At 60.9% G+C, this 106,241-nt stretch carries 130 protein-coding genes, 1 tRNA gene and 2 pseudogenes (1 of these 133 running past the window's edge); 49 read left to right on the forward strand and 84 right to left on the reverse strand.

Annotated elements, in window-relative coordinates:
- Positions 1–260: 260 nt before the first annotated feature.
- The 3 genes and pseudogenes from HU770_RS12265 (at position 261) to HU770_RS27355 (ending at position 2,169) form a co-directional block, all read left to right on the forward strand.
- Positions 261–479 carry a hypothetical protein gene (locus HU770_RS12265; RefSeq protein ID WP_186663738.1) on the forward strand — a complete coding sequence of 73 codons (219 nt, stop codon included), beginning with the start codon at positions 261–263 and terminating at the stop codon, positions 477–479.
- A gap of 250 nt (positions 480–729) precedes the next feature.
- The gene (locus HU770_RS27060) at positions 730–1,131 is read left to right on the forward strand and encodes a hypothetical protein (protein ID WP_238347530.1); all 402 of its coding nucleotides are present in this window, start codon (positions 730–732) and stop codon (positions 1,129–1,131) included.
- Positions 1,053–2,169: pseudogene (locus HU770_RS27355) on the forward strand (tyrosine-type recombinase/integrase). Before HU770_RS27060 ends, HU770_RS27355 begins: the two are co-directional and overlap by 79 nt.
- Positions 2,170–2,392: 223 nt before the next feature.
- Here HU770_RS27355 and HU770_RS12275 read toward each other — a convergent pair.
- The 12 genes from HU770_RS12275 to HU770_RS12340 form a co-directional block, all read right to left on the reverse strand.
- On the reverse strand, positions 2,393–2,992 hold the full coding sequence (locus tag HU770_RS12275) for a DUF2514 family protein (protein ID WP_186663739.1): 600 nt from the start codon (positions 2,990–2,992) through the stop codon (positions 2,393–2,395).
- Positions 2,989–3,477, reverse strand: coding sequence for a glycoside hydrolase family 104 protein (locus tag HU770_RS12280; RefSeq protein ID WP_186663740.1), 489 nt, complete (start codon positions 3,475–3,477; stop codon positions 2,989–2,991). Before HU770_RS12280 ends, HU770_RS12275 begins: the two co-directional genes overlap by 4 nt.
- A gap of 57 nt (positions 3,478–3,534) precedes the next feature.
- Positions 3,535–3,765: a hypothetical protein gene (locus HU770_RS12285; RefSeq protein WP_186654712.1), complete on the reverse strand. Its 231-nt coding sequence runs from the start codon at positions 3,763–3,765 to the stop codon at positions 3,535–3,537.
- Positions 3,766–3,822: 57 nt separating this feature from the next.
- Positions 3,823–4,278: a hypothetical protein gene (locus HU770_RS27070; RefSeq protein WP_238347529.1), complete on the reverse strand. Its 456-nt coding sequence runs from the start codon at positions 4,276–4,278 to the stop codon at positions 3,823–3,825.
- 11 nt (positions 4,279–4,289) lie between these two features.
- Positions 4,290–5,339 carry a hypothetical protein gene (locus tag HU770_RS12295; protein WP_186663741.1) on the reverse strand — a complete coding sequence of 350 codons (1,050 nt, stop codon included), beginning with the start codon at positions 5,337–5,339 and terminating at the stop codon, positions 4,290–4,292.
- Positions 5,339–13,660, reverse strand: coding sequence for a DUF1983 domain-containing protein (locus HU770_RS27075; protein WP_238347528.1), 8,322 nt, complete (start codon positions 13,658–13,660; stop codon positions 5,339–5,341). The genes HU770_RS12295 and HU770_RS27075 overlap by 1 nt, the downstream gene beginning before the upstream one ends.
- A 55-nt stretch (positions 13,661–13,715) precedes the next feature.
- Entirely contained in the window at positions 13,716–14,327 is a 612-nt protein-coding gene (locus tag HU770_RS12310; RefSeq protein ID WP_186663742.1) for a tail assembly protein, read from the reverse strand.
- A gap of 55 nt (positions 14,328–14,382) precedes the next feature.
- The gene (locus HU770_RS12315) at positions 14,383–14,715 is read right to left on the reverse strand and encodes a hypothetical protein (protein ID WP_186663743.1); all 333 of its coding nucleotides are present in this window, start codon (positions 14,713–14,715) and stop codon (positions 14,383–14,385) included.
- On the reverse strand, positions 14,712–15,161 hold the full coding sequence (locus HU770_RS26980) for a superinfection immunity protein (protein ID WP_202883870.1): 450 nt from the start codon (positions 15,159–15,161) through the stop codon (positions 14,712–14,714). Before HU770_RS26980 ends, HU770_RS12315 begins: the two co-directional genes overlap by 4 nt.
- A gap of 128 nt (positions 15,162–15,289) precedes the next feature.
- The gene (locus HU770_RS12330) at positions 15,290–16,096 is read right to left on the reverse strand and encodes a KilA-N domain-containing protein (RefSeq protein WP_186663744.1); all 807 of its coding nucleotides are present in this window, start codon (positions 16,094–16,096) and stop codon (positions 15,290–15,292) included.
- Positions 16,093–17,028 carry a Bro-N domain-containing protein gene (locus tag HU770_RS12335; RefSeq protein WP_186663745.1) on the reverse strand — a complete coding sequence of 312 codons (936 nt, stop codon included), beginning with the start codon at positions 17,026–17,028 and terminating at the stop codon, positions 16,093–16,095. Before HU770_RS12335 ends, HU770_RS12330 begins: the two co-directional genes overlap by 4 nt.
- A 74-nt stretch (positions 17,029–17,102) precedes the next feature.
- Positions 17,103–17,258 (reverse strand): Arc family DNA-binding protein, encoded by a 156-nt coding sequence (locus tag HU770_RS12340; protein WP_189673382.1) that lies wholly within the window; start codon positions 17,256–17,258, stop codon positions 17,103–17,105.
- A 117-nt stretch (positions 17,259–17,375) separates the two neighbouring features.
- Between HU770_RS12340 and HU770_RS12345 the strand changes: the two genes are divergently transcribed.
- From HU770_RS12345 to HU770_RS12360, 4 genes are all read left to right on the forward strand, one after another.
- Positions 17,376–17,783, forward strand: coding sequence for an Arc family DNA-binding protein (locus tag HU770_RS12345; protein WP_186663747.1), 408 nt, complete (start codon positions 17,376–17,378; stop codon positions 17,781–17,783).
- Positions 17,784–18,046: 263 nt separating this feature from the next.
- The gene (locus HU770_RS12350; RefSeq protein WP_186663748.1) at positions 18,047–18,403 is read left to right on the forward strand and encodes a type II toxin-antitoxin system RelE/ParE family toxin; all 357 of its coding nucleotides are present in this window, start codon (positions 18,047–18,049) and stop codon (positions 18,401–18,403) included.
- The gene (locus HU770_RS12355; protein ID WP_186663749.1) at positions 18,400–18,702 is read left to right on the forward strand and encodes an XRE family transcriptional regulator; all 303 of its coding nucleotides are present in this window, start codon (positions 18,400–18,402) and stop codon (positions 18,700–18,702) included. The genes HU770_RS12350 and HU770_RS12355 overlap by 4 nt, the downstream gene beginning before the upstream one ends.
- 62 nt (positions 18,703–18,764) lie before the next feature.
- Entirely contained in the window at positions 18,765–19,256 is a 492-nt protein-coding gene (locus HU770_RS12360) for a hypothetical protein (protein WP_186663750.1), read from the forward strand.
- A gap of 333 nt (positions 19,257–19,589) precedes the next feature.
- On the opposite strand, the gene HU770_RS12365 is transcribed toward HU770_RS12360, so the two are convergent.
- The 21 genes and pseudogenes from HU770_RS12365 to HU770_RS12465 all read right to left on the reverse strand — a co-directional run bounded on the left by HU770_RS12365 (position 19,590) and on the right by HU770_RS12465 (position 36,912).
- Positions 19,590–20,345 (reverse strand): C40 family peptidase, encoded by a 756-nt coding sequence (locus tag HU770_RS12365; protein ID WP_186663751.1) that lies wholly within the window; start codon positions 20,343–20,345, stop codon positions 19,590–19,592.
- Between the two features lie 2 nt (positions 20,346–20,347).
- On the reverse strand, positions 20,348–21,097 hold the full coding sequence (locus tag HU770_RS12370) for a phage minor tail protein L (protein ID WP_186663752.1): 750 nt from the start codon (positions 21,095–21,097) through the stop codon (positions 20,348–20,350).
- A gap of 9 nt (positions 21,098–21,106) precedes the next feature.
- The gene (locus HU770_RS12375) at positions 21,107–21,445 is read right to left on the reverse strand and encodes a phage tail protein (RefSeq protein WP_186663753.1); all 339 of its coding nucleotides are present in this window, start codon (positions 21,443–21,445) and stop codon (positions 21,107–21,109) included.
- Positions 21,445–24,900, reverse strand: coding sequence for a phage tail tape measure protein (locus HU770_RS12380; protein ID WP_186663754.1), 3,456 nt, complete (start codon positions 24,898–24,900; stop codon positions 21,445–21,447). Before HU770_RS12380 ends, HU770_RS12375 begins: the two co-directional genes overlap by 1 nt.
- A 3-nt stretch (positions 24,901–24,903) precedes the next feature.
- Complete coding sequence (locus tag HU770_RS12385) at positions 24,904–25,170, reverse strand: DUF1799 domain-containing protein (protein WP_238347527.1); 267 nt, start codon at positions 25,168–25,170, stop codon at positions 24,904–24,906.
- A gap of 47 nt (positions 25,171–25,217) precedes the next feature.
- Positions 25,218–25,601, reverse strand: coding sequence for a phage tail assembly chaperone (locus HU770_RS12390; protein ID WP_186663755.1), 384 nt, complete (start codon positions 25,599–25,601; stop codon positions 25,218–25,220).
- A gap of 9 nt (positions 25,602–25,610) precedes the next feature.
- The gene (locus tag HU770_RS12395) at positions 25,611–26,270 is read right to left on the reverse strand and encodes a phage tail protein (RefSeq protein WP_186663756.1); all 660 of its coding nucleotides are present in this window, start codon (positions 26,268–26,270) and stop codon (positions 25,611–25,613) included.
- A 68-nt stretch (positions 26,271–26,338) separates the two neighbouring features.
- Complete coding sequence (locus HU770_RS12400; RefSeq protein WP_186663757.1) at positions 26,339–26,863, reverse strand: hypothetical protein; 525 nt, start codon at positions 26,861–26,863, stop codon at positions 26,339–26,341.
- A 104-nt stretch (positions 26,864–26,967) separates the two neighbouring features.
- Positions 26,968–27,381: a phage tail terminator-like protein gene (locus tag HU770_RS12405; RefSeq protein WP_186663758.1), complete on the reverse strand. Its 414-nt coding sequence runs from the start codon at positions 27,379–27,381 to the stop codon at positions 26,968–26,970.
- Complete coding sequence (locus tag HU770_RS12410) at positions 27,378–28,052, reverse strand: hypothetical protein (protein ID WP_186663759.1); 675 nt, start codon at positions 28,050–28,052, stop codon at positions 27,378–27,380. The genes HU770_RS12405 and HU770_RS12410 overlap by 4 nt, the downstream gene beginning before the upstream one ends.
- A gap of 1 nt (position 28,053) precedes the next feature.
- Positions 28,054–28,440, reverse strand: a complete 387-nt coding sequence (locus HU770_RS12415; protein ID WP_186663760.1) for a hypothetical protein — start codon at positions 28,438–28,440, stop codon at positions 28,054–28,056.
- 2 nt (positions 28,441–28,442) lie between these two features.
- Positions 28,443–28,835: a protein singed gene (locus HU770_RS12420; protein WP_186663761.1), complete on the reverse strand. Its 393-nt coding sequence runs from the start codon at positions 28,833–28,835 to the stop codon at positions 28,443–28,445.
- Between the two features lie 39 nt (positions 28,836–28,874).
- Complete coding sequence (locus HU770_RS12425; RefSeq protein ID WP_186663762.1) at positions 28,875–29,459, reverse strand: hypothetical protein; 585 nt, start codon at positions 29,457–29,459, stop codon at positions 28,875–28,877.
- Between the two features lie 47 nt (positions 29,460–29,506).
- Positions 29,507–30,451, reverse strand: coding sequence for a major capsid protein (locus tag HU770_RS12430; protein ID WP_186663763.1), 945 nt, complete (start codon positions 30,449–30,451; stop codon positions 29,507–29,509).
- 10 nt (positions 30,452–30,461) lie between these two features.
- A complete protein-coding gene (locus HU770_RS12435; RefSeq protein WP_186663764.1) occupies positions 30,462–31,181 on the reverse strand; it encodes a hypothetical protein in 720 nt (239 codons plus the stop codon).
- Between the two features lie 171 nt (positions 31,182–31,352).
- Entirely contained in the window at positions 31,353–31,529 is a 177-nt protein-coding gene (locus HU770_RS12440) for a hypothetical protein (RefSeq protein ID WP_156056733.1), read from the reverse strand.
- 557 nt (positions 31,530–32,086) lie between these two features.
- Positions 32,087–33,100: pseudogene (locus tag HU770_RS12445) on the reverse strand (phage head morphogenesis protein); the annotation flags it as partial.
- Positions 33,090–34,514 (reverse strand): DUF4055 domain-containing protein, encoded by a 1,425-nt coding sequence (locus tag HU770_RS12450; protein WP_186663765.1) that lies wholly within the window; start codon positions 34,512–34,514, stop codon positions 33,090–33,092. The gene HU770_RS12450 and the pseudogene HU770_RS12445, both read right to left, overlap by 11 nt.
- Positions 34,515–34,522: 8 nt before the next feature.
- Positions 34,523–35,824, reverse strand: a complete 1,302-nt coding sequence (locus HU770_RS12455; protein WP_186663766.1) for a terminase family protein — start codon at positions 35,822–35,824, stop codon at positions 34,523–34,525.
- Positions 35,796–36,272, reverse strand: a complete 477-nt coding sequence (locus HU770_RS12460) for a DUF2280 domain-containing protein (protein ID WP_186663767.1) — start codon at positions 36,270–36,272, stop codon at positions 35,796–35,798. The genes HU770_RS12455 and HU770_RS12460 overlap by 29 nt, the downstream gene beginning before the upstream one ends.
- A 31-nt stretch (positions 36,273–36,303) precedes the next feature.
- A complete protein-coding gene (locus tag HU770_RS12465) occupies positions 36,304–36,912 on the reverse strand; it encodes a putative metallopeptidase (protein ID WP_186663768.1) in 609 nt (202 codons plus the stop codon).
- A gap of 72 nt (positions 36,913–36,984) precedes the next feature.
- Here HU770_RS12465 and HU770_RS12470 point away from each other — a divergent pair, with 72 nt between their 5' ends.
- A complete protein-coding gene (locus HU770_RS12470) occupies positions 36,985–37,470 on the forward strand; it encodes a GNAT family N-acetyltransferase (protein WP_186663769.1) in 486 nt (161 codons plus the stop codon).
- Positions 37,471–37,476: 6 nt separating this feature from the next.
- On the opposite strand, the gene HU770_RS12475 is transcribed toward HU770_RS12470, so the two are convergent.
- The 8 genes from HU770_RS12475 to HU770_RS12510 all read right to left on the reverse strand — a co-directional run bounded on the left by HU770_RS12475 (position 37,477) and on the right by HU770_RS12510 (position 41,623).
- On the reverse strand, positions 37,477–37,647 hold the full coding sequence (locus HU770_RS12475; RefSeq protein WP_186663770.1) for a hypothetical protein: 171 nt from the start codon (positions 37,645–37,647) through the stop codon (positions 37,477–37,479).
- A 62-nt stretch (positions 37,648–37,709) separates the two neighbouring features.
- Positions 37,710–38,180 (reverse strand): lysozyme inhibitor LprI family protein, encoded by a 471-nt coding sequence (locus HU770_RS12480; RefSeq protein ID WP_186663771.1) that lies wholly within the window; start codon positions 38,178–38,180, stop codon positions 37,710–37,712.
- 79 nt (positions 38,181–38,259) lie between these two features.
- Positions 38,260–38,595 carry a hypothetical protein gene (locus tag HU770_RS12485; RefSeq protein ID WP_186663772.1) on the reverse strand — a complete coding sequence of 112 codons (336 nt, stop codon included), beginning with the start codon at positions 38,593–38,595 and terminating at the stop codon, positions 38,260–38,262.
- Complete coding sequence (locus HU770_RS12490) at positions 38,595–38,966, reverse strand: chemotaxis protein (protein WP_186663773.1); 372 nt, start codon at positions 38,964–38,966, stop codon at positions 38,595–38,597. The genes HU770_RS12485 and HU770_RS12490 overlap by 1 nt, the downstream gene beginning before the upstream one ends.
- Before the next feature lie 79 nt (positions 38,967–39,045).
- The gene (locus tag HU770_RS12495) at positions 39,046–40,191 is read right to left on the reverse strand and encodes a hypothetical protein (RefSeq protein WP_186663774.1); all 1,146 of its coding nucleotides are present in this window, start codon (positions 40,189–40,191) and stop codon (positions 39,046–39,048) included.
- Positions 40,192–40,305: 114 nt separating this feature from the next.
- Positions 40,306–40,479, reverse strand: coding sequence for a Com family DNA-binding transcriptional regulator (locus HU770_RS12500; protein ID WP_186663775.1), 174 nt, complete (start codon positions 40,477–40,479; stop codon positions 40,306–40,308).
- A 470-nt stretch (positions 40,480–40,949) separates the two neighbouring features.
- The gene (locus HU770_RS12505; RefSeq protein ID WP_186663776.1) at positions 40,950–41,297 is read right to left on the reverse strand and encodes a hypothetical protein; all 348 of its coding nucleotides are present in this window, start codon (positions 41,295–41,297) and stop codon (positions 40,950–40,952) included.
- Positions 41,294–41,623: an MFS transporter gene (locus HU770_RS12510; protein ID WP_186663777.1), complete on the reverse strand. Its 330-nt coding sequence runs from the start codon at positions 41,621–41,623 to the stop codon at positions 41,294–41,296. Before HU770_RS12510 ends, HU770_RS12505 begins: the two co-directional genes overlap by 4 nt.
- Positions 41,624–41,721: 98 nt before the next feature.
- On the opposite strand from HU770_RS12510, the gene HU770_RS12515 reads away from it, so the two are divergent.
- Positions 41,722–41,904 carry a type II toxin-antitoxin system HicA family toxin gene (locus tag HU770_RS12515; RefSeq protein WP_186663778.1) on the forward strand — a complete coding sequence of 61 codons (183 nt, stop codon included), beginning with the start codon at positions 41,722–41,724 and terminating at the stop codon, positions 41,902–41,904.
- 79 nt (positions 41,905–41,983) lie between these two features.
- Positions 41,984–42,409 (forward strand): type II toxin-antitoxin system HicB family antitoxin, encoded by a 426-nt coding sequence (locus tag HU770_RS12520; RefSeq protein WP_186663779.1) that lies wholly within the window; start codon positions 41,984–41,986, stop codon positions 42,407–42,409.
- A gap of 629 nt (positions 42,410–43,038) precedes the next feature.
- On the opposite strand, the gene HU770_RS12525 is transcribed toward HU770_RS12520, so the two are convergent.
- The 15 genes from HU770_RS12525 to HU770_RS12595 all read right to left on the reverse strand — a co-directional run bounded on the left by HU770_RS12525 (position 43,039) and on the right by HU770_RS12595 (position 49,454).
- The gene (locus HU770_RS12525; RefSeq protein WP_186663780.1) at positions 43,039–43,584 is read right to left on the reverse strand and encodes a hypothetical protein; all 546 of its coding nucleotides are present in this window, start codon (positions 43,582–43,584) and stop codon (positions 43,039–43,041) included.
- Positions 43,581–43,727 (reverse strand): hypothetical protein, encoded by a 147-nt coding sequence (locus HU770_RS12530; protein ID WP_172828399.1) that lies wholly within the window; start codon positions 43,725–43,727, stop codon positions 43,581–43,583. Before HU770_RS12530 ends, HU770_RS12525 begins: the two co-directional genes overlap by 4 nt.
- Positions 43,724–44,320, reverse strand: coding sequence for a recombination protein NinG (locus tag HU770_RS12535; protein ID WP_186663781.1), 597 nt, complete (start codon positions 44,318–44,320; stop codon positions 43,724–43,726). The genes HU770_RS12530 and HU770_RS12535 overlap by 4 nt, the downstream gene beginning before the upstream one ends.
- Entirely contained in the window at positions 44,311–44,601 is a 291-nt protein-coding gene (locus HU770_RS12540) for a hypothetical protein (protein WP_186663782.1), read from the reverse strand. Before HU770_RS12540 ends, HU770_RS12535 begins: the two co-directional genes overlap by 10 nt.
- On the reverse strand, positions 44,598–45,068 hold the full coding sequence (locus tag HU770_RS12545) for a hypothetical protein (protein WP_186663783.1): 471 nt from the start codon (positions 45,066–45,068) through the stop codon (positions 44,598–44,600). Before HU770_RS12545 ends, HU770_RS12540 begins: the two co-directional genes overlap by 4 nt.
- The gene (locus HU770_RS12550; RefSeq protein WP_061550565.1) at positions 45,065–45,538 is read right to left on the reverse strand and encodes a hypothetical protein; all 474 of its coding nucleotides are present in this window, start codon (positions 45,536–45,538) and stop codon (positions 45,065–45,067) included. Before HU770_RS12550 ends, HU770_RS12545 begins: the two co-directional genes overlap by 4 nt.
- Complete coding sequence (locus HU770_RS12555; protein WP_202883869.1) at positions 45,535–45,840, reverse strand: hypothetical protein; 306 nt, start codon at positions 45,838–45,840, stop codon at positions 45,535–45,537. The genes HU770_RS12550 and HU770_RS12555 overlap by 4 nt, the downstream gene beginning before the upstream one ends.
- Positions 45,840–46,019 carry a hypothetical protein gene (locus tag HU770_RS12560; protein ID WP_099774150.1) on the reverse strand — a complete coding sequence of 60 codons (180 nt, stop codon included), beginning with the start codon at positions 46,017–46,019 and terminating at the stop codon, positions 45,840–45,842. The genes HU770_RS12555 and HU770_RS12560 overlap by 1 nt, the downstream gene beginning before the upstream one ends.
- Complete coding sequence (locus tag HU770_RS12565) at positions 46,019–46,744, reverse strand: replication protein P (RefSeq protein WP_186663784.1); 726 nt, start codon at positions 46,742–46,744, stop codon at positions 46,019–46,021. Before HU770_RS12565 ends, HU770_RS12560 begins: the two co-directional genes overlap by 1 nt.
- The gene (locus HU770_RS12570) at positions 46,741–47,499 is read right to left on the reverse strand and encodes a hypothetical protein (protein WP_186663785.1); all 759 of its coding nucleotides are present in this window, start codon (positions 47,497–47,499) and stop codon (positions 46,741–46,743) included. The genes HU770_RS12565 and HU770_RS12570 overlap by 4 nt, the downstream gene beginning before the upstream one ends.
- Entirely contained in the window at positions 47,496–47,882 is a 387-nt protein-coding gene (locus HU770_RS12575) for a hypothetical protein (RefSeq protein WP_238347526.1), read from the reverse strand. The genes HU770_RS12570 and HU770_RS12575 overlap by 4 nt, the downstream gene beginning before the upstream one ends.
- A complete protein-coding gene (locus tag HU770_RS12580; RefSeq protein WP_186663786.1) occupies positions 47,879–48,733 on the reverse strand; it encodes a Rha family transcriptional regulator in 855 nt (284 codons plus the stop codon). Before HU770_RS12580 ends, HU770_RS12575 begins: the two co-directional genes overlap by 4 nt.
- A gap of 88 nt (positions 48,734–48,821) precedes the next feature.
- Positions 48,822–49,001 carry a hypothetical protein gene (locus HU770_RS12585; RefSeq protein ID WP_186663787.1) on the reverse strand — a complete coding sequence of 60 codons (180 nt, stop codon included), beginning with the start codon at positions 48,999–49,001 and terminating at the stop codon, positions 48,822–48,824.
- Positions 49,002–49,019: 18 nt separating this feature from the next.
- Entirely contained in the window at positions 49,020–49,208 is a 189-nt protein-coding gene (locus HU770_RS12590; protein WP_027907665.1) for a hypothetical protein, read from the reverse strand.
- A gap of 30 nt (positions 49,209–49,238) precedes the next feature.
- Positions 49,239–49,454: a helix-turn-helix transcriptional regulator gene (locus HU770_RS12595; protein ID WP_121161764.1), complete on the reverse strand. Its 216-nt coding sequence runs from the start codon at positions 49,452–49,454 to the stop codon at positions 49,239–49,241.
- 104 nt (positions 49,455–49,558) lie between these two features.
- Here HU770_RS12595 and HU770_RS12600 point away from each other — a divergent pair, with 104 nt between their 5' ends.
- From HU770_RS12600 to HU770_RS12610, 3 genes are all read left to right on the forward strand, one after another.
- Positions 49,559–50,365 carry a S24 family peptidase gene (locus HU770_RS12600; protein WP_186663788.1) on the forward strand — a complete coding sequence of 269 codons (807 nt, stop codon included), beginning with the start codon at positions 49,559–49,561 and terminating at the stop codon, positions 50,363–50,365.
- A 26-nt stretch (positions 50,366–50,391) separates the two neighbouring features.
- Positions 50,392–50,679: a hypothetical protein gene (locus HU770_RS12605; protein WP_186663789.1), complete on the forward strand. Its 288-nt coding sequence runs from the start codon at positions 50,392–50,394 to the stop codon at positions 50,677–50,679.
- 139 nt (positions 50,680–50,818) lie between these two features.
- Positions 50,819–51,190, forward strand: coding sequence for a hypothetical protein (locus tag HU770_RS12610; RefSeq protein WP_186663790.1), 372 nt, complete (start codon positions 50,819–50,821; stop codon positions 51,188–51,190).
- 52 nt (positions 51,191–51,242) lie between these two features.
- Here HU770_RS12610 and HU770_RS12615 read toward each other — a convergent pair whose 3' ends face one another.
- Positions 51,243–51,569 carry a DUF1654 domain-containing protein gene (locus tag HU770_RS12615; protein WP_186663791.1) on the reverse strand — a complete coding sequence of 109 codons (327 nt, stop codon included), beginning with the start codon at positions 51,567–51,569 and terminating at the stop codon, positions 51,243–51,245.
- A gap of 590 nt (positions 51,570–52,159) precedes the next feature.
- Here HU770_RS12615 and HU770_RS12620 point away from each other — a divergent pair.
- The 12 genes from HU770_RS12620 (at position 52,160) to HU770_RS12680 (ending at position 59,262) form a co-directional block, all read left to right on the forward strand.
- A complete protein-coding gene (locus HU770_RS12620; protein WP_186663792.1) occupies positions 52,160–52,834 on the forward strand; it encodes a polysaccharide lyase family 7 protein in 675 nt (224 codons plus the stop codon).
- A gap of 421 nt (positions 52,835–53,255) precedes the next feature.
- Complete coding sequence (locus HU770_RS12625) at positions 53,256–53,534, forward strand: hypothetical protein (protein WP_186663793.1); 279 nt, start codon at positions 53,256–53,258, stop codon at positions 53,532–53,534.
- 232 nt (positions 53,535–53,766) lie between these two features.
- Entirely contained in the window at positions 53,767–54,183 is a 417-nt protein-coding gene (locus HU770_RS12635; protein WP_186663795.1) for a hypothetical protein, read from the forward strand.
- Positions 54,180–54,371, forward strand: a complete 192-nt coding sequence (locus tag HU770_RS12640; protein ID WP_186554955.1) for a hypothetical protein — start codon at positions 54,180–54,182, stop codon at positions 54,369–54,371. Before HU770_RS12635 ends, HU770_RS12640 begins: the two co-directional genes overlap by 4 nt.
- A complete protein-coding gene (locus HU770_RS12645; protein WP_186663796.1) occupies positions 54,368–54,589 on the forward strand; it encodes a hypothetical protein in 222 nt (73 codons plus the stop codon). The genes HU770_RS12640 and HU770_RS12645 overlap by 4 nt, the downstream gene beginning before the upstream one ends.
- Positions 54,586–54,807, forward strand: coding sequence for a hypothetical protein (locus HU770_RS12650; protein WP_186663797.1), 222 nt, complete (start codon positions 54,586–54,588; stop codon positions 54,805–54,807). The genes HU770_RS12645 and HU770_RS12650 overlap by 4 nt, the downstream gene beginning before the upstream one ends.
- Before the next feature lie 165 nt (positions 54,808–54,972).
- Positions 54,973–56,094 carry a hypothetical protein gene (locus HU770_RS12655; protein WP_186663798.1) on the forward strand — a complete coding sequence of 374 codons (1,122 nt, stop codon included), beginning with the start codon at positions 54,973–54,975 and terminating at the stop codon, positions 56,092–56,094.
- Between the two features lie 7 nt (positions 56,095–56,101).
- Entirely contained in the window at positions 56,102–57,046 is a 945-nt protein-coding gene (locus HU770_RS12660) for a RecT family recombinase (RefSeq protein WP_186663799.1), read from the forward strand.
- Complete coding sequence (locus tag HU770_RS12665) at positions 57,033–57,662, forward strand: lambda exonuclease family protein (protein WP_186663800.1); 630 nt, start codon at positions 57,033–57,035, stop codon at positions 57,660–57,662. Before HU770_RS12660 ends, HU770_RS12665 begins: the two co-directional genes overlap by 14 nt.
- The gene (locus tag HU770_RS12670) at positions 57,659–58,186 is read left to right on the forward strand and encodes a hypothetical protein (RefSeq protein WP_186663801.1); all 528 of its coding nucleotides are present in this window, start codon (positions 57,659–57,661) and stop codon (positions 58,184–58,186) included. The genes HU770_RS12665 and HU770_RS12670 overlap by 4 nt, the downstream gene beginning before the upstream one ends.
- Positions 58,187–58,424: 238 nt before the next feature.
- Positions 58,425–58,772, forward strand: a complete 348-nt coding sequence (locus HU770_RS12675) for a hypothetical protein (protein WP_186663802.1) — start codon at positions 58,425–58,427, stop codon at positions 58,770–58,772.
- Complete coding sequence (locus HU770_RS12680; protein ID WP_186663803.1) at positions 58,747–59,262, forward strand: hypothetical protein; 516 nt, start codon at positions 58,747–58,749, stop codon at positions 59,260–59,262. Before HU770_RS12675 ends, HU770_RS12680 begins: the two co-directional genes overlap by 26 nt.
- Positions 59,263–59,275: 13 nt before the next feature.
- Here HU770_RS12680 and HU770_RS12685 read toward each other — a convergent pair whose 3' ends face one another.
- Positions 59,276–59,929, reverse strand: a complete 654-nt coding sequence (locus tag HU770_RS12685) for a DCL family protein (RefSeq protein ID WP_186663804.1) — start codon at positions 59,927–59,929, stop codon at positions 59,276–59,278.
- A gap of 135 nt (positions 59,930–60,064) precedes the next feature.
- Here HU770_RS12685 and HU770_RS12690 point away from each other — a divergent pair, with 135 nt between their 5' ends.
- Complete coding sequence (locus HU770_RS12690; protein WP_186663805.1) at positions 60,065–60,694, forward strand: hypothetical protein; 630 nt, start codon at positions 60,065–60,067, stop codon at positions 60,692–60,694.
- A gap of 99 nt (positions 60,695–60,793) precedes the next feature.
- Here the strand turns inward: HU770_RS12690 and HU770_RS12695 are convergent, their stop codons facing one another.
- Complete coding sequence (locus tag HU770_RS12695; protein ID WP_186663806.1) at positions 60,794–61,441, reverse strand: hypothetical protein; 648 nt, start codon at positions 61,439–61,441, stop codon at positions 60,794–60,796.
- Between the two features lie 43 nt (positions 61,442–61,484).
- Here HU770_RS12695 and HU770_RS12700 point away from each other — a divergent pair, with 43 nt between their 5' ends.
- The 7 genes from HU770_RS12700 to HU770_RS12730 all read left to right on the forward strand — a co-directional run bounded on the left by HU770_RS12700 (position 61,485) and on the right by HU770_RS12730 (position 67,266).
- Positions 61,485–63,134, forward strand: a complete 1,650-nt coding sequence (locus tag HU770_RS12700; protein ID WP_186663807.1) for a DNA cytosine methyltransferase — start codon at positions 61,485–61,487, stop codon at positions 63,132–63,134.
- A gap of 208 nt (positions 63,135–63,342) precedes the next feature.
- On the forward strand, positions 63,343–64,137 hold the full coding sequence (locus HU770_RS12705; protein ID WP_186663808.1) for a hypothetical protein: 795 nt from the start codon (positions 63,343–63,345) through the stop codon (positions 64,135–64,137).
- Positions 64,134–64,385, forward strand: a complete 252-nt coding sequence (locus HU770_RS12710) for a hypothetical protein (RefSeq protein ID WP_024086938.1) — start codon at positions 64,134–64,136, stop codon at positions 64,383–64,385. Before HU770_RS12705 ends, HU770_RS12710 begins: the two co-directional genes overlap by 4 nt.
- Positions 64,382–64,636 (forward strand): hypothetical protein, encoded by a 255-nt coding sequence (locus HU770_RS12715; protein WP_186663809.1) that lies wholly within the window; start codon positions 64,382–64,384, stop codon positions 64,634–64,636. The genes HU770_RS12710 and HU770_RS12715 overlap by 4 nt, the downstream gene beginning before the upstream one ends.
- Positions 64,633–65,088, forward strand: coding sequence for a DUF2591 domain-containing protein (locus HU770_RS12720; protein WP_186663810.1), 456 nt, complete (start codon positions 64,633–64,635; stop codon positions 65,086–65,088). The genes HU770_RS12715 and HU770_RS12720 overlap by 4 nt, the downstream gene beginning before the upstream one ends.
- A 297-nt stretch (positions 65,089–65,385) precedes the next feature.
- Entirely contained in the window at positions 65,386–65,763 is a 378-nt protein-coding gene (locus tag HU770_RS12725) for a hypothetical protein (protein WP_186663811.1), read from the forward strand.
- A 321-nt stretch (positions 65,764–66,084) separates the two neighbouring features.
- The gene (locus tag HU770_RS12730) at positions 66,085–67,266 is read left to right on the forward strand and encodes a tyrosine-type recombinase/integrase (RefSeq protein ID WP_186663812.1); all 1,182 of its coding nucleotides are present in this window, start codon (positions 66,085–66,087) and stop codon (positions 67,264–67,266) included.
- A gap of 82 nt (positions 67,267–67,348) precedes the next feature.
- Here the strand turns inward: HU770_RS12730 and HU770_RS12735 are convergent.
- The 9 genes from HU770_RS12735 to thrS form a co-directional block, all read right to left on the reverse strand.
- A tRNA-Pro gene (locus HU770_RS12735) sits at positions 67,349–67,425 on the reverse strand.
- Positions 67,426–67,523: 98 nt separating this feature from the next.
- Entirely contained in the window at positions 67,524–67,880 is a 357-nt protein-coding gene (locus HU770_RS12740) for a MerR family transcriptional regulator (protein ID WP_008100384.1), read from the reverse strand.
- Positions 67,861–68,163: an integration host factor subunit alpha gene (gene ihfA / locus HU770_RS12745; protein ID WP_003250679.1), complete on the reverse strand. Its 303-nt coding sequence runs from the start codon at positions 68,161–68,163 to the stop codon at positions 67,861–67,863. The genes HU770_RS12740 and ihfA overlap by 20 nt, the downstream gene beginning before the upstream one ends.
- Positions 68,164–68,167: 4 nt before the next feature.
- Positions 68,168–70,549, reverse strand: coding sequence for a phenylalanine--tRNA ligase subunit beta (gene pheT, locus HU770_RS12750; RefSeq protein WP_186663813.1), 2,382 nt, complete (start codon positions 70,547–70,549; stop codon positions 68,168–68,170).
- Between the two features lie 33 nt (positions 70,550–70,582).
- The gene (gene pheS, locus HU770_RS12755; protein WP_047581971.1) at positions 70,583–71,599 is read right to left on the reverse strand and encodes a phenylalanine--tRNA ligase subunit alpha; all 1,017 of its coding nucleotides are present in this window, start codon (positions 71,597–71,599) and stop codon (positions 70,583–70,585) included.
- Between the two features lie 109 nt (positions 71,600–71,708).
- A complete protein-coding gene (gene rplT / locus HU770_RS12760; RefSeq protein WP_009394046.1) occupies positions 71,709–72,065 on the reverse strand; it encodes a 50S ribosomal protein L20 in 357 nt (118 codons plus the stop codon).
- Positions 72,066–72,093: 28 nt separating this feature from the next.
- Positions 72,094–72,288: a 50S ribosomal protein L35 gene (rpmI, locus tag HU770_RS12765; protein WP_028696462.1), complete on the reverse strand. Its 195-nt coding sequence runs from the start codon at positions 72,286–72,288 to the stop codon at positions 72,094–72,096.
- Positions 72,289–72,348: 60 nt separating this feature from the next.
- Complete coding sequence (gene infC / locus HU770_RS12770) at positions 72,349–72,900, reverse strand: translation initiation factor IF-3 (protein WP_177326478.1); 552 nt, start codon at positions 72,898–72,900, stop codon at positions 72,349–72,351.
- Positions 72,900–74,822, reverse strand: coding sequence for a threonine--tRNA ligase (gene thrS / locus HU770_RS12775; RefSeq protein WP_033696945.1), 1,923 nt, complete (start codon positions 74,820–74,822; stop codon positions 72,900–72,902). The genes infC and thrS overlap by 1 nt, the downstream gene beginning before the upstream one ends.
- 336 nt (positions 74,823–75,158) lie before the next feature.
- On the opposite strand from thrS, the gene HU770_RS12780 reads away from it, so the two are divergent.
- Both HU770_RS12780 and HU770_RS12785 read left to right on the forward strand, forming a co-directional pair.
- Positions 75,159–75,461, forward strand: coding sequence for a hypothetical protein (locus tag HU770_RS12780; protein ID WP_033696944.1), 303 nt, complete (start codon positions 75,159–75,161; stop codon positions 75,459–75,461).
- 163 nt (positions 75,462–75,624) lie between these two features.
- A complete protein-coding gene (locus HU770_RS12785) occupies positions 75,625–75,837 on the forward strand; it encodes a cold-shock protein (RefSeq protein WP_003179963.1) in 213 nt (70 codons plus the stop codon).
- A gap of 61 nt (positions 75,838–75,898) precedes the next feature.
- Here the strand turns inward: HU770_RS12785 and HU770_RS12790 are convergent, their stop codons facing one another.
- A complete protein-coding gene (locus tag HU770_RS12790; protein WP_186659810.1) occupies positions 75,899–76,216 on the reverse strand; it encodes an I78 family peptidase inhibitor in 318 nt (105 codons plus the stop codon).
- A 288-nt stretch (positions 76,217–76,504) separates the two neighbouring features.
- On the opposite strand from HU770_RS12790, the gene HU770_RS12795 reads away from it, so the two are divergent.
- The gene (locus tag HU770_RS12795) at positions 76,505–76,717 is read left to right on the forward strand and encodes a hypothetical protein (protein ID WP_033696941.1); all 213 of its coding nucleotides are present in this window, start codon (positions 76,505–76,507) and stop codon (positions 76,715–76,717) included.
- On the opposite strand, the gene HU770_RS12800 is transcribed toward HU770_RS12795, so the two are convergent.
- Genes HU770_RS12800 through HU770_RS12830 form a run of 7 tightly spaced genes read right to left on the reverse strand, consistent with a single transcriptional unit; the run spans position 76,689 to position 83,617 of the window.
- Positions 76,689–77,696 carry a nucleoside hydrolase gene (locus HU770_RS12800; protein ID WP_186663814.1) on the reverse strand — a complete coding sequence of 336 codons (1,008 nt, stop codon included), beginning with the start codon at positions 77,694–77,696 and terminating at the stop codon, positions 76,689–76,691. The two genes, HU770_RS12795 and HU770_RS12800, sit on opposite strands and share 29 nt — an antisense overlap.
- A 57-nt stretch (positions 77,697–77,753) precedes the next feature.
- Entirely contained in the window at positions 77,754–78,152 is a 399-nt protein-coding gene (gene rbsD / locus HU770_RS12805) for a D-ribose pyranase (protein ID WP_033696939.1), read from the reverse strand.
- Positions 78,149–79,057 (reverse strand): ribokinase, encoded by a 909-nt coding sequence (rbsK, locus tag HU770_RS12810; protein WP_186663815.1) that lies wholly within the window; start codon positions 79,055–79,057, stop codon positions 78,149–78,151. The genes rbsD and rbsK overlap by 4 nt, the downstream gene beginning before the upstream one ends.
- Positions 79,058–79,066: 9 nt before the next feature.
- Positions 79,067–80,089, reverse strand: coding sequence for a LacI family DNA-binding transcriptional regulator (locus tag HU770_RS12815; RefSeq protein WP_186663816.1), 1,023 nt, complete (start codon positions 80,087–80,089; stop codon positions 79,067–79,069).
- A 4-nt stretch (positions 80,090–80,093) separates the two neighbouring features.
- A complete protein-coding gene (locus tag HU770_RS12820) occupies positions 80,094–81,089 on the reverse strand; it encodes an ABC transporter permease (protein WP_033696936.1) in 996 nt (331 codons plus the stop codon).
- Positions 81,086–82,639: a sugar ABC transporter ATP-binding protein gene (locus HU770_RS12825; RefSeq protein ID WP_186663817.1), complete on the reverse strand. Its 1,554-nt coding sequence runs from the start codon at positions 82,637–82,639 to the stop codon at positions 81,086–81,088. Before HU770_RS12825 ends, HU770_RS12820 begins: the two co-directional genes overlap by 4 nt.
- 21 nt (positions 82,640–82,660) lie before the next feature.
- Entirely contained in the window at positions 82,661–83,617 is a 957-nt protein-coding gene (locus HU770_RS12830; RefSeq protein ID WP_186663818.1) for a sugar ABC transporter substrate-binding protein, read from the reverse strand.
- 404 nt (positions 83,618–84,021) lie between these two features.
- Here HU770_RS12830 and HU770_RS12835 point away from each other — a divergent pair, with 404 nt between their 5' ends.
- On the forward strand, positions 84,022–85,110 hold the full coding sequence (locus HU770_RS12835; protein ID WP_186659822.1) for an asparaginase: 1,089 nt from the start codon (positions 84,022–84,024) through the stop codon (positions 85,108–85,110).
- Between the two features lie 57 nt (positions 85,111–85,167).
- Here the strand turns inward: HU770_RS12835 and hpaR (HU770_RS12840) are convergent, their stop codons facing one another.
- Together hpaR (HU770_RS12840) and hpaA are read right to left on the reverse strand one after the other, a co-directional pair.
- Complete coding sequence (hpaR, locus tag HU770_RS12840; protein ID WP_033696931.1) at positions 85,168–85,590, reverse strand: homoprotocatechuate degradation operon regulator HpaR; 423 nt, start codon at positions 85,588–85,590, stop codon at positions 85,168–85,170.
- Between the two features lie 175 nt (positions 85,591–85,765).
- Positions 85,766–86,671 carry a 4-hydroxyphenylacetate catabolism regulatory protein HpaA gene (gene hpaA, locus HU770_RS12845; RefSeq protein ID WP_186659824.1) on the reverse strand — a complete coding sequence of 302 codons (906 nt, stop codon included), beginning with the start codon at positions 86,669–86,671 and terminating at the stop codon, positions 85,766–85,768.
- 172 nt (positions 86,672–86,843) lie between these two features.
- On the opposite strand from hpaA, the gene HU770_RS12850 reads away from it, so the two are divergent.
- The 8 genes from HU770_RS12850 (at position 86,844) to hpaI (ending at position 94,200) form a co-directional block, all read left to right on the forward strand.
- Entirely contained in the window at positions 86,844–87,503 is a 660-nt protein-coding gene (locus tag HU770_RS12850; RefSeq protein WP_033696928.1) for a fumarylacetoacetate hydrolase family protein, read from the forward strand.
- Positions 87,504–87,514: 11 nt separating this feature from the next.
- Entirely contained in the window at positions 87,515–88,288 is a 774-nt protein-coding gene (locus HU770_RS12855; RefSeq protein ID WP_186663819.1) for a fumarylacetoacetate hydrolase family protein, read from the forward strand.
- On the forward strand, positions 88,285–89,745 hold the full coding sequence (gene hpaE / locus HU770_RS12860) for a 5-carboxymethyl-2-hydroxymuconate semialdehyde dehydrogenase (RefSeq protein ID WP_186659834.1): 1,461 nt from the start codon (positions 88,285–88,287) through the stop codon (positions 89,743–89,745). Before HU770_RS12855 ends, hpaE begins: the two co-directional genes overlap by 4 nt.
- A 69-nt stretch (positions 89,746–89,814) precedes the next feature.
- A complete protein-coding gene (gene hpaD, locus HU770_RS12865; RefSeq protein ID WP_033696920.1) occupies positions 89,815–90,738 on the forward strand; it encodes a 3,4-dihydroxyphenylacetate 2,3-dioxygenase in 924 nt (307 codons plus the stop codon).
- 59 nt (positions 90,739–90,797) lie between these two features.
- The gene (locus tag HU770_RS12870; protein WP_186659836.1) at positions 90,798–91,208 is read left to right on the forward strand and encodes a 5-carboxymethyl-2-hydroxymuconate isomerase; all 411 of its coding nucleotides are present in this window, start codon (positions 90,798–90,800) and stop codon (positions 91,206–91,208) included.
- A 49-nt stretch (positions 91,209–91,257) separates the two neighbouring features.
- On the forward strand, positions 91,258–92,565 hold the full coding sequence (locus tag HU770_RS12875) for an MFS transporter (protein WP_186659838.1): 1,308 nt from the start codon (positions 91,258–91,260) through the stop codon (positions 92,563–92,565).
- A 17-nt stretch (positions 92,566–92,582) separates the two neighbouring features.
- Positions 92,583–93,386: a 2-oxo-hept-4-ene-1,7-dioate hydratase gene (gene hpaH, locus HU770_RS12880; protein WP_033696913.1), complete on the forward strand. Its 804-nt coding sequence runs from the start codon at positions 92,583–92,585 to the stop codon at positions 93,384–93,386.
- 10 nt (positions 93,387–93,396) lie between these two features.
- A complete protein-coding gene (gene hpaI, locus HU770_RS12885) occupies positions 93,397–94,200 on the forward strand; it encodes a 4-hydroxy-2-oxoheptanedioate aldolase (RefSeq protein ID WP_186659841.1) in 804 nt (267 codons plus the stop codon).
- 131 nt (positions 94,201–94,331) lie between these two features.
- Here the strand turns inward: hpaI and HU770_RS12890 are convergent, their stop codons facing one another.
- The 3 genes from HU770_RS12890 to hpaR (HU770_RS12900) all read right to left on the reverse strand — a co-directional run bounded on the left by HU770_RS12890 (position 94,332) and on the right by hpaR (HU770_RS12900) (position 97,146).
- Positions 94,332–95,276 (reverse strand): p-hydroxyphenylacetate 3-hydroxylase reductase component, encoded by a 945-nt coding sequence (locus tag HU770_RS12890; protein ID WP_186659843.1) that lies wholly within the window; start codon positions 95,274–95,276, stop codon positions 94,332–94,334.
- A 75-nt stretch (positions 95,277–95,351) separates the two neighbouring features.
- On the reverse strand, positions 95,352–96,521 hold the full coding sequence (locus HU770_RS12895) for a p-hydroxyphenylacetate 3-hydroxylase oxygenase component (RefSeq protein WP_033696908.1): 1,170 nt from the start codon (positions 96,519–96,521) through the stop codon (positions 95,352–95,354).
- A 202-nt stretch (positions 96,522–96,723) separates the two neighbouring features.
- Positions 96,724–97,146: a homoprotocatechuate degradation operon regulator HpaR gene (gene hpaR / locus HU770_RS12900; RefSeq protein ID WP_186659845.1), complete on the reverse strand. Its 423-nt coding sequence runs from the start codon at positions 97,144–97,146 to the stop codon at positions 96,724–96,726.
- Between the two features lie 231 nt (positions 97,147–97,377).
- On the opposite strand from hpaR (HU770_RS12900), the gene HU770_RS12905 reads away from it, so the two are divergent.
- Complete coding sequence (locus HU770_RS12905; protein WP_186663820.1) at positions 97,378–98,676, forward strand: FAD-binding oxidoreductase; 1,299 nt, start codon at positions 97,378–97,380, stop codon at positions 98,674–98,676.
- Between the two features lie 80 nt (positions 98,677–98,756).
- Here HU770_RS12905 and feaR read toward each other — a convergent pair whose 3' ends face one another.
- The 3 genes from feaR to HU770_RS12920 all read right to left on the reverse strand — a co-directional run bounded on the left by feaR (position 98,757) and on the right by HU770_RS12920 (position 101,877).
- Positions 98,757–99,701: a transcriptional regulator FeaR gene (gene feaR / locus HU770_RS12910; RefSeq protein ID WP_186663821.1), complete on the reverse strand. Its 945-nt coding sequence runs from the start codon at positions 99,699–99,701 to the stop codon at positions 98,757–98,759.
- A gap of 114 nt (positions 99,702–99,815) precedes the next feature.
- Positions 99,816–100,400 carry a DUF3156 family protein gene (locus tag HU770_RS12915; protein ID WP_186663822.1) on the reverse strand — a complete coding sequence of 195 codons (585 nt, stop codon included), beginning with the start codon at positions 100,398–100,400 and terminating at the stop codon, positions 99,816–99,818.
- The gene (locus HU770_RS12920) at positions 100,381–101,877 is read right to left on the reverse strand and encodes an APC family permease (protein WP_186663823.1); all 1,497 of its coding nucleotides are present in this window, start codon (positions 101,875–101,877) and stop codon (positions 100,381–100,383) included. The genes HU770_RS12915 and HU770_RS12920 overlap by 20 nt, the downstream gene beginning before the upstream one ends.
- Positions 101,878–102,152: 275 nt before the next feature.
- Here HU770_RS12920 and HU770_RS12925 point away from each other — a divergent pair, with 275 nt between their 5' ends.
- The 3 genes from HU770_RS12925 to HU770_RS12935 all read left to right on the forward strand — a co-directional run.
- Positions 102,153–103,640 carry an aldehyde dehydrogenase family protein gene (locus HU770_RS12925; protein WP_186663824.1) on the forward strand — a complete coding sequence of 496 codons (1,488 nt, stop codon included), beginning with the start codon at positions 102,153–102,155 and terminating at the stop codon, positions 103,638–103,640.
- Positions 103,641–103,828: 188 nt separating this feature from the next.
- Positions 103,829–105,139, forward strand: coding sequence for a hypothetical protein (locus HU770_RS12930; protein ID WP_186663825.1), 1,311 nt, complete (start codon positions 103,829–103,831; stop codon positions 105,137–105,139).
- Positions 105,140–105,324: 185 nt separating this feature from the next.
- Positions 105,325–106,241: the 5' portion of a tyramine oxidase subunit B gene (locus tag HU770_RS12935; protein WP_033696889.1), read on the forward strand. 223 nt of this gene lie beyond the right edge of the window; the window shows 917 of its 1,140 coding nt (coding positions 1–917); its start codon is at positions 105,325–105,327; its stop codon lies off the right edge, out of view.

Genomic DNA, 106,241 nt, shown 5'->3' on the forward strand with positions numbered 1-106,241 from the left:
AGTGATAGCCCGTCCGGCGTGGTGCCGTTCCAGGCGGGTTTGGCTCGGCCAAAAGCCGGGCTGAGGTGATCCCTAACGCATTATATGCGTTGCCATCACCATCGAGCTGGGGCACCGCAATATTTCAACCGCAATCAAGGCCCTGATCAGAGAGCGCGATCAGCTTCGGCAAGATCGAGACGCCCTGCTGGATGCCGGAGGACATCTTCTATGACCCTACCCCTGATGTACATGGCCTACCTGATCTACAGGGGTCCGCAATGACCTGCATCCGCATCAAGCACGGTTTTGTCTGCCACTCGCCGTTCTACCGCCTGCCTCTGGCCGACGGCACCAGGGTGTTCATGAGCTGGCACAACTACCTCGGGCCCACCTTCTTTCGCGACCGCAATGAGCAGCGCGGGATCGAAGACTGGTACGAAAACCCGCTCATCTGTGACGCCCTCGACTGGTTCTGCAAGCGCGGAAACCGCGCCTAACCCCTCCCTATACAACGCAAGCCCGCCGACATGCGCGGGCGAGGATTCTCTATGTTCGATATCACCGTGAAGTGCTGCCGGTGCCGCAACAAGCATAAAGAGAGCGAGCGTGTTCCAGCCCCATGCAAGTGGGCAGAAGGCCTCAGCACCATGGTTTGCCCGCGTTGCCGGGCAACCGAGTACTACCGCGTAGAGCCTGCACCGGCAGCCTGACCACCAACCTGCCGCCACCGGCGGCGTGGAGATCTACATGGCGAATGCCACAGCAGCAAAGCCTTCAAGCATTCAGCCGCGGTTCATCCGGTTTGGCGATGCGCCTGGGTATCTCGGCATGTGTCGGGATGAGTTCAACAAGACGGTCAGGCCGAACGTGCGTGAATTCCCTATCGGAAAACAGGGCGTAGCCTTCGACCGCCAGGAGCTCGACGAGTGGGCTGACGCCTACATCGAAGCCAGGGCAATTGAAAAAGCCACAGGACAGGACAACAATCGGCCCCGCAGCGAGCGCCGAGGAGATGATACATGGCGCGAAAAACGATCACCGGCCTCTACGAGAAGGGCGGTGTCTGGCAAATCGACAAAGTCTACAAAGGGGAGCGAATTCGAGAAAGTACTGGAACTGGTGACCGGGAAGAGGCAGAGCAGTACCTGATCCATAAGCTGGAAAAGCTGCGACAGCAGAAGGTGTACGGCGTACGGCAGATACGGACATTCGAGGAAGCGGCAATGCGCTACCTCCTTGAGGTCAAGGATCAGCCATCAATTCACCTCACCGCATTGTGCATGAAGCAGCTACACCCATACCTCGGGCATTTGCCACTGACGCACATTGACGACCAGGCGCTGGAGCCCTTCATCCGGGACCGCCAAACGGAAAAGGTGCTGCCAGACGGTTCCATCGAGAAGGCGGTGAGCAACCGGACAATCAACATCGCGATCGAGCGCGCAGTTCGGGTTCTGACCCTCTGCGCAAGAAAGTGGCGTGATGATGATCGGCGGCCTTGGCTGGACAGTGTGCCAATGCTGAAAAAGCTCGAGGAGAAGAAGTCGAGCAGGAAGCCCTACCCGATGTCATGGGAGGAGCAGTCGATTCTGTTTGGCGAATTGCCGGGGCACCTGAAAACGATGGCTCTGTTCAAGGTGAACACAGGTTGCCGGGAGCAGGAGGTGTGCAAGCTCAGGTGGGATTGGGAGATATCGGTGCCGGAACTTGGGACCAGTGTTTTCCTGATCCCCGCTGACTTCGGCGGGAGACACGCCCGGTCGGGCGTAAAGAATGGCGACGAGCGCCTGGTGGTGGCCAAGTCGATCATTGAGCGGCAGCGCGGGGTCAGCAATGAATGGGTTTTCCCATACAACGGCACCGCGATGCACCGGATGAACGACTCAGCCTGGAAGAAGGCTCGGGTGAGAGCGGCGAAACTCTGGCAGGAGGAAAACCTTCGCCCCGCTCACCCTGGGTACGCCTCGATCAGGATTCACGACCTGAAGCACACCTTCGGCCGCCGACTGCGGGCTGCGGGCGTTACTGAAGAAGATCGGAAGTCACTGCTTGGGCACAAGAACGGCAGCATCACCAGTCATTACTCCGGCGCTGAGCTGGGAAAGCTGATTGAGGCTGCGAACATGGTATCAACAACGGACTCGCGTGGGCCCGGTGCTGACAATACTGAAGAGGAAAATCGGATGATGTCCCGAAAAAATCCCCACACGCAGAAATGAAAAAGCCACCCGTAGGTGGCTAAGTCATTGGGATTATTGGTCGGGACGGAGTGATTCGAACACTCGACCCCTTGCACCCCATGCATGACAAGCCACGGTAATGGCTTGATAACACAGGACTTCCGGCCCTGCTTTCGCTGCAACGAGGCTTCACGCGTCCGGACGCATCCTGGCAAATGTCACTTCAAAAGTCACTGGCCCTGGCCAGCCCGCCCCGGCGTTCTGCCGACCGATTCCCTTCCTTTATATAGGTGCTCACCGCCACGGCGGACTCCATCGACCACCGCCTCACAGGCCAGCCCGGCTATTCGGCTTCGCTCAAGCGCTGACGCGAAGACTCCCGCCATTCGGTCAGCTTCCTCAAGCAATCCCCCGAGCACCACGACGGCAGAGGTTCCTGCCTGGCGCTGCTGGGCAGCGATGGCACCGCAGGTTGCTGTTCGGCCGGCGCGCAGTCGGGCGATTTCGCCGCGCAGCCCGCCAGCAGCAGACTCAGCAGCAGCGGCGCGGCCTTGAGCCACTTCCAGTTGTTGTCGTGCACCCTCTCCCTCCTCGTCCGCCAGGGCCTGGCGGCGTTGTTCTTCGGCTCGAGCCTGGGCATCGGCGCGCCGGTCGCGCTCGGACACCTCAAGGCGGTAGTCGGCCAGGGCCTTGTCGGACTTGGCAGCCTCCACCAGGGCATCGGCAGCCGCGCCATCGGCAACCACCACCCGATACTGCTGGCCGCCGGCGACCAGCACCAAGGCGATCAGCCACCAGCACCAGGCCGGCACCGTGCCGAGCCAGGTCACGCCAGCGCCCCGCCGAGCTTCTGCCACTGAGCGAGCAACACGCCCAAGGCTTTGGGGTTCTGCTCATAGTTGTTGCCGGGAAAACTGGCCCACTCATTGGCGCACTTGGCTATTGCCTCGCGGATCTTTCCATCCTTGATCAACTGCAGCGCGCCACGCTCGCCCAATCGCTTGATGGCGGCCAGGTCCTGCGCTTCTGGCGTGAAGCGACCCTTGAATCCGTAGCGCTTCACCAGTTCATCCCACGTACCGGCAAGAAACTGGTAGCGACCTGCCGCGCTACTGGTGATCGGCTTGCCGTTGGAGAGCCGGGTGATCTTCTGGCGAGGGTGATCGGTATACCCCTGAAACAGGCCTTTGCCGAACAGAACGTTGTACCCGTCGTCACTACCCTTAACGGCTTGGGTGCCCTCGGCGAAGGCGATCAGATCCAGAAACCGGAGCACGTTCGCGCCTCCGACCTGGGTTTCGGTGAGTCTGGCCATGTTTTCTCCAGGCACAAAAAAGCCCGCACTAGGCGGGCTTGGGTTGGTTGCAAGGGTTTAGGCAGCAGGTTCTTCAGGTGCCGGTGCGGTCTCGGGCTCTACCGGCGCCTTCGCGGTGATTGACACCTTGGCGCTGTACTCCTTCAGCACCTGGGCTGTGATCACCTGCGCGGTCGGGAACTGGTTCAGGATCGCACGAGCGCGGGCGTCGGCTTCCTCGGCAGTGGCAAAGCGGGTGTTGTTCTCAGCGTCGTAGGCGTTGCTGAGATTGATGGCGATGTAAGGCATGGGGTTTCTCCAGGCAAAAAAATACCCGCCGAAGCAGGTGTATTGAGGTTTGGGTTGTTACTTCCACCGCCCCGTTGCGGTGAAAGACCAGCGTGTGGCATTGGCCGTTGCACTGCGATAGGAGTAAGAGTTGAGCGTGAACTGACTGACGGTGACATTGATGTACGTACCATTCATGTTCACCAGGCCGACGTCGTTCTGCGCGCCGGTACCGGAGGCGCCATCACAGGAATACACCACGGTAGGCGGTGTAACGAATGGCGCAGCAAAGGGCCTGGTGTTTGATACGCCAATGCTCAGGGCCTGAGCCGGAAGCGTGACGAAACCTGTGACCACCATCGTGCCATCAGGATATTTGACGTAGGAGCCGTTGGCATTCGCTCCGCTTTGAAAGCCATCGACAAACTGATACAGCTCGTCGAAATTCGCATTGGCTTTGAGCCAGGCACTGCGACGGTCATCGCCGCCCGCGCCGGTCGGAGCTGTCCCAAGACTGATAGTTTGTTTGGCCATGTGAGTCCTTGCTAAAGATTGGGTCGTGCTGCGAAGAGCGTTCGACCGTTTGGATCAACAGGATTGATGCCGTCATTGTTTTCCGTATAAGCCTGCAGCACATCCCGGCGACCGTTTAAGAAACCTCCTATTGTTGCTCGCCAGGGCCAAGCTGTGCCTGCGCCAGGAATATAGGTCGGTGTCAATAAGGCATTGCCTAAAAAATAGTCTGACGCATTGTTTGTCCAAGGCATCTGGCAACTTGTGGCGTAGTAGCCAACGTTGACAATCGGGGTGCCTGCCACAACAAAGGAATTGCTTGCCGGCTGATTATTCAGCTGAACAATGTTATTGGTTGACGTGAAAATCCTCACATTCGCTGAGTCACTCACCGTTGCGCCGTAGGAACCCGCGGGCACAGGGCTTGCGGAGTAACTTGCTACAAACCAATCTACCTTCATGGCCTCCATCCACACGGGGCCTAGATCAGGATGCGCGTACTTCGCCACTCGCCACCCGGTCCAATTTCCAGGCGTTCCCTGCACATAGAAATTCTGCAGCAGCAAATGCCCGGGACCATTGAAGAACACCAGGGGGCGCTCAACGGTCGTGATCGGCGTTGGGAAGTTAAACCCATTCAAGTACGGCTGATCGTCCCTCCACGCAGGAAAAGTAAACGACCCCTGGTACATCACATTCAGGACTCGGTTGACCGAATCAATCTGTGATTGAAAGCTGTTAGTCACCGAGCGAATGCCGTACTCACCCGACGCTGAGAATGGCGCACCACCACTGGATAGCACCAGCACCTGCCAGGTCTCATTGAAGCCGCGTCGAATGGTTAGCTGGCCAGCTGAGTACCAGGCCTGGGGTGACCAGTTGGTGGTGGGATCGGTCACTGGTGCCAACCGATCCACCACCACGAAAGAATCACTCTTGATCTCCGGCACCGAAAAGGTTTGCTCGAAGCTTCCATTGCAGGCCACCTGCAGCATTTTCAGCGACCGGATCGGCGTAGTGCCGGTATCGAGAGTAATCCTTGCGGACGCATCCTTGGTCCGCAGCCCATAGATCGTCGCCATCAGGTCAACCTCCCCACTGCCACACGCTCGATCCCGTTCAGGTCATACACATACAAACCGCCGTTATTCAGCAGCGTTGAACCAGCTGCATCCTGGCCGCGCAGCGTGAACGTCCCGGCGGCAAAGTTGATCTCCAATAGCGGCAACCCTTGGGCGTTCAACGCCGAAGAGCGAATGCTCATCCCGGCGACAATCTCCTGGATGAATGCCTTGTTGATCACCGCCTGATTGATGAACACCTGCCCGTTCTGCACCACGAACGGCAGGATCGTCTGACCATTCACGCCATCGATGATCGCCAGCCGCTGAGCCATCAGCAGGATCTCGCCCTCCTCCCCGTTGCTGCCGATCGCGATGCCCGAGACGACCTTGCGACCGTCCTGGTTCGTCTCGACCTTCAGCGTTGTCTGAGCCGACACCCTGCCGTCAACCCCTGCAAGGACCTCACTGACCTGCTGCACTGACGCATTGGTTTGGCCTACCTGGGCCTGCACCGTATCGACGCGCCTGCCCTGAGCGATATCACCCTCAACGCGAGCGGACTGCTCTGTCCAGACACCGACTAGGCTGCCCGTTGCGCCAGCTAGGCCGGAGGCATCGCCCTCAAGCTCGGGATTCACCTGGACATAGAGCCCGTCCAGGCGGGTGGCCTGAGCGGTGAGCGCCGTACCCTGCTGCTTCACCGTGGTATCCATCTGGCTGATGGCCGATGCCTGGGCGCTATTCACGCCTTCGGCATCGGTAACCCGGTTGGTCAGGCTGAGCAGGGATTGCCCCTGGCTGGTCAACGCCGTGCCCTGCTGAGTAACGGTGCTGCTGAGGCTGCTGATCGCACTTGCGTTGGCAGCGTCGGCAGCCGTTACTCTGCGGGCCACCATGTTGCACCAGAGTGCCCGGCCCGCACCGTCAGCTGGCTGAATCCGAGTCAGGAAACGCGCTGATACCGCGGTGACCGGGGCGGTAATGCGACCAGAAAAGCTCTGGAAACCGCCACCGGCCGAGAACGTGAAGGCGTTGTAGTACCCGATAGACGCCCCCGCCTTGTCGAAGAACTGCATCTGGAAGTTGCCGGTCTGCCCGGCAGTCATGTACCCCCGATAGATGTCGGCAGAGAGGTCGAACTGCTCACCTCCAGTGGTCAGCACGTTGGCACCGATGCCGCAGAAGCTGTTCGCCGTAAAAGAAATCGCCTTGCCCGCCGAGGCATGGGCAGTCACGCCAGCAATCGTCGGGGTCGCCGTCCACGGGTCCGTCACACCGTCCTCGAAGCTGCCACGCAGCAGCAAGTTGTCAGGCTGTTGCGCGATTGACGCCTTGAGCTCGGTGAGAGCGGTACCCTGGCTGCTCAAGGTGGAGCCCTGGTTGGTTACAGTCGACTGTAGTGTCTGCAGCGCCGATGCATCAGCCTTGGAAGCCAGTTGCGTCAGCGCTGACTGGGCTGCCGCCGCGGCGTCCGTGGCCACCTTGTCAGTCACCGCCACCCAGGCGCTGCCATTCCACCGTTTTGGTGTGTTGGCGTTACCTGCGGTGTCGATCCACAGATTCTCGGCCTGCCGGTCAGCAACCACCGGCGTGGCAGTCTGGTACAGCACCTTGCCCTTACTGCCCGCCAGGTCAGCAGCCGCCTGCGCCGCCTGTTGGGCGGTGCTGACGTTGCCATTCGTGGTTTGCAGGCCGTTGGTCAGGTTGGTGATGCTGCTGCCCTGACTCGACAAGGTGTTGCCCTGGTTCGTCACCGTGGTGCTAAGCGCCTGCAACGCCGAGGCATCCGCCTTGGTTTGAGCAACCGCCAGGGCGTTGGCCGCTGCCGCAGCAGCATCCGTGGCCGCCTTGTCACTGACCGCCACCCAAGTACTGCCGCTCCAGCGTTTCGGCGTATTCGCGTTGCCGGTCGTATCGATCCAGAGGTTCTGGGCCAGACGGTCGGCCACATCAGGCGCCGCCGCTTGCACGATCACTTTGCCCTTGCTGCCGGCCAGGTTCGACGCAGACTGCGCTGCCTGCTGCGCCGCAGTGACGCTCTGGTTGGTGGCCGCCAGGCTGTTGCCCAGGCTGGTAATCGAGCTGCTGGCCGAGGACAACCCGCTCTCGGTCTGCGTCACTCGAACATCCAGCGCCTGGTCGGCCGCCGCCAGCACGCCAGTTGCGCGCGCCGACGGCCCTGCCACAAACGGCGAAGGGACGTCACTCTCGCCCACCCGCTTCTCGACCATGATCGAGTCCACCACCATCGAGGCGCTGGCCGCAGCGTGGCGGTTCGGGTAGATCAACAGGCCGACCTTGCCGCTGGTAGCGATGGTGATCGGGAACGTAATGCGCGTGCGTTCCGTGGTGTACGGCAGGGTCACCGATCGCGAGGTTACCCCGTCGTACAGGTTGGCCATCATCGAACCGGCCGTGACGCCCTTCACATACATCGACACCAGGTAAACCCCGGGCTCGACACGGATGTTGTAGCTGGCCTGGTTGTTGGCCGGGGCCATGACGATGTAAGAGAACAGGCTATCGGTATCAGCACGTAGGGAGTAGCCGAAACCGGAATCGGCTTCGGGCACGGACACACCCGTCTTGGTCAACAAGGCGCCGCCGGTCACCGGCAATGTGCTCGACGCCAACCAGCTGTAGTCACTGTCGAGCAGGTTGGCGCCGTTGCCGGCCAGATTGCCGATCGAGGCTTGCAGCCCGGTGAGCGCGTTGCCCTGGCTGGTTAGCGTATTGCCCTGACTGGTGACGGTGTTGCTCAGGGTCTGCAGCGCGGAGGCCTCGGCTTTCGTGGCCACCTGCGCCAAGGCGCTGGCTGCCGCTGCCGCTGCATCTGTTGCCGCCTTATCAGTCACCGCTACCCAGGCGGAGCCCGTCCAGCGTTTGGGGGTGTTTGCACCTCCTGTGGTGTCGATCCAAAGGTTTTGCGCCAGGCGCTTGTCGGTCGCCGGCGCGGCGGTGCCATAGATGACCTCGCCCTTGGCACCAGCTTTATCAGAAGCCGCCTGGGCGGCCTGTTGCGCGGTTGTCACGTTGCCGTTCGTGGTCTGGAGACCATTGTTCAGCTGGGTGATGCTCGCGCCCTGGCTGGTCAAGGTGCTGCCCTGATTCGACACGGTGGTGCTCAGCGTCTGCAGGGCCGACGCGTCTGCCTTGGTTTGAGCGAGCGCCAGGGCATCGGCTGCGGCGGCTGCCGCGTCCGTTGCAGCCTTGTCGGTCACCGCGACCCAGGCGGACCCGGTCCAGCGCTTAGGTGTATTGGCGTTGCCTGTTGTGTCAATCCACAGGTTCTGTGGAACACGATCCGCTGTCGCCGGTGCCGTCGCCTGGATGATGACCTTTCCCTTTCCTCCTGCAAGGGCGTTGGCAGCATCGGCGGCCTGCTGTGCCGCAGCAGCGTTACCAGTGGTGATCGCTAGGTTGCTGTTCAGCTCGGTCAGGGCCTGGCTCTGACTGGTCAGCGTGGCGCCCTGCTGGGTGACCGTGCTGGTGAGGTTGGACACCGCATCAGCGTTGGCAGTGTCGGCCGCCGTGACTCGACGAGCGATGATGTTGCACCACAGCGAACGCCCGGTACCGTCCGAAGGCTCGGTGCGGGTCACGAACCGGGCCGAGACCGCACCAGCCGGCGCCGTGATGCGACCGGTGTTCGTTTTGAACCCCGTACTCGCCGCCGGTACCGCGAACGCGGTGAAGTAGCCCAGGTTGACGTTGGCCTTGTCATAGAACTGCATCTGCAGCCGGGTGGTCTGCCCCGCCGTCATGTAATTCGGCCAAATATCCGCAGAAAGGTCGAACTGCTCGCCGCCCCTAGTTAGGACATTCAAGCCCACACCGCAAAAGCTGTTGTTGTAGAACGCGATGCCTTTGCCCGCCGACGGGTGCGCCGAGATGTTGGTTATCACCGGGTCGGCGGTCCAGGGATCGACTAGGCCATCCTCGAAGCTGCCCCGCAGGATCAGGTTGTCGGGCTGCTGGCCAATCGAGGCCTTGAGCTGGGTCAGCGCGGCGCCTTGACTGGTCAGGGTGGTGCCCTGGCTGGTCACGGTCGAGTTCAGCGCCTGGAGCGCAGAAGCATCGGCCTTGTTCGCCACCTGTGCCAGCGCGCTGGCAGCAGCTGCAGCAGCATCTGTTGCCACCTTATCGGTGACGGCCACCCAGGCACTGCCGTTCCAGCGTTTGGGCGTGTTGGCTGCACCGGTGGTATCGATCCACAGGTTCTCGGCCTGGCGATCAGCAACCGCCGGCGCCGCCGACTGATACAGCACCTTGCCCTTGCTACCGGCCAGACTGGCAGCTGCCTGCGCCGCCTGCTGAGCCGTGGCAACGTTACCGTTGGTGGTCTGCAGGCTGTTGTTGAGCTCGGTGATGCTGCTGCCCTGGCTCGACAGCGTGTTGCCCTGGTTGCTGACGGTGGTGCTGAGCGCCTGCAACGCCGAAGCGTCGGCCTTCCCGGCCAGCTGCGATAGTGCGGACTGGGCAGCCGCAGCGGCATCGGTGGCCACCTTGTCCGTCACAGCCACCCAGGCGGTCCCGTTCCACCGTTTCGGGGTATTGGCGTTGCCCGCGGTGTCGATCCAGAGGTTTTGCGCCAGGCGGTCGGCAGCGGCCGGCGCAGTCGCCTGCACCAGCACCTTGCCTTTGCCACCCGCCAGCGTGGCCGCGTCCTGGGCGGCCTGCTGGGCGGCGGTGACGTTCTGGTTGGTGGTGGTCAGGCTGCTGCCCAGCGCGGTGACAGCCGAGGCGTTCGCCTCGTCGCCACTGATCCGCGCGGTACGCTCATCCACGACCGAAGCCACCGAGGCCGACGGCGCGATCTGGCCGACGGCAATCCAGTCGATCTCGAAAACATCCCCTGCGGTGCCGCTGATCCACAGGTAGAACCTGGTGATCGTACTGTCCGACCAGTCGCTGCCACCATTGGTGAGCTGCGACATATCCCACTCGAGCACCCTGGTCTGCCCGACAGCCAGACCAGGGTTCGGGATGATCTTGTTATACGCGGTCGACGAGCCGTGCCCGGCCGTGGCGTAGGACACCTGGCCAGTCCAGCCGCTACCCGCGCGCCGGGTGATCCGGCAACGGATACGGTCGTGGTCCCGCCCTTTGATCGAGACAACAGGAGCGTTGAGGTACGCGCCAGCGCCGTCGTTCGTGACGATCAAGCGGCCGTTTTCAACCACCAGCGTGCAGCGAGTACCAGACCAGCCCTCAGTGGTGGAGGCAAAACCGTAGTTCAACGTCGAGTCAAACCCTCCGGATTCGGCGCGCAGCGTGGCGATCTGCGAGGCCAGGGCAGAGTCCGCATTGGTCCGTGCCGTGGTCTCGTTGCCGATCGCGGCCGAGTTCGAAGCAGTGCTGGCCGCCACGGTGTCGATGCGTTGGCCGAGCGCATTGTCCGCATTGGTGCGAGCAGTGATCTCGGTCTGAATGGCCGAGGCGTTGTTGCCAGTCGATGCGGTGACTGTATCGATGCGCTGACCCAATGCGTTGTCGGCCGACTGCCGAGTCTGCGCCTCACTCGTGATCGCCGTACCGCGAGCCTGGGCTTCAGACAGCAGGCCCTGTGCACGGGCTGTGGCTTCGTCGCCGATCGCCTTGGTGCGCGCTTGGGTTTCTACGGCAATCGCCTTGTTGCGGTCCACGACCTCAGCAGCGATGGCCTGGGTTCGAGCTGCCGTCTCTGCGGCAATGGCCTGGCCCCGGGCGGTGGCCTCGGCCGCGATTGCTTGTCCGCGAGCTGTCGCCTCAGCAGCAAGGCGCTGAGCAACCGAACCGGCCTGAGTGGGCGGACCAGAGATCAGCGAGATCTCTTCACGCAGCGCAGGGTAAAGCGCGCCATTGGTGATCTTGTCCTTGAAGTACTCCTCATATTCGGCCTGGTTACTGCTGGATGCCCCGCTCACGCCGGCACCTGTCGGATACCACGGGCCGACGTTGCCAGAACGATCGACCAGGCGCGCCCAGAAGAAGAACTGCAGGCCCGCCGCGCCAAGCTGCAGGGTGTGGTCCTTCTGCGGGTAAGCGAAATCGCCCAGCTTGGTCGCTCCCTCACGGGAGTTGGTCTTGCTGTACCAGATTTCGGTCCGCTGGGTGTCTTCGGCGCCAGCCGGGAAACCCCAAGCCAGGCCAATGGCGTAGACCAATGCCGAGGTATTGAGGAACGCCACGGCAGGTGGCAGACCTTCCTTACCCTTCAATTGGGTAAGCGTCGAGTCGCGCCAGATCGACGTGATATCGAACGAGCTGACCGCCCGCACGCGGGCCAGGTAGGCACCCGCATAGATGCCCACCACATCTACAGACGCCGCACCGGTGCGCTGCACGCGAACCCAGTTGCCGTTGTCCTTGCGCCACTCCACGTCATAGGCGACCGCGCCCTGCACTGCGGGCCAGGAAATGGTCATGGTGTTCACGCCGATACCTTGATCCACCGCGTAGGTAGAGGTCAGGGTCACGCTGGCCGGCGGCAGCACAGTGGTCACCGGAATGACACTGATCGGGCGCTCGTCCAGTTTCGCGCCGGTGTCGATCGCCGCGAACTTGCTCGGGTTGAATTCGAGAGCGGTGATTTCGTAGTCGCCTTCCTGGGTGCGCGTAGTCTTCAGCACCCGGAACAGCTGGACCGCCAAATCGTCGTAATCAATCGCCCACTGAAGCTCTGGCTCCGGCTGCACGCCATAGGCGGTGGTCACAGTCACTACGCGTCCAGAAACCGAATGGACAGTGCGCGCCTGGGCGGTACCGTTCGGCAGGTTCAGGATCAGCCGGTCACCAGCCTTGATCGGCGTGTCACGGTCCAAAGTGACCACACGGCCGGCGGCGGACGAGATCCGGCCACCATTCGGGCGTCCTGCCACCAGCTCGTCAGCCACAGGGATGACGTAGCCAGGCAGCGGGATGCGGCCTTCCATGCCAGTCTTGAATGTGACGGTGCGGTCCTGGCTGTTGCTCAACAGTGCCCATTTACCACGGCGCTGTGCCTCGGAGGCACGAGTGCAGCCGATCGCCGATATTTCTACCGGGCGGTCCCGATACCGGCGCTGAAGCGCGTTGTCGGTCACCGGAATGACGTCGGTGTCGTAGTTGTTAGCCGGGTTGTCGTAGCTGACCAAGGCGCGGCTGTAGTGCGTATTGCGCTCGGCGCCACCATAGACGAACTCGCCATCGATGACATTGGCCCGGGTGAATACATAGTCGATGTCCTGGGCGCGCGGCATGTCCGCCTGCATGAACAGCGAGCCGTGAGCCCAGTACACCATGCCCCGATAGATAGCCGACAGGTCGCGCAGCAGGGTCCAGGCCTCGGCGCGGCCCTGCAGGTTCATGTCGCACAGGTAGCGCGGCTCTTGCCCGCCAATCCCGTCCGGCACCAGCTGGTCGCAGTATTGGGCGATGCGGTACATCTCCCACTTGTCGACCATCCACGATTTGATGCGCTTGCCCAGGCCAAAGCGGTCCTCGACGCACAGGCCGTAGGTCACGAACGCCGGGTTGTTGGTCCAGGCCTGCTTGAAGGTACCGTCCCACACTCCGGTGTAGGTGCGAGTCACTGGGTCGTAGTTAGTCGGCACCGGCCAGCGCTTGGCTTTGCACTTCACGGTAACCGAAGGAATGTTCTGGAACTGCTGGGCATCGAACTCGATGTACAGCAGCGCGGTATTCGGGTAGCGCAACTTTTCGTCGATGATCTGGGTGTAGCCCGCGATGGTCATCGTGTCGGCGACGGTGCCTTTGTTGGCGTTCGGCGTGATACGGCGGACGCGAAGCATCCAGCCAGAGGCGGCCTTGGGCAAGTTGATACGAACCGACCGCTGGTAACCGTTGGTATTTTTGCCGTCCACTGCGCCAAGGTGGGCTTCGACGTAGGCGCCGCCATCGGTGGCGATGTCGATGGCGTATTCGATGCGGTACCCGTTGGTGTTGCCGTTCTCGTCCTGGCTGGCAAGGCGCGGCCACGACATACGGACACGCACAGCGGAAAGCTTGGTGTCGCTAAGGGCACGACTGAACGGGTTATCGCTGCGCAACTCGACACCGACGGTAGTCTCGTTCTCGACTGCCGGAATGCCTTGAATGTAGTCCTGCTCAATCGTGCCGCGGCGCCACTCCCACTTCACACCCGGGAAGTTCACGTTGCCGCTGGCATCCATGATCGGCGTGTTGTCCAGGTAGATATCACGGTCGGTTGGAGTGCCTTCGAATTCACCTTCACCCACGGCCAGCAGAAGCTTGGCAATATTGGTCGACTGCAAGCTATCCGGTGCCTCGACGGGCGATTTCGGCTTGCTCTCACCACCCTTCGCGCCGGTGATATCGAAGTGAGCTGCTGAGCCCATATTTTCCTCCAGGCATAAAAAAACCGCCCGGAGGCGGCTGTTCGCTGAGATGGCCCTAGGCCTTGTCCTGCGCCTCAATCGAGGCAGAAATGACAGCCCCACCCCAGCGGCGTTCGCCGATGCAGATCGGGACAGGGTTGCCGCTGGCGGTGGTGTTCTTGGCTGAGCCAAATGCATACGACGGCAAGTTCTCAGGCGCGGCGCTCTGGGATAGACCCTTGGCTTGGGGGCTGAGCATCTGGATTACGCCACCCAGCATAAGCGCCCCGCCAGCTTGATATAGGAATGGCGAAGCACCTGCAAAAGGGGTAAATGACAGAGCGAATGCGGTCACGACCAGCACTGCACCAATCACTGTCTGGAGCACGCCGCCTCTCTTGCTACCTTCAGCGATGGGTACAATCCGCACCTCACGAGCGCCGCTTCGATCAAACTCATCTTCCCCGACATTCTGACCATTTCGGAAAATGGCAAACCTCATACCGAGTCTATCCAAGCGTTTCACTTCATCATCGAAACCAGGCAGCGTGGCGCTTAGCGCCTTGCAAGCATCTCTGAAGCTTCGAACATCCAGCAATCGTCGATGACTCCTCCCGAAACGTTTAGCCAGCGCTCCAGATAACTTGATGATGGTCATCGGCTCATAGTGTGCTGCAGTGGCTGCCATGCTTTTCTCCGGGCAATAAAAAACCGCCTACGGCGGTTTGGGACTACGTTATGGATCAGAGGCAGCTGCGCGCAACGTTCACCCACTCCGACCATGTGCTGTTTCTGGTAAAGACGCGCACTCCAGCGCCTCCCGCTTCATCCTTCACTAAGGCCATTACCGGCGTTCCGACCATATCGATGTCTAGGCGGATACGGTAACCACTCTCGGTCTCAGTCGATGCGACTCGTGCATTAAGGTCCTGCCATCTAGGAGTCAGGCACTTTGAGTAGTTTTGAGCCGACTTCGTCGTACTGACATCAAGGACTGGCCCTTTTTCCTCAAGGTCTGCAGTCGACACACACCCCGCCAGCAACGCCAGCCCCACAGCCAGAAGAAGCGCCTTCATACGGCACCTCCTGCAGTTCCAGCCAAGTCGCTTCCACAATGCTTGCATTTGATAGCAACCGCCAAGACTTCTTCGCCGCAGAATGGGCAGTCTTTTTTCGGCTTGGTATCAGCGACGGAACGCATATCGGCAACTGGTTCAGGCGAGGCTGAGACAGGCACGTCCGTGACGATTACGGGGGATGGCTTCTTAAATGCCCATACCAAGGCAGCTACCCAGCCAAGCAGGCTCCAACCCAGGAAGAAGTTAACAGCAGCAATGGCTCCTAGGTTGTTGTTCTTTCGCAGCCATGCCTCGATCGTTGGAAGCATGTAGAAAGCGGGGATGAACACAGCACCACTGAATGCCACTAGGGTGCCAAATGCATTCAACCCGCCCCGCTCTGTCCCCATTGCGTAGCTGTAGAAGGCGAGAAAGCCCAGGACGAGTAGACGAACGACGAACATTTGAACTCCTTGCTCACTGGCCATGGCCTATCCATAGCTAATGACAGGATGCTATCACCATCCCAGCTGTTCAAGAAAAGCCAACACCAAAACCCCGCATAGGCGGGGTTAGGCTTTACGTCAATTGATTACCGCGAAAGACCGTGTGCGACGACATCCGGCATTTCAGCATGCAGTTTCTCGGCCAGGCGCTTGAGCGGCTTGGCCACCGATTCCTTCCAGAGGATCTGCTGGACCGGCTTGCCGTCGCTGTGCTTCTTGCCGGTGTCGGTGATCACGGCGAACTCCTTACCTTCCGGCGTGACCTCCCAGCGTTTCTTACCAGGCTTGTAGGTGACGTGATGCTGTAGGCCGCACTGCGCCAGCAGCTTGTTCATGCTGGCCGCGCTCATGCCGAACTTCTCACCAAGCTCGCTGGGAAGGTAATTCATCTCCTGAGCTTCGTTGACCAGCCGCTTAACGCCGGCCATTTCCATCAGGTCGATGCCGATGGCGGAGCGGACCATGCTGTTAGCGCTCAGGATGGCCTGATTTCCTTCAAGACCCAGGCTCTCAGCAATGCGCTTGGCGGCATCGAAGTTGTCGGCCGCCACTGGCAGACGCCTCTCCTGCGGGATAACTGCGTCGTTCGCTGCTGCCGAGTCGAAGGTTCGAATAACATGGAGACTGAAGGTTGGGCTTACCCACATGGCGTAGGCGTAGACCAGTTCCTTGCAAGCGTAGGTTCCTGGCGAGTTGCCGCCTCGCACCACCCTCAAAGCGGGAATTCCCGCTTTGGCGATTTCATCTGCAAGCTCCTGGGCCTGCCCTACTCGCATCCACTCGCTTGGCTTGTGCCGCGGCTCACCACCGGCAGCCCGGTGGAAGTCGTTGAGGCTGAACCGGCCGTCATGGTCCTGGTGGATCTCGATGCCCGCGATCAGGAGTGCGCTCATGCTGCAGCCCTCCCTTCAGCTACCTCAACCGCGTAACGAGTTGGTTGCTGCATCGCATTGCCCAGCCCTGTCAGGAATGAATTCAACTGCTGCAGTCTGTTACGCAGGCTTCGCACCTCGTACCAAGCACCTTCGACCTCAAACCCAGCCTCCCGCAATTCGCACAGAATCTCCTCGCACAGCGATAGATCCTGAGGGCGCGCGCAGATATCGCCCATGGCTACGTCAAGCCAGGCTTGACCCATACCGCGATGCTCAAGCATTTCGGGGCGGCGCTTGGTTAGTGCTTCAAGCGGGTAATGAATGGCCAGCTGTGGCCTGGCTTGCTCTGGTCCGAGGTACTCGCCCTCAATTGCGTAGCTCGCGACCAAGTTGGCGGCAGCATTGAATTGACTAGCAGGGATAAGCTCAACTCGTGGCACTCCGAAGCAGGCATGGAGTGCAGACGCGAGCTTTGCCGTAGCGCTGCGCTGGTGCTCCGAGCTCATCTTTGCTACCCGGCAACGCATGATGTTACTGAGTCGCAAGGCGCCAGGCTTACCGAGGATGTCATCGACCATCGGCACCATCACTCCTTTTGAGTCTTCGTAGCGACCATGCTTGCGGATCGCTGGCAGGACCTCGGAGGTTACCCACTTACGGAAAGCGTGTGGCTTGCTGCCCTTTTTCACCGCATCACGGCACCGGAGGATCAGGGTGTAGAGGCCCGAATCGTTGACGATGTTGGCCTGGCCCTGACGACCTATGTTGAACATAGACCGCTCGTCCTCATCCAGAGCCTGCATGGCCTGGGTGGTATTCGTCACATCCAGCACGCGGCACACATCGGCCGCTACAAACCATGGCTCGCCATTGATAGAGACTGCTCGGACACTATGTCCACGGAAGTCAAACGGGATGACACTGGATACAGCTGTGCTATTATCGCCCATGACGATTTCTTCTCCGAAGTTGATCTCGTTTCCCGAAGCCCTGACGACTCTCACCTCGTCGGGGCTTCTTCGTTTCAGGCCGCTGCCTGCTCCTGCCGCTTTTTTTCTTCCGCTATTAGATAAACCAGCTCCGCTGTCTGAGAGCGGTGGTTCCTCTGCGCTTGAGATTCCACCCATTGCTTCAACTCCTCTGGTAGTCGCAGGTTGAACTGCGGATCTTTCCTGGCCATCACGCATCTCCTGATGCATCACTGTTGTTTACATGGGCAAATGTAGAACGGTGATGCATTGCTGTCAATACCACCGTGATGCATCCTTCCGTTCTGTTAAATAGAACTGGATTCGCCATGAGCCGCTCCGACCCACAGTTCAACCTCAGAATCCCTGAGTACCTGCGCAATCTGGTAATGGCCGCAGCCCAGGAAAACAAGCGATCTGCCACGGCAGAAATATTGGCCAGACTTGAGGCGTCTTTTTCGAAGACGGATAGCGTGAGGCTCAATCTTGGGCTTCCTCTGGTCGATGCGCGTGAGGAAACCGACCAGAGATCTCGCACTGGCGTAGACAAGCAGGCCTTGATCGAGAGCACACTATCTGGTGTTGGAGTAACCCGTGAGGACTTACTTGACGCGGTGTCGAGTGCTATCGAGAGCGCTCTGTCCGGGATGGGGGCTTTCCCGGTCGCGCCGGACAACGCAAAGCCAAAGCTGAATACTGGGCCAAAACCACGCAAACGCTTTCCCAAAGAGGACTAGGCCAGGCCAGCTTCTGGGAAATCCTAGCCTTAGGGTGTGCTTCGGTTGCACACCCCTGGCGAGTCCCATAAAGCACATTACGTCACTGCGGGTGACGCTGCTGAAGGACTACATGACATTGAGTCAGGTAGACAACCCCAAGCCCGGCCAAGCGCCGGGTTTTCATGCTGTGAAAGCCGAATCAGCCAACGAATTCGTCAACGAATCCCTCTCCGTATTCAACCACCAGTTGAATAGCGCACCATTTTTGGTACACTCCCCATATGAACGAGGCGCCACCAACATTGAACGTCAGTTTTTATCGCACGGAAGCAGGCAACGAACCGGTGCGCGAATGGCTGACCGAAATTCCCCGCGATCACAAGCGGATGATCGGAACCGAAATCAAAACGGTTCAGATCGGCTGGCCGATTGGAATGCCGGTTGTCAGAAAGCTTGATAAAGGCCTATGGGAGGTCAGGGTCAACCTGGTCGATACCATCGCCCGCGTGCTTTTCACCGTGGACGGGAGCGTCATGGTTCTGCTTCACAGTTTCATCAAGAAGAGCCAGAAAACACCAGCGTCTGACTTGGAAACCGCCAGGCAACGCAAAGCAACACTAGAGAGGAACAAGCAATGAACCAGCACATCGGCTCCGATTTCGACGATTTCCTTGCAGAGCAAGGTCTCGCAGAGGAAGTGTCTGCTGCTGCCCTCAAGCGAGTCATCTCTTGGCAAATCGCTGAAGCCATGAAAAGCCAGAAGGTAACGAAGAAAGCCCTAGCTGCGCGCATGCATACCAGCCGTACCGCAGTGGACCGAGCACTCGACCAAGACGACCCAGGCATGACCTTGGCGACCTTGGCCAGCGCCGCTCGCGCCCTTGGTCAGCGCGTTGAAGTTAGGCTCGTGCCAGAGCAAGAGGCAGCTCACGCATAGCCTCATGTCTTATCTAAGCCCGCCGATTGCGGGCTTTTTCACATATAGACCAAGGAAAGGCCATGCTAAATCGTGACGTGCAGCACCGACTCCTGATGATGCTTGCTGATTCATATCCAACAGGCATGTCGGACCCATCAGAAGAAATGGGTCTCGATGCCAAGGTCGGCTCTCAAAACCTCTACTACTTGGCCGAGCATGGCCTGATCACGGTGGATCGAAGCATGGAGATCGGTCCCGATTACCCGACACCGGCTTTCGCAAATATTACTGCCAGGGGTCTCGACTTCTTAGCCGATGACGGCGGGCTCAGCGCTATACTCGGCGTGGTAACGATCAAGCTGCATGAAGATACAATCAAGGGCCTTATCGAAGCCAAGATCGCCGCATCAGACCTCGCGGAGGAGGAGAAAACCTCTATCCGCTCCGTTATCCGAGGATTGCCCGCCGAGGCCACAAAACGCCTGACAGAGAAACTATTGGACCTGGGCATGGAAAGCCTGCCGGCAGCAGGCCCGCTACTTCGTACGTTCCTGCAGTCCCTCGGGGGTTAGTCGAGTCATCGGCAACATAGCGAAGCTGCTGGATTTCAAGAAAGATATTTATCGCCTCTACTTGGGCTAGTGACGCGACGGGTAGAGAGTCTTTTTAGCGGAGCGGCGTCTGCCTCTGCATTCAAACAGGTCAGCCCAACAAATAGCAGCTCTCTGGAATCCCAGGGACCGTCCTGTTTCAAGGGGATGACTTCGCAGTGGTCCCAATTGCAGGGTATCGGAGGTTTCACGGAAACGACTTTGGCTGTTGGGTCGATTCTCGTTTCGAGCCTGCTTACCGCAACCGCATCCGCTTTCTGATTGCTCATACTGCCCCCAATCGGCCAAGCCGCTTCACTTCGCGTCCCGATGACGCAACACAAGGCGCGTCCGATCGAGCCAAGGCCCGCCGAACACGATGACTTCTGATGGCCTGCTAAGCAGGTGGTGCAGCATGAAGGGGCCAGGGCCGAATATCTCGGCATGCTCTTCAGGCAGTTGCGCTTCGGCGCCCAGGTAGATACCCGCGTGATTAGGATGCGCGGTACGCCCGACAGCCATGACGATCATGTCGCCGCGCTGCGGCTGGTTGACCTGGTAAAAGCCCGCGGCCTCATAGGCCTGCTCATACAAGCTCGGGCCGTCCAGTTTCTCCCACCACCCGTCATCACGGGCATAGGCCGGGAACTGAAGCCCCCACTCCCGCTTGTACCAGTCCGCGCAGACCTGCCAGCAGTCCCAGGCACCGTGCACGAACGGCCGGTTAAGCAACGGCGTGTAACCGGTTGGCGTGATGCTGCGCAGATCGCTTTCAGGCCACGACAGGATGTGCCAGGGCAAGCCGGTTGCCTCACACATCGCCAGGTCACGCGGTGAGGGTCTGCTGGTGGCGTCCGGATGTGAGTGCACAATGCCAATCACCTCCCCCTTGTCCTCGGCCGCCGCGTAGTCTTCCGGCGAGATACGGAACTCCTCGGCAGGATCGGTCGCGGTGTTACCGCATGGGATGTAGCGGTGGGAGCGGCCGACGGCGATGATCAGACCGCAGCACTCGCGTGGGTATTCTGCCGCAGCGTGCGCTTGCACGGCGGCGAGGATGTGTTTGCGCATGATCAACTCCGTGCGATCAGGGATACAGCCGGGAAGCCGCCAAACGGCAGTTGGTTGCCCTGCCCGTGGCGAACGGTGCACCCCGTGTCGAGGCAGCCATTGCACTGGTCCTTGACCGGGTCGTCGGTGGGATTGCCGTCAAGGTCGAAGTAGGGGCCGGTGTAGCCGCAGTTCGGGCCACGGTAGCCGGCGGTCATTGCCCAGTGGCACAGCTGGGTCATCTGCCGGCCAATCGTTTCCCCGCCTACATCCCCGGGACTGGCAAGCTCCCAAGCCACTGTGGTGCCGTTCTCGGACACCTTCTGATCGAGATACCAAACCTCGATCGCTTCCTCTGTTGGATCGGCCTCCGGATTGCCCGAGGGGTAGTTTGCCGCGTCCAGGTAGCGCGCCATGGTGTGGCGAATCGTCAGCTTGAACTCGAGCAGATTGTCGAAGGCCAGGCACAATGCAGTGATCCTGCCGTTAACGTTGCCTACGGTCAGGGTTGGTCGCACAGCGGTACCATCCGAGTTCGCCTCAATGCCATCGATCTGCATCGGCCAGGCACCGTATTCGTTGCCCTGCCACCAGATCGACTTGGCTCGGAGCTGGTCGGAGTTCGCACCAGCTGCAGCAAGTTCTTCTGGTGTGTGCGGTATCGCGTGCCCGTGAAAGCGCAGCGTGTCGGCACCAAAGTCTGAGCCATCCAGCTCAAACAGCAGCACCTCGCTACCAGGCTCCAGGCTCTGGATGTCCTTGATCAGTGACATGGTGAATCCTTACGGGTGAAATGCCCGCTCGAAGGTGGCGGTAACTTTGAAACGGCCGCCACCCACCGGGGTAGGCTTAGGGTCTTTGCAGGTAAATAGCCCCAAATCCCCGAGCGGTGTGGTCCACAGAAATGCCTTGGCGCCGCCGAGCCGGTCGAAGAACTCCATTACCTTGCGGATCTGAGCCTTCGTGCCGGTAACCGTGATGGGGTAGCTGTCTTCCTTGTTATTGGGTCCATCGCCTACGACCTGTCGGTACCCGCCGCCAAAGCGTGACTCGCGGGTTCGGTAGCTGATCTCCGGCGTTTCACCGCGCTGGGTTGGCCAGCTGAATTTCTCGATGGCCATCAGCGCCTCCCGCTGGTGTTTCGATGACTGACGCCACCTGGGCGCCATGATTCAGCGACCGCCTTCTCGGCAGCCATCTGCATTTGCTTCTGCATGTTCTGCTGGAGCAGCGCTTGATCGAGCTGCATGCCCTGGTTGCTACTGTCTTCCATGACCAGAGTCACAGGAGCGGATACGTTGATGGACGCGCTGGGCTGAGACTGTCCAGATACCTGCCGAGGAACCGGCATGGGTGATACCAAACCACCGTCTGCGTAGCCGCGGTTATTGAGAGCTGATAGGTAATCAAGCATTCCAGGCTGGCTGACAACCTCACGGCGCAATACAAACTCACCGGCGTGCACTATGCCGGCAGGGTCATACTTGCCGCCCGCGCCGGTGTAGCCACCGTCCGAGAACCCATATGCAGACGAGTAGCCAGCTTGGGAGGCTCCGAGATTTGAGGAAACCGCGCCAGCCGAGCCGGCTTCCATGCCATTACCCCCGCCACCGCCAAAGTAAGCGGATGCCGCAGTAGCTCCCCAGCTCACCAGACTTCCAAGCAGCCCAGAGGCAGCACGCTGCGTCTCGATCCGGACCATGTCAGCAAGGATCGACTTGGTGAAGTCTGCAAACGAGAACTTGCCGGTCATGGCAAAGTTTACGACCGCATCCTCCATCGAGCTGAACGCGTTTGTGAACAGCGCTTTCGTCTGCCCGGCAACATCACGAGCCTGCTCCAGGTAGTTCTGAAAGGCAGATGACGCGCCCTTGCGCCAATCACCCTGCGCGGCCGTCATCTGGTCGTAGTTGACGATGGTAGTTTCCTGCAGCTCTCGCTCGGTTTTGCTCAGTGCGGCCAGCTTCTGATTGTACTCATCAAGGCTCATGCCGCGGGAGCCATCGCCATATTGGTTGGCCAGGTCGAGGCGCTGCTGGTTCATCCGATCGGTGATTCCGTTCTGCTGATCCTGCAGCCCACGCTGGCGATCTCCGAGCCCAAGTCCGTCAGCGGATCGCTGTCCCTGCAACCTGAGCGCCGTGACCTGCTGGCCAAGCGCGTCGGTGTAGGTCTGCACAGCCCTCGCCTGCTTGGCTAGTCGGCCTTGCTCATTGGTCGCCAACACCGAAAGCTCCGTGTCAGCCTCCTTCTGCGCCTTGACCATGGCGGCCCGAGCGTCGGCGATCTTCTGGTCCAGCTGGATTCGCTGCTGGGCGCTGGTACTGCTGCGCCCCTTGGCTTCCTCCAGTGCCTTGATCTCTTTTTCGTATGCGCTTGTGACCTCGCCCTTCTGCTGCTCGATGATCGCGGCCCGCTGTGCTGCATACGACTCCTGCGAGATCAGTCCGGCCTTCTGCGCCGCGTCCAGCTCCTTCTGGTGGTTTTTGTACTGGGCCAGGATGGCAGCCAGGGCGTTCTTCTGGTCGTTGAAGCCGGAGAGGTCGACAGACGTGGTACGCCCGCCGGTGTCCTTGAACTGCTTGGCGATATCGGCCTGCACCCGGGCGATGTTCTCGGGTTTCAGCCGCTCATCATCCGGGTTGACCTTGCGGATCGCTTCGAGAGATTTGGTGTACTCCTTCAGCGCATCAGCTCGCTTTTCAGCGTTGGTCCTGGCGGACTTCTCCAGAGCGTCGATCTTACCGATCGCCACTATGGCCGCCTGCTGCCGCTGGGCATCGAGCTCCTGGGCCTTCGCAATTGCTCGCTGCGTGTCCCGCTGCTGGATGAGAGCTTTGAGCTCCAGGTTGGCGTCGGTCAGCTTCTTCTGCGCAGCGGTATCGTCCGGGTCCCCTTTCACCGCGCTCTGGGCAGCCGCCACGCGCTGCTGCGTTTCGACGATACGGCTAGCGATATCCTGGTCACGGCCAATATTCTTGACCGAGTCTACGGTTGCAGCAACCTCGCCACGCAATGCCTTCCAACCGCGCTCCCAGATGGACAGGTTCTCGGTGACCTCCTTGCTACGGTTCTTGATGGTATCGACATAGGTGTCGGTGAGCAGCTTGGCAGCCCCGATGGTGTCGCCCTGCTCCTTCAGCGCAACGATCTGCGAGTACGTCGAAGCGGTCAGGAAATTGTATTGCTCGTTGAGGTCCTTGGCAGCCGCCACCGGGTCTTTGCCGATCTTCACGAACTCGGCGACAGTATCCTCGACCGCTTTGCCGGTCGCTGAGCGCCACTCCAGAGCGGCCTCGGTGATTTCGACGAAGCTGGCAGAGGCTACCTTGCCGCTGCTGGCCAGCTGAGTGAGTACCTCTGCCGCAGCGCCGGTGGTGCCAATAGTGTCCGTGACCTCGCGCGCCATCCCGGATAGGCGGTCCGACGTTGTGCCGGCGGCGTTGCCGGTGGTGATCAGCGCTTTCTGATATTCGACCGCCTCCTGGCTTCCAGAATAGTAGGCATAGCCGAGCACGCCGACCGCTGCTGCTGCGACAGTGAAGGGGTTCACCAGTCCCAGGACATAGCCGCCGAGAGCCTGAACGGCCGGCCCTATGCCGCCAAACATGTCCTTGAGCTGGCCGCCCTGCTGTAGGAATACCTGAAGCGGGGCCTGGCCACCCTGCAAGGACACCACGATATCGGTGAACTGCGCCGGTACGCCGCGCAGTGCTGCTGCAGTGGCCTTGGCCGACATACCAGTCTTGTTCAGCGCAACATCGGCGCCGCCCAATGCGGTCCGCGCCTGGTCGATCTTCGTCTGGTACTCGCCGAAGGTCTCCGCATCGAGCGCACCACTAGTGCGGAAGCCCTTGAGCTTCTGCTCCATTTGGTCAAGACGGCTCATTGCTGCGACGGTCGGGTCGATCTTGCCCAACAGCTCCTCAAGCGCCTGACCTTCTTCCCGATGCGCGCCGGCGGTCTTCTTCGCCGCCTCCGCCTGGCGCTCCTCCGTGGCGATGAGGGCCTGGGCCCGGCTGTTGATGGCTGCCTGACGGCTGGCACTCTCCGACAGAACTGCGTTCGCCTGGGCGGTGACCTCAGCGGAGTGCTCGGTCGCACGATTGAGCGACTGAACGTACTGGCTGGCCTCCAGGGAGGCTTTGGCCACGGCAAGAATCCGGGCCTGCTGCTCGTCAGCAGACTCGGCGGCGCGCCGGCCCGCCTGGGCGCCGGCATCCGTGGCACTGGTGAGCGCCTCCTGCACCTTGCCAGCCTGCGCGACCTCGGTCCGAAACGCTCCCATGTTCGCTGCGGCGCTGCTGAATGCCGTGGAAGCGCTGGTAACGGCGCGCCCTACAGTGGCCATCTGCTGCGCCAGCTCAGTCTGCTTGGCATTGAGCGCCTGTAGTTCCTGAACGATCTGTCGGGTGTCACCCTGCAAGCTGCCAAGGGCGGTCTCCCAGGCGCGTCCGGTTCGCCCAGCCGATTCCTCGCTGCGTTTGCCAGCGTCCGTAAGCTGGTCGAGGTTGTCCTTGGCCTCGACAGCATCGCCGGAGTCGATCTGAAGACCGAGAGAGGCAATGGTGGTCATGATCTACTCCATCGATTCGGCCATGACGGCCAAGGCCTCAACCTCCATGACGCGGAGATCGGGAAAAATGTCTGTGAGGTCGCGGCGCTTGATGCCGAGCATCGGGGCCGTTGCAGGAATGGCGGTGTAGTCCAGGCCGGACGGGCCGCCCGAAGCCACCCTCCACTGCGTGCCCAGGGCATCGAATAGACGGAAGGCTGGCCACGCATCAGGCCAAACCTCCACCACCTCCTCCTCGATGTCGTCAAGGGTCAGCCCCAGCGCGGCCAATTGCTCGGCAGACGGGCCACGCTCATAGCAGGCCCGGGCCGCCGCCCTCAGTTTCCCAGGCGTGCCGGGCTGTAGGCCGCCTGGAAGGCATCGGTGACCGCCTTGGGCGCGCCGGTGCAGGTGCGGACCAGGTGAAGGATCGCTTCCTGGCTGAACTCGTCTTCCAGATCCCAGCCGGTGACAATTTCGCCCAGTTGCTCGGCCTGCAGGTCGATCTCGCCAGCAGTGACCTCCTCCCAGGTTGCCCCGCTATCCTTGGCTTTCTCCGCCCAGACGTCGCGGGCGTTGTTCCAGCGGTCGAACATGCCGGCCAGCGCCACGCGATCCATGTAGCGGAACTCGAACCCAACGGGCACTGGCTCGCCGCCGATGCGGGGTAGCTGCACCACTGCGGTAAATGTCGGGTTTTGCGCGATCTTGATCTTCGCCATGAGGAGTCCTTAAGCGCCAGCCAGATAGCGGGTTGGTCGGCCCGAGAGCGCGATGCTGATGGTGCGGGTCATGAGATTGTTCCGCTCCATCGTCGGGGTGGAGGTGATACTCACGTACCCTGGATAAACGATCTGATCACCGCCCGGGAGCTTGAGCCGCACCACTGTCAGCTCCTTGCTATCTCCGTAGCCTTCCACAAGGGGGACATAGGCGGCGCTTGGCTGGTCCTCTACAGTGATCGAGAGGGTGATCGGGTTCCGGTTCGTCGGGAATTGACGATCGTCGTCATCTTCCAGATAGCCCACGGTCAGATACTGCTGCTCCCCACCCGAGGAGGTGAAGGCCGTAACCTTGGAGATCTGGGCCCAGTTGGTTACCGGGACTACGGAGCCAATACCCGCGCCAGCGGTGAATTTCTCGACGTTGCTGGTGTTCATGCCGCCAAGCGAGAACTTGTCGGCAGCTACACTCGCAGCGCGCACAGCGCGGTCGGTAATGAGTGCCCAACCTGAGTTGACCAGCAGAACGTCTCCGTTCTTGATGGTGTGGCCTGCAGCAGTGGCCACCGGTGGCGCCGCGTTGGTCAGGGCGGTGAAGGCGACTGAGGCGCCGAGTACGCTGGCAATTTCCAGCACGGAGCCGTTCGGCAGCGGGAAGCGTGCGGCCATGGTGTTTTCCTCTTGGGTAGAAATGACGAAGCCCGCACTGGGCGGGCTTTCGTTCGTCAGGGTTGGTGTCAGTGAAGTGGAAGTGATGGCTGCAACTGCGACGCCAAGTCACTCAGCCTTGCTTCAAGCGGCGGCTTTTGTCGCTGCCATTGGCGAAGGCCTTTTCCGCAAAGGCTGGCGACCGCCTGCTTACCGCTGTACTCGAGTAGCGTCTTTTGGAATTCGGCACCGAGCGATTGCCCTTGGCGCGCATGCTCATCCAGCACATCGAGCACTTTGCGCCGGAAGGACTTGGCCCAATCTGTACGGGCGAACATGCCAAGCAAGTGAGCACCACGGAGACTGAATACCCGCACGTCTTGCTCGCCACCCCGGGTTTGCATCTTGATCATGCCGGTCATGGTTGGCGTAAACTCGTCAGCATGACGCCGATAGAGTGTATTGAGCTGACGAATGCCACGCTCAAAGGGTGCATCACTTTGATCACCCCCTTTCCCATAGAGCGCGGTGGCAATCTCCGCAAGCGTTAAGCAAGGCTGTCCGCCGTGATCAATTACGCTCAACTCGATGTCGCCGACAATCAATTTGTCCATGATGTATCCCCTGCAATAGCCCTGGAAATAGATCGGCCACAGCAACGCCCCAGGGAAGGCGCTTTCGGGTGCCCCCTAGCTGTAGCCTGAAAGGTGATCTGGTATTACTGGTCCGCGACACCGCGGTAGGTGAAGCTGGCCGGAACCGTGTAGGTCGCCGACTCGGTGATAGTTGGGCCCTGCTCTACCGGCTCGGTGATCAGGCCCTCGAAGCCATCGCGGCTGACTGGGGAGTCGACGCGGAACAACCCGGTGAGTTCCTCTACCAGGGACTCTGCTGTCGCCAGCGCCTGGCCCGCCGGGCAGATGATGCTCACCTGGTAGACGCCGGCGTACTCGTAGGCGTCCCCGCCCAAGTACCGGCATGTAGTAGCGCCGGGCAGCTGAAATGCCCGCAGGTATGTCTCAGCTGGCAGAGCTTCAAACTCCTGCTCGAAGTTCGCTACCCTGATTGGCCTTGCCGCGGCCCATGCCATCAGCTTGATCTCGATGGCCTGGCGTGCCTTTGCTTGGCTCATACACGGTTGTTCCTGATGGCTTCGTCAACAATGCGCTGGAAGTTCGCGAGCGTTACCCGGACCATGCCAGCCGGGGCCTGCGATGAATGCCCGTATTCCAGCGGGATGGCATAAGGCAAGTTGTTCACGATGTAGGCCGTCTGACCGATGGTCAGGGCCTGAACCTGGCCTATGAGCTCGGCAATAGCTTGACTGCCCGACGGGTCGATGCGGTCGAGCTCTTCAGCCGCCGGAGAATCGATGGAGAACTGCCAATTGCCCCGGAATCGACCCCCCACATAACCCTTCCCGACCACCAGCCCGTTCACAGCGAAGTTCTGCTCGAGCTCGGTCTTGGTCAGCGGCTTGGCGTACTTGACGCCCCTGCGCAGCCTACCGGCCTTCGTGAAGTTGTCCTGATTCAAGTTGATCAGCGTATTGCGGACCGCCACCTTAAAGTCGTAGTCCTCTGCGGCCTTATTAGCCTTGGCACGGTGGGCCACGTTGGCTGCCCATAGCTCTGGATTACCTACCGGGGACATCAGGATGACACTGCTACCGATCTCGATCACGATCGCTCTGAAGGTAGAGTCCAACGCATGCTGGGCTTGCTCCGTAAATGCTCGAATGCTGTCGGCAAAACCACCTTCAAGCCCCCCGTACCGTTGAGCCATATGCGAGCCGCGCGCCATATCACTTCCTCAGCTGGATTGTCCAAGTAGCGCTAGCAGGGTCCTCAGATACGTTTAGCGCCCGATAACCACTGATCTGATCGCCGATCTTGGGAGCTGCCGGAGTTTTCCCAACAACGCCCGCCTGCTGCTCAAAAAGTTCGCTTTGCAGGACCAGCAGCTTCACATCCTCAGTCTGGATGCGTGACCCGTCGATCTCCTTGGCCAAGTAGGTTCCGAAAACTCCGCGACCAGAGTATTGAATGGTCGAGGCCGGGGCAGCACCACCTAAGCCTGGGTCGTATCCCCCCTTCACCGTGCGAATGCCGGCGACCAGCCGCACAGCATCAGCCAGATCATCGTCGAAGGCCTCGGCAAGGTCGGCCTGGATATCGTCGCGCAGCCCCATAGTTACCCCCGTTTCACTGCGAAGGCGAATGGATTGCTGCGCCAAGGCTTGAGCAGAGCCAGAGCCAACTGCACGGAGGCCGGTTGGGCTGCCGTGCTGGTCTTGTCGATTGAGCCAAAGCTCTTGCTGGTCGACACCGAGTCTGCCTTGACCGTCTTGGCTTCGAGCGAACCCTCAGTCTGCTGCACGTATAGCTTCCCTTGGGAGGCGCACTTGGACAGCCTAGCGCCGGCCTGCTTCACGTCGTCAGGGATATCGGCCATGTCGATGCCGACCAGGTTGAGCGACGTCAGGTAGGCATTCGCCTCGAAGACCGCTTCTTCCTTGTCGGCGTCAGGCGCCCAGCCAGCCCCGAGGATGGCATCCACGTCGGCCACGGTGGTGTAGGTAGCCATCAGGCCTCCGCTTGAATGATTGGGGCCGCAGCCCCGGTGTTACTGCTGGTTGAGCTCGGCGACCTGCTTCTGCAGCGACTCTTTCGAGGCGTTGGCGCGGTAGGTGACGCCGGCCTTGTCCAGTGCAGCCTTCAGCGACTCGACCTCAGGATCGGCAGCCGCAGCCTTCAGGGATTCGATCTGCTTAATCAGGTCGGCCTTTTCCTGCTCCAGGTCGATTACCTTCTGGACTTCGCCGTCGCGTTCGCGCTGCAGGCTGGCGATTCCGGCATTGACCGCTTCCAGAACCTGGAACAAGCGGCCTGCGGTTTCGCCAAGTTCGCCTTGCGGGCGCTCCAGGTTCTGCTCGGCGAACGAGTCGACGATCACGCCGATGGACCCAAGCTCGGCGACCAAACTATCGAACTCGACACGATCTGGACCTTCGACAAGAGCCACACGTCTCGGTACCTCAACTACTGACACATCAGCGCCAGCGGCTTCGTATGCATTGACCACCTTGGGCCAATGGCCGATCACCACAACCGATTCGACGCCATGTTCGGTCTGATCAAAATGTCGTGGGTTGCGATAGGTCCGGCCTTGCTCGAAACCGTCACGCTGGGTTGTGTAAATCAATTCCATGGATTGTCTCCAAGGCAGGCCCTCGGGCCCGCCTTTGCAGTAGCCGATTAAGGCGCGGACAGGTCGATCAGGACACCGGCAGTAGCCTTATCGCTGGTCGCATGCTTGCGCCAGTTCGCGCCCGCGCCGAGGGCTGCGAGATTGGGGTTTACGCCCGCAGTGTCCTTCCAGGAGTACCCCATGATGTCGACGTTGAAAGCGCCTTCCGCGCGATAGCCGATTGCCAAGTTTTCCTGGTTGTTCACCGGGTAAGAGCGCACGCCAGGGGCCTGGGATTCAGTTACCGAAACGGCGCCCACCTGAAGGCCGAAGATTCGCTCTTCGGTGACTTTGTCAGAGACGAGGACCGGTTTGCCCATCGTGCCAGGCGAGCCGCCGTAGATGACCACGCCCGCCTCTTCGTAGATCTTCTGATCGATGGCGTCATCAACCAAGTCGAAGTAGGTTGCGGAGTCCATGGCGAAGAGAGCGATGCGGTTGAAGCGATCGCCGAACTTGCGCATGCCCTTGGTCAGCACCTTCTTGTGGTCGACCGCGAAGGAGCCACTGGCAACCATGTTGGCGTTTGCGCCAATGGCAGCGCCCAGGGACGCGAAGGCAGTTTGGATGTAGTAGTCCAGGGCGGCGTCGGCCATGTCCTGGCCAACCAACATGGAGAACTCTTCCGGGCTTCGCGCACGACGCTTGAAGGCTTCCTCAGTGGTCTCGTATGGACCGTACTTCCAAGGGGTTTTGACGCCGACCGCTTCATCAGCACCGATCTTGATGCCGGTTACAGCGGCGTCGGAGTTCACGTTACGGTGACCCAGAGTGCCACCGATCTTGTAGAACGAACGCTTGCGTAGGTCGCCCTCGATCAGTTCGTTGCGCAGAATCAGCGCGCCACCTGACGAGGCGTTGAACACCTCCAGAACGTCTTGCAGGCGCTCCAGATAGGCAGTTTGGGCAAGATCGTTATAGATGATCATGTCCGAGTTGAGGGTGGTAGGCATCTGCTACTTCCTATTTTGGCAATTTGAGGTATGCCTCTTGTCCGTGCGCTTCGATGTACTCGCGCTTCTGGACAGAGGTCATTTCGGAGCGTTTCTGTGCGGCCCCGCCGCCTTTTCCAGCACCGCCGGCCCCGCCGCCAGATGCCTTGCTACCTGCGATAAGCGGCGCGAAGGCCGGATCGTTGGTGAATTCTGCTTTCAGCTCATCCAGCGTCGCTGCGGAGAGCTTGCCGGCGGCGTCCAGCACGACAACGGTGGGTTTACCGTCGCGCTGCTCGACGCTCAGCCGGCGTTCGATGTGGGGGAGCAATGCCTTTGCTGTGCCTGGGACAGCGAGAGTGGTAGCCAGCTCGGTAGCCGTGCGGCCCACCGTCAGGTCCCGGATCTGGCCCAGCAGGGTGCTGTTGGTACTTTCGAGCTGGCCGGTCAGCTCTGCTTCGCGGCGGGCGTACTTCTCGGACCAGGACTTCTCGAGCTCTTCCACGTTGCCCGACTTCCGGGCCGCCTCTTCGCGCTCAAGACGAGCGGCTTCCTCAGCCTCTTTGCGCGCCTTCTCGGCCGCCTTCTTCTCGCCGAGCAGCTCGTCCACCTTGGCCTTTAGGCCGGAGACGTCTTCCTGCTGCGGCAAGCCTTCGATGCCAAGGATGAACTTGCCGTCTTTCTCGACGTACAGGCTCTGGATGGATTCTTCGACGCCTTCGAGGCTGTCCAGTTGGAATTTCAAGGTCATTGCTGTCTCCCAGAGACTTGGTGCAGGCCCTGCCTGCGGGCATAAAAAAGCCCCGCACTGGGCGAGGCCTTGGAATTGCGCGCCACGTTCAACGAGGCAGCGTTTTGTGGCGCGGCAGCTCATAACGAAAAAGCCCCGGCGGATGCCAGGGCTTTCGTTGATGTCTGCAGCTCAGGGTTTGTCGAAGTCGTCTTCGAGCTTTTGCAGTACTGCATCTGCCATTTTCTTGCTGAATTCTTTCCAGGCTTTTCCGCCGTCAAAAACGCCAACGCCTTGGGCAAGATTTGCCTGATGCTCACGCCGAGCCTCTTGAATCAACTCCTTCGCGCTTTTTTCGTTGGTCGTCATGATCGCTCCCGACTGTATTTCAAACCCACCCTACCGCTCAGAATACTCCAGAACTGGTGTTCAGCTTCTGACTGAGTGTGCTCGCGTTCAAGCTCGCCTCGATTGACCAAATCATACACACGTTTGATGGCTTCTTGCTCGACCTGGTCTGACAGCTTGTCGACGACCTCGCCACTTGGCCATCCCTTTTCAGCAACCATGGTATAGCGCAGGGTTGGGCCAACAGCTCGCAGCTCATGAAGACCAATGTAGGATGCCAGCTCAACATCCTCAATCGAGAACGGGCTATTGCCCGGGTGATTGTGCGTGAATGTCGTCCCCCTCAGCTTGCCAAACTCGCTCTCTGGGAAGCCAACACGATCAGGCTGGCCCTGGCGCTGAAGCAGGATCGAGCCGTCGTCACCAATGAACGCCCCCGTTTCCAGTGCGTCCCCACGAATCCGATTTTCGATCTCGACTGCGGCACGCCGCGCAGGCGTGGAGACATCCGGTTTTCTGATGGGATAACCAATGTCATACACAGTGAACTCGCCGGTCGGTTGCCTGAAGGTAACCGCTTCGCGTTGCCGCAGCTGCTGTAGGGTGAGCGTCTTTCCGTTGTCGTCTACGAACTTGTCCAGCGTCAGCTCGCCCTTGCTAAACAACTCATAGCGGGCCGGGCCGAGCACGTCCTTTTGGAACGATGGAGGCTGCCGCGCCAGCCATTCGCCGTAGCTGGTCTTGCTGCTCACCTGCTCGACGCCATTCGGGCCAATAGCCGGCCTGGTGGAGCCGGGGATTTCGCGGGCGAACTCGTCTTTCAGCACCGGGATGAGCGTGGTCCGGCACCGCCAGTGATACGGCGGCTTAGGCCCACCCAGCGGAATGATCGTCTGGTCGATGCTCATGCAGAACAGCGTTGTGCGGCTATCCAGGGTGGCGATCCGGCGCATCCCTTTGAGGATATCGTCGTTGTCCTTGAGCACTTCCACGCGCGCCGTGGTGGCGATGTGGTTGGTCATGGTGTTGACGAGGGCCTGCGCCTGATCGCGTTGCTGGACGCCCAATGAGGTCAAGCGGCGACTGATCTGTCCGGACGTCTCGCCCAGCGCGGAACCCATGCGGATCTCGCTGATGATCTCAGCGCTCTTCTTGGTGCCGTATTGGTCGAGCGCGCCGTTGATGCTGATGCGCTGGCGGCCTTTGCCGACCTCCAGGTCGAGTGGATTAGCCAGTGCAGCCGCGGCGACCTGCTCGATGCTCGGCCTGTTCAGCTGGACGACCGCATTCACGACCTTGCCCAGCAGGGTCATGTTGAACTCGGCCTCGTAGCCGCCGAATTCGGTCAGGTCGAGCACGGCCTGCTGTTTCATATCGCCGTATACGCCCGCTAGCTCGCCCTGTAGCTCTTTGATCTGCTTCTCGTACCGCTGGGTGCCGTACCGGCTCAATCCTTCTGATACGCGCGATTTGGCGGTGCTGATGGCCTTGGTGATGAACTTGGCCAGGCGCTTGAGGCTTCCCCCGGCATAGCGCTGCACGTGCACCTGGTGGCGAGTCGCCGCGTCGGACAGGTAGCCGTCACTGCTCATCGCCGCCCTCTCCGGTGTCGTTGCCGATCACCGGCGGTTGCTGGGCCAAGTCCTCGTCGATCAGCTCGTCAGTGCGGTCTGCTTCAAGCACGCCGCCCTGGCGCAGGTTGACCCGCACATCCTTCTTGGCGATGAAGCCCTGCTGCCAAAGCTGGATCTGCGCCAAGATGTCCTGGGCAGTCATCGTCTCGTCGAAGAACGATTGGTTGAGCCAGAAGACGGTACCGGCCTCGTCCGGCTCACCCAGCATGAAGCGCTCGGCGTCGAGGATGGCCCGCTTCAGGGCCTCGGACACGTTGCCAGCAATGGTGCCCAGGACACTGTTGTCCGAGCTGTAGCGGATGCGCACGGCCTCAGCAGTCTCGGCGCCACCCGCCTTCTGGACGATGCGCGCGCCGATCATCAGCATCTGTTCTTCCTTGTCCTTCATCAGCGTGCGGGCCAGTTGGCTTTCGGTTGCCTGGACAAGCTTTGCATCACCGGACTTACCCAGGTTGTAACCCCGCGTCGAGCCGATGTGCATGCCGTTCGGGTTCACCTTGGCGAACTCGTCGGCGGTGATGTCGGTCGTGATGAACAGCGTCGGCTGGCTGCTGATGAAGCCGCTCTCCTCCACCGTGGCGCTGTTGCCGTAGTGCAGGATGTTGACGTCAGCCAGGTCTTCCAAAGGCGACTTGTCGACGCTGGCGTCGTTGTTCTGGGCGCCGTAGAAGCTGAACAGGATGTGATCGAAGGGGCGGCCATTCTTGTCGAGCGGCGCGACCTCGCTGTAGCTGTTGCCGTCTTCGGCGTAGACGCGCTGGACGTAGCGGCCATCAACCAGCAGCAGCACGCGATATTGGGTGCTCGTTGTGCGCTCCAGGCTGTCCGGGCTGAACACGGACACGCACTCCAACAGGCAGACATAGACCAGGCGTTTCACGCCATCGACCACCTGCTCGTCCCAGTCGATGATCGACTCGGCGCCGTAGTGGTGAATCAGCGCGCTGCGGCCCTGCATGTCAGCCATTGAGGACACGCCCTCAACCGCAGGGAAGTCAACGAGGAACCCGCCCCGGCCAGCGTCCAGGCATTCACCCACGGCGTCCTTGGACAGCTGCTCCAGGCTGGTGCCGTCACCGCTGGCGTTCTCCTTGAGGTACTCGACCCCGGCGGGCAACTCCAGCTCTGCAGTCTTGCGAAACACCGCACCCAGCAGGCCGGTGCGCGTGCGCCCGGTGATGTTCAGGAACATCGCCCGCTTCTTGTACTGTTTGTACCGCGCCAGGTTCTCGGGAGATTTGTTCTCCGGGTCCGGCATCGGCAGGTAGATATCGTGCTTGCGCACCTCGCGGGCGCCAGCCACGCAGCGCTTGACCAGCTGCCAGCCGGGCAAGGCCTCCGAGTACTCTGCCCGGGGGTGGAAATTAGGCATGGATGGCCTCAGAAAGTGAACGAGATTGGAACGTGAGTGACCGGCCTGCTGATCGGGTAGTCGTGGTGGATGAAGTAGCCCCCCGCGTCGTTCGCGTGGTCCACGCCGGATTTCTTGTCAGGCTCGCCATTGGGCGCCCACACCTGCTGCTCCAGGCCGTCTGCATAGGTCGGGCATCGCAGCGGGTTGATCAGGTAGCGGCGTTCGCCATTCGCATTGCAGAACATCGCGTTCATGGCGTTGATACGGTCTTTCACTGGCGGGTTGGCGTCTGGCGCGATCACGGAAAAGCCTGCCTGGCGCAGGATAGCGATGTCCGTCTCGCTGGCATTAACCGACTTGCGCGACCCGCCAGAGGCGTCGGGATAGATCCTGATCTCGCAGGTCTTCTCGTAATCTCTGCCGTTGTGCCGCCAGTAGCGCTCCTTGATGCGCCGGATCATGTCCGGGGTATCGAAGCCATCGATCAGCTCATCCACTGCCCTTGGTTTGCCGTCTGGCCGCTTCACGTGCGTGATAGCCGCCATCTTGCCGACGTTGAAGTCCATGCCGATGAAAAGCGGCTCGCCCGCTTCGACCGTGTCGAAGCAGGAGTTCAGCTTGCGGTCGTAGGCGTGATAGATCGACCCGGCGTTGAGGTTGACGAACTGGCCGTTCAGGTAGGCCAAGATCAACTGGGCCGGGTACGACTCCATCAGCGACGGGATGTAGTCCGGGGGCAGGTTCAGCTCGTTGTCGAACGTACTGGCCTGCACCAGGCCATACATGCCCTGCAGCGCTGGCTTCTCGCGCAGTTGCTTCACGAACTGCTGATAGACGAACTTGAACCCCTCAGGGGTCGTGGTCACGTCCACGCCGTTCTTCAACCCGGGCACGTTGTAGCGCATCCGGGCAATGATCTTGCGCCAGGCGTGCTCAGCCTTCAGCGCGGGCAGAACATCGAGCTCATCGACCAGGGCGTGCCCGATCTTGAAGCCGACGATGGTCTGCGGCTTCTCCATCGATCGGCAGATGGTCGTGCTGCGGTACTGGCCGCCGCTGTAGAATTCGACCTCCTTGTCGCTCTCCTTCGTCTTGACCTTCAGGCCCCAATCGAAGGCCACTTCCTCGATCGTCGGGAAGAAGATGTCGCGGATCTGCGGGTACGTCGGGGCGAAGTAGCCGGAGTCGATCCGTGGCCACTCCCATACGTGCTTGCACAGTGCCGCGCAACCTACCCAGGTCTTGCCTGAGCCGAACCCGGCCACGAAGCCACGGAACTTGTTCTCCATCCGCAGGAAGTTAGCCTGTGGAACGTTCAACGACGGCATCAGGCTTCCTCGCGTCCACCACGTCGACCTGCACACGGGTTGGCGGCACGTTGTCGTGGGGGTTTTCGTTCTTGGTCTGGCGATTCACGTACACGTCGCCGACCTCTTTGGCGGCCTGCTCAAGGATTTGGAGGGTCAGCCCGTAGTTACGCATGCCCTCAACCTTCTCGGCCAGCCTGCCCAGTGTACGGAGCCGGTAGGCCCGGTTCGCGATGGGGATCTCCGCTGTCTCTTCGCGGAATCTCGTCCGAGTGTCTTCGAACAACGTCACCCAGCGCTTGGCCAGGCCCTTGCCGGAGTACTTCGTGGGGTCGTGTGTCTCCACCTGCTGGCGGGTCACGGTGATGCTGAATTCTTTCTGGACGGCCTCTACCACCTGTGAAGGCGTGTCGAAGCACGCCAAGGCCTGAACGATAAAGGCCTTCACGTCATTGCTGAGGGCTGCCATAGGCTTTCATCCGTCCAGAGCCTGTCCAGAATCAAGCCGACTTGAGCAGACAGGTTCCGCAGGCCCTCGAAATGTTGATCTTGGCCACCTCAGGCGGCCGGCTTGCAGCGTCGATCAGCTGCTGTACGTCGTGGCTTGGGCCATACCGGCGCACCACTCCGACGAACTCTTCGACGTCGTGCCCACGCATCTCAAGCTTGGGCATTCCGTCATCACCGAACGCCGGGGCGCCGTACTTATCGAGCTTGTGGCCGATGTGATAGAGCTCGTGCTCGACCAGAGCGCAGAACTCGGCCTCGGTGCATTGGGCGCAGTAGTCAGCGGCAAGGGTAATCAGGAACTCAGGCTCTTCGCCGAACCAGTCGCGCATCTGCTGCTCTTGCCGTGCCTTCTGCCATCCGCCAGCGCGGAACATCAGCTGCTCGGCCTGGCCAAGCACCACCCGCCCCTGCTTACCGAATCCGCTCGACGCCCACAGGACACCGATGTTGGCGTCTATCAGGTGGGCGTGATCTGGGTTGTGAATGCTGCCGATGTCGGCGAGGATCTCGCTCTGTATCCAATCCCAAACACCGGTGGCCGGGCGTAGGGTTAGCCACAGTGATTCGAGCAGGTCAGCCGGCGGCATTGGTCTGCTCATAGATCACCTGCACCTTGAAATGGTGGCGCGTTGAAGGTATTGGTTGAGATCAGCTAACCCGAAAGGCCAATCATGCAGCTTCATTTCAGGCACCTCAGCGACGTTTCCACCGAGGACATCATCGCGCTCAACAATAATCCAGATGTCTTACGCCAAATGCCCTTGGGGCGTCCCGACTTTGACGAAAGCAAGTGCAAGGCATGGGTCGCTCAAAAAGAGGCCCAATGGGCTCTTAATGGATACGGTCCCTGGGCTTTTTTCGTGGAAGATGAATTCGCCGGCTGGGGTGGCCTGCAGCATGAAGACGGTGACGCTGATCTTGCTTTAGTGCTTCACCCAGATTACTGGGGGCTGGGTAGAGTAATTTTCGATGAAATAGTGCGGCGCGCTTTCCAAGAGTTGGGCCTGGACTCGATTACCATACTGCTCCCACCAACCAGAACTCGTATCAAAGGTGTACTTCGCCTAGGTTTTGTTCACGACGGAGACGTTGATATCGACGGTACGCCCTTCGCACGCTATCGACTCCTGGCAAGCACTAGCGCAAAAATCTCGTAACCTTTTTTACCTGGCGACCATCCTGTGCGTCTCGGCATGTGCATGCCCGTGCAGGATAGCGACGAGCAGCCCCTGAGTATCAATCGCCTTGATATGCGCCGTGCCTGACGCGCTGGTAGCGGCCACCACGTCGGCCGGAAGCGGCAAGACGTGGCGCAGTCGCGTCACGTTGCTCATGCTGGATCTTCGAGGAACGCTACTAACGCCCCATTATTTTGACCGCCAGAAGCTCAAGTGGATTAGTACCACCCATCAAGCGCACGAAGGCGCTGAAGCGCATGTTTGTATTGGCATAAGAGGGAATAGCCAGAGCGAGCGGTACCGGCTGCTCTCTCTGCGTAAACTCTGTCGCAGTCAGTTTGGACATACTGCTTCCACAGTTCCTGGGATTCCTGAAGAAGGACCGGAACCGTCTCATATGTTGCAAAGCTGTCAGGATGCTCAGCCATATGCTGCGCGGTCACCAATTTTTTCTGGTACTTTTGCGTAACACTTTCATTAGCCGCCTCCACCATCGATAACAGGCACAGATCGCTATCTTTCGTCGTACGCGTGTTCGGATTTTTCAAGCACTGTTGCCACTCAGCCTCAACCTTCGAGGCAAACTGGCGCACCCCCTGGTCTAGTGCTTCCTCACGCCCGACATCAGCGTTGGACGGACCAATTACCAGCAATGATCCAAGACTGATTGCTAAAATAAAACTCTTCACAGGCCTCACTCCTTGAGGTGGATACTTCTTGAACTCCATGATGTCAAAAAACCAAACCGCACGCTACATACTGATGGCTTTAGCCCTTGTGTCGTGACTGCGGTGACAGCCGATTCAGAGCCTCATCAGCCTTGTCGGCGGCCTGGTTGGCGGTCGTTGCGGCTTTTGACGCCTTGGTCGCGGCGTTCTCCGCCTTCCGGGTCAGTTCATCCAAGCGCTGGTCGCGCTCAGCCAAGGCAGCGTCATAGGCTTCGCGGATCTGCTTCACCTGATTAGCTTGGGTGCTGGCCATAGCCCAGGAGGCAGACTGCCATCCCAGTACTGCCCCGCCGGCGACCAGCAGCGCGGCGATGATCCAGACCTCTGCCCGGAGGCACCAGCGGCGGGCGATGAACTCAACTGCGCATCTGTCCATCAGGAAGCAACTCCCAGCTTGCCGCGCAGACCGGCGATCTCATCGCTCTGCGCTGCTACGCGCTCATTGAGTTGGCCAACCTGACTGGTCAGGGCTTCTATCTTCCCCTCCAAGCGCCCGACCGTCGCCACCAGATCGTTCCGCTCCTTGGCGAACTGGTCAGCACGGGCCTCGGCTTCTTGCCGGGCCTCACGCTCGATGTCGAGCAGTTCATTCAGGCGCCGGACCATGCCGATATCTGCGGTATCCATTGCCCGATCGGTAGCGTCCCTGGAAAGCCACTTGCGCAGCCAAAGAAAGCCACTCACCAATACTGTGCCCGTTCCACCCAGCCAGGTGGCCGTGCCTGGAACAAGGTCGGTCGGGTCCATTGGTTACCCCAGGACAGAAAAGGCCGCTGAGATGCGGCCTATGATTATCTGACAGCCGAGCTACCTAGAGGCTGAAAACTCAAAAGTCTCCACTGCCAGCCGCATTCAGAAATAGATCTCGAATAGCATTGTTGCGACTTTCGTCTCGTATATTTCGATGAGACTCAGTCGCTGCGGTTAGCCAGTCTTGATCGCGTACGGCCTCCATGAGACGAGGAAAACCGTCGCCTAGCCCACCTTCACCCACGTTATAAATCATATCTTGAAGAGCAACGCGCGCAGCCCCTGGATATTTATCAATTTCTGGAAATAACCGACTCAAGCCGCTAAAGCTGCTATCAACTAGAGCACCAAGCTTGAAATCTACAAACTCGCTGGTGAGATGAAGGCTTGTGCGACTTTTGTACCACCCAGCTACGTAATTTCTAGGAGACGAGTGAATATTGCGCCACTCGGATTGCTTTTGATCAATAGTAGCCGGACCGTTATCGGAATTAAGGAACGGATACTCAGCAGCCGCACTTTCACTCGGCAGCATAAACCCCACCCCAACCGTTACATTACCCAGTGAATCAAGGTACATATGATCAGTATTGCCTTCATTGGTTCTCATTGATTCGTCAATGGCACGACGCTCCCGCGTGGTGAAGCCTGCAGCTTTGTCCTCCTCAGGAAAATCCACCTTCGCTGTCGCATTGATACTACCGGCCCCGCCTGGAGCGAGGGAGACTGCCACCTTGATTTTTACGGTATGTACATCAGTATACTGAAAAGTTGCTAAATACGGACTAGCCATGCGATTCGGCATGCTGATTGAGAACCCACCGCCAACGTATACGCCAGTTTCCTTGGTGTCTACCCAGTTACCGTCTAAGTCAGATTCCTTGAGAAAGTAAGACTTTGTAAACATTGGCTGGCCGTCACTCAAAAACACAGCAGCCACCATCGCATTACTGCGCGCTGGATTTTCAACATTATAAGCCTCGCTAATGGTGAAACTAACTGAAACGCCCGAGTCAATATTAATCATGGTAGTTGCACTACCATTTCCGACCATCCCCGCCCCCATCACCATGCTAGGGTAACTTTCATCACCAAAAGCATTGAAGGTTAGATTCTGAAACCCGGATCCAGCCTCATAGGCTGCAGATCCTGCCGTGGCCGAAAACTCAGCACCACAAAAGTTCTCATCTTCATTTTTCAGCGGAATCATAGTAAATGCCATGTCTCATTTCCTTTAGCAATTAATAAGAAAGGCGATCGGAGTCGCTCTCTTGTCGCTCTTAGGCAATAAGCTTGAAGCTCAAGGCTTTCTAGGTTCGATTGACTCTCGCAGCATCTATTTCTGCGCTACCGTCAACTCCGAAGGTGAGGGAAGCTGATCCTGGCGTGCGAACCTTACTTGGTTCAGAACCCCACATCGGGCGCATTTGATTTGAAGTTGGTAGATCCCACCCGCCCGGGCGAGAAGCCGGTTGCATTTTCCGCAACGAATGTCTCTAAGCATCTGCAAAGCCTTAATTTTTCTGCTAGGCTCCGCCCCGCTCGCGCGAGCAGTGAGGGCCTTGGCTGGCTTGCAGGTACAGTCTGCGATCTGGCGTCTCCCTTGGGTGTTGCTGCACCTTTTGGAGTCGCCCTCTCTTTTTCTCGCTACACAAATGACAAAGCCCCGAACTAGTCGGGGCTTTTGCTTTTCTGCGGGCACTAAAAACCGGCCCCTTGGCCGGTTGGTTGAAGAGCTTGCCCTCGCAAAGCTCTAACAGCGGGCAAATCTAGGTCACCAGTAGCCCGGGAGCACAATAGGGCTTCAAGCGGTCCTGCGCCATAGATCGCGGCTGCCACCAGGCTCAGGGCGTCCCTGCCCAAATATACTGATCAGATTCAGGCTGCGTTGGGCAAGAAGTGATATTCGGGCGTTGCACTCCTCGGCGACGCCTTCTCTCCTGCACCACGAAACAGCGCATCTCGATTTTGTGGCGCGGGCTATGGCTTGCGCCGCTCGATGCCGCCCGGTCCGTACTGGCAATCCTTCAGGCACTGCTCGCAGCGCAAGGCGTGACAGAGCCACACCTGCACGCGCGGCCACCAGGTGACCATAAAAATATGCCGCACCCCAGCCATAGCCAATGTGGCGTGCATGGTGAGCACCGCAGTGGTCTGGCCGAAGAACAGGCTTTGGTTGCGGGCCGTCACGACAAACCCGCTGATAGCGATCGCTGAATAGATCAGCTTTCCGATCACCCCGTCGCGCACCCTGCCGCTCAGCACGCACCAGGTTGCCCAGAAGGCGATCAGGCCGCAGGCGATGGTGTTGATGGTTTCAAGGTTCATGGCTGGTTGCCTCCCCCGAACCTCTGGCGGATGAGCGCCCAAAGGTCAGCGGCTTTGATTGCCCGGTTGATGGCGGCAAGTAGGGAGCCGCCGAAAGTGCCGAGCAGGAAGCCAACACCAGCGACAGTATTCGGCTCGGTGACGCCCAGATATGAACTGACCATCCCCGTCAGGTAAAGCGCGCATGCCACGCCGGTGATCAGGAAGATCATCCATGCGCGCCAGTCGGTCAGGTCGTCTTTGTGCCACCAACTGGCGACTATGACCCCGAATAGGCCTGCAATCAGCAGATCAAGCCTGTCGAGCAGGCGATGAAAACTCTCCATGCACTCGACTCCGGGCGGCACGAAATAAATATCCCAAATTTGCTATGCACACAGCAAATTTGCTGTATACTGAACTCACACAACAACGAGGCGAGGTGATGAGTTACAACGAGTTCAAACGGTGGCTTAAAGCCAGAGGAGTAAGGTTCGAATCGTTAAACGGAACGAGCCATTTCAAAATCTACTTCGAAGGCAAACAAACGATCTTTCCGGATCACGGTGCAAAGGAAATGAAAGAAGGAACCCGGAAAGGAATCATCAAGCAACTGGGGCTCAAATGAGCCCCTACCACCGTTTAAGCCGATTCATCGCCTCGCCTGGCGAACATCACTCAGAGAGCCGCCCGAGGGAGGGCTAGAAATGTTTGACTACCCGGTAACAGTGCACACCGAAGACACCCCAGGTGTTGCGCTTACCTGCGACACCATCCCGGAGTTCAACGCCGCCGGGGATGACCTGGGCGAAGCCTTGGCAGAGGCCGGCATCCTGATGCCTGCCGCACTTTCGATTTACGTGGATCAACGTCGAGCAATCCCTAGAGCGCCAGCACCTGAAGAGGGTCAGCCAGTAGTAGCGCTGTCCGCACTCACAGTGGCAAAAATCGAACTGTGGAACTCGATGGTTGAGAAAGGCATGCGCAAGGCTGATCTGTGTCGCCTGCTCGGCGTAAGCCAGAGCCAGGGTGACCGGCTCGTTGACTTCATGCATGGCACGAAGTTGGAGGCTCTGGAAAGCGCCCTGGCCGCGCTCGGCAAACGCCTGGTGGTGTCTGTCGAGCCGGCCTGAATTTGCGTGGGTCTTTCCCCACCTGTCCGCCGAAGACCATTCCAGCGCTGGCACCCTGATGCACCAGTCTCGCCGGTCCAGTCTCGCGCCATCCACCTGCATAGTGAGGGAGTGGATGCGCGGGCTGCCGGTGTTTTTCCGTACACCACACTACCGGCTAGCAGTGTCCAGGCTGTCCCGCTAGGGCCTGCCCTGGCTGCAGTTGCGTTTCTTGCTGGAACAAAAATCCCGGCGCGTGGCCGGGACTCTTGAGGCCCTATTCGGGCAATAAAAACCCGGCGCCTGGCCGGGTTTGGGTGAGCCGCTCAGGCTCGTGTGGAAAGAGGAATTGCACCAGCAGCAACGCAGCTATACCAGACGGCGGACAAACCTTGAGAAACCGGTGTAACCAGCAAATCCAAGACGTCTTTCATCATAAAGCTAACCTCCTTCGCAGACGTAACTGCTGCGATCAGCGAATCTATTTGAGGAACTGCAGAAACTGCTACAGCCAGAGCAAACAAACCCGCCATCCGGAAAGCCGGCATAGCCACTGGAATCGAACCAGTCTTCCCCCGAAGCTATTGGTCACTCCTAAACGCGCAGGAATGACAGGATGGGCGCATATTGGCTCATTGGCTCACTCGCCGTCAAGCGACATTTGCCACCAAAAGGCCTTCATGGTCGAGAATGTGCTGGGCCTCGACCAGGGCGGCGTCTACCTCGCGCTCCAGAGCCTTGCGGATATCGCGCCTCCAGCGCTCCTGAGTCTTGATCGGGTGTGGCTCATTGCTCCAGTTGTCCATCTCGTACCAGGCGGCTGGCAGGACGCTGGTACTGCGCTTCCCGTCCACGCCTGGCAGCTTTGGCATGGCCCAGGTCAGGATGGCGCAGTGGCGGAATCGCTGCGGTGCAGGCGAGCGATGCGTACGCGTGATTTCCTCGATCGCTGCGTGCTTGCGGTCGACGTGGGTCGAATACTTCGCCACCAGATGCCGCCAGTGCTCGCTGCTGAGGTTTTTGTGCAGTCGGCTGAACACCATGCAGTCGAAGAGGAATGCGGCCTCCTTGCCCACGATAGCGCCCTTCTGCTTGGTGGCCTGAACCTTCGGCTCGTAGTCGCACCCACCCGCACTGTTGATCGTCTCGGCGGCCAGGGCCCGGACTACTGCTGATAACACGTTCTGATAGTTCATTGTCCACCCCCTGCCCGTTTGGCCTTGCTCAAAATGAATTCTTCGTAGCTGCGCTTGCGGCGCACTGCGCCCGCCCAGGACAACGCCACACCACCCACCACCATGAGGGTGGCCAAAATCAGGAATCCCCATGCTGGTGTCATGCTGCAGCCCTCCGCAGGTCTTTGAGCTTCTGCCTGTACAGGGCCTTGATGGCCTGCAGGTCTTCGATGGTGTAGCGCCGGGCTGATTGGTCCCTTTCCAGGGTCTCTACAGCTTCCAGGCCGATGCGCTTGATGAGTCCGATCCGGTAGTCCGCCACGTTCCCGGACAGGTATCGGTTGTCGTGCTTACTTTGGGCGTGGCAATTGTTCTCGTCGAAGCGGAGGTGTGGCGCGGCACCTGTGCTGCGATAGTGGCCAGCGTCGACCGCGTTGCCGTTCCAGTCGAGCGGTCGCCCGCTGGAGATGCAGCGATACCCCGCCAAACGGTCCCGCTCGCGGATATACGCGTTGAACGCCTGCTGAGCTTCCCGCAGGTGGTCACCTTTCGTCTTCAGCTTCTCCCGGCGCTCCTGGAGCTCCTGGCGGGCCTGCTTGGTGATGGCCCTGGCCGCGACCTTCTGCGCCTTCGAATCCTTCGACATGGCCAGCGCGCAGGTGATGCTGCACACCTTCTGCGTGGACATGGACGGCTTGAAGCGCTGGCCGCAACCTGGTGCCTTGCACTTCTTCGGTTTGATCTCAGCTACGCGCACGGCTCGGCCTCCTTGGCTTTCTGCTGCTCGGGGGCGAAGTCACCGCGCAGGGGCATGATCCATTTTTCCCAAACGATGCAGTCCGACTCGCCTTCAATTTCTGCAACCACCCACACCGGGTAACCCTCTCCCTGCTCATAGACGCCAGGGTCCATTGGGTCACGACGATCGACCGGGCCGACAAGGTGCCGAGAAACTAGCTCTACGCACAGGCCGATGGCTGGCGGGTACGTGTGGTTGGTGACAAGCGCCAGATCGCCCGGCTTGAATTGATGGCTCATGCAGCCTCCTCGCTCAGCAGGTCACCAAAGAACACCCCCTTCGGCGCGAACTCGGCCACGATCCGGTCGGTGTACTGACAACCCTGCGCACGATCAAATAGGCGGGTGACCGGGAAGCCATCCGGCCCGAACATGGCGCAAGGGCCCATCAAACGAAGCTTTACGTCGTAATCCAAGTGGATGAACGACTCAGCCCAGCCGGTGCGGAACTCGTCGCAGCCGGAGCGCATGATCGGCACGCCCAGGTGCAGCTTGCAGTAACGGCGAACGTCCTCGATGTCACCCATCTCGGTGCTCTTGGCGATGCGGTCGTACATGGCGAACCACAGGGCGTTCTGGTCCAGGGTGCGGTCCTTGCCGGGGCGCATGCTCACCACGACGAACTTCTTGTCGCGAAACATGCGGGTGAGCATGGTCACGGCCTCGGACAGCTTGGCCTGGCTGTTGACGCTGATCTTCTCTGTCATGCCGCCTCTCCCTTGCCCAGCTTGAATGCGTAACGCTCCAGCAGGTATGCGCGGTCAACAAATGCGTCAATGACGAAGCCGTTCAGCTTTACCTCACTGACTGCCCCCTCTCGAACAGCTGCCACGTAGTACTTGCAGCCAGGCCGCCCCATGGCCGGGTCGTGCACAACCATCATTCCGTCGAGGCACTCAACGATGATCTGGTGCATGCCACCCTCCCAGTTCAGTGAAGGCACGCCGACCAGGTAAGCGCCATCGCGGTCAAACGCGGGCAAGTCAGCAGTGTCGAAGGACTCGAATGGAATCGCCTGCTGTTCCAGCGCCTCACGGGTGCTCATATCCCCGGCGAAGTAGCGCTCGTGCAGCTGAGCAACCACTACGCCAGCTGGCTCGGCTTTGATCATCGCCAGGCAGGTCGAGAAACAGGTGTTGTGGGTCGGCTGGGTTTGATGAGAGATCAGGTAGCTCATGGCGCCACCTCATCCCAGCGAACCTCAAGCCACATATCCACGAACTGACGCTCTACGGCCTGCACGGTGCAGCGATAGCCCAAGGCGCGCAGCTCCTTGAGGATGGCCTTGCACAGCTCCGGGTAGTCCTTCTCGCTGCAGTAGCAGCTGGTGCCGAATCCGTAATCGCGGATGGTGTATTCGTACTTGCCGGCCTCGGCCGCCTTGGCAACTCCGGCCAGGATGGTATCCACGGCAAAAGCTGGGTCTTTGGCGCGGGCAATGTCGCGCGCTTTGGATGCAGTCATCTTGTTGGTGTCCATCAGTGCTTCTCCTTGCGCTTGCACAGCAGTTTCCAGGCAACGATGACGGGCCATCCAAGTGACAGAACCCACAGGAACAGGTAGTGCTGCCAGCCCTTTGCGTTTTCAGCCGCTAGGCCGACCAAAAAACCGAAGAAGGTGGTGTGAATCCACCCGTAGATCATGATTGCGTCCGCCATCACACCCCCTCCCCGGCCGGCTGCCCGGCGCGCTTGATGTTCAACTTGGCCAGCAGGTGCGCACGGCACGCGGCGGCGCCGGACGGGATCTGCTGTACCGCCAGCAGGCGGGCCTGCTTCTGCCTTGCATGCTCTTCGGCAAGCTCGGCAGCGCTCTTCTGGCTGTCGTGGCCGATGCCGGTCGCGATCTTGCCGTCCAGTGGCTGACCGTCCTGAGCGCGGCGCAGCACGATCTGGTAAGCCCGGTCGAAGCGTGCTTGCAGGCCCTTGTCGCCTTGCTGGGCAGAGCGCAGGTCGAACAGGCCGGTGGCCACCGCGGCGATCTTCACGCCATCGTGGCTGTACAGGCCCATAAGCGCCTCAATCCAGGCGTCGGCCGGGGCCGGCATGCCGAAGTCCTCAGGCATCGGCTGGCACATGGCGATGAACTCGCCAACGCTCGGCGCGAAAGGCTTCTTGAGCTTGCGGCACTTCTCGATGCCGAACTCGATCTGCTCGAGCGTGCGGATGCCCTCGGAGGCGAACTCCTTGATCCACTCCTCCTTGGCAGCGGCCAGGGCCTCGGTGGATGGCCACGCTTGGCGCCAAGCCGGGAAGATCCCGCGCAGGCGGCGGAACAGGTCGTTGACCACTTCGGCGGTTTCGATCGAGACCACCACCGGCCCACCATGAAGCTCCGGCGGACGGTTCTGCATGGCAGCCATCAGCTGGTTGGCTGATTTCATGTGCGCACCATCAGGTTTCGAGCCCACTCGGTGTCGTCGAAGTCGGGCTCATTGTTTTGGCGACGGGTTGCGGGCTGGCTCGCAGCTGCTGGCTGAGGCAGTTCGTCCTCCCAGCGCTTGCCGTTCAGCCAGGTGGATGCGTGCGGGATGAACTGGCCGCCGTCCTTGGTCCAGTCGGCGGAAACGGTCCAGGCAGCCAGCGAGGCGGCCATCAGGTCGAACAGATCAGCGGTGACCTTGATCTTCGCCCAAGCCTTCTTGGCGTCGGCTTTGCTCACCTTGCGCGGGTAGAGCGACCAAAACCGTTCGAAGTCGACCAACTCGCTTTCGCGAGAGTCAGTCCTTACTCCCTTCAGTCCTTGCTTACCTTCAATACTTACTAGTGTCGGATTTGCCGGATACGGCTGAGCCGGAAGCGGTTCAACCGGATACGGCAAAGCCGGAAGCGGTGTTTCCGAGACGACGTAGTGGGTTTCGCCCAGCAAACCGGACTCGCCACGTTCCTGGCGGCGCTCGACGTAGCCGGCGGTGATTAGCTCTTGCAGCAGGCCGTACACGCCGTCACGACCGGTCGGTTTTGCGGACTTTGCGGTCTCGTTGCGCAGGTGGGCTACCGACACAGCCCAGTGATCAGGCTTGCCGAGCAGGAAGACCAGCAGCCCGCGGGCAGCCCAGCTCAGGCGCCCGTCCTCGCTGATCGATTTATTGAGCATGTAGAAATTGGCCTCAGGGCGAGGCGCACGAATGATGCTCATGGCTTGACCTCGAGCCCTGTGCCGCCGCAGGCTTGGCAGTTCTTCCCGCCGCCTTGATCGGGCGCGGGCCCGCCAAGGCGCCCCTCCCCTTTGCACTGGTCGCAGGATCGTTCGTTGTAACGCTCGTAGCCTTCGCCATACTCGTGGCAATAGGTGGCTGGCCAGGCCCCGCGAGTGCCTTTCGGAACGATGTGATAGAAACTGGCGTAGGTGCCACGCCCCGGAACCGTCTTGACCCATACGTGCTCAGGGCCGCCCAGGCACCAGCGCGGACGCTCCTTGACGGCCTCGGCCATGAACAATTCCAGATCGTGATGGCCGCGACTCATGACGATGTAGGTGTCTTCCCCTACCGATTCGATATCCAGCGGATAGGCCTTCATGCCGCACCCCGCACGGCCTTGTCGTGGGTGTGCAGGCCGTCCCAGTTCTTCTTCATGGGCAGATGACCGGCCAGGTACAGCTCGTACAGGCGCACGGCGCCCTTGCGCAGCAGCACAGGCGTGAAGGCAATGAACGGCTCTTTGCCCTGCGGGGCGACTTCGTGCTGATGCTCGGTCATGTACTTGTCGCGGGCGTACGCAGCAACGCGGTACCGGGTGCCACTGCTTCCCTCGGTGAAAAGCCAGTTCCTGGCCTTGAGGAAGGCGTTCACCTGCATCACGTTGACCCCATTGAGGCCCTTGCAGAACTGGGCCGGAGTCATTCCTTCCTTGAACAGGTTTTCGAGGTGCTCGATCTTTTTGGCCTGGGCCTCGACCTGGACGGTAAGCAGCACGCGGGCCTTCTCGGACTCCAAGGCCATCTGGAGGATTTCCAGCTTGCGGAGGTCGGTGGGCGCCGGCGGGGCTGCCTTGGCGAGGCGCCAGAATTCCTTGACCAAGCGTTTTTTGAACTCACGGACGATGGCCGTGTTGCGCATGTAGGTCAGCAACAAGGTCGCCTGCTGCTCGTTCATCAGCGCAATTTCGCGGGACTGCATACCGCCTGCGGTCTCGAAGGGTTCGATTTGGAATCGCACCCCTCCAAACTCGCTGAAGTCGGCCTGGTACTTGCGAACCAAGGCAATCACGCTGGCGTGCTCATTGCCGGTTTCGTGAGCGATGGTGCCGGTGGTGGTCACCGCCTCACCGTCGACGATGGCCACTATTGGAGTTCGCGCCACGAAATCGTGGTTCGCATTTTGTGGCGCGGGCCGGTTGAGGGCCTGTACACTTTGGGTCTGCATATGCATAATTCCCCTACAGAGTTTTGTATTGCAGAGAGCCGGGCCTTCACCCCCGGCTTTTTTGTGCCCGTAATTCGGGCTTATCAGGGCCTGCTCAGGCCTTTCGATGAAACGGGGTCACGACACCTCGCGGATTGCGAGGCTTTGTTCGGTTGGCCAGTTCTTTACGGATCAGCTCAGCTGCGAGGGCCTCGGGGCTTACACCCCGTTTCGCCGCTTCTCGCTCCAGCTGTTCCATCTGTCCCTGGTCCAATCCGACTTCTTCAATCGGCATGGGGCCTCCTAGGGGCCTTCAGGCCACGTGCTGATCGCCGGTATTCTCCGAAGCCAAGGCGGCCAGCTGAGCCTCCAGCAGCTCGCGGCAGAGCACAGCGCGCTGAGTGCGATGAAACTTGGCCAGCGCCTGAATCAGTTCAAACGTGTCCTCATCGACCCGGACCTTGATTTCTCGGTCGTGCAGGTGATTGCGGTTGGCGTACATGCGGGGATTGCTCCTTGCTATTGGAAGTTGTTAGGCGGCTGCTCTAGCCGGGGGAAACGCATCATCCAGCGCGCACAAGGCGCCAAGCTTGTTCAGCGCTTCTACGATCTGGCGTGCCTCTTGGAGGCCTGGATTCCTCAGACCGGATTCGTAGTTGGCCAGCCTGGACTGGTTCCAGCCGAGCTGACGTCGCAGCGCTGCCTGGGTAACGCCAGCCCTTTCGCGAATCGTTCGGACTTGGTTCATACGGTTTTCCTCCATTGATGACCGAAGGATAAAACACGTATCGTGTTAAATGCAATCACAATAAGTGAAAGCCGGGTATTTCATTTCGTGATGAAATCCCGCGCATGAATGAATCACTGAGTCAGCGCATTAAGCGCTTGAGAAAAGCGACCGGGATGTCACAGGCGCAGCTCGCAGATGCCTGCGGCTGGAAATCGCAGTCGCGCGTTGGGAACTATGAAGCCGGCACTCGGGAGCCTACGCTGGCCGACATCGCCTCTATTGCTTCCGCTCTGGGCGTAGATCAATCCGAACTGCTGCTGAACTCTCCGCCCCCAGAGACCCCAAGCACTCAGCCGAGAAGCACTGCCGACCTGGTCAAGCAGATGCTCGCCAAGAGTGGCAAAGGTATCCCTGAGGAGGCTCGCAAGAGGCTGCTCGCAGCTGCCGAAGAGCCGGCGCCTTCAAATGTGATTGCTGCCGAATTCCAGCGCCCAGGCCTCATCGGCGATGAGGTGTGGATTGCCCACTACGATGTCCGGGCTGCAATGGGTGGCGGCGAAATCGCCCATGACTTCCCCGAGATGCTCAAGGATGTGCGGGTCAGCCCAAGCCACCTTCGCGAATTGGGCGTTGAGTTCGAAGAGCACTACCACCTGAAGATGGTCACAGGCTGGGGGCAGTCGATGGAGCCCACCATCAAGCACCGCGACCCGCTGATCGTGAACATCAACATCCGCGAGTTTGTGGGCGACGGTATCTATCTCTTCCACTGGGATGACCACATCTACATCAAACGCCTGCAAGTGGCTGATGAGGAGCATTTCGAAATGATTTCGGACAACACTAGGCACAAGGATCGGCTGATACGTCGGGACATGACCTACATCCAGGCCCGGGTGTTACTGGTCTGGAATGCGCATCTGGTATGAATTTCTCGATTGATGGAGGTTGTTAGATGACCGATCCAGACAACAGGGACAAGGACCTCCACGCGGCTATAGATGAAATTGCTAAATCAATAGTCAGCCTCATGGAGCACTGCACCGCAACAGATAACGTGACGATCGAAATCGTATCAATGCTAGCCGAGCGTGCTCTGGCGGAAAATCGTGTCGACGATGTAAGACCAATGGTGAAATCATTAGGTCGGATCAAGGAAAAGTCGGAAAACACCCTAGAATCAGTCAAAAAGCTCCTGGTCGCCCTGAAGCGCCTCGAATCTGGGCAAAGCAATGCGGACTGATAAATTATCCCAACTGCTGGATGAGCTTAACGACGTTGACCACCAGACAGCTCAGTGGGAGAAGGTTAGACGGCTAACCGCAGCTGCGGATGCAAAGGATAGGGGTGACAATCCAGCAGGTTCAAGGAATACTCCAGTGATGGCTGACCTTTCCCGCGAAGAATTGAACACGATCCTTGAGAATCATCAGCTCAAGGCAGATGCTCGCCTCAAGGACTTTGAGGGTCGGGTTGCGGATGGCTTGCTCAAAATGGATCACAGCTTACAACTGCTGGACAAAGATCTAGCTGGTGTTCGCGGCTTGAAAGGCACAATCATCCTAAACTCAGTAATTTCAGTCATCGCCATAGTAGGCATATCTATCGCTGTGATGGCTTATGGGGTGGCCAATTTTGATTCTGGGCGCGATACGTCAGCAGCACTCCAAGAGATGAAGCAGCAGTCGTTTGAGACACGTCAATTGCTCGAGCAGGTCAAAGCTCAGCAGAAGACGGCCCAGCCTTCTCCGTGACTTTCCAATGCAGTACTAACAAGCCCGCCGAGAGCGGGCTTTTTTGTGCGCGTCAGAAAGGTGCTTCTTCCTCCACCCTCTCGTACTCCCAGTCCTTCTCAACGACCAGGTCGTCCCGATCGTCGGCGCTCTGCGGCTCCCATCGAACCGTCACGCTTTCATCGTCATTGAAGGTCAGGTCCAGCTCCGGTGTTTCAGCCAGCAGACCCATCACCTCTTCCCACTCCATGTCTCCATCCGTGTCCAGGCGATGAATCGTCACCCATCGCTGCGTCTGCGCCAGAGGGTGATTGATCATCGACGATACGCGGAGCCCTAGCCTCTCTACTCCGGTCATTTCCTGACGCTCTTTGGGCGCCGTTTTTTTCTGCTTGGACATAGACCGCTCTCCATTACTGTATATCCATCCAGCACTGTCGGCGAGCATACATCACGCTATGTGAAAGGTGAACCCGGCTTGTGAGAATTTTCCCCATCACAGCCGAGGAAAAATAAATCACATATCGTGTTGACATTAAAAACACGATGCGTGATATTTGCCTCAACACGCAGTCACCGAACAGGGACTGCGCAGGCCCTCAAGCCTCACCGCTCTTTAACAACTCGCGCCATGCCCGACTACCCGGCCCAGCCGGTTAGGTCACTCCCGGCTCCATCGGTGGGAGGTCAGTAAACCGATGAACAAAACCGCACTTGCCTCTACCGGCGACCAGCGATCCGACAGGCCCGAAAGCCTGCCCACGCGCAGCCAACTGCGACGGCGGACGAGGTGTTGACCGAACTGAGTGAATGACCTGGTAAGCGGGCGCGGAGAAAGACAGAACGATTCGATGATGCCGTCTCGATGAGGCGGCATTGCGCAGCATCACCTGAGCCCACTCGAAGAGCTGGCTGAGGGATGCGAAACATGCATCCAGGCTGAGACGGCAATCGTGCCAGACCATGATTTTTACGTCAGGAGACGTACCCATGACAGTAAACGTCAGCAACTTAACGATCACGACCCCAGTGGCCATTTCATCCACCAATCCTGTAGCACTGGAGCTCAGTGGCGCCGAGGCCATCGCTCAGCTCCCCAGCGTCGTCACTGTCCTGTCCGACGGATCAGTACAGTTTTCAGCCCCAACGAAAGGTGCATCGAGCAAGAGCACACACCGCACGCGGTGCGAGTGGAAAGAGCCGGTGTACTGGGCTCTGGCAAGCGCGGCCGAGCACATCAACATGCAGGAAATGACGCTCACAAAGGTCAACTCAGCGAAGAAGGTGGTGATCTCGCAGTTGCACGTGAAGGACGACGACAGTCCACCGGTGAAGGTCTTCTGGAGCAAAGGGAACATCACCCTAGGGTTCCGGCAGACGTTCAATCAGGCCACCCCAATCAACACGACGCTGCTCAAAGGCGTGCCCCTCGGTGCAAAGTTCAAAATCACTATCCGCGTGCTGGCCTCGGGCGCTTTGACCGTGACAGCTGAGTGCAATGGCGATGCAGAGTCGTCTGGTCGGCTGGAGCTGGATGACTCATGGCGCTCATCGCTGTTGAACTTCCACGGTGGCGTTTACAACCAGGTCGATTACACGGATGCCACGCCGGCTGAAGATGGGTCGATCTGCATTATCAGCATCCTCTCGTTGACACATCGCTGACCCATTACAGCCGGAAAGACGGCCCGATGCCCTGCTCCCCATCACAGGCTGCATCGGTGATCCACATTGAACGCGAGTTGATCGCCGCGAATTGTGAGCCTGGGTAGCGTCTCGCCCTTTGGTGAGGCGTCCGGTCACCCGGTTTGCCCCGGAATGTGGATCACCGATGCAGTTTTCATCGATTTAAAGCGCATCAACGTGAGTCTTATGCAGGTTAATGCTCACCGCAGTAAACATTAATCGACGTACACGCAGGCGAATCCGGGGCCTACCCGGCCAGACCAGATGCATGTGAGGTAGCGCTCACCGCCTGCACCCTTCCCTTCACATCGACCGCATTGGCAGGCGCCAGGCCACCTTTCACGGTGGGTTTGGTCACCCGCGCCTGGCTCCTGGCCAATGCGGTCCTGAGGATAAACACATGCACAATTGCACCGATACCCAGGCCGTGTGCCGGGGCTGCGGCCTCAAGTTGCGCGGTTCGCCTTCTTGGAAAGGCGGTCTGGCCCATCACCCCGACCCGAAAGGCGAAGTGCACCGCTGCCATTACGGCGGCTGGGTCTGCTCGCGGCGCTGTGACGTCAAGGCCTGCGTTGAACTGGAAGGGACCATGCCCGGATGCGGCGGAGTGAACAGCTTCCAGCGCCTTTCCCCTTACGCCAAAGAGAGCATCAACCGCCATTGGCCGGAGGCAGCATGAGCGGCTGGATCAAGTGCAGCGACAGGCTGCCGCCTGCTCCAGGCAGCTACCTCACCCACTCTCCGCAATCTCCTTACCCGGTTCACATCGGGGTTTGGCTTAGTCATGAGCAGGCGTGGGAGCACGAATGGCATCGCAAGAAGAGAAGCGAGCTCAAACCTCGCACTTGGATAACGCACTGGCACGAACTGCCAGCCATTCCCACTGAGTAACCCACCACCTGGAGGCGACCATGGGCGCACTTCGAGCAGCACAATGGCGGTATGACCATGCTGAGCCGGATGACGACTCGGCGCATCAGGAAGCGGCGCAGAACTGGATCGAGAGCAAGGCCGAGGAGCTGGTAGGCGGCTGCGACGTTCTGATCCCGCAGCGCTTTGGTGGCCCGGTAGGGGTGCGTCAGGACCAGTTCGTGGCCAAGGTCGCCGAGCACCTGAGATCTATGCAGGAGGCCGAGCAAGACGATATCACCGCCCTCGCCCAGCTCCTGCTGCAGGCTCAGGCCGGCGGCCCGGTGAAGAGCATGGTCGAGGATGTCGTCGGCCAGAGCGATCACGTCAACGGCAAGCTGTACGAGATCGCAGAAACGATGCTCGACCAGTACGCCGACCAAGGCCTCCAGTACGAGGCAGACGAGGCGCGCCTATGAGCCCGCACGTATTGATCGATAACGAGCTCGATGCCATGGCCGACCCGGCAACGCCGGCGTCTTGGCAGGCCATGGTCCTCAAGCTCCTCACCGAAATGCTGGCCGACCAGCGCATCACCATCGAAGAGTTCAACCACTACTGCGGGCGCCTCAACAAGATCGTTGATGGGCGCAAGGAGGTTGCATGACCACGCCAGTTTTCCCGTCGATCATCGACGACCAGGTCGCTGAACTGCCCGAGGCCCAAGCCATGCCTGGTGACCGGGTGCTAATGCTCTTCAAGGGCCCGACGCTGTTTGACGCCAAGAAAGCCGCTGCCGAGGCGTTCATCGAAAATCCTGAGGCTGTCAGCCGCAGTTGGTGGATGTGCGGCGAGTGGACAGTTGGGTATGAGGTGCGCGCATGAGCCAGCGCTACTTCCACAGCAACCTTGACCTGATCAAGTTCAATGGCCATCTGCGTCATTACTTGGGCGGAGGTTTTCGAGGCCCTATGCACAAGGAATGCATTCTCGCTTCCTTGCGCTCAATCGCCAAAAATCCCCAGTGCCATTGGTACGGTGTCTCGAAGCTTCAGCCAGTCCAAAACTTCAAGCGTATCCCCAAGCCAAACCTTCCAGGTTGAAGCCATGACCAGCTACCAGCGTGCACGCCGTATCGCTACCTGCCGTGGCTCCTTCATCGCCCTCACCTTCTTCACCGGCTGGCTCCTCCTGAGCGCTCTGGCCGGCACCATCACCCAGTAACCACATAATCAGCGCCCACCGCATGGATGGCGCGGGAGTTTCGCATGTCCGCACAAACCGAACTGGCCGCTGTGCCGCCGAGAGAAACAGCCCTGCAGGTGTTCCAAGCCCCAAATGGCCTCGACCCGTACCTCAAGCATATTCGCGACCAGATCGACACCTTCGTGCCGGACGTGAAGACGGCCAAGGGACGCAAAGCCATCGGCTCTATCGCCTACAGCATCGCTCGTTCGAAGTCCGCGCTGGACGACCTGGGTAAAGAGCTCGTTTCGGAGCTGAAGGAAATCCCGAAGAAGATCGACGCCGAGCGCAAGCGCATGCGTGACACGCTCACCGCGTGGCAGGAAGAAGTCCGCCGTCCGCTGACCGAGTGGGAGGAAGCTGAGGCGGCGCGTGTGTCCCGGCATGAGCAAGGCGTCGCGGCCATCAAGGCCGAGGGCATCGAACTGGGCCTGCTGGACGCAGAGGATTTGCTGACGCGGATCGGCCGGGTCGAGTCCGTGGCCCTGGGCGATACCTGGGAAGAGTTCGACGCAGAGGCTGGCCAGGTGAAGGACCAGGTGCTGACTGCGCTGCGTGAAGCTCTGACCGCGCGGCAGAAGTACGACGCCGAGCAGGCAGAGCTGGTCCGCCTGCGCCGCGAAGCAGAAGAGCGCGCTGAGCAAGACCGGATCAGGCTGGCACAGGAAGCCGCGGTCGAGGCTGAGCGCCAGCGCGTTGCCCGGGAGCAGCAAGCCGAGCGTGACGCGGCCGCCAAGCGGGAGCAGGACCTGAAGGACCAGGCTGCAGCACAGGAGCGCGAAGCCGAGAACCAGCGTCTTCAGCTCAAGTTGCAGGCTGAGCAAGCGGAGCGCGCTCGGAGTCAGGCCGAAGCCGACCGCGTTGCCACCGAGCAGCGGATGGAGCAGGAGCGCCAAGACGCCGCACGCCGGCAAGAGGAAGCAGCAGAGCGGGCCAGGCAGGACGAGCGCCGCCGGGCCGATGCAGCAGCGGCCGAGATACTGCGCCAGCAGGAAGAGCGCGAGCGCGACGAGGCGCACCGCCGCAGCATCAACCGTGCTGCTCTTCAAGCTTTTATGGCAGAAGGCATGCCCGAGTCCTGCGCCAAGCAGGCGGTCAAGCTGATAGCCCAGCGCAAGATCCCGAACATCGCCATTTCCTACTGAGGTCGCCATGAGCCAAGCAGTAGCCATCATCTCGCAGGACATTTACGCGCAGCGGAATCAGTTCGCCAACGTGCTGACCGACCGCTCGCTGAATTTCGAGCGCGAGGCCGAATTCGCCATCCAGGTCATCACTTCGAGCGAGTACGCCACCAAGGTCGCGATGCAGAACCGGCAGTCGGTGGCCAATGCGATCACCAACATCGCCGCCATCGGTATTAGCTTGAACCCGGCCAAGAAGCAGGCGTACCTGGTCCCGCGAGACGGCCGCATCTGCTTGGACATCAGCTACATCGGCTTGATGGACCTGGCCATGTCGACCGGCGCCATACGCTGGGCCCAGGCCGAACTGGTGTACGCCGCCGACGCTTTCAGCCTGAACGGATTCGACAAGCCGCCGACTCATTCCTACAACCCGTTCGCCAAAGGTCGAGGCGAGGTGATCGGCGTGTACGTGGTGGTCAAGACCGCCGACGGCGATTACCTGACCGAAACCATGAGCATCGAGGATGTGAATGCCATCCGGGACAGGTCAAGCGCCTGGAAGGCCTGGCTCAGCAAGAACAAATCCTGCCCATGGGTCACCGACCCTGGCGAGATGGCCAAGAAGACCGTGGTGAAGCGCGGTTACAAGTACTGGCCGAAGACTGAGCGCCTGGAGCAAGCGATTCACCACTTGAACACGGATGGGGGTGAGGGTCTGGCCAGCGCGGCCGGCTCGGCACCCACCGATCCCGAGATGGTGAACAACTGGATCGCACTGGCGCAGAAGGCAGGAAGCCTGGAAGCCCTGACCGATGTGTACCAGCAGGGAACCGCAGCAATGAAACAGGCAAAGGATGCGACCGGCCACGCCCGCTTCAAGGCCGAGGTCACCAAGCGCGCCAACGCTATCAAGGCAGAGACGGCGCCCATCGAAGGCGAATCTGAGGAGGTGTTAGATGGAGCAGCGTAGCGCTGAATGGTTCGCGGCACGCCTTGGATGCGTGACCGCCAGCCGGGTGAAGGACGTTATGGCGAGCGGCCGCGGTGGCGCGCCGTCTGCGACTCGCAAGAACTACATGATGGAGCTGCTGTGCGAACGCCTCACCGGCCAGCAGAGCGGACCAGACCTTTCCAGCAAGCCTGCCGTGCAGCGCGGCGTCGAGCTTGAGCCGTTTGCTTGCATGGCCTACGAGGCCGACAAAGGCCTGATGGTGGCAGAAACCGGCCTGGTCATGCACCCGACCATTCCTGGCTTTGGCGCGTCACCGGATGGCCTGGTAGGCGACGATGGTGTGCTGGAGATCAAGTGCCCGAACACAGCCACCCACATCGCCACAATGCAGTCCGAACGACACGACCCGCAGTACGAGTGGCAGATGCTGGCCCAGATGTCCTGCACCGGCAGGGCCTGGGCGGACTTCGTCAGCTACGACGACCGCCTGCCTGAGCCGCTCCAGTACGCGTGCCATCGCTTCGAGCGCGACTTCAAGCGCATACGCGAAATGGAGTCCGAGATCAGGGCTTTTCTGGAAGAGCTCAGCGACCTGGAGAAGGAGATGCGCGAGCGGATGAAGGAGGCTGCATGAACCCATCAATCGACCTGGAGGCCGCACAAGCGGCCTTCTTTGCCTCTGGTGGTCAGCTTGTCGAGCTGGAGGGATTCACCTACCGACCACTACCCGAGCGCAAGCACCCAGACCCCAAGCAGAAGCCGGCCAAGCCTGCCGCCCGCAAGTCCGAAAGACAGCAGGTAACCAAAGCCAGGACCCGCGCAGCGAAGGTCGCCGAGTTGGCCAAGACCATGAGCTGCGGGGAGGTGGCAGAGCTCCTTGGGGAAACCAAAGGCGCGCTGTGGGGTGTGGCGGCACGCGAAGGCTTCAAGTTCGCCAGCCCGCCACGACAGCCCAAGCCGGTGAAAGACCCCGTAGCCCAAGAAAAGGCAGACCGGGCTCTCGCAGATCAGATCATTGCTCTGCGCGACTGTGGCATGTCCCGCTGCCGGGTCACGGCAAAGCTTGGCATCGGAAATCGTAAGCTGGAGCGAATTCTGGCGGCCTTCGGGATTAACTTTCCGCTGCAAAGGCACGGGGGTACGCCATGCCAAGAGTGAAGCCTGAAAAAATCCACCCACTCCCCTATTACCAAGGCCGGAACGCTCGTGCTTCCGGTCGCTGCCGGGCGTATCAGCCTCACCCCGAGATGTCGGTCGACAGCGCCTGGTGGCTGGGAGGCTGGCACGACTGCGATATGGAGCTATCCCATGAACCGAAAAATCCGCCGATCCCTGCAGCTGCACAGGCGGCGTGAGCAATCCAACCTTCCCCCAAGCGGCCTGCAGGAGGTCGAGCATGGCATCACTTTTCGACGCATCGATGCGCAAGCAGGTGCGAAAGCTGTACATCACCCGCAGCGGCGGACAGTACCGGCCTGATGACGTTGCTCTGGCCTTCGCGCTGAGTCTGCGCGAGCACGACAGTGCCGACCACCTGCGCAGGTTGGCCCGGCGCCTGGTCGACAAAGTCTGCCTGGAGCACCAGCCGAACATGAAGCGCCTGGCCCGCGAGCCGGACGACGCAGAGGTGTTTGCTGCAGCGCTCAAGATCATCAACCGGGTGTGCGACCTGCTCGACATCGGGCCGGGAGCCACCTTTGTGCGCAATGGAGGCGGTGATGGCTCTGACGCAGCAGCAGCGTGATGAGAAACGCCGAGCCAAAGCCGAGCGCCTGCAGGAAGAAGACCTGCGCTTGAAGGTACGACCAGGGACTAAACAGGCCCTGCTGGAGCTGATGGAGTGGGCCGGTATCGAGGAACAGGGCGAGGCGTTGACGCTGATGATTCATCACATCGAAGCGCTCGGGCACCACGCCTTGTTCAGGATCGCGCGCCACGAAATCGAGGCTCACCTATCTGTGGCGCGGCCTGAACCGCTGCGGCTGTCAGCCAGGAAGCGAACCGGCCAGCACCTGCGAGCGATATGCGGCTGGGCTGATACCACCTACAGCCAGATGATCGAGGCACTGATCCACGGAATTCACGCACTCGGGCAGCTGCACGCGGCGAAGTTTCTCACCCCGCCGCGGCATGAGATCAGCATCTCACCAAGGCTGGCCCTTTCGTTCGATCGGAAGAGCATGCTGATGATTCAGCAGGATCCGGGGGATGAAATTCTCTCGCCTGGTGCATGACTTACTGGTCAAGTCATTTCGCAAAAATTGCCAGTTTCGCCACTGACCCGTGATATTGAATAAAATCCTGCTCCATTAACGGGTCTATAAACTTAGTAACATACTGATTATTTTGACCTGGCGTCATGAGCGAAGCAGTAACTTCCAGGCCACGCAACGCAATGAAGTCACGAACAATATTCTGAAACCTGGGTTCAGTATGTCGATATTCCGATGTCGTAAATGTTGTATCAACACCCGTCACTGAACAAGGGACGACCCCTCCAGAACTATCGTAAATAGCTCTCTTCTTGGCTGTCAGCCCAGCATCAACCGCGTGCCGGCATGCTGAATAGAAGGAACCAGCAACAGTTGGCCCCTTCGCATCTCGACAGGCTTTTAGCCCGAAATCAGTCGACTGTCTGTTATCAACAGAGCGAACCCAAAAAATATGAAAGCAGCTAGTTGAGTGATCTGGCGACTTATCTTTGAAGAAAAACTCAATTCCCGGCCCCGTTTTTTCTTGGGCCTCTGGATTCCTTAAAAAGTACTCATAAAGCAGGACTTCATCGTCAGATGAGACCCTGTCCCCATTGTTGTACCTACCGAGCATTGCTGAAAAGAATTGTTCTGCCTCACCTTTAGTCCGAAACAGTTTGCTAGGCAAAACTATTGGCTTTGCTGCCATTTCAACCCCCTTCGATTTCTGTTTCAAGCCTCAATTGTACCGAGAAAACGGGTTTCTCGCTGGGAGCCACCTCTTGGACACCGCTTATCATTGCCGCATCCGACCAAGGAGGGCGGCGCATGCATGGAGAAAGCCATGATCCAGTTCTACCTGCAGGACAGCCGACCACACGCCTACGTCGGCGACGGCCTGTCATTCTGGGGCCTCGGTGGCTCAGGGTATGTCACCGACCTGGACAAGGCCCAGCTGTTCACACGGGACGGAGCCCTAGATCACCGCGACACCGACATCCCATGGCCGAAGGACTACATCGACGCCCGGGCGCGGATCGGCGTCGATTGCCAGTATGTGGAGATTCGCGAGGCGCTGGACCAGCATCCTGACGCTGCCGAGTTCTATATGCAGAAGCCGAAGGCCTGGAACGGCAACAACTTGATCTGGCTGAAGGGCGATGGAGGCTTCACGAGCGACCTGAGCAAGGCTGTGCGCGTCGCCCGAGCAGACACCATCAACATGATCGGACGTTGCGGCCAGACCGGCGGCATCGCCTGGCCCTGCGCCTACATTGACGCGCACAGCCGCCGTCTGGTCGAGCGCGACGATGTCGATGTCAAGGAGGCTCTGCGTGGAACCGGCATCGTGCTACCCCAGAGACAGAAGCCACGGATGATGATGTTCAACTGCCACGGCTGCGGGCGCTTCATCAGCGATCGCCAGCGCTTTGAGAACAACTGCCGCAACTGCGGAGCGGACAACCGCCCATAGCCGCCTGACCCTCCCGCGCTGCCCGCCAGCGCCTTCCCCTATTCAACGATAACGCCTCCCCGGCGAGGGCGGCGCTTCAAAACAGGATCATGACAAGACTTATTTATCCTTGGCTTTTTTCTCGGAAACCAGTCGTATACCTAAATATTTCCGATTGATCCCCAAATCGTTCTTAATATCGTCCCAAGCGTTTTCAAGCTCAGCCCTGAACAAATGTTTGAGGTCATTCATAGAGCTAAATATAGATTTATTATCTTGATTATGCTTGAGATTATTTATAGACACCATGATATGCCTGATTGCGTCCATTATTCCTTTTGAGCGATTGTCATCACGACTTAGAAGAAGTGCGACTTTGTTTTCCAGAATAATAGCCACCTTCATTTGCTCAACGTACTCAGGACTTCCTTTATATTTTTCCACTTGCTTCATATGATTGGTCAATACAGACATAGTCTGGAGCAATTCAGACGAGCAAGATCGTAGCTCGGTCATCCAATGATGACGAAGGGTGCTGACGTTCGCTTGGATCTGGTTTCGCTGAACCCCCATGGTAAATCTAGCTACCATTATAGCAACGACGAGGCCTGCAACCCCAGTTACAACAGCAGCGTAGTCAATTCCGGTATCAACTTCCATATAAATAGGAAGCTCTTTGGTGCCTGCCACCTGCCCGGTTGAATTGCTGACCGAAAACCCATCCGATGTGAACTTGAGTCCACTGATGTCTAGTTCAACTTTACTCATAAGCCCTCCTTCAGACCCTGCAATTTAACCGGAGTCGAGTCAAATGGCCATCACCTACGGAAGCGTCTGCAGCGGCATTGAAGCTGCGACCGTAGCCTGGCACCCGCTGGGCTGGCGTGCCGCCTGGTACGCCGAGATCGAACCATTCCCCAGCGCAGTGCTGGCCCACCACTACTCGGACACGCCGAACCACGGCGACATGACCCGCCTGGCTGCCATGGTGCTGACCGGCAAGATCCAGGCGCCCGAGGTTCTAGTCGGCGGCACTCCCTGCCAGGCCTTTAGCGTGGCCGGCATGCGCGAAGGCTTAGCTGATCCCCGCGGCGCCCTCACCATCAAATATGTGGAGCTGCTCGATGCAATTGACCATGTTCGAATCAAGCGCGGCGAACCCGAGGCCACCTGCCTCTGGGAAAACGTCCCCGGCGTCCTTTCCGACAAAGGCAACGCGTTTGGCTGCTTCCTCGGCGCCCTGGTGGGCGAATCCGAAGAACTCCAACCGCCAGGGGGTAAATGGAAGGACGCTGGTTGTGTGTATGGACCCACGCGAACAGTCGCATGGCGGATTCTGGATGCCCAATATTTCGGCCTGGCCCAACGACGCCGCCGTGTGTTCGTTGTCGCAAGTGCTCGAGCAGGATTCGATCCCCTCGAAGTACTTTTTGAGCGCGAAGGCCTGCGCCGGGATACTCCGCCGCGCAGAGGCGAGGGGCAAGGTCCTGCCGGAACAATTACAGCAAGCACTGGAGGAGTCGACGAAAATGACGCCCGCGATGGTCGCCTGACTGTTTTCGGGGGAAACAACACCAGCGGAGCGATCGATGTGGCTCCGGCGCGCAACGCATGCGCCAGCGCCAGCGGAAGAATGGATTTCGAATCCGAGGCCTTTGTCGTCAGCGTAACACTGCAGGCAAACGGCAAGGCCGCCGGAAGCGCCACCCAGCAGGATGCCGAAAGCGGGATGCTGGTCGTTCACGGCACGCAAGACCCCTGCACGCTCTCAGACCAAGCGTTTGCACTAGGTCGTAACAGCGGACAGGAGAATGCCGTATTAGCTTTTGCTGAGAACAGCCGCAGCGAGATCAGGCTAGAAGGCGGGGATGGTCAAGTAGTCGGCACACTCTCCACCGGTGGGGGTAAGCCTGGCCAAGGCCAGCCCTGTATTGCGTTCAGCTGCAAAGACCACGGCGCTGACGCTGGCGAGCTTGCACCCACGCTGCGCGCCATGGGCCACGGCGCCAGCCACCCCAACGCCGGCGGACAGGTCGCGGTGTGCATCACCGGCGAGATCACGCACACGCTGAAGGCCGAGGGATTCGACGCCAGCGAAGACGGTACAGGCCGTGGGCAGCCAATCGTTGCTCACGCCATCCAGGCCGGCGCTTTGCGCGAAAACCCAGCGAGCGGTCCAGATGGCGTTGGGGTGCAGGCCGATCACGCATACACATTGGAAGCACGGGCAGAAGTCCAAGCCATTCAGACCAATGCGCAGGTGCGCCGCCTCACTCCACGGGAGTGCGAATGGCTCCAAGGCTTTCCCGGCGATCACACCCGCATCCCATATCGCGGTAAGCCAGCAGAGGAATGCCCTGACGGCCCGCGCTACAAGGCGATCGGCAACAGCAAGGCCGTGTTCGTCGTCCGCTGGATTGGCCAGCGCATCCAGCAGCAGCTTGATCGCCTGTATGGCTAAGCTCGCCGCACGGACGAGGCGAAAAATCGCCGCCCAAAACTCGATCACCTGAATCACATCTTCCATATCTAACAGCTCCTCTATACGACGGAGAACCGTTTCTCTGTCTATAGGGTGGCAATTAGATACAGAGCACATTTGTACTCCACCCAACTGTAACCCCTCTCCCCTCTATTCACTGCCGCGATATGGCGGCCAAGGAATCGACATGCTCGAAAGGACACCGATCAAGACGGAGGCCGAGCTGTGCGCGGCCTTCATCCAGTCGATGAACAAGCAGGCCGATTGGACCTGCTACCCCGAAGCTGCGGGCTTCGACATCCTGGCCGTGCACACCAGCGGTCGACAGATCGGCATCGAGGCGAAGATGAGCCTGAACGCCAAGGTGGCCGACCAGATCCTGCCGAAGGACTACGAGAACTTTTACGGCAGGCCTGGGCCGGACCATCGCCTGGTGATCGTCGGCAAGGCCAGCGATGCCAGTCACGGAATCTGCCGCATGTTGGGCCTTCTCGGTGTTCCTGTTGTACTCCCCCGCTGGATGTCTCGTGGCGGCGACAAGTCGGGATGGGAATTCGAGTTGCGATGCGAGGAAAGCCGCAGCAGTTGGGCGTTCTTCGCCAATGAAGAGTACCTGCACCTGTTCGACTGGAGCCCAGCTGAGCGCTGCCAGGTTCCGATAGCCGTCGGGGTCCACCAGGCAGGGGTGCCTTCGCCCATCAGCCTCACCCCCTGGAAGGAGGCCGCGCTCCGGGTCATCGCCCTGATGCGAAAGCAAGGCTACATCGCGGCGAAGCAAATACAGGAACTCGGCATCAGTCCGACCGCCTGGACACGCTCGACCCCCAGCCACCCTGGCTGGCTTGCCCGTGGTACGGAGCGTGGAACATGGATCGAGGCCGAAAACATGCCGCCGTTCGATAAGCAGCACCCCGAGGCCTACGCCATCGTCGTCGCTGAACTGGCCGCCAAAGCCGACCCACAACTGGAGCTCACCGCATGACCCGCCTCGCCCTCTGCCTCCTGCTGCTGGCCACCGGCGCCAGCGCAACCGAAAACGTCATCGACGTGCAGCACGACAGCCAGCGCGGCGTCACCTGCTACCTGCTGAATGGGGTCGGCATCAGCTGCATCCCCGACAGCCAGCTCCAGGCCGGCAACGAGCGCCAGCTATCCCCGCACGAAACCCAACCCGAACCTACACCCGCACTGGCGCCTGGGCGCTGGATAGATGAGAGGTATCAGCTGTGAGCGATTTCACCACCATTGTCGTGCGAGGCCTTGGGCGTCACCCCCGGCGTATCGTAGTTGACGGCGTCGAATTCGAAGTCTCTTGCTCATCCGACGGGCACATCCCGGCCCAGGTACAGGAGCTTGAGCAGTTTGTGGACTGCGCCCGCGCCGGCGATCTTTCGAGCATGCGCTCTGGTGAGGTCGTATCGCATGCCCAGCTGGTCAAGAGTCTGTCGATGGCCATGCGCGCCAGAGGGTTCGAGCCATGACCGACCTGATCGAAGTGAAGACGGCAGACCTGGTGGGCGAGGCCCTGGGGTGGGCCGTGGGCAAGGCGGAAGGCCTGGATGTGTTCCTGGCCCCGCCAGAGTACGGCAACCCCTGGCGCGTGTTTGCCCGGTACCGCGCCACGGTGACCGAGCACATCAAGCGCTTCAACCCTTGGGAAGACTGGGCGCTGGGCGGGCCATTGATCGATAAGCACCGCGTTCAAACGAGCTTCAACGGTAGCGGCTTCAGCCGAAGCCCAACCGGAGAACACTGGTGCGCGTACGTGTGCAAGGCCAGCGGCCAGGAGGTCTTTCCAAGCGGTGGCGGCCCGAGCACCCTCACTGCCGCCTGCCAAGCAATAGCGCATGCCAAGCTCGGCGATACCGTCCAGGTGCCTAAGGAACTGGTCGCGGCCGCAACACATAAGTGCGGCCGCATGAGCTCGAACTAACTTCCTTTCTTTAGAGGATTCAGAAGAAGAGCGGCATCAAGCATTGCTTGAACTTCGTCCCTCTCTTTCTTCCTGTGCTGGACCTGCTCCCTATCCAAAGCCGGCCCCTTTTTTTTGCTACTAGGATCGGAATTGTCGTACTCCGGAAAATCCTCGAAAAAATCCACCCAATCATTCACTTCAAGATCCCTCTTCGTAAGGTGAGGGGCGCATTAAAACGCTATTCCAACCTAAAGCAAAGATCAAATCCCCATAACCCAAGCCCGCCGACATGTGCGGGCATGGAGAGCTATTGCCATGACGAAACACAAACACACGCCCGGCCCATGGGAAGTCCTGAACGAAACCGAGGTTTTCACCGGTCTCGGCGCCGACAGCGGCGATGGCGTGAAAGCACTCCCCTCTGACGGCTGGATGATCGCTGACTGTGGAGACTGCGTGACCTTCACCGAGATCGGCCCTGCGGAACTCGGCCGAGACCTGCGCCGGGCAAACGCCAAGTTGATCGCCTCGGCGCCCCTGCTGCTGGACGACCTGACTTCTGCCGCAGCCCAGTTGCGCAAGTACGAAACCCTGCATCGGGCCAAGGGTACCGCTGACAGCCTGGCCAAAGCCGAGGTCAACGCCGAACTGGCATCGCGGTTCGAACACACCATCGCCAAGGCAACGTCCTGACCACCAACCTGCCGCCACCGGCGGCGTGGAGATCTACATGGCGAATGCCACAGCAGCAGTTCAGCCAGGCTTACTGCCGAGAATTCTCCGGGTCGGTGAAGCGCCCGGCTACCTCGGCATGTGCAAGGAAGAATTCAAGAACACCGTCAGGCCCTATGTCCGTGAGTTTCCCATCGGCAAGCAGGGCGTTGGCTTCGACCGCCTCGAGCTGGACGCTTGGATGGATGCATACATCGAGGCGATGGCCGTTGAAAAGGCGAGCAATCAAGACAACAATCGACCCCGCAGCGTAAGCACGGCAGCGGAGTCCAAGGAGACTCCATGGCCAAAAAGGCAATCACAGGGCTCCAGAAAATGCCAAGCGGCATCTGGAAAATCGACAAGATCTACCGGGGAGAACGAATTCAAGAGAGCACTGGCACTTGTGAAAGGGAAGAAGCAGAGCAGTACCTGATCCACCTGCTGGAGAAGATGCGGCAGCGCAAGATCTATGGCGTGCGCGAGATCAAGACCTTTGCTCAGGCCGCGGCGAAGTACCTGGTCGAGCACAAGGAGCAACCGTCAATCAGGCTCACGGCGCTTTATCTGGAGCAGGTGGTTGAGTACATCGGCCACCTTCCATTGACGCACATTGACGATGAGGCGCTGGCCGCTTATGTGCGCGACCGGAAGGCTGATTCAGTGACGCCAGATGGGAAGGTGAAGAAGGGAGTCAGCAACAGGACAATCAACATCGCGATCGAGCGAGTGATTCGGGTCCTGCAGCTGGCTTGCCGGAAGTGGCGGGATGAAGAGCGCCGGCCGTGGCTCGACAGCGTGCCGCTGCTCACCAAGCTGGAGGAGAAGAAGGCGAGCCGAAAGCCCTACCCGATGTCATGGGAGGAGCAATCGATTCTCTTCGGGGAGTTGCCAGACCACTTGCAGCGGATGGCCCTGTTCAAGGTGAACACGGGCTGTCGCGAGCAGGAGGTGTGCAAGCTGAGGTGGGATTGGGAGATCTTCGTGCCTGAACTCGACACCAGTGTGTTTCTCATCCCCGCCGAGTTCGGCGGGAGGCACGAGAACTCAGGAGTGAAGAACCGGGACGAGAGACTGGTTGTGCTGAACGGCGTGGCAAGGTCGATCATCGATAAGCAGCGCGGCATCAGTCGTGAGTGGGTTTTCCCGTACAACGGCACTGCGATGCACCGGATGAACGACTCGGCCTGGAAGAAAGCGCGGGTGCGCGCGGCGAAGCTCTGGCAGGAGCAGCATTTACGGCCGGCACACCCTGGGTTCTCTTCCATACGCGTGCATGATCTGAAGCACACTTTCGGCAGGAGGCTGAAAGCGGCAGGCGTCACTGAAGAGGACCGCAAGTCTTTATTGGGCCACAAGAACGGTAGCGTGACCAGTCACTACTCCGGCGCGGAGCTTGGTCAGCTGATCGAAGCAGCAAACAAGGTATCGGCCACGGATTCACGCGGGCCGGTGCTGACGATCTTGAAAAGGAGAATTGGATGAGGAAAAAGGCGAAGTCACTCGAAAAGTCACTATGCCCAAAAATGAAAAAGCCACCCGTAGGTGGCTAAGTCATTGGGATTATTGGTCGGGACGGAGTGATTCGAACACTCGACCCCTTGCACCCCATGCAAGTGCGCTACCGGGCTGCGCTACGCCCCGACTCTATTCTCGATACTGCTGAGAACGATGAAGAATCTACCCTAACCTTTTGATAAATGAAAGCTTTTTCTCAAAAAATTTCCATTCGTCGGAGCAGATCACTTCTTCAACACCACCAACACATCCTCCAACTCAACAATCATCTGCCGAATCAGCTGCTTGTACTGGCTTGACTCATCCTTCACCTCATCACTGGAGAGCCTTAACCGCGCCCCACCAATGGTGAACCCCTGATCATAAAGCAGCGCCCGAATCTGGCGGATCATCAGCACATCCTGGCGCTGGTAATACCGCCGATTCCCCCGCCGCTTCACAGGGTTCAGCTGAGGGAACTCCTGCTCCCAATACCGCAGCACGTGCGGTTTTACCGCACAAAGCTCGCTCACTTCACCAATGGTGAAGTAGCGCTTGCCTGGTATGGGGGGCAGTTCATCGTTATGGCTTGGTTCCAGCATAGGCCTCAACCCGGGCCTTCAACTTCTGCCCTGGACGAAAGGTGACGACGCGGCGAGCGGTGATCGGGATCTCTTCCCCAGTCTTGGGGTTGCGGCCCGGCCGCTGGCGTTTGTCGCGAAGGTCAAAGTTGCCGAAACCGGACAGCTTGACCTGCTCGTTCTCTTCAAGTGCGTGCCGAATTTCTTCGAAAAACAGCTCGACCAACTCCTTGGCCTCACGCTTGTTAAGCCCCAGCTCCTCGTACAGCCTTTCGGCCATCTCAGCTTTCGTCAGAGCACCCATGCCGTTATTTCCTTAACGTGGTGTTCAACCTTTGTTCAAGCGAGGTGAGGATGTTTTGCAGGGTAGTGTTCACCTCATCGTCGTTAAGAGTGCGCGATGGATGCTGCCAGGTCAAGCCGACGGCCAGGCTTTTTCTATCAGGATCAATGCCTTTACCTTGGTAGACATCAAACAGCCTGAGGTCTGTGAGCCATTCGCCTGCATTGTCACGAATTAATTCAAGCACCGCGCTAGAAGCTACATCACGTCCTGCGATCAAGGCCAGGTCACGACGGGTTTCTGGGAACTTGGACAGTTCGCTGAACTTTGGCAGGCGGCCTTCGACCACGTCGCCCAACACCAGCTCGAACAGGAACACTGGGCGGTCCAGGTCCAGGGCTTTGGCAAGCTCCGGGTGGATGGCGCCGAGGTAACCGACTGGCTTGCCGTCGCGCTCGATGAGGGCGGTCTGGCCTGGGTGCAGGGCGGGGTGTTTGCCGGCGCTGAAGGTGAAGTCGCTCAGGGCGCCGGAATAGCCCAGCAGGGCTTCGACGTCGGCTTTGACGTCGAAGAAGTCGATGCCGTCGCGGCCGTTCGCCCAGCCTTCTGGCAGGCGGCTGCCGGTGACGACGCCGGCGATCATCGGCTGCTGCTCGAGGTTACCGAGCTGGCCGACGAAGCGCAGGCCGCTTTCGAACAGGCGGACGCGGTCTTGCTGGCGGTTGAGGTTGTGCTGCAGCGCCTTGACCAGGCCCGGCCACAGGGACGCGCGCATGGCGGCCATGTCGTTGGAGATCGGGTTGGCCAGCAGCAGTGGCTCGACGCCAGGGCTGAACAGCTCGAACAGTTTCGGGTCGATGAAGCTGTAGGTGATGGCTTCCTGGTAGCCACGGGCAACCAGCAGGCGGCGCAGGTTCGGCAGGTCACCGCGGGTTTCCGGCTTGCCCTGGGGCGCGAGGCGCGCTTGTGGGTAGCGGACCGGGAGGTTGTTGTAGCCGTACAGGCGGGCCAGCTCTTCGATCAGGTCGACTTCCAGGCTGATGTCGAAGCGGTGGCTTGGGACGTTGACGGTCCACTGCCCTTCCCCATTGGCCGTGGTGGTCAGCTCCAGGGCGTTGAGCAGTTGCTCGACCTGGGCTGGGTCCATCTGCATGCCGAGCATCTGGGTGATGCGTTCGGCGCGCAGGGTCACCGGGGCGACCTGCGGCAGGTGCTGTTCGCTGACGGCCTCGACGATCGGGCCGGCTTCGCCGCCGACCGTTTCCAGGATCAGCGCGGTGGCGCGTTCCATGGCTTCGCGGGCCAGCTGCGAGTCGACACCGCGCTCGTAGCGGTGCGAGGCGTCGGTGTGCAGGCCGTAGGAACGGGCCTTGCCGGCAACGGAGATCGGCTCGAAGAAGGCGCTTTCGAGGAACAGGTCGCGGGTTTTCTCGGTATTGACGCCGCTGTGCTCGCCACCCATGACGCCGGCAATGGCCAAAGCGCGGGTGTGATCGGCGATAACCAGGGTGTCGGCGCGCAGGGCAACTTCCTGGCCGTCGAGCAGGACGAGCTTCTCGCCCTCTTCGGCCATGCGCACGCGGATGCCGCCGTTGATTTCGGCAAGGTCGAAGGCGTGCATCGGCTGACCGAGTTCGAGCATCACGTAGTTGGTGATGTCGACGGCGGCATCGATGCTGCGCACGTCACTGCGGCGCAGGCGTTCGACCATCCACAGCGGGGTTGGCCTGGACAGGTCGACGTTGCGGATGACGCGGCCCAGGTAGCGTGGGCAGGCAGCCGGGGCGGACACTTCGACCGGGCGCACTTCATCGTGGGCAGCCGGCACGGCTGGCACTACCGGGCGGGTGACCGGGACGTTGTACAGCGCGCTGACGTCGCGGGCCAGGCCGGCCAGGGACAGGCAGTCACCGCGGTTTGGGGTCAGGCCGATTTCGATGCTGGCATCGTCCAGGCTCAGGTACTGGCGTATGTCCTGGCCAACCGGGGCATCGGCAGCCAGTTCGAGCAGGCCGTCGTTTTCTTCGCTGATCTGCAGCTCAGCCGCCGAGCACAGCATGCCGAACGACTCGACGCCGCGCAGCTTGGCCTTCTTGATCTTGAAGTCGCCTGGCAGTTCGGCGCCGATCATGGCAAACGGGATCTTGATGCCCGGGCGCGCATTGGGGGCGCCGCACACCACCTGGAAGGTTTCCTGGCCGTTGCTGACCTGGCAGACGCGCAGTTTGTCGGCGTCCGGGTGTTGTTCGGTGGCGAGGATTTCGCCCACGACGATGCCGCTGAACTGGCCGGCAGCGGGGGTCACGCTGTCGACTTCAAGGCCGGCCATGGACAGGCGGGCGACCAGTTCGTCACGGGAGACTTGCGGGTTTACCCAACCGCGCAGCCACTGTTCACTGAATTTCATGCTGTTCTCCTGAAAGTTGCGTCGGGCATTGACCTAGCGGAATTGCGCGAGGAAGCGCAGGTCGTTGTCGAAGAACAGACGCAAATCGTTGACGCCATAGCGCAGCATGGCCAGGCGCTCGGCACCCATGCCGAAGGCGAAGCCCTGGAACTCTTCAGGGTCGATGCCGGACATGCGCAGCACGTTCGGGTGGACCATGCCGCAGCCCATGACTTCGAGCCAGCCGGTCTGCTTGCACACACGGCAGCCGTTGCCGGAACACATCACGCACTGGATATCGACTTCGGCGGACGGCTCGGTGAAGGGGAAGAACGACGGGCGGAAGCGCACGGCCAGTTCTTTTTCGAAGAACACGCGCAGGAACTCTTCGATGGTGCCCTTGAGGTCGGCAAAGTTGATATCGCGATCGATCAGCAGGCCTTCGACCTGGTGGAACATCGGCGAGTGGGTGATATCCGAGTCGCAGCGGTAGACGCGGCCCGGGCAGACAATGCGGATGGGCGGCTGGGTGGACTCCATGGTCCGCACTTGCACCGGCGAGGTGTGGGTGCGCAGCAGCATGTTGGCATTGAAATAGAAGGTGTCGTGCATCGCCCGGGCCGGGTGGTGGCCGGGGATATTGAGCGCTTCGAAGTTGTGGTAGTCGTCTTCGACCTCTGGGCCTTCGGCGATGCCGTAGCCGATGTGGGTGAAGAACTGCTCGATGCGCTCGAGTGTACGAGTAATCGGGTGCAAGCCACCGGTGGTCTGGCCACGGCCTGGCAGGGTGACGTCAATGCATTCGGCAGCCAGGCGAGCGCTGAGCTCGGCTTCTTCAAAGGCGGCCTTGCGTGCGTTGAGCACCACGGTGACGCGTTCCTTGGCGTCGTTGATCAGCGCACCGACTTTCGGCCGCTCTTCGGCTGGCAGGTTGCCCAGGGTCTTCATCACCTGGGTCAGCTCGCCTTTCTTGCCGAGATATTGAACCCGGATCTGTTCCAGGGCATTGATGTCTTCAGCGCGCTCTACGGCCTCAAGGGCTTGGGAGACCAGCGCATCCAGGTTTTCCATGTACAAACTCCAGATACGAAAATAGGGGAAGAGCTTTGAAGGCTCTTCCCCTATCGATGACGTTCAATGCCCGACGGCGCAAGCGCCGCCGGGTGATTGTCGCGGGTACTTAAGCCAGAACGGCTTTAGCTTTCTCGACAATCGCAGCAAACGCCGCTTTTTCGTTCACTGCCAGATCGGCCAGAACCTTACGGTCGATTTCGATCGACGCTTTTTTCAGGCCAGCAATCAGACGGCTGTAAGACAGACCGTTGTTGCGTGCACCAGCGTTGATACGAGCGATCCACAGTGCGCGGAACTGACGCTTCTTCTGGCGACGGTCACGGTAGGCGTATTGACCGGCCTTGATGACAGCCTGCTTGGCAACACGGAATACGCGCGAACGTGCACCGTAGTAACCTTTAGCCAGTTTCAGAATTTTTTTGTGACGCTTACGAGCGATAACGCCGCGCTTTACACGAGCCATGAGTAACTTCCTCTATCTTTGACCAGAATTAACGAACGCGCAGCATGCGCGCGACTTTCGCGACGTCAGACGGGTGCAGCATGCTGCTACCACGCAGTTGACGCTTACGCTTGGTCGACATTTTGGTCAGGATGTGGCTCTTGAAAGCGTGCTTGTGCTTGAAGCCGGTAGCCGTTTTCAGGAAACGCTTCGCAGCACCGCTTTTGGTTTTCATTTTTGGCATGTTGGAACTCCGCATTCGATAAAATTACACATAATCATCAGGCCTGCCGTGCCCGGGAGATTACTTCTTTTTCTTGGGGGCGATGACCATCATAAGCTGGCGTCCTTCCATCTTAGGATGCTGCTCAACGGTGCCGTATTCGGCGAGGTCAGCTTCGACCCGCTTCAACAGCTCCATGCCCAGCTCCTGGTGGGCCATCTCACGACCACGGAATCTCAGAGAGATCTTGGCCTTGTCCCCATCGGTAAGGAAACGTACCAGGTTGCGTAGTTTTACCTGGTAATCCCCATCCTCCGTCCCTGGACGAAACTTGATTTCTTTGATCTGGATGATCTTCTGGTTCTTCTTCGCCGCAGCCTGCTGCTTTTTCTTCTCGAAGAGGCTTTTGCCGTAGTCGAGGACCTTGCAGACAGGAGGTACGGCGTCGGCAGAAATTTCTACCAGATCCAGCTTCGCTTCTTCAGCGATACGAAGCGCTTCGTGGATCGAGACGATGCCCAGCTGCTCACCGTCAGCACCGATTAAGCGAACCTCTTGAGCCGAGATATTCTCGTTGATCGGGGCCTTCGGTGCAGCACGTTTATCGTTTCTCATTTCACGCTTAATAGTCATTACTCCGATTCTTGGCGACCACGCCGGGAAACCGCTTGTGTCAGCAGCTCAGCGAATTGCGCGACGGGCATGGAGCCCAGGTCTGCGCCTTCGCGAGTACGCACAGCGACGGTTTGCGTTTCGACTTCGCGATCCCCTATAACCAAAAGGTACGGGACCTTGAGCAAAGTATGCTCGCGGATTTTAAAGCCGATCTTCTCATTTCTCAAGTCCGACTTGGCACGGAAACCGCTACCGTTCAGAGATTTCTCTACCTGAAGGGCAAAATCGGCCTGTTTGTCGGTGATGTTCATGATCACCGCCTGGGTCGGCGCCAGCCAAGCCGGGAACACGCCAGCGTAGTGCTCGATGAGCATGCCGATGAAGCGTTCGAACGAGCCGAGAATGGCGCGGTGCAGCATGACCGGGCGCTTACGGCTGTTATCTTCGGCGATGTAGCTGGCATCCAAACGCTCTGGGAGGTTCGGATCGTACTGCAGGGTACCACACTGCCAGTTACGGCCGAGGCAGTCGCGCAGGGTGAATTCGATTTTCGGGCCGTAGAAGGCGCCCTCGCCCGGTTGATATTCCCACTCCAGGCCCGATTCATTCAAGGCATCGGCCAGTGCACCTTCGGCACGGTCCCACAGCTCTTCAGAGCCCACACGCTTGGCTGGGCGGGTCGACAGCTTCATGGCGATGTCGCTGAAACCGAAGTCTTTGTAGACGTCCAGGGTCAGCTTGATGAAGTCAGCGGCTTCTTTCTTTACCTGGTCTTCGGTGCAGAAGATGTGCGCGTCGTCCTGGGTAAAGCCACGTACACGCATGATGCCGTGCAGGGCGCCGGACGGCTCGTTACGGTGGCAGGCACCGAACTCGGCCAGGCGCATCGGCAGGTCGCGGTACGACTTCAGGCCCTGGTTGAACACCTGCACGTGGCACGGGCAGTTCATCGGCTTGACCGCGTAGTCGCGGTTTTCCGACGAAGTGGTGAACATGTTCTCGGCGTAGTTGGACCAGTGGCCGGAACGCTCCCAGAGAATACGGTCAACGACCTGCGGGGTCTTGATCTCGAGGTAGTTGTTGTCGCGCTGGACCTTGCGCATGTACTGCTCGAGCACCTGATAGACGGTCCAGCCGTCCGGGTGCCAGAACACCATGCCCGGGGCTTCTTCCTGCAGGTGGAAGAGGTCGAGCTGCTTGCCGATCTTGCGGTGGTCGCGTTTTTCGGCTTCTTCGATGCGCTGGATGTAAGCAGCCAGCTGCTTCTTGTCAGCCCAGGCGGTGCCGTAGACGCGTTGCAGCTGCTCGTTCTTGGCATCGCCGCGCCAGTAGGCGCCGGACAGCTTGGTCAGCTTGAATGCCTTGAGGAAGCGCGTGTTCGGCACGTGCGGGCCGCGGCACATGTCGACGTATTCTTCGTGGTAGTACAGGCCCATGGCCTGTTCGTCCGGCATGTCTTCGACCAGGCGCAGCTTGTAGTCTTCGCCACGGGCCTTGAACACGTCGATGACTTCGGCGCGCGGGGTCATCTTCTTGACGACGTCGTAGTCCTTCTCGATCAGCTGCAGCATGCGCTTTTCGATGGCGGCCATGTCTTCTGGGGTGAAGGGGCGCTCATAGGCGATGTCGTAATAGAAGCCTTCGTCGATCACCGGACCGATCACCATCTTGGCGGTCGGGTACAGCTGCTTCACCGCGTGGCCGATCAGGTGGGCGCACGAGTGACGGATGATCTCCAGTCCCTCTTCATCTTTAGGGGTGATGATCTGCAGGGTGGCGTCGTGAGTGATCAGGTCGCTAGCGTCGACCAGCTTGCCGTCAACCTTGCCGGCCAGGGTGGCCTTGGCCAGGCCTGCACCAATGGAGGCTGCGACTTCGGCTACGGATACGGCGTGATCAAACGAGCGCTGACTGCCATCGGGAAGAGTAATAGTGGGCATGGCGCCTCCTCTCCTAGTGGTGACCCCTACCAAAGGTCACGTGGGTTGGGATGAGCCAGTACAAGATCCGCGCTGTCTTTCTCAAGAGAAAGCCTGCCTCACAGTGGCAGAAGCCTTTCGGCTTACCAGGGGCGAACCAGAGTGACTGGAAAGTAAGAAATAGCTGCAGGCCGCGGCTGCGGGACTGCAAGCCGAGCATGCTAGCACGCGGGGTTGGGCGCTATGCAGAAATATTTGGAAATTACACCGTAGGGGTGAACTTCCGCGGAAAATTCCCTATCAGACTTTGGGAAGCATCCTACTCTTGATGAGACCTAAACCAAGGAGTGTCTGGTTATGAGATTTCCGTCTCTTCTGGCCCTGAGCGTTGCTGGCGCCCTGCTGCTACCTGTGGCCGCCAATGCGGGTGAATTCCCGGCTGGCGCGAAGCAAAACTACATGACCCAGTGCACCGAGGCCGCCACCGGCCAGGGCCTGGACGCCAAATCGGCGCAGCAGCACTGCACCTGTGGCGCAACCGCTATCGAAAAGAACTTCAGCACTGAGGAAATCAAGGACCTGGACAGCAAGGACGGCGTTGACGCCGCCCTGATGCAGAAGGCACAGAAGGTCGTGCAGCAAGCGTGCATGAAGGGCTGAAACCATAAAGCCGGGGGGTTCGCCACCCCGTGTTTGAGCTGGATCAACATTTGGCGAAGGTAAAAGGCGCTAGATGCGCAGAATTAGACTATGATGTGTCCTGTGCTTCGAAGCCTCGGCAACATCGCACTACTGAAAAAAATCAAATCTGGAGATTCACCCCATGTCCAATCGCCAAACCGGCACCGTTAAATGGTTCAATGATGAGAAAGGCTTCGGCTTCATCACCCCACAAGGCGGCGGCGACGACCTGTTCGTACACTTCAAGGCCATCGAATCTGACGGCTTCAAGAGCCTGAAAGAAGGCCAGACTGTTTCCTTCGTAGCCGAAAAAGGCCAGAAGGGCATGCAGGCTGCACAGGTTCGTCCGGAGTAATTCGGGTAGCTGTAAAAAAACCCGCCCTGGTGGCGGGTTTTTTTATGGGGTTTGCAAAGGCTCAACCACAGTTGACGCGCGTGACCACACCTTGCTCGTCCACATTCAGGTTCAGGCGCTCGGAGCGGTACTCCAGCGTCACCACGTCATGCGGCTTGAGGATACGTGCCATCTGCGAGCCACTGGCCTTGCGCGCCTGCTCCAGAAGCTCTGCACTGCCCGGCTTGCCGATGGCGAAATCGGCACCGCTGGCCTCACAACGACCGTCGTTGCCTGCTGGCGCGGCAGGGGCGCCACCACCAGAGTTGCCACCTGTACTGCAACCAGCCAGGACAGCAGCCATCGCCAGGGTTGCCAGGTAAGCACGGGTACGGAACATGAATCCTCCTAAAATCGATCTGGGCACTGTCTGATCCGACAGCTGCGCGCATAGTTTGTTGCAAAACCGCACAAGTCTGCCTGAACACGCCCAAGGAGGCGAAATGCAATCGTGACCGGATTTTGCACAATGGGCTTGGTTTGCTGCGCAAAGCTTTTTATTCTTAAGTCGCAGAGTCATTGACGCAACGGCATGATTTACTGCAAAAAGTGGAGCGCACCGTGCCTCCAGCGAACACCAGGATCCGGCGTTCGCCCTTCCGTCCCAGGCCCCCAGTGAGAGCCTTTCATGAGCAGCCACAGCATCGATGCCGATATCAAGGTCAAATGGGCCGAGGGCCAGAGCGCCTACAGCCCCAGCACACCGGAAGAGTTGCTACTGATTGCCATCGACCTGCTGGTACGCGATCGCGGCAGTGAAGCGGCGCGCAGCTTCATCGACCAGGTGCTCGAACGCTTCGCACCGCATCCGGCTATTGCAATCGAGCCAGGCGCGCGCTGAGCAGGTTGAACACGCCCTGGGCGTCACCTTCCTCCACCCACATCACGTTGGCGGGCTGTTTAAGCACGCCATACCAGTCGGCGACAGTCTGCCCCAAGGTCGGGCCTTCGCGGCTGTCGATGGCCAAGTGAATGCGCCGGCCGCTGAACAGTTCGGGTTTCAGTAGGTAGGCAATGACGCTGGCGTCGTGCACCGGCCCGCCGGGCATGCCGTACAGGTCCATGTCATGGGTAATGTAGGCGTTGAGAATGTCCACCACCCGCTGGCTGGCCCGGTTGTTCACCGCTGCAAGCTGCTTGAGGCGTGCCTCGCTGGTGAGCAGTTTGTGGGTGACATCCAGCGGCAGGTAGGTCAGCGGCACACCACTGGCCAGCACCACCTCGGCGGCATGCGGGTCGGCGTAGAGGTTGAATTCTGCGGCGGGGGTGATGTTGCCGCCATTGAAGTGGGCGCCGCCCATGACCACCACCTCTTTGATGCCTTTGGCGATTTCCGGGCGCTGGATGAGTGCCAGAGCCAGGTTGGTCTGCGGGCCTAGCATGGCGATGGTGATACTGTTGGGCTTGGCGGCGCCGAGGGTGTCGACCAAGTACTGCACGGCATTGCCCTGGGCCAGGGGCTTTTTCGGCTCATGCACCGGAACGCCGGTCAGGCCTTCTTCGCCATGGACGTCGGCGGCGTAAATGGGGGCGCGCACCAGCGGGCGCCCTGCCCCGGCGTAGACGGGGATGTCTTCGCGGCCAGCCCATTCGCGGGCCAGGCGGGCATTGCGTGAGGTTTTGTCGAGGCGCACGTTGCCGGCCACGGTGGTAATGGCGCGGATGTTCAGCTCATCGGGCGAGGCCATGGCCAGGAACAGCGCGACCACGTCGTCGGCGCCGGGGTCGGTGTCGATGATCAGGTCGCGTGGGGCGGCCTGGAGGGTGGTGGTGGCAGCTGCAGCCATGAAAGTGAGTCCTTGTAGCAGGGGTTTGAGCATGAGGCACTCCTGTTGCCTTGGGGTATTTACCGGTTTTTTGTAGGCGCGGCGATGCGATCAGAACGTAACGCCTGAGATCAAAGCAATGTTGCTGTACGGCTGGCACTCCCCCGTGCGCACCACGGCCCGCGCGCTGCGTGAGAGCACTTTGAAATCTTCATGGGGCATCCATTCCCGTTTGCCCAACTTGCCGCGCAAGCGCTCGATTTCCACCAGCCCGGGCGGCACCACTTTCTGCATTTCCTCGGCCAACACATGCCGCTCCACCTGCAACTCGCTCAGCACCACGCGCAAGACACTGGCGAAATCCGGTATGCCCGGGGTCAACGCCAGGTCGATCAGCTCGACGCCCGGCGGCACCGGCAACCCGGCATCGCCGATCACCAGAATATCGCCATGCCCCAACCCCGCAATGACCCGTGACAGGGCGACATTGAGCAGCGCGGTCTTCTTCATGGCTGCAGCTCCGCAAGGTAAGGGATCGACGGCTGCGCCCCGGCGCGAGTGACCGACAAAGCCGCTGCGCGCTGGCCGAGCGCGATCGCCTCGCCCTCCTCCAACCCACGCACCAGGGCGGCAGCAAAGCCACCGATGAAGGTGTCGCCTGCCGCCGTGGTGTCCAGCGGTTGCACGCTGGGCGCGGGAAAGTGCCGATGGCCCTGTTCGGTCACCAGCAAGGCGCCTTGGGCGCCGAGGGTGATGATCACTTTGCCAGCCCCCAGTTGCAGCAGCCGTTCGCCGGCGCGCCGGGCGCTGGCCTGGTCGCTGACGGCGATCCCGGTCAGGGCTTCGGCCTCGCTTTCGTTGGGGGCCAGGTAATCGATATGGGCGAACCATGTCGGTGGTAACGGCCCGGTGGCGGGTGCCGGGTTGAGAATGACCTGCTTACCCAGCTCACGCCCCCTCGCCAACGTCCAGGCCACGGTGTCGTACGGCACCTCCAACTGGCAGATGATGACCTCGGCCGCTTGCAGCAGCGCGTCGAAGCGCTGCACCGCCTGCGGTGTCAGCAGACCATTGCCGCCAGGGATGATGACGATGCAATTCTGGCTGGCGGCATCGACGGTGATCAGCGCCACACCACTGGAAACCCCTTCGCACACGCTCACTGCCTGGCAGTCGATACCTTCTACTTCCAGCGCCTTGCGCAGTTGCTGGCCGTAGGCGTCGTCGCCCACGTTGCCGATCATCGCCACGCTGCCGCCCAGCCGCGCCACCGCCACCGCCTGGTTGGCACCCTTGCCGCCGGGCACGGTGAAAAAGCCCTCGCCGGGCAGGGTCTCACCGGCCCGTGGCAGGCGCTGGGCGCGGGCCACCAGGTCCATGTTGAGGCTACCGACCACCACTACCTTGGCATGCATGGGAATTCCTTAGCGGTAATCATTGAACAGGTCCGGGCGTGGCCCGGTGGACTCGCGCTGCACGATGCGCGGGGCAACGATGCGTTGCTCCGCCGAGCCTTGCCGGGGCGTGGCGATGCGTGAAAGCAGCAATGCAGCAGCGCTTTCGCCCAGCTCGCGGATCGACTGGCCCACGGTGGTCAGCGGCGGGTACACGTAGCGGCTGAGCTCGATGTCATCGAAGCCGATCACCGACAGCTCGCCCGGTACGTTGATATTGCGCTCGGCCGCAGCGCGCAGCACGCCAAAGCCGATCATGTCGTTGCCGGCAAAAATCGCCGTGGGCCGGTTGCCATCCAGCAACTGTGCCGCCGCCCCGTGGCCGCCCGGGCTGGTGAAGTCGCAATGCAGCACGCGGCTCGCCCCCACCGCTGCGCCCGCCTCGCCCATGGCGCGACGGAAACCGGCCAGGCGCAGTTGGCTGACGCCGGTTTCGGACGGGCCGCCGATGTAGGCGATGTCGCGATGGCCAAGCTCAAGCAGGTGCCGGGTGGCGAGGTAGGCGCCGTGCTCGTGGTCGATGCGTACCAGGTCAGCGTCGACGCCATCCAGCTCACGGTCGACGATGACCATCGGCGTGCGCACGCAGGCCAGGCTGTGCAGCAGGTCGCTGTCCTCGCCCACGGACGCCACCACCAGGCCGTCGATGCGTTTCTCCAGCAGCACACGTAGGTAGCTGCGCTGCTTTTGCGGGTTGTCGTCGGAGTTGCACAGGATCACGCAGTAGCCGTTACGCTCGCAGGCGTCTTCGATGCCTCGTGCCAGTTCGGCGAAATACGGGTTCACGCTGTTGGGCACCAGCAAACCGATGGTGGCGGTGCTGCGCGCCTTGAGCGAACGCGCCACGGCACTGGGCACGTAGTCGAGTTCGACGATGGCGGCCTCGACCTTCAGGCGCACCTGTTCACTGACGGGGCGGGTCTTGTTCAGTACATGGGACACGGTGGTGTAGGAAATACCCGCCAGTGCCGCGACATCTTTAATGGTTGCCATGTTTTCAGTTCCGCCGGCCTGCACGCCGGCTACGGTAAGTGTCGAGCACCACGGCGATGACGATCACCGCCCCGGTGATGATGCGTTTGGTGGGTTCCGACGCGCCGATCTGCGCAAGCCCTGCGGCCAGCACCGAGATGATCAGCACGCCAAAGAAGGTACTGATCACTGAGCCGCGCCCACCCATCAAGCTGGTGCCACCGATTACCACGGCGGCGATCACCTGCAGCTCCAGGCCCGACCCGGCGTTGGGGTCGGCGGCTTCCAGGCGTGAGATCTGGAACAGCGCTGCCAGGCCGGCTAGCAGGCCCATCAGGGCGAACACCAGCACTTTGTAGGGGCGCGGGTCGATGCCGGCCAGGCGCACGGCCTCTTCATTGGTGCCGATACCGATCAAGTAGCGGCCGAACACCGTACGGGTCAGCACCAGGTGCGCCAGCACGATCACCAGCAAGGCGATGATGAAGGCCGGCGAGATGCCGAACGCGACCGGGTCGGAGAACCAGGCGTAGGCGTCGCCGATATAGGCAGTACGCGAGTCGGTGAACTGATAGGCCAGACCGCGCGCCATCTCCAGTACGCCGAGCGAGACAATGAACGACGGGATACGCCAGGCCACGGTGACGCCACCGGTGATGCTGCCAGCCAGGGCGGCCACGGCCATGCCGAGCAACGCCGAGGGCAGCACGCCCCAGCCCCAGCCGAGAATGGCCACGCTGACCGTGGAGGCCGCCAGCGCCAGCACCGAGCCGACCGACAGGTCGATGCCGCCGATGATCAGCACGAAGGTCATGCCGACCGCCAGTACCATCAGGTCGGGGATCTGATTGGCGAGGGTGCTGAAGGTGGCGTACGACCAGAAGTGGCTGCTGAGAAACGAGAACAGCACGATCATCGCCAATAAGGCGCCGGCCAGGCCCAGGTAGGTGCCCAGGCCGAAATACGTGCCAGTGCGGCGCACGGGGGCGGCGCTTTGGCTGTCGAGGGGGGTGGTTTTCATGCATCCGTCCTGGGCGCTGCGTCATGCAGCAGTGCGTCACGTTTCTGATAGCCGGCAAAGGCGGCGGCAAGTAGCTGGTCCTGGCTCCAGTGGTCACGCTCGAACGTGTCGATCAGGCGGCCGGCCGACAGCACGGCAATGCGGTCGCAGATCAGCATCAGTTCGCGCAGGTCGCTGGACACCACCACCAGGGCCTTACCCTGGCGCGCCAGCTCAGCCAGCAGGCCGTAGATGTCGAATTTGGCGCCGACGTCGATGCCTCGGGTCGGCTCGTCAAACAGCAGCACCTGGCAATCACGCTCCAGCCAGCGGCCGATTACCACCTTTTGCTGGTTGCCGCCCGACAATTCACCCACGGCCTGGTGCGGGCCGGCGCTGCGGATGCGCATGGCCTGAATCTGGCGCTCGGCCAGGGCCCTTTCTGCCGCGCCGTCCAGCACACCGGCACGCGATACCGCGCCGAGGTTGCCCAAGGCGATATTGGCGCTGATCGACTGGGTCAACAGCAGGCCCTCGCCTTTGCGGTCTTCGGTAATCAGGGCGATGCCGGCTTTTACCGCCGCCTTCGGTGAGTCGATCGTCACGGCCTGTGGCGGCTGGCCCAGCGCGATGCTGCCGCTGTCGGCGCGGTCGGCACCGTAGATCAGGCGCAGCAGCTCGGTGCGGCCGGCGCCGATCAGGCCGGAGATACCGAAGATCTCCCCTGCCCTGACCTGGAATGACACGTCGCGCACCTTGTCGCCGCGGCTGAGCCGATCGACCTGCAGCAACGGCGCGCCAATCTCGCGGCGGCCCAGATCGATGTGTTCGCCCAGCTCGCGGCCGACCATCAGGTTGACCAACTCGGCGCTGCTGTAACGCTGGATCGGTTCGTCGCACACCAGCTTGCCGTCGCGCAGCACCACAATCCGCTGCGCCACGCGCTGCAGTTCTTCAAGGCGATGGGAGATATAGACGATGGCCACGCCGCGCTGGCGCAGTCGCTCGATCTGGGTGAACAACAGCTCCACCTCGCGGGCGGTTAGCATGGCAGTGGGTTCGTCGAAGATCAGCACGTGGCAATCGCCGATCAGGTTGCGGGCGATCTCGACCATCTGCTGATGGCCGATGCCCAGCTCTCCGACTGGCGTGTCCGGGTCGATGGCGTCCAGGCCGACCTGGGCCATGGCCGCCGTGGCCAGTTGGCGCAGGCGCTTGTGGCTGATCCAGCCGAAGCGGCTGGGCAGGTTGTCGAGGAACAGGTTTTCGGCCACGGTCAACGTCGCCAGCAGGTTGAGTTCCTGCATGACCATGCGCACACCGAGGCGCTCCGCCTCGCTGCGGCTGCCGGGTGCGTAGGCCTGGCCGCGGTAGGTCATGTGCCCGGTGGTGGGCACTTCGAGGCCACTGATGAGCTTGGACAAGGTGCTCTTGCCGGCGCCGTTCTCGCCCGTCAGGGCCAGCACTTCACCGGCCCGCAGGCTCAGGCAGACGTCACCGAGCACGGGCTGGGCGTAGGTCTTGCCCAGCCCGCTGGCGGTGAGCACCACTTCATTTGCCGTAGCAGGCATGGCCCTCTCTCCTGGCGGGTATCAGGGCTGGGTGATGAGTTCGACCGGGGTCTGGATGACGTTGTCGGCATCCACGCCCGGCTTCTCGCCGTTGATCATCTTCAGCGCCGCCTGGATACCGAACACCGCCTGCTGGCTGGCGGCCTGGTCGAGGGTGGCGAGCACGCGGCCATCCTCGAGCATCGGCTTGATGGCATTGATGTTGTCGTAACCGACCACTTGTACCTTGCCGGCCTTGCCTGCCGCACGCACCGCCGACACTGCGCCCAGGGCCATGCTGTCGTTACCGGCCAGCAGGGCCTTGAGATCGGGGTATTCGTTGAGCATGGCGGCGGCGACGGCGTTGCCTTTGTCGATTTCCCAGTTGCCGGACTGCACCGCGACGATCTTCATCTGCGCAGCGTCCATGGCATCCTTGAAGCCTGCCGTGCGCTGCTGAGCGTTGGTGGTGGTCGACACGCCTTCGATGATGCCAACCTGGTCACCGGCCTTGAGCTTTTGCTGGGCCAGGTAGTCACCGACCATGCGTGCGCCCTTGCGGTTGTCGGGGCCGACGAAGGGCACGCTGATGCCTTTGCTCTTGAGCAACTCGGGGTCAAGGCGGTTGTCGATGTTGATCACCACCACGCCTTTGTCCATGGCTTTTTTAACCGCAGAAACCAGGGCCTTGGAGTCCGCCGGCGCAATCACCAGCGCCTTGACCCCCGAATTGACCATGTTCTCGACGATGCGGATCTGCTCGCCGGTGTCGGTTTCGTTCTTGATGCCGTTGGCGACCAGGTCGAAATCACTGGCGTGGGCTTTTTGATAATCCTTGGCGCCGTCTTCCATGGTGCGGAAGAATTCGTTGGCCAGGGACTTCATCACCAGGGCGACTTTGGGTTTTTCTTCGGCGTGGGCCTCAGACAGCGGCAGGGCCAGGGACAGGGTGGAGACGACAGCGAGGGCCAGCAGACGACCGGGGAACGGCAGTTTCATGGACGATGACTCCGAATCTTGTGTTTTTTATCGGATCGCAAACGTTTGCGTTGACTCACTATGGAAACAGGACCTGGTTTTGTCAAATCCGTTTGGCTGGCTGGGCCTGAGTCACGCCCTGGGGCAGAGTATCCGGAATTTATCCGAAAAACCGAACAGGTTTTCCTATTCTTGTTCGGGATCCCGAATCAAACCTGATGTTTGTAGGAGCGGCCTTGCGTCGCGAAAGGGCCGCATAGCGGCCCCGGGATATCCGCAGCGACGCCTAAATCCGGGGGCCGCCTTGCGGCCCTTTCGCGACGCAAGGCCGCTCCTACCACAAGCCGCATCTAGGCTGGTACGAAACATGCCTAGCGTTTGTTGCACTTCAGCAATCGCCTCATTAGGAAGAGAGAACAATAACTATGAATGCTGCACTTAAAACCTTTGCCCCCAGCGCACTCGCTCTGCTGCTGATCCTGCCGACCACGGCTTCGGCCAAGGAAGCCGAAACCCAACAGAAACTGGCCAACGTGGTCATCCTCGCCACCGGCGGCACCATTGCCGGCGCGGGCGCCAGCGCGGCCAACAGTGCCACCTACCAGGCCGCCAAGCTTGGCGTCGACAAGCTGATCGCCGGCGTGCCGGAGCTGGCAGACCTGGCCAATGTGCGCGGCGAACAGGTGATGCAGATCGCCTCCGAGAGCATCACCAACGAAGACCTGCTGAAACTGGGCAAGCGCGTCGCCGAACTGGCCGAGAGCAACGACGTCGACGGCATCGTCATCACCCACGGTACCGACACCCTGGAAGAGACCGCCTACTTCCTCAACCTGGTAGAGAAGACCGACAAGCCCATCGTGGTGGTCGGCTCGATGCGCCCCGGTACCGCCATGTCGGCAGACGGCATGCTCAACCTGTACAACGCCGTGGCCGTGGCCAGCGACAAGCAGTCGCGCGGCAAAGGCGTACTGGTGACCATGAACGATGAAATCCAGTCCGGCCGCGATGTCAGCAAGTCGGTCAACATCAAGACCGAAGCATTCAAGAGCGCCTGGGGCCCAATGGGCATGGTGGTGGAAGGCAAATCCTACTGGTTCCGCCTGCCGGCCAAGCGCCACACGGTCAATTCGGAATTCGACATCAAGCAGATCAGCAGCCTGCCTGCCGTCGACATCGCCTACGGCTACGGCAACGTGACCGACACCGCCTACAAGGCACTGGCGCAGAACGGCGCCAAGGCGATCATCCATGCCGGTACCGGTAATGGCTCGGTGTCGTCGCGGGTAGTGCCGGCGCTGCAAGAGATGCGCAAGAACGGCGTGCAGATCATCCGTTCGTCCCACGTCAACCAGGGCGGTTTCGTGCTGCGTAACGCCGAGCAGCCTGACGACAAGAACGACTGGGTCGTGGCCCACGACCTCAACCCGCAAAAAGCCCGCATCCTGGCCATGGTGGCAATGACCAAGACCCAGGACAGCAAAGAGCTGCAGCGTATCTTCTGGGAATACTGAGTGCTGTAGCAGCAAGGCCGGTGCGCTGCCTGCGCCGGCCCTTCCCTTCAGCCAAGCCTACGGCGCAACGCGCTTGAGCTCATTCAGCAAGCCCATCAGTTGCTCCAGCTTGTCTTCGCCGAACTGCTGCTGGATCTTGCGGTAGTTGGCCTCCATACCCTCGCGCATCGACTCGAAGCAGGCCTCGCCACGTTCGGTCAGGCTCACGAACATGCGCCGCTGGTCCTGGGCGGCCTTTTGCCGGCGCACCAGGCCGTCGCGCTCGAGGCGGCTCAATACCCCGGTCATGCTCGGCTTGAGAATGCAGGCCAGGTGCGCAAGCTGGTAGCTTTCCAGTTCGCCCTGCTGGCTGAGGATACGGATGACTCGCCACTGTTGTTCGGTCAGGTCATGTTCGTTCAGCAATGGCCTGAAAAATGCCATCGCAGCCTCCCTGGCCTGCAGCAGGCTCAGCGTCAGCGAGGGTTGAGTCTTGGTCATGTTGGCGCCTGTGATAGGAGTACAACGGGCAAGATTAGGGGCATAGGCGAAAAGGGACAAGGCACCTGGAAAGTGCAATCTGTTCCATGGAAAACCCATTCAAGGCCAAGGGGCAAGCTGCGACCATCCGGATCAAACACCCACAACCCGATCCGGGCGTACCGACGTGGCCATATCACTGCAACTGGGCTTGCCGCTGGCGGTATTCGCCGGGCGTGAGCTTGGCGTAACGGTTGAAGAACCGGCTGAAATAGGCCGGGTCCTTGAAGCCCAGCTGGTAGCAGATTTCGTTTGCCGTGCTGCCGGAAAACAACAGCAGGCGCTTGGCCTCCTGCATCAGCCGCTCAAGCACCAGGCGTTTGGACGGCAAGTCGGCAATGCGCCGGCACACATCGTTAAGGCGTGCTTCGGTCACGCCGATCTGTTGTGCGTACTGCGCCAGCGGCCAATGCTCAAGGTAGTGCGCCTCGATCAACGCATTGAAGCGGTGGAAGATTTTCAGGTCTTCATGCCGGGCCGGCGTCGACTCCAGCGAGTTGGGGCACAGCCGCAGCAAGCTGACCATGATCAGCCGGGTCAGCGACTGCAGCGCCGCCTCGCGCCCCGGGTGGGGGCTGGCAAACTCATCGCTGAGCGCATCCAGCCAGCGCTCCAGCCGGCGCGCCTCGGCCGTGTACGCGGCCGGCACGTTGCCCAGGGCAACGCAGGCAGGCTGTACCTGCACCCCCGCCGGCAGCAGGCTGGCGTCCGCTTCGATCAATTGCCAGACCAGCTGCTGACGCACCGTCAGCACATGGCCGTCGCTGTCCGCCTCGGTGACGAAGGCGTGCGCCACCGTCGGCGGCGTCAGGAAAAACATCGGCCCCGACTCGATGTACTGCTGATCGTCCAGGTACACCCGCACCGTGCCGGACTTCACGTAATGCACCTGAAAAAACCGGTCGTGACGGTGCACGGGCATGTTGCGCCCGAAGAACCCGGCAAGGTTGCCCAGCCGGTCGTAATGCACCTCGCTGTCACTGTAGCGCTGGTCGTAGACCTGGCCGATGTTGATGTTCGGAATCGGATGCCGATCGCTCATGCCTGCTTACCCGCAAATCGCTTGACCGTGTTGACGTTCACCCATGGTGCCCCGGCTGCCCGGCAGATACCACTGACGGATGTGTTGACCTTCGTTAACATATTAACTATAACATTAACACGTTAACAATCTCGGCAGAGCGACCACCGCCCTGCACCGCCTGGAGAAAAGCATGAGCCATGCCCTGCATGACGTTGCGACCGGCACCCTGTTCGGCGTTGCGCTGAACTACCAGGGTCTGCTGCAGCAGCACGAAGCGGCGTTTCACGAAGCGCCCTACAAACAACCGCCCGTCAAGCCGGTGCTGTTCATCAAGACGCCCAACACCCGCAATCACCATGAGGGCAATGTGCTGTACCCGGCCGGTGTCGAGCGCCTGCAACCGGGCCCTGCGCTGGGCGTGGTGATCGGCAAGGACGCCAGCCGGGTCAGCGCCGAAGACGCACTCGCCTATGTGGCGGGCTACACCATCGTCAACGAAATCAGCCTGCCTGAAACCAGCTACTACCGCCCTGCGGTCAAGGCCAAGTGCCGCGATGGCTTCTGCCCGGTCGGCCCCGAGCTGGTGCCTGCGGCCCAGGTCGCCAACCCGGACGCCCTCGGCCTGCGCCTGTGGGTCAACGGTGAACTGCGCCAGCACAACACCACCGCCAACTGCGTGCGCACAGTGGCCCAGTTGATCGCCGAACTCAGCGAATTCATGACCCTGCATGCAGGCGACATCCTGATCACCGGCACCCCCGAAGGCCGCGTCGATGTGCAGCCGGGCGATCGCGTCGAGGTCGAAATCGACGGCCTGGGCAAGCTCACCAACCACATCGTCGCCGAATGAGGACTCACCCTGTGAAACACGCCCGTATCCAGTTCGACGGCCAAGCCCACACCGTCACCGTCGAAGACGAGCACCTGCGTCTGGCCGATGGCCGTCTGGTGCATGAAGACCAAGTGACCTGGTTGCCGCCGGCCACCGGCAGCATGTTCGCCCTTGGCCTGAACTACGCCGACCACGCCGCCGAGCTTGCCTTCTCGCCGCCCACCGAGCCGCTGGCGTTTATCAAGTCGCCCGGCACCTACACCGGCCACAAGCAGGTCACCTGGCGCCCAGATAACGTCGCCTACATGCACTACGAGTGCGAGTTGGTCGCGGTCATCGGTAAAACGGCGAAGAACGTCAAGCGCGAGGATGCCCTGGGCTACGTTGCCGGCTACACCGTTTGCAACGACTACGCCATCCGCGACTACCTGGAGAACTACTACCGCCCCAACCTACGGGTGAAGAACCGCGACGCCACCACCCCGGTCGGCCCGTGGATCGTCGACGCCGCCGACGTGCCGGATGTAAGCAACCTGAAACTGCGCACCTGGATCAACGGCGAGCTGAAGCAGGAAGGCAGCACCTCGGACATGATTTTCGACATCCCCTACCTGATCGAATACTTCTCCAGCTTCATGACCCTGCAACCTGGCGACATGATCGCCACCGGCACCCCGGAGGGCTTGGCCGACGTGGTGCCGGGCGATGAAGTGGTGGTGGAGGTAGAAGGCGTCGGCCGCCTGGTCAACCGTATCGTCAGCGAAGCTGACTTCTTCAAGAACAACAAGGCATCAGCAGCATGATCAAGCACTGGATCAACGGCCGTGAGGTCGAGAGCAAAGACACCTTCGTCAACTACAACCCGGCCACCGGCGATGCCATCTGCGAAGTCGCCAGCGGCGGTGCCGAGGAAGTGGCCCAGGCGGTTGCTGCGGCCAAGGAAGCCTTCCCGAAATGGGCCAACACCCCGGCCAAGGAACGCGCCCGCCTGATGCGCAAGCTGGGTGAGCTGATCGAGCAGAACGTGCCGAAACTGGCCGAGCTGGAAACCCTCGATACCGGCCTGCCGATCCACCAGACCAAGAACGTGCTGATCCCGCGTGCCTCGCACAACTTCGACTTCTTCGCCGAAGTGTGCACGCGCATGGACGGCCACAGCTACCCCGTTGACGACCAGATGCTCAACTACACCCTGTACCAGCCGGTGGGTGTCTGCGCCCTGGTGTCGCCGTGGAACGTGCCGTTCATGACCGCCACCTGGAAGACCGCGCCGTGCCTGGCGCTGGGCAACACCGCGGTGCTGAAGATGAGCGAGCTGTCGCCGCTGACCGCCAATGAACTCGGCCGCCTGGCCGTTGAAGCCGGCATCCCCAACGGTGTGCTCAACGTGATCCAGGGCTATGGCGCCACTGCCGGCGATGCGCTGGTGCGTCACCCGGACGTGCGGGCGATTTCGTTCACCGGCGGCACCGCCACCGGCAAGAAGATCATGCAGACCGCAGGCCTGAAGAAGTACTCGATGGAGCTGGGCGGCAAGTCACCGGTGCTGATCTTCGAGGACGCCGACCTAGAGCGCGCCCTGGACGCGGCCTTGTTCACCATCTTCTCGCTGAACGGCGAACGCTGCACCGCCGGCAGCCGCATCTTCATCCAGGAAAGCGTGTACCCGCAGTTCGTGGCCGAGTTCGCTGCCCGCGCCAAGCGCCTGATCGTCGGTGACCCGACCGACCCGAAAACCCAAGTCGGCTCTATGATCACCCAGCAGCACTACGACAAGGTCACCGGCTACATCCGCATCGGTATCGAGGAAGGCGCACGCCTGGTCGCAGGCGGCCTGGAGCGCCCGGCCAACCTGCCAGCGCACCTGGCCAAGGGGCAGTTCATCCAGCCGACCGTGTTCGCCGACGTGAACAACAGCATGCGCATCGCCCAGGAAGAAATCTTCGGCCCGGTGGTGTGCCTGATCCCGTTCAAGGACGAGGCCCAAGCGCTGCAGCTGGCCAACGACACCGAGTACGGCCTGGCCTCCTACATCTGGACCCAGGACATCGGCAAGGCCCACCGCCTGGCGCGCGGCATCGAAGCCGGCATGGTGTTCATCAACAGCCAGAACGTACGTGACCTGCGCCAACCGTTCGGCGGCGTGAAAGGCTCCGGCACCGGTCGCGAAGGCGGGCAATACAGCTTCGAAGTGTTCGCCGAGATCAAGAACGTGTGCATTTCCATGGGCAGCCACCACATCCCGCGCTGGGGCGTGTGATCATCCTCCTGCAGCGCCGAGCAAACCCGCCGCGGCGCTGCGGGACTTACAAGAATAAGGAGTCTGATCATGGGTAAAGTGGCGCTCGCAGCCAAAATCACTCACGTGCCCAGCATGTACCTGTCCGAGCTGCCTGGCCCGCGTCAGGGCTTTCGGCAAGCCGCCATCGACGGGCACTACGAGATCAGCCGACGCTGCCGTGAGCTGGGGGTCGACACGATTGTGGTGTTCGACACCCACTGGCTGGTCAATGCCAACTACCACATCCTCTGTGGTGAGCACTTCAAGGGGGTCTACACCTCCAATGAACTGCCGCACTTCATCAGCAACATGGCGTACGAGTTCCCGGGCAACAAGGACCTGGGGCTGATCCTGGCCGAAGCGTGCAACCGCTTCAACGTCGAGACCATGGCCCACCACGCCACCACCCTGGGCCCGGAGTACGGCACCCTGGTACCGATGCGCTACATGAACCAGGACCAGCACTTCAAGGTGGTCTCGGTCTCGGCGCTGTGCACCTCCCACTACCTGGCCGACAGTGCGCGCCTCGGCTGGGCCATGCGCAAGGCCGTGGAAGACCACTACGACGGCACCGTGGCGTTCCTGGCCAGCGGTTCGCTGTCACACCGCTTCGCGCAGAACGGCCAGGCGCCGGACTTCGCCACCAAGGTGTGGAGCCCATTCCTGGAAACCCTGGACCACCGCGTGGTGAAGATGTGGGAAAACGCCGAATGGGAGGACTTCTGCGGCATGCTCCCCGAATACGCTGCCAAGGGCCACGGCGAAGGGTTCATGCATGACACCGCAATGCTGCTCGGCGCATTGGGCTGGTCGAAGTACGACGGCAAGGCCGACGTGGTAACGCCCTACTTCGGCTCGTCGGGCACCGGCCAGATCAACGCGATCTTCCCGGTCACCCCCCAGGATGGTTCGGCCATTCCCGCCGCACAGGCCGCCAACCCGGCCGCTGTGCTTTCCACCAGCCGCCTGTGACCCCGCTGCCTGGCCGCCCTGCCCGGCGGCCAGGCATTCCTGCCCTGAGGATGCCCTTCATGCCACACCTGGTTCTACTCTACACCCCCGACCTGGAAGCCGACGCCGACATCCCGGCCCTGTGCCGCGCCCTGGCCGACACCATGCTTGAACAGCGCGATGCCGCCGGCAAGGCGGTATTCCCCACCGGCGGTACGCGCGTGCTGGCCTACCCCGCCGCCCACTGCGCGGTAGCCGATGGCAACGGCGACTATGGCTTCCTGTACGCCAACCTGCGGATGGGCAGCGGCCGCGCTGCCGAGGTTCACAAAACGGTGGGCGACAGCCTGCTGCAAGTGCTCAAACACCACCTGGACGGGCTGCTGCAGCAACGCCCGATCGGCATCACCGTGCAGATCGACGAGAGCACCGCGCAGGTCTACGACGCCAAGCACAGCACCCTGCACCCGCTATTCAACAGGCCGGCCTGAAGCCACCGCCAGCCCCTCTCAACGTCTCCTCCACTACAAGTACAAGAATATGAGCACACTGGAGCACGCCTCGCGCAGCACGGCGCAAGCCACACTCATCGACAGTACACACCGGGCCGTCACCTGGCGGCTGATGCCGCTGCTGCTGGTGTGTTACCTGTTCGCCCACCTGGACCGCATCAACATCGGCTTCGCCAAGATGCAGATGAGCCAGGACCTGCACCTGTCCGACACGGTCTACGGGCTGGGCGCCGGGCTGTTTTTCATTGCCTACGCGCTGTTCGCTGTGCCCAGCAACCTGATGCTCGAACGCTTCGGCCCACGGCGCTGGATCGCCAGCCTGATGGTGGTGTGGGGCGCGCTGTCGACCTGCATGCTGCTGATCGAGAGCAGCAGCGCGTTCTACCTGCTGCGCTTCGCCCTGGGCGCGGCCGAAGCCGGGTTCTTCCCAGGCATTCTGGTGTACCTCAACCGTTGGTACCCGGCCGGCCGCCGGGCGCAGATCACCGCGCTGTTCGCCATCGCCGTGCCGCTGGCGGGGGTGGTCGGCGGGCCGCTGTCTGGCGGTATTCTGGCCTTCATGCATGACGCTGCGGGCCTGCGTGGCTGGCAGTGGATGTTCCTGCTCGAAGGCGCACCGGTCATCCTGCTTGGCCTGGTGGTGCTGGCCACCCTGCCGGAACGCTTCGAGCAGGTGAACTGGCTCGACGCGCAGCAAAAAGCCGCCCTGCGCGCCCAGTTCGGCCAGGAAGAACAGCGCAAGCCGGTTACCTCGTTCGCCGGCATCCTCGCCAGCCCTGCGCTGTGGTTGCTGGTGGCGGTGTACAGCGCGGTGATGCTGGCGGTGAACACCTTGGCATTCTGGATGCCCAGCCTGATCCACACCGCCGGCATCGCCAGCGACGCCAGTGTCGGCCTGCTCAGCGCCGTGCCGTACCTGGCCGGCTGCGTGTTCATGCTGGCCTGCGGGCGCTCGTCCGACCGCCACCGCGAGCGCCGCTGGCACTTGTCCATCCCGCTGTTGATGGCCGCTGCCGGTATCGCGATCGCCGCCCTTGCGCCCTCTCAGCCGCTGCCGGTATTGGCCGGCCTGGTACTGGCAGGCATGGGTGCGAGCGCCGCCCTGCCGATGTTCTGGCAACTGCCACCGGCGTTTCTCAATGACCGTACCCAGGCGGCTGGCATTGCCCTGATCAGCTCGCTGGGCAGCATCGCCTCGTTCGCCACACCGTACTTCATCGGCTGGGTCCGCGACACCACGCAAAGCGCCAGCCTTGCGCTGTATGTGCTCGCCACTTTCATCACCCTCGGCGGCCTGCTGGTGCTGCGCACCCGCGCCGCCATCGTCAACCCTTGAACGCAGAGACTCTGACCATGCTTGATAACGCTTTCATTCAACAGGCGGCCGAGCGCCTCGACCAGGCCGAGCGCACGCGCGAACAGGTGCGCCAGTTCTCGCTCGACCAACCCGCTATCACTATCGAAGATGCCTACGCCATCCAGCGCGCCTGGGTCGCCAAGAAGATCGCGGCCGGGCGCAAGCTGGTCGGCCACAAGATCGGCCTGACCTCACGCGCCATGCAGGTGTCGTCGAACATCACCGAGCCTGACTACGGCGCCCTGCTGGACGACATGCTGTTCGATGAAGGCACCGACATCCCCTTCGAGCGGTTCATCGTGCCGCGCGTCGAAGTGGAGCTGGCCTTCATTCTCGGCAAGCCGCTCAAGGGCCCGAATGTCACGGTGTTCGATGTACTGGACGCCACCGAGTGGGTGATCCCTGCGCTTGAGATCATCGACGCCCGTATCCAGCAGGTCGACCCGCAGACCCAGGCCACACGCAAGGTGTTCGACACCATTTCCGACAACGCCGCCAATGCGGGCGTGGTGATGGGCGGGCGCGCCGTGCGCCCCACCGAGATCGACCTGCGCAAGGTGCCAGCCGTGCTGTACCGCAATGGTGTGATCGAGGAGTCCGGGGTCAGCGCTGCGGTGCTCAACCACCCGGCCAAGGGCGTCGCCTGGCTGGCCAACAAGCTGGCCGCGTATGACGTCACGCTGCAGCCGGGGCAGATCATCCTGGGCGGCTCCTTCACCCGCCCGGTGGCCGCACGGCCGGGCGACACCTTCCACGTCGACTACGACCAACTCGGCTCGATTGCCTGCCGTTTCGTCTGAGGACTTGCCCATGGACATGCCCGTCAACCGTTTCAAACAACGCCTGCGCAGTGGCGAGGCGCAGATCGGCCTGTGGCTCGGCCTGGCCGATGCATACTGCGCGGAGCTTGCCGCCAACGCCGGCTTCGACTGGCTGTTGATCGACGGTGAGCACGCACCCAACGACCTGCGCGGCATGCTCGCGCAGTTGCAGGCGGTGGCGCCTTACGCCAGCCAGGCGGTGATCCGCCCGGTGATTGGCGATACCGCGCTGATCAAGCAAGTGCTGGATATCGGCGCGCAGACTTTGCTGGTGCCGATGGTGGAAAGCGCCGCGCAGGCGCGCCAGCTGGTGCAGGCCATGCATTACCCGCCCAAGGGCATACGCGGCGTGGGCAGCGCGCTGGCGCGGGCGTCACGCTGGAACAGCATCCCCGGCTACCTCGACCAGGCTGATGCGCAAATGTGTTTGCTGGTGCAGATCGAGAACATGGAAGGGCTGGCCAACCTGGATGAGATCGTGGCGGTCGAGGGTGTCGATGGTGTGTTCATCGGCCCGGCCGACCTGAGCGCCGCCATGGGCCATCGGGGCAACCCTGGGCATCCTGAAGTGCAAGCGGCCATCGAGGACGCGATCGTGCGTATCGGCCAGGCGGGCAAGGCGGCGGGGATTCTCAGCGCGGACCAGACGCTGGCACGGCGCTATATTGCGTTGGGCGCTGCGTTTGTGGCGGTGGGGGTGGATACCACGGTGCTGATGCGTGGGCTCACGGCGTTGGCGGGTGCGTTCAAGGGGGGGGCGTCTGCGGTTGGTGATGGGGGCGGCGTTTACTGACAACCTTTGGGGGGCGCGTTGCGCCCCTTTCGCGACGCAAGGCCGCTCCTACAGGCACAGCGTATGGCGCTGACGGTAGGAGCGGCCTTGCGTCGCGAAAGGGCCGCAACGCGGCCCCAGTCTGCAATGCCCTACCCCTGGATGATCGCCCTCAACACCGTCTTGAAGGTGTGCAGCTGCTCATCACTGAACTGCCCAAACACCTTGTCCTGTTGCTCCCTGGCAATGGTCCAGAGCATCTCGGTCTCATCCACACCTTTGACCGAAAGCCGCACACGGCCCTCCTCATCAGCAATCAACCCCTTGCGCTTGAGGTTGGCAACCGCTTCCTCGATTTCCCGGGCCGGCATCGCCACTTCACGCTGCAGGTCGTTCAGGCCTAGCCCGGCATCGTTCTCCAGCACCATCAGCATCCGCGCTTCGCTGGTACGCAGGCCGGTGCTCAGTTGCCGTGGCTGATAGTCACTCTGGTAAGCCCGCAACGCCTGGGTCATCAGGTAGTACAGGTTGTGCTGCAGGCGGCCCTGGAAGTGGCTGCTCGGCGCCTGGCCCTCGGCACGCTGGGTCATGCGGGTATGGGGCAGCACCATCGAGTAGGCCCCCTGGTGGTACAGCAACGGTGAGCGGCCGAAGTCATCGAACGCCACCACCTTGCCGATCAGTATCCAGTGGTCACCACCGTCCAGTTGCTGAAACTTCTCACACTGAAAGCGCGCCGAGCAGTCGGCCAGCAGCGGTGCGCCGCCCGCCCCTTGCTCGCATTCGACACCGGCAAAACGGTCGTCCTTGGGCCGTGCGAAGTTGTTGGAAAGCTCGATCTGGTCCGCCGCCAGAATGTTCACGGCAAAGTGCGACGCTTGCTCGAACACCTCGTGGCTGGTGGAGCGTTTGTCGATGCTCCACAAGATCAACGCCGGCTCCAGCGATACCGAGTTGAAGCTGTTGGCGGTGACGCCGACCGTGCGCCCGCCGGGGGCTGCTGCGGTGACAACGGTCACGCCGGTGGCGAAGTTGCCCAGCGCGCGGCGGAAGGCACGGCTATCGAAGCCAGTGGCAGTTGCGGTTTCATTGGACATGCAAGACTCCCGGGCAGACCAAGAGCCTGCCCTGTTCGTTGTTGTATTTGTAAGGGGGATCGGCCAGCCGGCGGCTCAGACCATCGCCGGGTCAGGTTCCAGGCCCATCAGCTCGCGGCCGAGGATTTGCGCGCACACGTCGTAATCGGTGTAGGCATGGGCACCGGTCAGGTGCGCATCGCGGAACAGGCGCTGCATCTCGTTGCTTTCGAACCAGGCGCCGCCACCGGCCGCTTCCATCAGCCGGTCTACCGCCTGGATGCACATCTTCACGGCATAGCCCTGGTTGGTGCGCCAGAACGCCAGGGTGGCGCGGGTCGGGTATTGGTGGCGCTCGCTGTGTTCGGCGATCTCTTCCCAGCTTTTTTCCAGCAGGGCCCGTGCGGCGGCGACTTGATGCGTGGACTCGGCCAGGCGCATGAGTGCCGGCGTTGCCGCGCCCACCGCAGCACCGGTGTAGGCGCGCACGCGGTTGCGGGTTTTCTCGCGGAACACCGCCAGCATGCGCTCGGCGACACCAAGGCTGACGGTGGAGAAACCACTGGCAAAATAGGGGCGGTACGGGGCGAAGAAGATCTTGCTGTCCGGGTACAGGCCAAAGCCTGCCGACTTGCCCTCCATCATGTCCTTGGCCTTCTGGATGCGGTGCTCCGGCACGAAGGCGTCACGCACGATCAAGGTCTTGCTGCCGCTGCCACGCATGCCGACGGCATACCAGTCATCACGGATTTCATAATCGCTGCGCGGCAGAATGGCGAAGCAATAGTCCTGGGTGCCCTCTGCATTCTGCCGGCGGAACCCCATGATCGCCCACTCGGCATGGTCGCAACCGGAGCTCCAGCCCATTTCACCGCTGAAGGTCACGCCGCCTTCGACCTCTTCGGTACGGCCAAAGGGCGCAATGCTGCTGCTGGCCGTTGCATCCGGGTTGGCTTGCCACACCTCCTGCTGCAGCTTGGGCGAGAACATCGCCATCTGGTGGCTGTGGGTGCACAGCAGGCTCATGGCCCAGGCGGTGCTGGCGCAGGCGCCTGCCAGCGTGGCGATGCACTGGGCAAACTGCGGCAGCGAAATCTCCATGCCGCCGTAATGCTTTGGCAAGAAGGCGCGGTGCATGCCGATGCTTTTGAGCAGCGCGATATTCTCTGCCGGGACACTACGATCCTGCTCCGCGCGCACAGCATTGGCGGCAATCGTCGGCAAGATCGACGTGAGGTCTTCCAGCAGGGAGTTTGGCTTTTTCATGAACGGTCTCTTGTTATTGGATAGTCGACAGCGGCTGCGCCAAGCCCGTCGGTGCGGGCGTTTGGGTGCGAAGGAACAGCCGGGAAGTCTGCAATGACACGTTCAGTATGTGAGGTAAGGCCAAACCTCGGAATGCACGTTACGGCGGGAAAATTGTACTTTCCATGGCGCCATCAGCCGATGAAACAAGGCCGTTGGCGTATCACGGTCTGATCTTTTTCATCTCGTTGAGCAGTTGCATCAGTTGCTCGAGTTTTGCCTCGCCGAACTGGCTGAGGATCCTGTCGTAGTTGCGGGCCATTTCTTCGCTCATGGCCAGAAACGCCTGCTGCCCCTTGTCGGTCAGCGTGATGAACACCCGCCGCTGGTCTTCCGGCGACTTTCGCCGTGCAACCACCCCGTCGCGTTCGAGCCGCTTGAGCACGCCGCTCATGCTGGGCTTGAGGATGCAGGCAAGCTCGGCAAGCTGATGGCTTTCCAGCTCGCCTTGCTGGCGCAGAATGCGAATGACCCGCCATTGCTGTTCGGTGAGGTCATGGGCATTCAATGCCGGTCGAAAGAACGCCATCGTGGCTTCACGCGCCTGTAGCAGGGTCAGGGTCAAAGAGGGTCTTGGTGTGGTCATGCGTGCCCGAGCATCATGGAAAGTGGCGAGCAGGCCAGTATGCCATCGCAGGCTCATTAATACATTAACCAATCTGCCGATGACGGGGCCGTACGCCACGCTGGCAGGCTGGTTACACTCGGAGGGCAGGCAAGGACAAGACCCCCGGCGATAGCCAGGCGTTCAATGGCCGCATGTGCCAGTGCGCTTGCGAAACAGCCCTATCACAACTCCCATTCGGCAGGCTGCGTCATGATCACCCTCGAAAGCCCGACCTATTACGGCGCAACCAAAAAGTACAACTTGAACTACCCCACTTTGGAACATGACATCGAGGCGGATGTGGTGGTCATCGGTGGCGGGTTTTCCGGCATCAACACGGCGCTGGAACTGGCCGAAAAAGGTGTGACCAACATCGTCGTGCTCGAAGCCCGCTACTTGGGTTTCGGCGGCACCGGGCGCAACGGCGGGCAGATCATGGCGGGCATCGGCCATGACCTGGAGAAGATCAGAAGCAGTGTCGGCGACCAGGGCCTGCAGGAAATCTTCGCGCTCAGCGAACTGGGCGCCGGCATCATCAAGGCGCGCATCGCCCGCTACGCCATCGACGCCGACTTCTGCCATGGTTACGGCTACATGGGCTTCAATCGCCGCCAGGCGAACACCCTGCGCACGTGGGAAAAACAGTTCAAGGCCATCAATTCGCAAGACGAAATCCGCTACCTGGAAGGCTCGGACGTGCGCCAGATCATCGGCAGCGACGCCTACAGCAGTGCCCTGCTGCACATGGGCGGTGGCCACGTGCATTCGCTCAACCTGCTGCTTGGCGAGGCCCAGGCCCTGGTCGGCCACGGTGCGCGCATTTTCGAGCACAGCCCGGCGCTCGAAGTGACCTACGGCGAGCGTATCAAGGTGCGCACCGGCCGCGGCTCGGTACGTGCAAGCAAACTGCTGTGGGCGTGCGACAGTTTTCTCAACAAGCTGGAGCCGGAGCTGCACGCGCGCACCGTCAACACCTACGCCTTCCAGATGATGACCGAGCCGCTGCCGGATCAACTGATCGCGCGAATCAGCCCGATCCGTGGCGCCTACAGCGATATCCGCCCGGTGATCGACTACTACCGCGTCACCCGCGAGAACCGCCTGCTGTTCGGCGCCGCCACCTCCTGCATCGAACACATCCCGCTGGACCTCAAGGCGTGGAACCGCGCCCTGATGCTGAAGATTTTTCCGTACCTCAAGGACGTGCGCATCGACCTGGCCTGGGGCGGCCCGATGGCCACCAGCGCCAACCTGTTCCCCCAGATCGGTACGCTGAGCAATCGTCCCAACGCGTTCTATGTCCAGGGCTATTCGGGTTTCGGCGTCACCCCCAGCCACATTATTTGCAAACTCCTCGCCGAAGGCATGCACGAAGGGTCGGCACGCTATGAGCTGGTCAGCTCGGTCAAGCATGCGCGGATCTTCGGCAAGGACCATTTCCGCCCGCTACTGCTTACCGCCGGCAAAGCCGTGCACCAGCTTTCGGGCTATTTCAACGGCCGCCGCTGAACCTTTGCTTTCATTACTGAAGCACTGCCATGACCCTCACCGCCACTCGGCAAGGCGTACAACGGGCGGTGAGCTGAGGCCTACATGACCATGGCCTGTGCGCGGAAGTCCTTGGGCGATTGCTCGAACTGTTTCTTGAACGAGCGGCTGAAATGCGCCGAGTCGGTAAAGCCCCACTTGTAGGCGATCGAGGTAATCGACTCACGCTTGAAGAACGGGTTGGCCAAGTCGTCCGCGCTGCGCTTCAGGCGCGCTCGCTGGATGTAGCGGCAGACGCTGTCGCCCTCCTCCTCGAACAACCGGTACAGGTGGCGAACCGAAATATTCAGCCGACCCGCCAGGTTGGCCGGTGTCAGCCCCGGCTGCGACAGGGACTCATCAATCACCTGCTGCACGTAGCTGCGCAGGTTGCCACCACTGAGCGGCCCCAGGTTGCAAGCGCCGTCGCCATTACGCTCGAAGCCCGGCTCGAGCAGCGCAATGAATGCAGTCTGCAGCGCATCGCCTTGTGCACCATCGCCACTGACATGGTCGTCCTTGCACAGTTGGTCCATCAGCACATGCAGCATGCGCCCACAGGCATTGGTCGAGGAAATCTTGCCAAACATTGCCCCCGCGCCTTGCACATGCTTGCGCACCTGCTCGCGGGAAAGGGCCAGCGACACATGTTCGATCAGGCCGTTGGGGGTGATTTCGCAACGCCCGACCGAATCCATCAGCAACAATTCACCCGGCGCCAGGCTGACGCTCATGCCGCCTTGCGCCACCGTCGAATGCCCCATGCGCTGGCTGACCAGGAAGCAATGCTGGTCATCGTCCAGGGTCGGGTTTTCGCCCAGCCGGCGGATGTTGCCGGCGTTGGTGCGCAGGTTGGCCAGCGGCAGGCCCGCACGGGAAAACGTGGAGACTTCGCCGATGAACAAGGAATGGTTGGAGGCCAGCGCTGTCTCGAAACGGCCGCAGATCTGCTGCATGGCCGTGGTCCAGCTTTCCAGCCCCTGACGATTGGGTTGTTGAGTGTGCATGGATGCCCTCGACGCAGAATTTGTTGTTATGCGGCCATTGTTAACATGTTATCAATGGCCGCACAACTGTGATCTCTCGCCTGAAACAGGAGCAAGGCACGTGCCAGAAAAAGGTCAGAGGCGGGGTAGCGACTCCCCGAACAGGGCGAGGCAAGCCATCAGGTGCGTCCGCTGCGGCGGGCTGATCTGGATGTAGCGCCGGAACGCCGGCATGCGGTTGACCACTTCGCTGCCGCCCATGTGTTCCAGGGTCAGCCACCAGTGGCCATCGCGGCATTCCAGGGCCAGGCGCTTGAAATCCAGCGGCATGAGCTCGGCGGTCAGTTGCGCATTGCTCAGCAGCAGGTCACGTGCCTGGATGAAGCGCGCCTTGTCACCGCCGCGGTACACGCAGGCCAGGCCCGTACGGCGGATTGCACCAGTGTGACGCAATTCAAGCTTCACCTCGCCCCCTTGCAGGGCAGGCAGGCACAGCTGGAATTCGCAGGTCACCACGTGCATCAGCAAGTGCGCCTCGACGCACTCGCGCACCTCGGCACGCCAGCCTTGGGCGGGGTTGTCGAGCACCGCGCGGGCGGGTTCCAGCAGGTGCATCTGTACCTGCCCCAGGTTACGCGACAGCAGCCCCAGCGTAGCCCCTGGCCGGTAGCCGGCTGGGGCACGCGGCGCCAGCAGGCGCTCACGCAAATGTCTGATCATGCTGCATGTGCTCCACTGCATGGCCCGGCTCTGCCGCGAATTCTTGTGCCAGTACATCCTCGACCCGCGCCGGCTTGAACGGGTTGACCTTCTGTACGCACAGCGTCCAGAACAGCGCATAGGTCGCGGTGCCGGCCAGCATGATGGCGAACGGCACGTAGATATCGGCCGGGTTCATGCCCGGTGGGGTGATGAACGCCATGCCGATGACGATGCCGCTGCTGGAGAGGATCTGCGGCAGCGGGAACAACGGCGAGCGGTAGGCACGTGGCAGGTCCGGACGACGGATGCGCAGGATCACCACCGACAACGTCACCAGCAGGTAAGCGGTGCTCCAGGCACACACCGCCGCCAGTACCAGGTGCAGGATGTTGTCCGGGTTGCCCCCCAGGTACCAGGCGTGCAGGCACGGGATCAAGGCAACCACCAGAATGCACAGCAAAGGCGTCTTGAAGCGCGGATGCAGGTAGCTGAAAGCCTTGGGCAGTGCACCATCCACCGCCATGCCGTAGAGGATGCGCGGCACCCCGGCCATCAAGGTGTTGATGGTGGCAGCGCCGGCAAACAGAAAGCCGATACCCAGCCACACCGGGCCGATATCGCCCATCACCTGCTCGGCGAAACGCGGGATGGCCATAGGCGTGTCGAGCAGGTGCACACCGCTGACGGCATCGAGCACGACGTTTTCAACCTGGCGCTTCATCGCCGCGCCGTAGATGAACATGCAGCTGGCCACGCCAAACAAACCCAACGCCATGGCCCGCGGCAACACCCAGGCCGAACGGCGCAGCTCCGGCGCCAGCGGGGTGACGAACTCACACCCGACGAACATGAACATGGCCATACCGATCAGCGAGAGGATGGTCATCAGGTCGGTGCCGACCAGCGAAGCGCCGAACGGCCCTTCCAGCTCAACCGCCGGCGCAGCGATCAAGCCGAGCACGCCAAACACCATCAGCGTGGTCCACATGCCGAAGGTCAGGATCACCTCGGCGCGGCTGAAGGCACTGACGCCAAAAGCATTGAGCACCGCGAACGCCAACACGAAGAACACGCCGAGCAGCCACGAGCCCCCTGCGGACTCCGCCAGGGTATTGAGGTGCTCGAAGTTCACCAGGGCCATGACGCCAGACAGAATGGTCTCGGCGGTACCGGCGAACACGTGCACGATCAGGTAGGCCGACAAGGTGCCGGTGATGGCGAAGAACCGGCCCATGCCGCAGTTGATGTAGTCGTACACCGACCCTGTAGTCGGCAGTATCGCCGCCGCCTCGGCGAAGGTGGTCGACTGCGCCAGCATCATCAATGCCGCGATGACCATGGCCATGGCGAAGGCACCGCCGCCAATGCCAAAGCCCATGGTCGCGGTAAGGATCACCGGGCTGGCCATGATCAGCCCGACGGTGCTGGCCAGCGCAGTGGGGAACCCGACAGTGCCCCGGTTGAGATGCTCGGTGAGCTTATTGTTGAGTGACATCGTTATGCCCCGGCTTGTTTTTGTGGCGTTGAACGCGGCAAGCGAACCTGCACGCACGGCTGTTGTTTACCTCCCTGCGCCCCCACTGTGCGCCGCAGCTGGCAGGGCGTCTTGCCCATGGCTGCCGTCGCCCTTGTTGCTGCCTGCCAATGCCATCACGCCTGGCAGGCAGCGTCATGCCGGCGTCAGGGAGATGCAAGATCAACACCGTGCCCGCTCACTATGCTCGACGCTTTGGCGGCCTGCCGGGCCGCGTCTCTGCCTCAGGAGCCTGCATGAGCGACATTACCCTTCTTCCCGCGGTCACCGCATTCATGGCCCGACAACATGGCGTGTTCATTCACGGCCAACACCTGGCGAGCCAATCGTCTGCGACCCTTGCGGTGGTCAACCCGGCCGATGGCGAAACCATCGCCCGCATCGCCGACGCCAACCAGGCCGATGTGGAGCATGCCGTGAGCTCGGCCCGCCAGGGCTTCACCACGTGGTCGCGCACCAGCCCCGCCGCCCGCGCCGCCGTGCTGTTCAAACTGGCCGACCTGCTGGAAGCCAACCGCGAAGAACTGGCCCAGCTCGAAACCTTGCAGTCGGGCAAGCTGATCGGTATCGCGCGCGCTTTCGAAGTCGAGCAGGCCGCGCACTTCTTGCGCTATTACGCAGGCTGGGCCACCAAGATCACCGGCCAGACCATCACCCCGTCCCTGCCCTCGTTCGCCGGTGAGCGCTACAGTGCATTCACCCTGCGCGAACCGATCGGCGTGGTCGTGGGCATCGTGCCGTGGAACTTCGCCACCATGATCGCCATCTGGAAACTGGCCTCGGCCCTGACCACCGGCTGCAGTATCGTCCTCAAGCCCAGCGAGTTCACGCCCCTGACGCTGCTGCGCATCGCCGAGCTGGCCAGCCAGGCCGGCCTGCCGCCGGGCGCGCTCAACGTGCTGACCGGTGGCGGCCTGGTGGGCAAGGCATTGATCGAGCACCCCGGCACCGACAAGGTCTCGTTCACAGGCTCGGTGCCTACCGGCATCGCCGTCGGCCAGGCCGCCATGGGCGCCAAGCTGACCCGGGCGACTCTGGAGCTGGGTGGCAAGAACTCAGTGGCATTCCTGCCTGACGTGGCGCTCGACAAGGCCGTCGATGGCGTCATCGAGGCCGGCTTCCTGCACTCAGGGCAAATCTGCGCAGCGGGTGAGCGCTTCTTCGTCCACCGCTCGCGCATCGACCCGCTGCTCGATGCGCTGTCCCAGCGCCTGAGCCAGCTGAAGGTCGGCTCCCCCCTGGATGAGGCCACCCAGTTCGGCCCAGTGGCCAACAAGCCGCACCAGCAAAAATTGGCCGAGCTGTTCGCCACCGCGCGCGCCGAGGGCAGCCAGATCATCCATGGCGGGCAGATTGGCGAGGGCCCGGGCTGCTTCGTCGAACCGACGGTGATCCTCGCCAAGGCCGCCAGCGACACCTTGCTGAACCAGGAAACCTTCGGCCCGGTGGCGACCTTCCTGCCTTACGACGACGAAGACGAACTGCTGCACCTGATGAACGCGACGCCTTATGGCCTGAGCGCCAGCCTATGGACCAACGACCTGGGCAAGGCCATGCGCCTGGTGCCGGAAATCCAGGCCGGCACCTTGTGGGTCAACATGCACACCCTGCTCGACCCGGCCGTGCCGTTTGGCGGTATCAAGGCGTCCGGCATCGGCCGCGAGTTCGGCTCGGCGTTCATCGATGACTTCACCGAGCTCAAGTCGGTGATGATCCGTTACTGAACCGGCCAATCGAACAGGCCTGGCCAAGGCGTGCAAACGCCTTGGCAGCCACGAACAAGACCCCACCCTGCCATCCACGCGCTAATAGGCCGTCGCAGCCAACCGCGACGGCGCCTCGTGCCCACACGGGTGCCCCCGAAAAACAAAGGCCGCCTTGCAAGGTGCCGAGAACAATCGAGGGAAGTGCAATGTTCAAACCGCAAAGGCTGTCCGCCCTGGCCCTGGCCACCTTACTGGCCAGCCAGGCCGCGCCCGCCTACGAGCTTTACGCCGACGACGACAGCCATTTGAATGCCGACATGCTCGCGGTGTGGGGCATGTTCAACAGCCGCAAGAACTATGACGGCACCCCCGGTGGCTCGACCTGGCGCGAGGGCTTCATCAAGTATGGCGTTAGCGGCGATCAGGGCCTGGCCGGCAACGGCAGCCTTTATGGCGCCTTGAACTGGGTCAGTTCCGCCACTTGGGGCGATGGCGATGCCGCAGGCAATACCGATGGCTCCGAACGCACCACCAAGATCGAAGACGCGTACCTCGGTTGGCGTTCGGGCGATCTGCTGCCCTGGCTGGGCAAGGATGGCGTGGATATCTCCGGAGGGCGCCAGGTGGTCCGCCTGGGCAGCGGCTTCTTGATCAACGACGACGGGCCCAACCTGGGCAACGGTGTGGCGGATGGCACCCTGGACCGCGGCGGTGCCTACTACCTGGCGGCGCGCCATGCCTTCGACCGCACCGCCGTGCTGCGCCTGGGCGGGCAGGATGGCCTGCATGGCAGCCTGCTGTGGCTCAAGTCCGACAACCGCGCGCAGGCCGAGACCGAACTGGCCGCAGGCACACTGGACTACACCCATGCCCTGGGCACCTTGGGGCTGACCTGGGTGCACGGCATCGACGTGACCGACCAATGGGCCAGCGCCTTCCAGAAGGCGCGTGAGGGCATGGATGTCTACAGCCTGCGTGGCGAAGGCAGCGCCGGCATCGACAACGCCAGCTTCGCCTTCGAATACGCGTGGCAAGACAAGCAAGGCGGCGCGGAAAAAGCCTGGTACCTGCAGGCCGGCTACACCTTCGCCGACCTGCCCTGGGCACCCCAGGTGACCTACCGTTACACGCGCTATTCGGCAGGCTGGGATTCGCTGTTCAGTGGCCTGTCCAGTGGCTATGGCACCTGGTTCCAAGGTGAGGTCGCCGCCAACTACGCCGGCCCGTTCAACAGCAACACCGGCATTCACCATGTTGGCGTAAAGGCTACGCCGCTGGAAAACCTCACGGTCGGTGCGCTGTATTTCGACTTCGATACCGTGCGCACCCGCGACAGCCTCAACCTCGATGCCAGGGAGCTCGACCTGTACCTGGAATGGGCGGTCAACGAGCACCTGGTCATCAGCCCGCTGGTCGGCCTGTATCAGCCACGCAAGGGCGAAAGCAACGGCGGCAACCAGGTGGGTGGCAACGGCACCAACGTTTACAGCCAGCTGACCATCGCGGTGCCCTTCTAGGCCCTGATGGCAGTCACCGTCTTGCCAATACGCCGATGGCACGGCAGGTCAAAACGGCTGGCACGCAGGCACAAGACGCCCTGCCAGCCGTTAGCGAAACTGGCCGCACGTGTTAGCGCCAGCCCACAACAACAAAACCCGATGACGCCGTCGTCCCTGATAACGGCCGCCCTGCGAGACCCGCCATGACCCTCGATACCCGAATTGACTTCATCTACTTGTCCGAGCAGGACATGATCCGCGCCGGCGTGACCGACATGCCCGCTTGTGTCGACACCATGGAGGCGATGTTCAACCTGCTCTACCAGGGCGACTACCGCATGGCCGGCCCGAACAACGATTCCCACGGCGCGATGATCACGTTCCCCGAACAGTCGCCCTTCCCGCACATGCCCAAGCCCACCGCAGACCGTCGCATGATGGCCATGCCCGCCTACCTGGGCGGCAGCTTCCGCACCGCAGGCGCCAAATGGTATGGCTCGAACATCGCCAACCGGGAAAAGGGCCTGCCGCGCTCCATCCTGATGTTCACCCTCAACGACGCCGACACCGGCGCGCCCCTGGCGCACATGTCGGCCAACCTGCTGTCGGCGTACCGCACCGGCGCCATCCCCGGTGTTGGCGCGCGCCACTTGGCCCGCAAGGACGCCAAGGTCATCGGCCTGGCCGGGCCAGGTGTGATGGGCAAGACCACGGTCGCCGCGTTCATGGCCGTGTGCCCGCTGATCGACACGATCAAGATCAAAGGCCGTGGCCAGAAGAACCTCGATGAGTTCGTGGCCTGGGTCAAGGCCACCTTCCCGCAGATCACGCGGATCCAGGTCGTGCAAACCCTGGAAGAGGTGGTGCGTGATGCCGACCTGGTCAGCTATTGCAGCTCGGGCGAAGTCGGCGACCCCAGCACCTACCCGCTGGTACGCCGCGAATGGGTCAAGCCCGGCGCGTTTCTGGCGATGCCCGCCCCCTGCAGCATCGATGCAGGCATGGAGCGTTCGGACGTGCGCAAGGTGGTGGACAACACCGGGCTGTACGAAGCGTGGTTCGACGAACTGCCCAAGCCTGCGCACAACCATGTGCCGCTGGTAGGCGTGCGCTTCATGGA

Source organism: Pseudomonas sp. SWRI68 (genome assembly GCF_014269165.1).
Lineage (GTDB): Bacteria > Pseudomonadota > Gammaproteobacteria > Pseudomonadales > Pseudomonadaceae > Aquipseudomonas > Aquipseudomonas capeferrum.

What these genes read in the sequence shown, in the direction of transcription:
- HU770_RS12265 (WP_186663738.1), top strand. Translation starts at nt 261, where the DNA reads ATGACCTGCATCCGCATCAAGCACGGTTTTGTCTGCCACTCGCCGTTC.
- HU770_RS27060 (WP_238347530.1), top strand. Translation starts at nt 730, where the DNA reads ATGGCGAATGCCACAGCAGCAAAGCCTTCAAGCATTCAGCCGCGGTTC.
- HU770_RS12280 (WP_186663740.1), bottom strand. Translation starts at nt 3,477, where the DNA reads ATGGCCAGACTCACCGAAACCCAGGTCGGAGGCGCGAACGTGCTCCGG.
- HU770_RS12285 (WP_186654712.1), bottom strand. Translation starts at nt 3,765, where the DNA reads ATGCCTTACATCGCCATCAATCTCAGCAACGCCTACGACGCTGAGAAC.
- HU770_RS27070 (WP_238347529.1), bottom strand. Translation starts at nt 4,278, where the DNA reads ATGGCCAAACAAACTATCAGTCTTGGGACAGCTCCGACCGGCGCGGGC.
- HU770_RS12295 (WP_186663741.1), bottom strand. Translation starts at nt 5,339, where the DNA reads ATGGCGACGATCTATGGGCTGCGGACCAAGGATGCGTCCGCAAGGATT.
- HU770_RS27075 (WP_238347528.1), bottom strand. Translation starts at nt 13,660, where the DNA reads ATGGGCTCAGCAGCTCACTTCGATATCACCGGCGCGAAGGGTGGTGAG.
- HU770_RS12310 (WP_186663742.1), bottom strand. Translation starts at nt 14,327, where the DNA reads ATGGCAGCCACTGCAGCACACTATGAGCCGATGACCATCATCAAGTTA.
- HU770_RS12315 (WP_186663743.1), bottom strand. Translation starts at nt 14,715, where the DNA reads ATGAAGGCGCTTCTTCTGGCTGTGGGGCTGGCGTTGCTGGCGGGGTGT.
- HU770_RS26980 (WP_202883870.1), bottom strand. Translation starts at nt 15,161, where the DNA reads ATGTTCGTCGTTCGTCTACTCGTCCTGGGCTTTCTCGCCTTCTACAGC.
- HU770_RS12330 (WP_186663744.1), bottom strand. Translation starts at nt 16,096, where the DNA reads ATGAGCGCACTCCTGATCGCGGGCATCGAGATCCACCAGGACCATGAC.
- HU770_RS12335 (WP_186663745.1), bottom strand. Translation starts at nt 17,028, where the DNA reads ATGGGCGATAATAGCACAGCTGTATCCAGTGTCATCCCGTTTGACTTC.
- HU770_RS12340 (WP_189673382.1), bottom strand. Translation starts at nt 17,258, where the DNA reads ATGGCCAGGAAAGATCCGCAGTTCAACCTGCGACTACCAGAGGAGTTG.
- HU770_RS12345 (WP_186663747.1), top strand. Translation starts at nt 17,376, where the DNA reads ATGAGCCGCTCCGACCCACAGTTCAACCTCAGAATCCCTGAGTACCTG.
- HU770_RS12350 (WP_186663748.1), top strand. Translation starts at nt 18,047, where the DNA reads ATGAACGAGGCGCCACCAACATTGAACGTCAGTTTTTATCGCACGGAA.
- HU770_RS12355 (WP_186663749.1), top strand. Translation starts at nt 18,400, where the DNA reads ATGAACCAGCACATCGGCTCCGATTTCGACGATTTCCTTGCAGAGCAA.
- HU770_RS12360 (WP_186663750.1), top strand. Translation starts at nt 18,765, where the DNA reads ATGCTAAATCGTGACGTGCAGCACCGACTCCTGATGATGCTTGCTGAT.
- HU770_RS12365 (WP_186663751.1), bottom strand. Translation starts at nt 20,345, where the DNA reads ATGCGCAAACACATCCTCGCCGCCGTGCAAGCGCACGCTGCGGCAGAA.
- HU770_RS12370 (WP_186663752.1), bottom strand. Translation starts at nt 21,097, where the DNA reads ATGTCACTGATCAAGGACATCCAGAGCCTGGAGCCTGGTAGCGAGGTG.
- HU770_RS12375 (WP_186663753.1), bottom strand. Translation starts at nt 21,445, where the DNA reads ATGGCCATCGAGAAATTCAGCTGGCCAACCCAGCGCGGTGAAACGCCG.
- HU770_RS12380 (WP_186663754.1), bottom strand. Translation starts at nt 24,900, where the DNA reads ATGACCACCATTGCCTCTCTCGGTCTTCAGATCGACTCCGGCGATGCT.
- HU770_RS12390 (WP_186663755.1), bottom strand. Translation starts at nt 25,601, where the DNA reads ATGGCGAAGATCAAGATCGCGCAAAACCCGACATTTACCGCAGTGGTG.
- HU770_RS12395 (WP_186663756.1), bottom strand. Translation starts at nt 26,270, where the DNA reads ATGGCCGCACGCTTCCCGCTGCCGAACGGCTCCGTGCTGGAAATTGCC.
- HU770_RS12400 (WP_186663757.1), bottom strand. Translation starts at nt 26,863, where the DNA reads ATGGACAAATTGATTGTCGGCGACATCGAGTTGAGCGTAATTGATCAC.
- HU770_RS12405 (WP_186663758.1), bottom strand. Translation starts at nt 27,381, where the DNA reads ATGAGCCAAGCAAAGGCACGCCAGGCCATCGAGATCAAGCTGATGGCA.
- HU770_RS12410 (WP_186663759.1), bottom strand. Translation starts at nt 28,052, where the DNA reads ATGGCGCGCGGCTCGCATATGGCTCAACGGTACGGGGGGCTTGAAGGT.
- HU770_RS12415 (WP_186663760.1), bottom strand. Translation starts at nt 28,440, where the DNA reads ATGGGGCTGCGCGACGATATCCAGGCCGACCTTGCCGAGGCCTTCGAC.
- HU770_RS12420 (WP_186663761.1), bottom strand. Translation starts at nt 28,835, where the DNA reads ATGGCTACCTACACCACCGTGGCCGACGTGGATGCCATCCTCGGGGCT.
- HU770_RS12425 (WP_186663762.1), bottom strand. Translation starts at nt 29,459, where the DNA reads ATGGAATTGATTTACACAACCCAGCGTGACGGTTTCGAGCAAGGCCGG.
- HU770_RS12430 (WP_186663763.1), bottom strand. Translation starts at nt 30,451, where the DNA reads ATGCCTACCACCCTCAACTCGGACATGATCATCTATAACGATCTTGCC.
- HU770_RS12435 (WP_186663764.1), bottom strand. Translation starts at nt 31,181, where the DNA reads ATGACCTTGAAATTCCAACTGGACAGCCTCGAAGGCGTCGAAGAATCC.
- HU770_RS12440 (WP_156056733.1), bottom strand. Translation starts at nt 31,529, where the DNA reads ATGACGACCAACGAAAAAAGCGCGAAGGAGTTGATTCAAGAGGCTCGG.
- HU770_RS12450 (WP_186663765.1), bottom strand. Translation starts at nt 34,514, where the DNA reads ATGCCTAATTTCCACCCCCGGGCAGAGTACTCGGAGGCCTTGCCCGGC.
- HU770_RS12455 (WP_186663766.1), bottom strand. Translation starts at nt 35,824, where the DNA reads ATGCCGTCGTTGAACGTTCCACAGGCTAACTTCCTGCGGATGGAGAAC.
- HU770_RS12460 (WP_186663767.1), bottom strand. Translation starts at nt 36,272, where the DNA reads ATGGCAGCCCTCAGCAATGACGTGAAGGCCTTTATCGTTCAGGCCTTG.
- HU770_RS12465 (WP_186663768.1), bottom strand. Translation starts at nt 36,912, where the DNA reads ATGAGCAGACCAATGCCGCCGGCTGACCTGCTCGAATCACTGTGGCTA.
- HU770_RS12470 (WP_186663769.1), top strand. Translation starts at nt 36,985, where the DNA reads ATGCAGCTTCATTTCAGGCACCTCAGCGACGTTTCCACCGAGGACATC.
- HU770_RS12475 (WP_186663770.1), bottom strand. Translation starts at nt 37,647, where the DNA reads ATGAGCAACGTGACGCGACTGCGCCACGTCTTGCCGCTTCCGGCCGAC.
- HU770_RS12485 (WP_186663772.1), bottom strand. Translation starts at nt 38,595, where the DNA reads ATGGACAGATGCGCAGTTGAGTTCATCGCCCGCCGCTGGTGCCTCCGG.
- HU770_RS12490 (WP_186663773.1), bottom strand. Translation starts at nt 38,966, where the DNA reads ATGGACCCGACCGACCTTGTTCCAGGCACGGCCACCTGGCTGGGTGGA.
- HU770_RS12495 (WP_186663774.1), bottom strand. Translation starts at nt 40,191, where the DNA reads ATGGCATTTACTATGATTCCGCTGAAAAATGAAGATGAGAACTTTTGT.
- HU770_RS12505 (WP_186663776.1), bottom strand. Translation starts at nt 41,297, where the DNA reads ATGAACCTTGAAACCATCAACACCATCGCCTGCGGCCTGATCGCCTTC.
- HU770_RS12510 (WP_186663777.1), bottom strand. Translation starts at nt 41,623, where the DNA reads ATGGAGAGTTTTCATCGCCTGCTCGACAGGCTTGATCTGCTGATTGCA.
- HU770_RS12515 (WP_186663778.1), top strand. Translation starts at nt 41,722, where the DNA reads ATGAGTTACAACGAGTTCAAACGGTGGCTTAAAGCCAGAGGAGTAAGG.
- HU770_RS12520 (WP_186663779.1), top strand. Translation starts at nt 41,984, where the DNA reads ATGTTTGACTACCCGGTAACAGTGCACACCGAAGACACCCCAGGTGTT.
- HU770_RS12525 (WP_186663780.1), bottom strand. Translation starts at nt 43,584, where the DNA reads ATGAACTATCAGAACGTGTTATCAGCAGTAGTCCGGGCCCTGGCCGCC.
- HU770_RS12530 (WP_172828399.1), bottom strand. Translation starts at nt 43,727, where the DNA reads ATGACACCAGCATGGGGATTCCTGATTTTGGCCACCCTCATGGTGGTG.
- HU770_RS12540 (WP_186663782.1), bottom strand. Translation starts at nt 44,601, where the DNA reads ATGAGCCATCAATTCAAGCCGGGCGATCTGGCGCTTGTCACCAACCAC.
- HU770_RS12545 (WP_186663783.1), bottom strand. Translation starts at nt 45,068, where the DNA reads ATGACAGAGAAGATCAGCGTCAACAGCCAGGCCAAGCTGTCCGAGGCC.
- HU770_RS12550 (WP_061550565.1), bottom strand. Translation starts at nt 45,538, where the DNA reads ATGAGCTACCTGATCTCTCATCAAACCCAGCCGACCCACAACACCTGT.
- HU770_RS12555 (WP_202883869.1), bottom strand. Translation starts at nt 45,840, where the DNA reads ATGGACACCAACAAGATGACTGCATCCAAAGCGCGCGACATTGCCCGC.
- HU770_RS12560 (WP_099774150.1), bottom strand. Translation starts at nt 46,019, where the DNA reads ATGGCGGACGCAATCATGATCTACGGGTGGATTCACACCACCTTCTTC.
- HU770_RS12565 (WP_186663784.1), bottom strand. Translation starts at nt 46,744, where the DNA reads ATGAAATCAGCCAACCAGCTGATGGCTGCCATGCAGAACCGTCCGCCG.
- HU770_RS12570 (WP_186663785.1), bottom strand. Translation starts at nt 47,499, where the DNA reads ATGAGCATCATTCGTGCGCCTCGCCCTGAGGCCAATTTCTACATGCTC.
- HU770_RS12575 (WP_238347526.1), bottom strand. Translation starts at nt 47,882, where the DNA reads ATGAAGGCCTATCCGCTGGATATCGAATCGGTAGGGGAAGACACCTAC.
- HU770_RS12580 (WP_186663786.1), bottom strand. Translation starts at nt 48,733, where the DNA reads ATGCATATGCAGACCCAAAGTGTACAGGCCCTCAACCGGCCCGCGCCA.
- HU770_RS12585 (WP_186663787.1), bottom strand. Translation starts at nt 49,001, where the DNA reads ATGCCGATTGAAGAAGTCGGATTGGACCAGGGACAGATGGAACAGCTG.
- HU770_RS12590 (WP_027907665.1), bottom strand. Translation starts at nt 49,208, where the DNA reads ATGTACGCCAACCGCAATCACCTGCACGACCGAGAAATCAAGGTCCGG.
- HU770_RS12595 (WP_121161764.1), bottom strand. Translation starts at nt 49,454, where the DNA reads ATGAACCAAGTCCGAACGATTCGCGAAAGGGCTGGCGTTACCCAGGCA.
- HU770_RS12600 (WP_186663788.1), top strand. Translation starts at nt 49,559, where the DNA reads ATGAATGAATCACTGAGTCAGCGCATTAAGCGCTTGAGAAAAGCGACC.
- HU770_RS12605 (WP_186663789.1), top strand. Translation starts at nt 50,392, where the DNA reads ATGACCGATCCAGACAACAGGGACAAGGACCTCCACGCGGCTATAGAT.
- HU770_RS12610 (WP_186663790.1), top strand. Translation starts at nt 50,819, where the DNA reads ATGGCTGACCTTTCCCGCGAAGAATTGAACACGATCCTTGAGAATCAT.
- HU770_RS12615 (WP_186663791.1), bottom strand. Translation starts at nt 51,569, where the DNA reads ATGTCCAAGCAGAAAAAAACGGCGCCCAAAGAGCGTCAGGAAATGACC.
- HU770_RS12620 (WP_186663792.1), top strand. Translation starts at nt 52,160, where the DNA reads ATGACAGTAAACGTCAGCAACTTAACGATCACGACCCCAGTGGCCATT.
- HU770_RS12625 (WP_186663793.1), top strand. Translation starts at nt 53,256, where the DNA reads ATGCACAATTGCACCGATACCCAGGCCGTGTGCCGGGGCTGCGGCCTC.
- HU770_RS12635 (WP_186663795.1), top strand. Translation starts at nt 53,767, where the DNA reads ATGGGCGCACTTCGAGCAGCACAATGGCGGTATGACCATGCTGAGCCG.
- HU770_RS12640 (WP_186554955.1), top strand. Translation starts at nt 54,180, where the DNA reads ATGAGCCCGCACGTATTGATCGATAACGAGCTCGATGCCATGGCCGAC.
- HU770_RS12645 (WP_186663796.1), top strand. Translation starts at nt 54,368, where the DNA reads ATGACCACGCCAGTTTTCCCGTCGATCATCGACGACCAGGTCGCTGAA.
- HU770_RS12650 (WP_186663797.1), top strand. Translation starts at nt 54,586, where the DNA reads ATGAGCCAGCGCTACTTCCACAGCAACCTTGACCTGATCAAGTTCAAT.
- HU770_RS12655 (WP_186663798.1), top strand. Translation starts at nt 54,973, where the DNA reads ATGTCCGCACAAACCGAACTGGCCGCTGTGCCGCCGAGAGAAACAGCC.
- HU770_RS12660 (WP_186663799.1), top strand. Translation starts at nt 56,102, where the DNA reads ATGAGCCAAGCAGTAGCCATCATCTCGCAGGACATTTACGCGCAGCGG.
- HU770_RS12665 (WP_186663800.1), top strand. Translation starts at nt 57,033, where the DNA reads ATGGAGCAGCGTAGCGCTGAATGGTTCGCGGCACGCCTTGGATGCGTG.
- HU770_RS12670 (WP_186663801.1), top strand. Translation starts at nt 57,659, where the DNA reads ATGAACCCATCAATCGACCTGGAGGCCGCACAAGCGGCCTTCTTTGCC.
- HU770_RS12675 (WP_186663802.1), top strand. Translation starts at nt 58,425, where the DNA reads ATGGCATCACTTTTCGACGCATCGATGCGCAAGCAGGTGCGAAAGCTG.
- HU770_RS12680 (WP_186663803.1), top strand. Translation starts at nt 58,747, where the DNA reads ATGGCTCTGACGCAGCAGCAGCGTGATGAGAAACGCCGAGCCAAAGCC.
- HU770_RS12685 (WP_186663804.1), bottom strand. Translation starts at nt 59,929, where the DNA reads ATGGCAGCAAAGCCAATAGTTTTGCCTAGCAAACTGTTTCGGACTAAA.
- HU770_RS12690 (WP_186663805.1), top strand. Translation starts at nt 60,065, where the DNA reads ATGATCCAGTTCTACCTGCAGGACAGCCGACCACACGCCTACGTCGGC.
- HU770_RS12695 (WP_186663806.1), bottom strand. Translation starts at nt 61,441, where the DNA reads ATGAGTAAAGTTGAACTAGACATCAGTGGACTCAAGTTCACATCGGAT.
- HU770_RS12700 (WP_186663807.1), top strand. Translation starts at nt 61,485, where the DNA reads ATGGCCATCACCTACGGAAGCGTCTGCAGCGGCATTGAAGCTGCGACC.
- HU770_RS12705 (WP_186663808.1), top strand. Translation starts at nt 63,343, where the DNA reads ATGCTCGAAAGGACACCGATCAAGACGGAGGCCGAGCTGTGCGCGGCC.
- HU770_RS12710 (WP_024086938.1), top strand. Translation starts at nt 64,134, where the DNA reads ATGACCCGCCTCGCCCTCTGCCTCCTGCTGCTGGCCACCGGCGCCAGC.
- HU770_RS12720 (WP_186663810.1), top strand. Translation starts at nt 64,633, where the DNA reads ATGACCGACCTGATCGAAGTGAAGACGGCAGACCTGGTGGGCGAGGCC.
- HU770_RS12725 (WP_186663811.1), top strand. Translation starts at nt 65,386, where the DNA reads ATGACGAAACACAAACACACGCCCGGCCCATGGGAAGTCCTGAACGAA.
- HU770_RS12730 (WP_186663812.1), top strand. Translation starts at nt 66,085, where the DNA reads ATGGCCAAAAAGGCAATCACAGGGCTCCAGAAAATGCCAAGCGGCATC.
- HU770_RS12740 (WP_008100384.1), bottom strand. Translation starts at nt 67,880, where the DNA reads ATGCTGGAACCAAGCCATAACGATGAACTGCCCCCCATACCAGGCAAG.
- ihfA (WP_003250679.1), bottom strand. Translation starts at nt 68,163, where the DNA reads ATGGGTGCTCTGACGAAAGCTGAGATGGCCGAAAGGCTGTACGAGGAG.
- pheT (WP_186663813.1), bottom strand. Translation starts at nt 70,549, where the DNA reads ATGAAATTCAGTGAACAGTGGCTGCGCGGTTGGGTAAACCCGCAAGTC.
- pheS (WP_047581971.1), bottom strand. Translation starts at nt 71,599, where the DNA reads ATGGAAAACCTGGATGCGCTGGTCTCCCAAGCCCTTGAGGCCGTAGAG.
- rplT (WP_009394046.1), bottom strand. Translation starts at nt 72,065, where the DNA reads ATGGCTCGTGTAAAGCGCGGCGTTATCGCTCGTAAGCGTCACAAAAAA.
- rpmI (WP_028696462.1), bottom strand. Translation starts at nt 72,288, where the DNA reads ATGCCAAAAATGAAAACCAAAAGCGGTGCTGCGAAGCGTTTCCTGAAA.
- infC (WP_177326478.1), bottom strand. Translation starts at nt 72,900, where the DNA reads ATGACTATTAAGCGTGAAATGAGAAACGATAAACGTGCTGCACCGAAG.
- thrS (WP_033696945.1), bottom strand. Translation starts at nt 74,822, where the DNA reads ATGCCCACTATTACTCTTCCCGATGGCAGTCAGCGCTCGTTTGATCAC.
- HU770_RS12780 (WP_033696944.1), top strand. Translation starts at nt 75,159, where the DNA reads ATGAGATTTCCGTCTCTTCTGGCCCTGAGCGTTGCTGGCGCCCTGCTG.
- HU770_RS12785 (WP_003179963.1), top strand. Translation starts at nt 75,625, where the DNA reads ATGTCCAATCGCCAAACCGGCACCGTTAAATGGTTCAATGATGAGAAA.
- HU770_RS12790 (WP_186659810.1), bottom strand. Translation starts at nt 76,216, where the DNA reads ATGTTCCGTACCCGTGCTTACCTGGCAACCCTGGCGATGGCTGCTGTC.
- HU770_RS12795 (WP_033696941.1), top strand. Translation starts at nt 76,505, where the DNA reads ATGAGCAGCCACAGCATCGATGCCGATATCAAGGTCAAATGGGCCGAG.
- HU770_RS12800 (WP_186663814.1), bottom strand. Translation starts at nt 77,696, where the DNA reads ATGCTCAAACCCCTGCTACAAGGACTCACTTTCATGGCTGCAGCTGCC.
- rbsD (WP_033696939.1), bottom strand. Translation starts at nt 78,152, where the DNA reads ATGAAGAAGACCGCGCTGCTCAATGTCGCCCTGTCACGGGTCATTGCG.
- rbsK (WP_186663815.1), bottom strand. Translation starts at nt 79,057, where the DNA reads ATGCATGCCAAGGTAGTGGTGGTCGGTAGCCTCAACATGGACCTGGTG.
- HU770_RS12815 (WP_186663816.1), bottom strand. Translation starts at nt 80,089, where the DNA reads ATGGCAACCATTAAAGATGTCGCGGCACTGGCGGGTATTTCCTACACC.
- HU770_RS12820 (WP_033696936.1), bottom strand. Translation starts at nt 81,089, where the DNA reads ATGAAAACCACCCCCCTCGACAGCCAAAGCGCCGCCCCCGTGCGCCGC.
- HU770_RS12825 (WP_186663817.1), bottom strand. Translation starts at nt 82,639, where the DNA reads ATGCCTGCTACGGCAAATGAAGTGGTGCTCACCGCCAGCGGGCTGGGC.
- HU770_RS12830 (WP_186663818.1), bottom strand. Translation starts at nt 83,617, where the DNA reads ATGAAACTGCCGTTCCCCGGTCGTCTGCTGGCCCTCGCTGTCGTCTCC.
- HU770_RS12835 (WP_186659822.1), top strand. Translation starts at nt 84,022, where the DNA reads ATGAATGCTGCACTTAAAACCTTTGCCCCCAGCGCACTCGCTCTGCTG.
- hpaR (WP_033696931.1), bottom strand. Translation starts at nt 85,590, where the DNA reads ATGACCAAGACTCAACCCTCGCTGACGCTGAGCCTGCTGCAGGCCAGG.
- hpaA (WP_186659824.1), bottom strand. Translation starts at nt 86,671, where the DNA reads ATGAGCGATCGGCATCCGATTCCGAACATCAACATCGGCCAGGTCTAC.
- HU770_RS12850 (WP_033696928.1), top strand. Translation starts at nt 86,844, where the DNA reads ATGAGCCATGCCCTGCATGACGTTGCGACCGGCACCCTGTTCGGCGTT.
- hpaE (WP_186659834.1), top strand. Translation starts at nt 88,285, where the DNA reads ATGATCAAGCACTGGATCAACGGCCGTGAGGTCGAGAGCAAAGACACC.
- hpaD (WP_033696920.1), top strand. Translation starts at nt 89,815, where the DNA reads ATGGGTAAAGTGGCGCTCGCAGCCAAAATCACTCACGTGCCCAGCATG.
- HU770_RS12870 (WP_186659836.1), top strand. Translation starts at nt 90,798, where the DNA reads ATGCCACACCTGGTTCTACTCTACACCCCCGACCTGGAAGCCGACGCC.
- HU770_RS12875 (WP_186659838.1), top strand. Translation starts at nt 91,258, where the DNA reads ATGAGCACACTGGAGCACGCCTCGCGCAGCACGGCGCAAGCCACACTC.
- hpaH (WP_033696913.1), top strand. Translation starts at nt 92,583, where the DNA reads ATGCTTGATAACGCTTTCATTCAACAGGCGGCCGAGCGCCTCGACCAG.
- hpaI (WP_186659841.1), top strand. Translation starts at nt 93,397, where the DNA reads ATGGACATGCCCGTCAACCGTTTCAAACAACGCCTGCGCAGTGGCGAG.
- HU770_RS12890 (WP_186659843.1), bottom strand. Translation starts at nt 95,276, where the DNA reads ATGTCCAATGAAACCGCAACTGCCACTGGCTTCGATAGCCGTGCCTTC.
- HU770_RS12895 (WP_033696908.1), bottom strand. Translation starts at nt 96,521, where the DNA reads ATGAAAAAGCCAAACTCCCTGCTGGAAGACCTCACGTCGATCTTGCCG.
- hpaR (WP_186659845.1), bottom strand. Translation starts at nt 97,146, where the DNA reads ATGACCACACCAAGACCCTCTTTGACCCTGACCCTGCTACAGGCGCGT.
- HU770_RS12905 (WP_186663820.1), top strand. Translation starts at nt 97,378, where the DNA reads ATGATCACCCTCGAAAGCCCGACCTATTACGGCGCAACCAAAAAGTAC.
- feaR (WP_186663821.1), bottom strand. Translation starts at nt 99,701, where the DNA reads ATGCACACTCAACAACCCAATCGTCAGGGGCTGGAAAGCTGGACCACG.
- HU770_RS12915 (WP_186663822.1), bottom strand. Translation starts at nt 100,400, where the DNA reads ATGATCAGACATTTGCGTGAGCGCCTGCTGGCGCCGCGTGCCCCAGCC.
- HU770_RS12920 (WP_186663823.1), bottom strand. Translation starts at nt 101,877, where the DNA reads ATGTCACTCAACAATAAGCTCACCGAGCATCTCAACCGGGGCACTGTC.
- HU770_RS12925 (WP_186663824.1), top strand. Translation starts at nt 102,153, where the DNA reads ATGAGCGACATTACCCTTCTTCCCGCGGTCACCGCATTCATGGCCCGA.
- HU770_RS12930 (WP_186663825.1), top strand. Translation starts at nt 103,829, where the DNA reads ATGTTCAAACCGCAAAGGCTGTCCGCCCTGGCCCTGGCCACCTTACTG.